This window comes from Pseudomonas sp. FSL W7-0098, assembly GCF_005930585.1.
Taxonomy (GTDB): domain Bacteria; phylum Pseudomonadota; class Gammaproteobacteria; order Pseudomonadales; family Pseudomonadaceae; genus Aquipseudomonas; species Aquipseudomonas bubulae.
Genome location: NZ_RXHW01000015.1, coordinates 1 through 115,343, shown reverse-complemented (window position 1 = coordinate 115,343; position 115,343 = coordinate 1). Strand labels below are relative to the sequence as shown.

Genomic DNA, 115,343 nt, shown 5'->3' with positions numbered 1-115,343 from the left:
AGAACTTGCCGCGCAAGAACACGGTGACGCCAGCGTTGGCGGTGCTGATGGGCAGGCTGCTGGTGAAGGTCAGGCGATGCCAGGCATCGCCCTCAGTGACTTCGCCGGGCTTGAGGCTGATTTCACTGGGCGTCGACACGCTTTTGTAACCGCCCCAGGGTTTGTCCCAGGTGGTCTTGCCGACGATAAACGCGGGCACTGCGATCAGTTGCGCGCCTTTTTCGTTCAGCGTGCGGTAGTTCTCGGGGTACCAGCTGTCGCTGCCGATCAGGATGCCCAGGCGCCCGGCCGGGGTGTCGACCACATTCAGCTCATGATCGGGGCTGGGCTGGATATAGCTTTGTTCTTCATAGGTGGGCAGCAATTGGCGCTGCGGAGTGCCGATGGCGGCACCCTCGCGGTCAAACACCACGCTGCTGTTGTATAACGCGCCGGTGCCGACCAGCAGTTTGCCGTGTTCAATGCGCGGGTCGGGCAAGGCGATGCTGCCGGCCACCAGGGTTACCCCGAACTCCTTGGCCAGGCCGCCAAACAGGGTCTGGTAATCGTCGGCCATGCTGTTGGCTTTCATGCGCAGATGAGCATCGTTGACCCGGCTTTCGCCGTCAGCGCGCAACCATGCATTGGCAAAGGCCAGCGGGTTGCTGATGGCCAGCCAGTGCATTGCTTGATTGAGGTTGGCGGCTTGATACAGCTGGTTTTTTTCACCGCGAAACATCAACCAGGAACCGATATGTTCCGGCAGTACCACTACGGTTTTGCCGTTGATCAGCCCGGCATCGCGGGCGCTGTTCAAGTAGGCCGCCAGTTTCAGATGGACCAGCGCCAGGCTTTGGTAGTCGCGGGGTGACAGGTCGGGCTCGATGCCCAGCAGGTTGCCGCGATCATTATTCACACCCTCGTTAATCGCGAGCTCGATGCGCAAGTCAGAAAGGTAGTGGCCAACATCCCGTTGCGTGGTCCACCAGGCATAACCGCCTGCAGCAGCAAAGAGGGCAATCAGTAAGGTGCAGCCAATTATTTTGCGCATATAAATAAAACAGACAGCTTTCAGCGGAATTCAATCTACAGGGTAGGCGGCGGTTGTTGGCTTGCCAAGGGGTGCTGCGCATTTGGGTTAATAATTTGTAACTTTGGGTCATTGAGTGGGGTCGGTTGAGTCTTTACTGTGCCTCAGATCAACGACGGGAGCCGCAGAGCATCCCGCGTTCCGTGATTTCGCCCGTTGTGGAGCCTACTGATGACCGCCACTCGCTACCCGCACTTGCTCGCCCCGCTGGATCTGGGTTTTACCACTTTGCGCAACCGCAGCCTGATGGGCTCGATGCACACCGGCCTGGAAGAAAAGCCCGGTGGCTTTGAACGCATGGCCGCCTACTTTGCCGAGCGTGCCCGCGGTGGCGTGGGCCTGATCGTCACGGGCGGCATTGCGCCCAACGACGAGGGTGGGGTGTACAGCGGTGCAGCCAAGCTGAGTACGGTGGAAGAGGCCGAAAAGCATGTGGTTGTGACCCGCGCAGTACACGATGCCGGCGGCAAGATCTGCCTGCAGATCCTCCACGCCGGGCGTTATGCCTACAGCCCGCGCCAGGTTGCGCCGAGTGCGATCCAGGCGCCGATCAACCCGTTCAAACCCAGGGAGCTGGATGAAGAGGGCATCGAAAAGCAGATCAGCGACTTCGTGACCTGCGCCAGGCTGGCCCAGAGTGCCGGCTATGACGGTGTCGAAATCATGGGGTCCGAGGGTTACCTGATTAACCAGTTCCTGGCGGCGCACACCAACCAGCGTACTGACCGTTGGGGTGGCAGCTACGAAAACCGCATGCGCCTGCCCGTGGAAATCGTGCGTCGCGTGCGCGAAGCCGTTGGCCCGAATTTCATCATTATCTATCGTCTGTCGATGCTCGATCTGGTGGCAGGCGGCAGCGTCTGGGAAGAGATCGTGCAACTGGCCAAGGCTGTCGAATCGGCCGGTGCGACCCTGATCAACACCGGTATTGGCTGGCATGAAGCGCGCATCCCGACCATCGCCACCAAAGTGCCCCGTGCCGCGTTCAGCAAAGTCACCGCCAAGCTGCGCGGTTCGGTGAGTGTGCCGCTGATCACCACCAACCGCATCAACACTCCGGAAATCGCCGAGCAGATCCTGGCCGAAGGCGATGCCGATATGGTGTCGATGGCGCGGCCGTTTCTGGCTGATCCGGAGTTCGTCAACAAGGCGGCTGCCGGGCGCAGTGATGAGATCAACACCTGCATCGGCTGCAACCAGGCCTGCCTGGACCACACCTTCGGCGGCAAGCTGACCAGTTGCCTGGTCAATCCCCGAGCCTGCCACGAAACCGAGCTCAATTATTTGCCGACCATTGCGGTGAAAAAAATCGCCGTGGTCGGTGCCGGCCCGGCCGGGCTGTCTGCGGCTAGCGTGGCGGCAGAGCGTGGGCATGAAGTGGTGCTGTTTGACGCAGCCAGCGAGATTGGCGGGCAGTTCAATGTGGCCAAGCGCATACCGGGCAAGGAAGAGTTCTTTGAAACCCTGCGTTACTTCAAGCGCAAACTGCAAACCACTGGTGTCGAGGTGTGCCTGAACACCCGGGTGGATGTGCAGCAACTGGTCGAAGGCAAGTTTGACGAAATCATCCTGGCCACCGGCATCGCACCGCGCACGCCGGCGATCCCGGGTATCGACCACCCCAAGGTTCTGAGCTATCTGGATGTGATCCTGGAGCGCAAGCCGGTGGGCGGTAAGGTTGCAGTGATTGGCGCGGGCGGTATTGGTTTTGACGTGTCGGAGTTTCTGGTGCACCAGGGGGTGTCTACCAGCCAGGACCGTGAAGCGTTCTGGAAAGAGTGGGGCATCGACACCGAGCTTGAGGCTCGCGGCGGTGTGGCCGGGATCAAGCCTCAGGTGCATGCCCCGGCGCGTCAGGTGTACTTGCTGCAACGCAAGGCGAGCAAGGTGGGTGACGGGCTGGGCAAGACCACTGGCTGGATCCATCGCGCCGGGCTGAAAAACAAGCAGGTGCAGATGCTCAACAGCGTGGAATACCTGAGCATCGACGATGCCGGTTTGCATGTGCGTATTGGCGAGGGCGAGCCGCAGGTATTGCCTGTAGACAATATTGTGATTTGCGCGGGGCAGGATCCGTTGCGTGAGTTGCAGGATGGCCTGGTTGCAGCGGGGCAGAGCGTGCATTTGATCGGCGGTGCCGATGTGGCGGCGGAACTGGATGCCAAGCGTGCGATTGATCAGGGGTCGAGATTGGCGGCGCAGCTGTAAAGCGCCCTCACCCTAACCCTCTCCCGGAGGGAGAGGGGACTGATTTGTGGCGTTGCGATGATCTGCTTTGGCCTTTAGCCCCCTCTCCCTTTGGGAGAGGGTTGGGGTGAGGGGCTTTGCTCTTAATGCACGATCTGGGCTAAAAACGCCTTGGCCCGCGGGCTTTTCGGGGCGTTGAAAAACTCCTCGGGCGGCGAGTCTTCAATCACCATGCCGCCATCCAGGAACAACACCCGCTCCGCCACCTGCCGGGCAAAACCCATTTCATGGGTCACGCACAACATGGTCATGCCACTGCCCGCCAGGTTGACCATCACATCCAGCACTTCGCTGACCATTTCCGGGTCCAGCGCCGAAGTCGGCTCATCGAACAACATGATTTTCGGTTCCATGCACAACGCCCGGGCAATGGCCACACGTTGCTGCTGGCCGCCGGACAACTGGCTCGGGTATTTATCAGCCTGGCTGGCAATGCCCACCTTGGTCAAAAAATGCTGGGCCAGTTCGATTGCTTTCTTGCGCGACAGGCCGCGCACCGACATCGGCGCCAGGATGCAGTTGTCGATCACACTCATGTGCGGGAACAGGTTGAAATGCTGGAACACCATACCGATCTCACTGCGCACTTTCGCCGCTTCACGGGTTGGCAGCGCCAGGTCGGTGTCGTTGATCAGGATGCGACCCTGCTCGGCGATTTCCAGGCGGTTGATGCAGCGGATCAGCGTCGACTTGCCAGAGCCGGACGGGCCGCACAGCACAATGCGTTCACCTTCGCGCACCTTCAGGTCGATGCCCTTGAGCACGTGAAAAGCGCTGTAATATTTGTTCAGCCCGGCGATATCCACGACGACCTTGCGGGTGTCAGTGACTGGCGACACAGGATGAACGTAAGCAGGTTGTGCAAGCATGGTGTGTCTCCAGTAATCAGTGAAAACGCTCGGCGCTGTAGGGCGCAGGGTCGGTGAAAGGTTTTTCCCCGGTCATCATTTCGGCCAGCAGACGCCCGCTGACCGGGCCCAGGGTCAGGCCGTGGTGGGCGTGGCCAAAGTTGAACCACAGGCCCTTGTGGCGGCTGCCAGGGCCAATCACCGGGCACATGTCCGGCAGGCACGGGCGCCGGCCCAGCCAGGGTTCGGCATCCACACGCTCACCCAACGGGTACAGGCGTTGGGCGCGCTCCTCGCAGCGGCGCAACTGGATTTCGTTGATCGGGTCATCGCTGTCGGCAAATTCGATCCCGGTAGTCAGGCGAATACCGCCCACCATCGGTGCCAGCACATAACCGCCCACTGAATCCAGAATCGGGTGCTGCATGGTGTGGCCGTCTTTGGCCGCGTAATGCATGTGATAGCCGCGCTTGATTGCCAGGGGAATGCGATAGCCCAGCGGTTCGAAAATCGCCCGTGCTTGCGGGCCGAGGGCAATCACCACTTCGTTGCCGACGATCAGGCCCTTCTGGCTCTCGACCTGCCATTGCCCGGCCGTTGCCCGCAGGCTGGTGGCGTCACCGATGACAAAGGTGCCTCCACGCTTTACAAACAATTCGGCATAACCACGGGTCAGGCCGCCCGGGTCACTGACGGTCTTGGGATCGAGCCAGTGAATGCCTCCGATCACATCGTTATGCAGGCCCGGCTCCAGGGCGTGCACCTGCTGTTCGCCCAGTACCCGGTAGTTGAGCCTGTAGTCGCTCAAGGCCGCCGCATCGCGTTGGGCCTTGTCGAAGTCGGCCTGGGTGCGATAGACCTCGATCCAGCCGCTGTCATCGATCAGCGCAGTCACCCCGGCGGGCTCGGCCAGCAAGTCGTGTTCGCTGACGCATTGTTCAATCAGCGGCAGCATGGCCCGGGTGGCCCTGGCCAGCGCCTTGGGAGCGGATTGCTGCCAGTACTTCAACAGCCACGGCCCGGCCTTGGGCAGGTGCTTGAGGCTGTAGCGCACGTCTGATTGCTGGTTGAGGCCGTAGCGCAACAGGCGCGAAAGTTCCCGCGGGAACGAATAGGGGATCACGCTGGCGCGCTCGATCAGCCCGGCATTGCCGTGGCTGGTGCCGCTGCCTGGCTGGGCGCGGTCAAGCAGCACGACGCTGCGCCCACGAGCCTGGAGTTGCAACGCGGTACTGACGCCGACAATGCCGGCGCCCAGAACGATAGTGTCGCAGTGCATAAACAAATCCTTAAAACAGGGGGCCGTGTGCGCAGCCCGGGCAATGGGCTTACTGCAAATGGCGGCCGAGGCGGCCTTCGATCAGTTTCAGGCTGCGCCGCACCACTTCCACGATCAGCAGATACAGCACGGCGGCCCACAGGTAGACCTGAAAGTCGAAACTGCGCGAAAACGCCATCTTGGTCACGCCCATCAGGTCGTAAATGGTTACCAGCGAGGCAATCGCACTGGCCTTGATCATCAGGATCAGTTCATTGCCCAGCGGGCCGATGGCCACCAGCAACGATTGCGGCAGAATGATCTTGCGAAAGGCGGTCCAGCGCGACAGGTTCAGCGCCTTGCAGGCCTCACGCTGGCCCTGGGCCACGGAGAGGATACTGCCGCGCAGGATCTCGGCCTGGTACGCCGCCGTGTTGAGGGTGAAAGCCAGCAGGGTGCAGAACCACGCATCGCGGAAAAACCACCACAGGCCCACGTCCTGCCAGAAGCCCTTGAACGAGCCGAGGCCGTAGTACAGCAAAAACAGTTGCGCCAGCAGCGGTGAGCCGCGGAAAAAGTACACGTAGGCACCGGTAAAACTGCGCAAGAAGCGGTTGCTCGACAAACGCCCCAGGGCGATCAGCAAGCCGAGCAAAGCCCCCAGGGTAAAGGAAATCGCCACCAGTTTGCCGGTGACCAGCAGCCCGTCGATAAACCGCGGGCCGTAGCGTTCCAGCAGGTCGGGGTTGAGAAACATGTTTTGCAGATCCGCCAGACTCATGGCTGCGCGCTCCGTTGATGGCGGCTGAAGTAGCGTTCAAGAAAGGCGAACAGACGCCCGGAAATCGCCGAGAAAAACAGATAGCCCAGGCAGGCGACGGTGTAGAACAGCATCGGCTCTTTGGTCACGCTGACCGCCAGGTTGGTCTGGCGCATCAGGTCCACCAGGGAAATGGTCGACACCAGCGAGGTGTCCTTGAGCAGCGACAGCCAGTTGTTCGACAGCCCCGGCAGGGCGATGCGTGCCAGTTGTGGCAGTACCACCTTGCGAAAGGTGGTGAATTTGCTCAGGCCCAGTGCCGAGGCCGCTTCGAACTGGCCCTTGGGAATGGTTTTAAACGCACCCAGCCAGATCTCGCTCGAGAAGGCGGCAAATACCAGGCTGAAAGCCACCATCGCAGCGACGAAGGTATTGATCGTCACCTGCGCGTCGTAGCCCATCATGGCGAGCAGCTTTTGTGCGGCGATCTGGCAGCCGTAATAAATGATCAGCAGGGTCAGCAGTTCCGGCAAACCGCGAAATACCGTGGAAAAGGTCGTCGCCCACGCCCGCAGCCAACGGTTTTTCGAGCGTGCCGCCACCGCCACGACCAGGCCCAGGGGCAAGCCGATAGGCAGGCAGCTCAAGGCCAGGGCAATGGTCACCAGCGCGCCGGCGAGCAACGCCGAGCCCCAGCCGCCACTGGCAAAAGAAAGAAGTGAGAGTTGATCGAGCATGCTCGAATCCCCGGGCAAAAGTGGGCCGAAATTCAGCCACTGCGCACGTTACGTGCGCAGGGCAGGGTCATTGGCAGGGAGGCCCTCAAGCGAGGGCAGGCGACTCAGTAAATGTCGAAGTCGAAGTACTTGCTGCTGATCTTTTTATAGGTGCCGTCAGCCACGATTTCGTCCAGCGCCTTGTTGAAACGCTCGCGCAGCACGGTATCGCTCTGGCGTACGGCAATAGCGGCGTCGGCATTGGTGCCGTTAACGTCACCGATGATTTTGCAGCAGTCGTCGCTGGCCTTGTTGATCCATTCCAGCAGCGGGAATTTGTCGGCAATCACCGCATCGACACGGCCGTTTTTCAACTCGGCGTTGGCCTCGTCCAGGGTCGGGTACAGGTTGAGCTTGGCGCCGGCTTTTTCGTAGTGATCTTCGGCGTAGATGCCCTGGGTTGCAGCGCCCTGGGCACCGATGGTGCGGCCCTTGAAGTCGATCTGCGCATCGGTGATATCAGAGTCTTTAGGCACGGCGATCGACAGCGGGGTGCGGTAGTAGTGATTGGTAAACGCGATCTTCTTTTTGCGTTCATCGGTCACGATCATCGACGCGACGATGGCGTCGTATTTTTTCGCCATCAGCCCCGGGATAATACCGTCCCAGTCCTGGGCAACGATCTTGCATTGCGCGTTCATGCGCTCGCACAGGGCATTGGTGATGTCGACGTCAAAGCCGGACACCGTGCCGTCCGAGTTGGTGGTGTTGAAGGGAGGGTAGGCGCCTTCGGTGGCGATAGTCAGCGTGTCGGCCTGAGCGTTGGCTGCAACGGCGGCCATCAGTGCGCATGCACTTGCAAAGCGAATGACGTATTTCATCTAGCACCTCGTTTTATTGTTTTGATCCGGGTGAGGATGTGTAGCCCACGAACTCATTGTGTAAGGCCGCGGTTGCCTCAAGACGCTTTTCAACGTCAGGCCCCAGTTGTTTGCACACTTCATTGATCAGCAAATGCACCAGCGACAGCATGGCCGCGGTGGACTCCCAGAACAGGTTGAACTCGGTGGGCACGCGAAACACTTCATTGGCGCTCTGGTCGGCCCAGTCGCAGAAGGTATCGGTGACCAGCGTGACTTCGATACCGGCCTCGCGTGCCTTGCGGCACAACAACTGGGCGTGGCGCGAGTAGCGACGGGCTTCAAACACCACCAGGGCGCAGTCTGCGGGCGGGCACAGCAGTACATCGGCGTAATGCCCGGCGGCGCCGTCGACCAGCTGCACGCCATCGCGCAGGTATTGCAGTAAATGCACCATCGAGGCGGCGATTCCGCGCTCGGTCTGGAAGCCTGCGACAAACACCTTGGGCCGCGTGGCCAGGCGCTGGCTGACGGCACGCCACTGCGGGGTGAGGCTGTATTCGTAAACCTTGACCAGCGCCCCGACTTCCAGCTCGAAGCTGCGCGGCAGGGCCTGCGGGCTCTGGCTCGACTGCTGGCGGAATTCTTGCAAGCGATCACCGACCAGCCACGGGCCGTCGCCCAGGTCGTCCTTGAGATCGTTTTTCAAATCCTTGAAATGGCTGTAGCCCAGGGCACGGCAAAAACGCCCCACACTGGACTCGCTGACCCCCAGTTTGCTGGCGATGTCGGCGGCGGTCTGAAAGGGCAGCTCGTAGAGATTGGCCAGCATGTAGCTGGCAATCGCCCGGCCCGAGGGGGCGGCGGTTGACAGACTGCTTTCAAGGCGTTGTTTAATCGGCTGGCTCACGACTGCTTCCTGTTTTTATTTCAGCGCGCTGCAGAAAGTGAATGTTTTCTGTCATTAAGTCAACAATTGACAGAGAACTGTCATCGAAGGATAGTTTGCCTCAGACAAAAATAATCAGACTGGAGCCCCAGAATGTCATCCACGCAGTCGCTTTCCCTCGCCGAATTGACCGCCTTGCTGCAACGGATTTTTGAGCGTCATGGCACCTCGCCGGAGGTTGCCGGGGTACTGGCGGACAACTGCGCCCGGGCGCAGCGCGATGGTTCCTATAGCCATGGGGTGTTCCGCATTCCGGGTTATCTGTCATCACTGGCCAGCAACTGGGTCAATGGCCAGGCGGTGCCGGTAGTAGAAGACGTTGCCAGCGGGTTTATCCGCGTGGATGCGGCGGGGGGCTTTGCCCAGCATGCATTGGCGGCCGCCCGCGAGTTGCTGGTGGCAAAAGCCCACAGTGCCGGGATTGCGGTGCTGGCGATTCGTAACTCCCATCACTTCGCCGCGCTCTGGCCGGATGTCGAGCCGTTTGCCGAAGAAGGCCTGGTGGCCTTGAGCGTGGTCAACAGCATGACCTGCGTAGTGCCTCACGGTGCACAAAAACCGTTGTTTGGCACCAACCCGATTGCCTTTGCCGCACCCTGTGCGGATGGCAATCCGATCGTATTCGACCTGGCCACCAGTGCGATTGCCCACGGCGACGTGCAAATTGCCGCACGTAAAGGCCACTCGTTGCCTGCCGGCATGGGCGTAGACAAGCAGGGTGAGCCCACTGAAGACCCGAAAGCCATCCTCGACGGCGGCGCTTTGCTGCCTTTTGGCGGGCACAAGGGCTCGGCGCTGTCGATGATGGTCGAGTTGCTGGCGGCGGCGCTGACGGGGGGTAATTTCTCGTTTGAGTTTGACTGGTCGAAACATCCGGGTGCACAAACCCCGTGGACCGGCCAATTGCTGATCGTGATCGACCCGAGCAAATCTGGCGGCAACAGCTTTGCCCAGCGCAGCGCAGAACTGGTGCGGCAGATGCATGCAGTAGGGCTTGAGCGCATGCCGGGTGACCGGCGCTTTATCGAGCGGGCCAAATCGTTGAGCGAAGGCATCCCGCTGGGGGCTGAAGAGCTGGCCAAATTGCGTGAGTTGGCGGGGTAACTGCGCCAAGGATCCGTTTGGTAAACGCCGCTAAACCTGTGGGAGCGGGCTTGCTCGCGATAGCATCACCGCGGTTTGCCAGATAACCGGCGTGGCCTGCATCGCGAGCAAGCCCGCTCCCACAATCCGCCTGCGCGCATCAGGTTTGGGGAGTGGCTTACAACGCCAGAAACTGCCGTATCAGATTGGGCGTACACCCCGTCCAGCGTTTCAGGGCGCGGCGAAAGTTCGCCGGGTCGTTGAAGTTCAGGTACTCGGCCACCGCTTCATTGCTCAGCCCCTTGATCTGGTAAAGATACAGCGCCATATGCTTGCGCGCCTGATCCTGCTGGGCCTGAAAGTGGGTGCCGTGCTTGTTCAGTTTGCGCTTGAGGGTGGCCTGGCTCACCGAAAAATGCTGCGCGGCCTGCTCAAGGCTCGGAGCCTCCCGGGCATTGTTGCGCAAGTACACATACAGCCGGTCAAGCAGGCTGGCGCGAAAGCCCAGGCTGTGCAACTGCTCCTGTGCCTGTTGATAGGCCACTTGGCGGGCAATGGCCGAGGCATTCGGCCAGGGCCGGGTCAGGTATTCACGGGGCAGGCGCATCATGTCCAGCTGGCAGCCAAACTGGGTGTTCTCCCCCAGATGTACCCAGTACTGCTCCACATAATGCGGCTCGGCATGGCTGAAACTGCATTCCCACGGCAGGCGCTCGCCACTGAGCCACTGACTCATGGCCATCAGCGCCGTCATACTGGCCTCCAGTACAAAACGCAATTGCTCCTGGGCCCCACAACTGTCGAGCCAGTACACATAGGCGTATTTGTCGTCCAGCAACAGCCGCGGGGTGAGCAAGGGGCTGAGCAGGGCGCGGTGATGAATCAGGGTTTCCAGGGCCTGCTGCAGGTTCTGTGCCTGCTGCAGGGCGTGGCTGGCCGGGCCGTAATGCCCCGGCCACAGGCGCTGGCCAAACAGAAAACTGCTGTCATCGGCTTCGAGTAAGCGTTGTGCATTGGCGATCAGGGTAAAACACTGCTGGGGGCTGAGACGCGTGTGCCCGGCGACGATGTCCTCGTAAAACAGCCCGGTACCGCGCAGCAGGCGATGGCTGTCGATATCCCGCGACAACGCCAGATCAATCAGGGTCGCAGGTTGATAGTGCCCGGCAATAAAGCGGCTGTCGGCTTCGTACCAGCGGCTGTCCAGGGTCATGCGCGTTTGCTCCGTGGCGGCTTGGCCCGCACCAGTGTCAGGTTCAGGCGCTTGAGCAGCTCATCGGGCGCTTCGTTGACGGCCATCACCACCGCGGTAGTGGCCGACAGATACACCCGTTCACCCTGTTGGCGGGTTTTGTGGGCCAGGCTCTGTACCGCCTGCTGCAGTTCCAGCGCCAGCAGGCGGGCCTGACTCTCGCCGGTATTGGGCAACAGCACCACAAAACGGTCACCGGCCAGCCTGCAGAGCAGATCGTGGCGACGCAGGTTGAGCAGCAGCAACTGGCTGAGGGCCTGCAACACGGCATCACCTTCGGCGTGGCCGTAATGCTGGTTGATGGACGTGAAATCGTCGATATCCAGCGCCAGCAGTGACAGCGGCTGTTGCTGCTCGACGCTTTGCGCCAGGCAGTCGCTGACCTGGTGCTTGAGGTAACCGGCGCCGCCCAGGGGGGTGAGTTTGTCGAACAGCCGGTGCTCGCGAAATACCCGCTCGCGCTTCTCCATCTGTTGATTGATAGCCTGCTGCTCGCGGTGCCAATGAAACAGGCCGATGGTCAGCAGAATCATGCCGACGGGCATGGGTGCCGACTCCATCCAGTGATCCCAGCCAATATGTTTGGGCAGGCGGATAAACTCGTCGAGCACATCCACCCACCAGGAAAAAAACATAAAGCACAGGCCGTACGCCAGGTAGTTGGTGACCCGCCCGGTGGGCCGGCTTTTAATCACCAGCCCCAGCCAGAACAGCATAAACAGGGCGGTGCCGCCTTCGCCGAAGATATCCAGCCAGTGCCATTCTCTGAAGGCCTTGGGCGTGCCGAATGCCAGGTTGAGCAGTACCGCGGCATTGGCGGCCAGCAGCAGTAAACCAAGCTTGTAGCGATGGTGTTTAAGGACGTTTAACCAAGTCATCACAGTTCTACCCAAACCTATTGCCGGTCAGCAGAGCAGAGCGGTGTGACAACTGTATGACGGGGCTTGCGGGTCGAATCAGCTCAGGTGTGTGGTGAAAAAAAAGTTAAACGCAAGCTCGTGGTTGCCCCCGATTTCGTAGCAGCTGCCGAAGGAACGAGGCTGCGTTCGATTGCGCAGCACTCGTAAATGCGGGGTGTCGGACTGACCTTAAATACCGCACAACCTGATTTTACGACGACTCCGTCGTCGAACGCAGCCTCGTTCCTTCGGCAGCTGCTACGGGGGGCGATCCTTTCGTAATCAGGTCAAATCAGCTCATTTACCCCTTTCTCACTGCTTGAAACCTTTTGTTTCGGGCGTTTCGCCGAACACTGTCACAGCGCTGTCATCCGCCGACCCTAGCTTTCGCTCCCAAGTTGTCGGGCCATTTGCCCGGCCTGACGTGCGATTTTGGGGGAGCACCAACATGTACAAGTGTCGCAGCAAGGCGCAGTGGGTCGGCTTTACGGTCAGTGCATTGGCCCTGGCAATCGCCAGCGAACGTTTGAGCGCCGCCGAGACATCGGCCATCGGTGCCACTGAACACGTCGAAGTAGTCGGTCAGGCCGTCAGCCTGGACAAGGCACTCAAGCAACAACGCAACTCGGACACCATCGAAAGCGTGGTGCATGCCGATGGCGTGGCGCAGTTGCCCGACGCCAACGTGGCCGAGGCGGTACAGCGCCTGCCAGGTATCAGCATTGAGCGCGATCAGGGCGAAGGCCGCTTTGTCAGCGTGCGTGGCCTGGGCCCGGACCTCAACAGCGTGACCATCAACGGCACCCTGGTACCGTCCCCGGAAAGCGCCCGCCGCGCCGTGGCCCTGGACGTCTTGCCCTCGGAACTGGTGCAGTCGCTGTCAGTGATCAAGACCCTGACCCCGGATATGGACGCCAACTCCCTGGGTGGCACGGTAGACGTACAAAGCCTCTCGGCCTTCGACCATGACGGCCTGTTTTTCACCGGCAGCACCGAGGCCGGGTACAACAAGAACAGCCACAAGACCAGCCCCAAGGTGTCGGGCGCCATCAGCGACCGTTTCAGCCTGGGTGACGGTGTCGACAACTTCGGTGTGGCCGCAGCCCTGAGCTGGAACAAGCGCGACTTTCGCTCCGACAACGTCGAAACCGGCGGCGACTGGGACTTCACCGATGGCGCCCGTCTGAACAGCTTTGAACAGCGTGTTTACGAGATCAGCCGCGAGCGTGCCGGTGGCGGCCTCAACTTTGATTACAAGCCCGACGACGACACCAGTCTGTACCTGCGCACCCTGTACAGCCGCTTTGAGGACAACGAAACCCGCAACTCCACCGCCTTTGAATTCTCCGACCCCCAGGCCGAAGACGAGGTGGGTAAAACCAAGACCAAGCGCAAGCTCAAGCAGCGCGAAGAAACCCAGGAAATTCAGTCCTACGTATTCGGCGGCGAACGCACCATGGGCCTGTGGACCCTCAGCGGGCAGGCCGGTTACAGCGAGTCCAGCGAAGACAATCCGGGGGGCATCGCCGGCGCAACGTTCAAGGGCAGCTCGAGCATTGGCAACGGCGGTTTCTACGACACCGAAAAGCCCCGGCCGATCATCGGCGCAGGCTTTTATGACCCGACCAACTTCAGCCTGGACAAGGTGGACTGGCAAGAGCAGCACACCAAGGACACCGAGAAAAATATCCGCCTGGACCTGGCCCGCGACTACGACGTGCAGGGCTATGCCTCCCAGGTCAAGTTTGGCGGCAAGGTCAGCCGGCGCAACAAGGACAACGACCTCAATGCCTGGACCTACAAGGACTTCTCCGACCTGGGCTTCAGCGACGAGCAACTGAGCCTCAATGCGTTCAACAAGGGCAACCTGCACTACAACCTTGGCCAGTACGGCCCGGGCATCAGCGGCGGGGCGATCAAGGACCTGATCGGCGGCCTCAACCGCGACGACTTCTACAACGAGCAGGACTCGCGGGCCAATGACTTCAAGATGCGCGAAGACATCAATGCGGCCTACCTGATGAACACCCTGGATATCGATGACTGGCGCTTTATCGCCGGCATGCGCTACGAGGGCACCGAGTTCGAGGCCAAGGGTACGGGCGTGCGCGATGGCGTCTTTGCAGAGCAAAACACCCGGCGCGATTACCACCACTGGCTGCCGGGCCTGCATGCGCGCTATCAGTTGGCGAAAAACACCCAGGTGCGGGCGGCCTGGACCAACACCGTCGTGCGCCCGACCTTTGGCCAGCTAGCCCCGGGCTTTGTTATCGAAGATGACAAAGCCGAGTTCGGCAACCCCAACCTCAAGCCGCTGGAATCGAGCAACTTCGACCTTGGCATCGAGCACTTTATGGGGCAGGCGGGCACGGTGTCGGCGTTCCTCTTCTACAAAGACATTAAAAACTTCGTCTACAACAACGACCTGGCGGGCAGCGGCGAGTGGGTCGACTTCACCGAAGCCCACAGCTATGCCAACGGCGACAGCGCCAAGCTCTATGGTCTGGAACTGGCCTACTCGCAAAAATTCGACTGGCTGCCGTCACCCTGGAACGGTTTGATCCTGGGCGCCAACAGCACGTTCAGCCGCTCCAATGCCAGTATCAAGGGCGTTGACGCAGCGACCGGAGCCAGCCTCAAGCGCGATATCGATTTGCCCAACCAGTCCAAGACCGTCGGCAACCTGATGCTCGGCTGGGAAGACGACAAGCTGAGCCTGCGCCTGTCGGCCAACTACAAGTCGGACTACCTCTACGAACTGGCCGGGGTCAACGACAAGGCCCATGACACCTATGTCAATGCCCAGACCTTTGTCGACTTCAGTGCCCGCTACTCGCTGACCAAGAACCTGCAAGTCAAGTTCGACGCCCAGAACCTTACGGACCAGCCGTACTTCACGTACAGCGGCAACAGCCGCTTCAACAACCAGTATGAAGAATACGGTCCGACCTACTCACTGGGCCTGACCTACACCCATTTTTAAGGCTTCGATGCCCCCCCTTGTGGGAGCGAGCCTGCTCGCGAAGGCCGTAAGTGATGTTGAGACCTTCGCGAGCGGGCTCGCTCCCACTGAAGCGCCTTTGTTTTTTTGAACAGAATTCAGGATTGATCACTCATGTTCACACGCAAACCCCGCCTCCTGCCCTTGCTGGCCTGCCTGACCGCAGGCAGCGTCCAGGCAGCTACCGATATTGCTGCCCCGACATTGCAGCAATGGTCCACCAGCAAGGCCCAGGCCCTGAGTTTTTTACCCGGTAGCACAGGTGACGAGCGCCTGGCGGCAAGCAAGCGTGAAGGCCTGTTGTTGCTTGATAAACAGGGCAACACCCTGAGCCGGGTCCAGGGCGCCTTTGCCGGGCTGGACAGCCGCGCCCTGGGCGACCAGGTGCTGGTGGCCAGTAACGACAAGGACAAGCAGCAGGTTGCGCTGTTCAATCTCGACCCCAAGAGCCATCAATGGCAGGCGCCATCCTATCTGCCCACCCGCGACTACGCGGTGAATGGCGTGTGTCTGTACCAGGACGACGCGAGCAATATCTACCTGTTTACCGTGGGTGAAGAGGGCAGGGGCGAGCAATGGCTGGTTGCCGCTGAGAGCCGCCGTTTGCCGACGCCGCTGCTGGTGCGCAGCCTGCCCCTGCCGCCGCAGGCCAAGTTCTGCAAGGTCGATGACGCCGCGCAGAACCTCTTCGTCAACGAAGAGAATGTCGGTTGGTGGGCCTACCCGGCCCATGCCGAGGCCGACGTCGAGCGTGTGCCGGTGGCGATGGTCGAGCCATTTGGCAACGTAAAAAAATCCACCGGGGACATGGCCCTGGTGCCGGGCGGTATGCTCGGCCTCGATCCCGAGGCGGCACAACTGAATCTGTATCAGCAGCAGGGCAAGGGCTGGGCAGCCGTTGCCAGCTTGCCCCTGGCCGGGGTCCGCGAGCCGGAGCATCTGGCCCTGCGTCAGACGCCGCATGGCCTGCAACTGCTGGTGCAGGACGGTGCCAGCAGCAAAATGTACGAAGGCGCATTGGACTGGAAGGCCACCCCGGCCAGCCACCCCCCTGTGCTGGTCAGCGTAAAACCTGCGGTGCAAACCGACGTGGTGATGAGCCAGGGTGATGCCGCGGATGACCCGGCCATCTGGGTACACCCGAAAACCCCCGCGCTGAGCCGGGTACTGGGCACCAACAAGCAGCAGGGCCTTGAGGTATACGACCTGCAGGGCAAACGCGTGCAGCATCTGCCTGTGGGTCGCCTGAACAACGTCGATGTGCGCCCGGGCTTCGAGCTGGGCGGACGCACTGTGGATCTGGCCGTGGCAACCAATCGCGATCACAACAGCCTCAGCGTGTTCAGCATCGACCGCGCCACCGGCACCTTGCAGGAAGCGGGCGAGATTGCCACGCCGGTCACCGATATTTACGGCCTGTGCCTGTTCAAGGCCCCTACCGGCGAGATCTACAGTTTCACCAACGACAAGGACGGCACTTTTGTGCAGCACCGCTTGTACGCCAAGGGCGACAAGGTGCAGGGCGAGTTGGTGCGCCAGTTCAAGGTGGCCAGCCAACCCGAAGGCTGCGTAGCGGACGATCGCAACCAGCGGCTGTTCCTCGGTGAGGAGGATGTGGCGGTGTGGGCGGTGGATGCCCGGCCTGACCAACCGGCCACGCTCACCAGCGTGATCAGGGTGGGTGAACAGGTGCATGACGATATCGAAGGCATGGGCCTGTACCAGACCGACAAAGACAACTACCTGGTGATCTCCAGCCAGGGCAACGACAGCTATGTGGTGGTCGATGCCGAGCCGCCGTATGCCCTGCGCGGTGCGTTCCGGGTGGGGATCAATGCGGCGGCGGGCATCGACGGCGCGTCGGAAACCGATGGCCTGGAAGTGACCTCGGCCAACCTCGGCGGCCCATGGCACAAAGGCATGCTGGTGGTTCAGGACGGTCGCAAACGCATGCCCGAGCAGGCGCAAAACTTCAAGTACATCCCCTGGGCTGAAGTGGCCAAGGCCCTGCACTTGCCATAACCCGGTCATTTAAGACGCTTATAAATACCCCTTTACTGGAGCAACAACATGCACGCAACCATGGAACATATGACGATCTGGGGCCTGATCAGCGACGCGAGTCTGCTGGTCAAGGGGGTGATGCTGATCCTGCTGCTGGCCTCGCTGTTGAGCTGGTTTCTGATTGTGCGCCGCAGTGCCATCCTGCGCCGTAGCGAGCGCGACATGGACAATTTTGCCCGGCGCCTGCGTGGCCAGGGCGAGCTCAACACCCTGTACCGCGAAAGCCGCGACGCCAGCCAGGAAGATGCCGGTGCCGAGCAAGTATTCGCCGCTGCCTACAGTGAATACGCCCAACTCAAGCAGCAGCCGGGTGTGGATGCCGAAGGCGTGATGCAAGGGGTGGAGCGGGCGCTGTATGTGGCCATCAGCGAGCAGGAGATCCGCCTGGAAAAAGGTCTGCAGTTTCTCGCGACCGTCGGCTCGGTGAGTCCCTATATCGGCCTGTTCGGTACCGTGTGGGGGATCATGAACTCCTTTATCGGCCTTTCCCAGGTGCAACAGGCGACCCTGTCCACCGTCGCCCCGGGCATCGCCGAAGCCCTGATCGCCACCGCCATCGGCCTGTTTGCGGCGATCCCGGCCGTGATTGCCTACAACCGTTTTTCGGCCCGTGGCCAGACCCTGCTGACCCGCTACTACAGCCTCGGCAATGAAGTGCAGATGCGCTTGTACCGCAGCCTGCATGCCGGTTCGCGGAACATGTCCGCCGTCGCTTGAAAGGGAGTTTCATCATGCTTGCTCGACCACAGCGCAAACACGGGCCCAAGGCCGAAATGAACGTAGTGCCTTACATCGACGTGATGCTGGTGCTGCTGGTGATCTTTATGGTGACCGCGCCGATGTTGACCCAGGGGGTGAAAATCGAACTGCCGAAAGTGGCCAGTGAAGCCCTGGTCAATGACAGCCAGCAAAAAATCCTCACTCTGTCAGTCAAGGCCGAAGGTGGCTACTACTGGAACCTGGGCAGTGAACTGGACACCAAGAACCAGACCGACAGCGCCGTCAGCCTTGAAGAGTTGCAGGCCAAGGTCGGCCAGGTGGTGGCGCAGGACAGCAACACCCAGGTGTATATCCGCGCCGACAACGAGGCGGGTTATGGCCGCGTGGTCAAGGCGATGGCGGCCCTGCAGCAAGGTGGCGTGAGCAACCTGGGGCTGGTGACCGAGGCGCCACAATGAGTGCCGCATTGATGCACGGCTCGATAGCCCCCGCGCAGCCGCTGCCCTGGACGCGGATGTGGCATAACAGCCAGGCGCTGGTGGTCAGCGTGGCTCTGCACAGCGCTGTGGTGGCGTTCCTGGTGCTGGGCTGGAGCATGGAGCAATCGCTGCCGGAGCCTGTGCCATCGACCCTGAAAACCCGGCTGGTGATGTTGCCCGCCGAGCCGGTAATGGCGCCCCCTGCGCCGGAGCCGCTGCCGGTGGTGACTCCGGCACCGGTGGTGACTCCGGCACCGGTGGTTGAGGCCAGGCCCGAGGTGGTCAAGCCTAAAGTGGACCCGCAGATCCAGGCGCGCAAACTGGAACAGGCGGCACTCGCACGCAAGCGGGTCGAGGAGCAGAAGCAGGCGCAAGTGGAGCAGCAAAAAGCCGCGCAGCAGCGCGCCGAACAGGTTGAGGCCCAGCGTCAGCAGGCCGTGGCTGAACAGGCCCGGGTTGCAGCGGCGGATAATGCCCGGCGAGCGAAGCAGGCCGCTGCGGCGGCGGATGTGCGTCAGTACCTGCCCATCAGCAAACAAGCCCCGGACTACCCGCAACGAGCACTGGACAAGGGCATTCAGGGCGATTGCACGGTGGAGTACTCGGTAACGCCGCAGGGCAAGGTCGACAACCCCAAAGTGGTGGGCAACTGTCACCCGGCGTTTATTCGTCCTTCACTGGTGGCGGCGGCGACGTTCCGCTACCAGCCGCGCATGGTCGATGGCCAGGCAGTGACGGTGCCGGGGGTGCGTAATACCTTTCACTACAAGATCCAGTAGCCCAAAGCCCCCTCACCCTAACCCTCTCCCAGAGGGAGAGGGGACTGATTGGCGTTGAGTTTGAATCCGCGTGCGGTCAGCTCCCTCTCCCTCTGGGAGAGGGTTGGGGTGAGGGTGCCTCTGAGCTGATCAATATCAAAACCCATCCGCCGCTCTTGACCTATGCTCCACGGGTTTTCAAGCTCAAGGAGATGGCCATGAATGCGCCTGCAACCAGCCCCACGCCTGCGACGGCAAAAGCAAAACTTCCCATTGGTCTGGTGATAGCAGTCCTGGTCATGATCGGCATTCTACTGTTGCCACTGCCCGCCGACTTGCCGGTAGCCGGTCATCGCATGCTGGCGATCCTGGCATTTGCCGTGGTGGTATGGATCACTGAAGCGGTGTCGTACGAAGCCAGCGCCATCATGATCACCTCCCTGATGGCGTTCCTGATCGGCATGGCGCCCACCCTGGCGGACCCGTCAAGGCTTTACGGCACCTCTGCTGGCATCACCATGGCCCTGACCGGGTTTTCCAATGCTGCCCTGGCCCTGGTGGCGGGCGCCCTGTTTATCGCGGCTGCCATGACCCACACCGGCCTTGACCGGCGCATTGCCCTGGTCACCTTGTCGCGTATCGGCACCAGCACCCGACGCATTTTGCTGGGGGCGATTGCGGTCACCATTTTGCTCAGCCTGGTGGTGCCCAGTGCCACGGCGCGCAGTGCCTGCGTGGTACCGATCATGATGGGGGTGATCCTGGCCTTCGGCGTGGACAAACGCTCCAACATTGCTGCCGGGATCATGATTGTCGTGGCCCAGGGCACCAGTATCTGGAACGTAGGCATTCAAACCGCGGCGGCACAGAACCTGCTGACCGTAGGCTTTATGGACAAGATGCTCGGTGCGCGGGTGAACTGGCTCGACTGGCTGATCGCCGGTGCACCCTGGGCCATCATCATGTCGGCGGTGCTGCTGTTTGTGGTGCTGAAAATGCTCCCGCCAGAGAGCGACAGCATCCCCGGCGGCAAGGAGGCCGTAGAAAAATCACTGGCCGAACTGGGCCCCATGACCGGCCCGCAGAAGCGCCTGATGGGCGTATCGATCGCCTTGCTGCTGGCCTGGGCCACCGAGGGCAAACTGCACAGTTTTGACACCACTTCGACCACCTACGCCGGGCTGGTGTTTTTGCTGCTGCCGCGTTTTGGCGTGATGACCTGGAAAGACGTGCAGTCGCGTATCCCCTGGGGCACGGTGATTGTGTTCGGGGTAGGTATCAGTTTGGGTACGGCCTTGCTCACCACCCAGGCCGGGCAATGGTTGGGCGGGCAGGTGGTGGCCAATACCGGGCTGGATCAGGTAGGGCCGCTGGGGATCTTTGCGATTCTGGGCGCGTTTTTGATATTGATCCACCTGGGCTTTGCCAGTGCCACGGCATTGACCTCGGCCTTGCTGCCGATTCTGATCGCGGTGCTGCAAACCTTGCCGGGTGAATTCAACCGCCTGGGCATGACCATGTTGCTGGGCTTTGTGGTCAGTTACGGTTTTATCCTGCCGATCAACGCCCCGCAAAATATGGTGTGCCTGGGCACCCAGACCTTTACCGCGAAACAGTTCGCCAAGGTCGGGTTGATTGTCACGGCGGTGGGCTACCTGCTGATGCTGCTGTTCGGCGCCACTTACTGGAGCTGGCTGGGCTGGATGTAGCCCAGTGGGTGGGAGCGGGCTTGCCCGCGATGGGCGCACTGCGGTCTGACAGACACACCGCGTCGTTCCTATCGCGAGCAAGCCCGCTCCCACAGGTTCAGTTAGCGTTTTCGCTACGTCCGCCGCTGCTGACTTCCGCCGGTACATCTTCGCCTGCCATGCGCTTGCGAAACAACGAAGTCCGCGCCAGCAGCAAGGTGGTCACCGGCACGGTGATCGACAGCAGGATCGGCATCAGCCAGGCATGCAGTACCGGGGTCGATTTAAGGGCGGAAAAGTACAGAATCGAGGCCAGGGCCACGCCCCAAGCGCCAAGGGTTGAAGCCAGTGCCGGCGGGTGCATGCGCTGAAAAAAATCCTTGAGGCGCAACAACCCGATAGCGCCGCACAAGGCAAACAGGCTGCTGAGCACCAGCAGCACAGCCACCGATATTTCGATCCAGAGACTCATTCGATCACCTCGCCACGCAGCAGGAATTTGGCCAGCGCAAACGAGCCGACAAAGCCAAACAGGGCAATCAGCAGTGCGCCTTCAAAGTAGGTGTCACTGGCGTATCTGATACCCAGCACCAGCATCATCAACATGGCCAGGATATACAGGTAGTCCAGCGCCAGAACCCGGTCCTGGGCCGAGGGGCCCTTGAACAGGCGGATCACGGTCAAGACCATTGCCAGGCTGAAAATAAACAGGCTGAGCAGGATGGCATTGGTGAGCAGGGCACTCATTCAAAAATCTCCATCAATGGGCGCTCGTAGGCGGTTTTGAAGTGCTCGATAAACGACGCCTCGTCATCCAGGTCGAACACGTGCAGCAACAGCACGCTGCGGTCCAGCGCCAGTTCCGACCAGATGGTGCCGGGCACCACGGTGGTGATCATCGACAGGGCGGCAAGACCGTTGGCATCGCGCAGGTCCAGAGGTATTTTGATAAACCGCGAACGGGGCGGATTTTTGCCGGCGCGCAGTACACCCCAGGCCACGGCAATATTGGAGGCCACCACATCGCGACCTACCAAAAAGAACAGCTTGATAATCACCCCGGGACGGCGAATGCGCACCGGCAGCGGGCGCAGCGGCGCAAACATCACCGGCGCCAGAATGGCCAGCGCAGCGCCCAGCAGCAGATTGCCGGCACTCAGGGACAGGTTGAGCAACAGCCACAGTGCCCACAGTGCCAGGGACAGCCAGGGAGCAGGGAACAGGCGCCTCATGGTTGCACCTCCTGTAGTGCCGCCTTGGCCTGCGGGCTTGGTACAGGGCGGGTGGCGATCACGGCCATGACATAACGCTCGGGGTTGTTCAGGGTGTCGGCAGCGGCCTGGGTATAACGCAGGACCGGCTCGGCCTTGAACGTCAGCACCACACACAGCCCCAGCAGCAGCACGATGGGCAGGCATTCAATGCGGCGCAGGATCGGCGACGGGCGCTCAAGGGGGGTCCAGAAACGCTGGATGCCCATACGTGAAAAGCCGATCAACGAGGCCAGCCCGGAAAGAATCAACAAGGCCAGCAGGCTCCAGGCCGCGGTTGAGATTGGCGCATCGGTGGCATTGCCCAGCCCCAGCGGATTGAGCAGGGCATTGAGCAGGCCGAGTTTGCCGATAAAGCCCGACAGCGGCGGCATGCCGATGATCAACAGCGCGCAGGCGATAAAGCTCAGGCCCAGAAAGGCCATCGTCCACGGGATGACCAGCCCGACCACCACTTTCTGTTCGTCGTCCAGGTTGCTGCCCCGGGGCGGGGCCGTGGGCTCGCTGAGGCTGGGCGTGACCTCGACATCATCCTCAAGCACCAGGTCGGCAGAAGAGCGCGAGCGTTCAATCAGCTCGGCCAGCAGGAACAGCGCACTCAGGGCCAGGGTGGAACTGACCAGATAGAACAGCGCGGCGCTGGTCAGGTTGGGCTGGGCGAAACCCACGGCTGACAACAGGATCCCGGCAGACACCAGAATACTCAGGCTGGCCATGCGCTCCAGGCGCTGGGCGGCGAGGATGGCGATGGCGGCGCAAACAATGGTGGCCATGCCGCCGTAGATCAGCCAGTCACCGGCAAAGTACGCCGAAGCCCCGGCTTGCCCGGAAAACAGCAGGGTCCACAGGCGCAGCACGGTGTAGATACCGACCTTGGTCATGATCGCAAACAGCGCCGCCACCGGCGCACTGGCCGACGAGTACGCCGGTACCAGCCAGAAGTTAAGCGGCCACATGCCGGCCTTGGCCAGAAAAGCCACCGCCAGAATGGCCGTGCCTGCATGTAGCAAGCCGCGATCGGCCTCGGGCACCAAAGGGATCTTCAGCGCCAGATCGGCCATGTTCAAGGTGCCGGTCACCCCGTAGATCAACGCCGCACCGATCAGGAACAGCGATGAAGCCAGCAGGTTGATCGAGATGTAATGCAACCCGGCAGAGACACGCGCCTTGCCCGAACCATGCAGCATCAAACCGTAGGAGGCGGCCAGCAGCACTTCAAAAAACACGAACAGGTTGAACAGGTCGGCAGTCAGGAAGGCGCCGTACAGGCCCATCAGCTGGATCTGGAACAACGCGTGAAAGCTGGCCCCGGCACGGTCCCAGCGGGCCATGGCGAACAGCAGGGCGCAACTGGCGATAATGCCGGTCAGCACCAGCATCAAGGCGCTCAGGTGATCGACCACCAGGGCAATCCCGAACGGCACTTGCCAGTTGCTCGGCAGGTACACGCCAATCGAAGCCGGAATCGCCTGCTCGCGAGTCCACAGCAACAGCATCACCGAAATACCCAGGCCGAGCAGGGTCGAGACCAGGTTGATCCGCGCCTTGAGCGGGCGGTGTTTTTCCCCCAGCAACAGCATGCAGGCAGCGGTCAGCAGTGGCAGCAGAATGGGCGCGACAATCAGGTGCGGCATTACATTCATTCTTTTGGCTCCCGGCCATCAACGTGGTCGGTACCGGTCAGGCCCCGAGAGGCCAGCAAGACCACCAGAAACAGCGCGGTCATGGCAAAACTGATGACGATGGCAGTGAGTACCAGTGCCTGGGGCAGCGGGTCGGTGTAATTGAGCAAGTCCTGGGGCACGCCGTCCTTGATCACCGGCTCCTTGCCGATAAACAGGCTGCCCATGCTGAAGATAAACAGGTTAACCCCGTAAGACAGCAGGCACAGGCCCATGACCACCTGAAAGGTTCGCGGGCGCAGAACCAGCCAGGTGCCCGATGCGGCCAATACTCCGATAGCGATGGCGATGACTTCTTCCATCAGGCGGCTCCTTCTTTGGATGCAAGAGGCGGTTGCAGGGCAGGCAGCGGGGCAAGCTGATTGCTCGGGCGATGGGCGCGCACTGACTGGTGAGCCAGTGCCGTCAGGATCAGCAGCGTTGCACCGACCACCACCGCATACACGCCAATATCGAAGAACAGGGCGCTGGCCACATGAATATCGCCCAACAGCGGCAGGCTGAAGTGAGCGGTGTGGGTGGTCAGGAACGGATAGCCCAGGGGGATCGAGCCCAGCCCGGTCAGGGTTGCGCACAACAGCCCGGTACCCATCCAGCGCAGCGGTCGCAGGCTCATTTGCGCCTCCACCCACTGCGTGCCGGCAACCATGTACTGCAGGATAAACGCCACACTCATCACCAGGCCGGCGACAAAGCCACCGCCAGGCTGGTTGTGACCGCGCATGAACAGGTACATCGACACCACAAAGGCGATCGGCAGCAACAGGCGCACCAGCACCGCCGGCACCATCATAAAGCCCAAGGCGGTGTCACTGGCGCTGCGCGGGTTGACCAGGTCGGTCATCACGTCCTTGGCCAGCAAGCGCTGCTGGGCAGGCAATTGCATGCTCTCTTTCGAAGGGCGGAAGCGGCGCAGCAGGGCAAACACGGTCAGCGCCACGGCGGCCAGTACGGTGATCTCGCCGAGGGTGTCGAAGCCGCGGAAGTCCACCAGCATCACATTCACCACATTGCTGCCGCCGCCTTCAGGCAGGGCGCGGCTGAGGTAGAACGAGGAGATATCGTTGGGTGTCTGACGGGTCAGCATCGCGTAGGACAGCAACGCCATGCCGCCACCGACCGCCGTGGACAGGAGCAAGTCGCGCAAGCGACGGACCTGTGCCTTGCGCAACGTGCCCGGCAGCGGTGAAACCTCTTCGATCCGTCGCGGCAGCCAGCGCAGGCCCAGCAGGATCAACACCGTGGTCACCACTTCAACCACCAGTTGGGTCAACGCCAGATCAGGCGCCGAAAACCATACGAACGTCACGCAGGTCATCAGGCCGCATACGCTGACCATGGTCAGGGCTGCGAGACGGTGGTACTTGGCTTGCCAGGCGGCGCCCAGGGCACAGGCAATCGCAATCAGCCACAGGGTGATAAACACGATCGAGCCCGGTATTTTCGGGCGGTCGCCCCAGCCCAGCCCGCTGTACAACATCGGGATCAGCCCGGCGATCACGGCGACCAGAATCAACAAAAACAGCTGGGTTTGCAGGCGCTGGGTGCTGATGCGGCGTTCCAGGCGCCGCGCGCCGCGCATGATCACCACCAGGCTGCGCTCGAAAAAGCGTTTGCCATTGAAATACTGGATCAGCGGCGGCAGCGGGAAGCGGTCGAGCTTGAGCTGCTTGCGCAACAGCACATACAGCACGATACCGCCGGACATGGCGATCAGGCTCATGATCATGGGGGCATTCAGGCCGTGCCAGATGGCCAGGCTGTACTCGGGCAACTCACCCCCCACCACGGGTTGAGCCGCTGCAGCAAGCAGCGGGCCGACGGTTTGCGCCGGGAAAATGCCCACGGTCAGGCAGGTAAGCACCAGCAGTTCAACCGGGGCACGCATCCAGCGCGGTGGCTCGTGGGGTGTATGGGGCAAGTTGGTCGCGGGTGGGCCGAAGAACACATCCACCGTAAAGCGCAGGGCATAAGCCACGCTGAAGGTACCGGCGATCGTCGCAATGACCGGCAGGGCGATTTCTACCCAGGCCGTGGAATTGATAAACACGGTTTCGGCAAAGAACATCTCTTTGGACAGAAACCCGTTCAGCAACGGCACCCCGGCCATCGAGGCACTGGCCACCATGGCCAGGGTCGCGGTGTAAGGCATGAGCTTGAACAGGCCGCTGAGCTTGCGGATATCCCGTGTGCCGGTCTCATGGTCGATAATCCCCGCCGCCATAAACAGCGACGCCTTGAACGTGGCGTGGTTGAGGATATGGAACACCGCAGCCACCGCTGCCAGCGGGCTGTTCAGGCCCAACAGCAGGGTAATCAGGCCCAGATGGCTGATGGTGGAGTAGGCCAGCAGGCCTTTGAGGTCATTTTGAAACATCGCGCAATAGGCGCCCAGCACCAGGGTGCAGGCACCGGCGCCACTGACAATCCAGAACCACTCTTCGCTGCCCGACAGCGAAGGCCACAGGCGCGCAAGCAGAAAGACCCCGGCCTTGACCATGGTTGCCGAGTGCAGATAGGCCGATACGGGGGTTGGCGCCGCCATGGCGTGGGGCAACCAGAAATGGAACGGGAACTGCGCGCTCTTGCTTAGGGCGCCGATCAGGATAAGCGGCAGCAGGATCGGATACAGGCTGTGGGCGCGGATCTTGTCGCCCGCAGCCAGCACGGCATCCAGATCATAGCTGCCGACGACATGGCCGAGCAGCATGACCCCCGCCAGCAGACACAACCCCCCAGCACCTGTCACCATCAGCGCCATATAGGCGCCGCGGCGGGCATCCGAGCGGTGGTGCCAATAACCAATCAGCAAAAATGAAAAGAGGCTGGTGAGCTCCCAGAAAAACACGATCTGGATCAGGTTACCCGACAACACCAGGCCCAGCATGGCCCCCATAAACGCCAGGAAAAACGCAAAAAAGCGCGGCACCGGGTCCTCGGGTGACATGTAATAACGGGCGTACAGCGACACCAGCGTGCCGATGCCAAGCACCAGAATCGAGAACAGCCAGGCGAACCCGTCCAGGCGCAGAACGAAATTCAGGCCGAGGCTGGGCAGCCACATGAACTCTTCACGGATAACCCCACCGTGGGCAATCTGTGGATAGAGCAGGGCTACTTGTACAGTACCGATCAAAGCAATCAGACCGGCCAACAGTGATTCACTGTTACGGGCGTTATGCGGCAAAACAGCCGCCAGACAGCTGCCGATAAAGGGCAGAAGCAGTAGAACTATCAGGGACATAGGCTTCTAATCTGCAGGAGTTTGTAAGCGATCATACGGGGCGGGCTGCAGATCACCAACAGCAAACCTGTGGCTGAATCCTACAAAGACTGTCGATAACCTGTCTGGTTTCCTACAGCTCTACCCCTATATAAGCGCTTGTAAGTAAAAAAAATCGTACCGTCTTTCAGGCTTGCAGCTTTAATCGCAGGCTTGATCGCCTTGCTTGTCCTCAAGCGCTTCGGGCTTTTTACCCTTGGTTTTTAACTCACTGACGATCACCGCTGCAACAATCAATACGGCACCCAGCAAGGCTATGCCTGGCAAACGCTCGCCCGCCAGGCGCCCGGCGATGCCTGCCCAGACCGGCTCGCCGGCATAAATCAGGGTGGCGCGGGTGGGTGAAACGCTTTTCTGTGCCCAGTTCATGGCCACCTGAATCACCGCACTGGCGCCACCCAGGCCGACAGCACTGGCTAACAATAGCCATGAAAAGTCAGGAATGGACTCTTGTGTTGGAATAATCATCAAAAAGGCCAGAATGGACGCCGTACTGAGCTGCACCACCGTGACGCGGCGCACATCCACCTTGCCCGCATAAGCACTGATCAGAATAATCTCCGCCGCTATGGCAATGGCACTGATCAACGTGGCGATCTCCCCCGGGCTGAAATCCAGCGATGCGCCGCCGGGGCCGGACAGCAGCATCAGCCCGGTAAAGGCCAGCATGATCCCCAGGCTCGGCATCAACCCGGGCCTGCGCCCCAGCACCAGCCATTGCAGCAGGGGCACGAAAGGCACATACAGCGCGGTAATAAAGGCCGACTGGCTACTGGGAATGGTTTGCAGGCCGATCGTCTGCAAACCGTAGCCGAGCATGATCGACACCCCGATAAACATCCCGGCCTTGAGCTCGAACAGCGTGATGCCACGCAAACTGCGCAGAGAAAACAGCGCGACCATGGCCGCCGCGGCAGCAAAACGCAGGCCGACAAAAAACATCGGCCCACTTGCCGTCAAGGCATGTTGTACCAATAGAAAGGTGATGCCCCAGACCATGGTGATCAGGATCAGCACACACTCCGCTTTACTGAAGCGGGACGTCAATGACAGCAACCCGGGTAGTTTCAATGACATTGCAACCTTGCGTGTGACGGGAATGGAGACGCACAATGCGCCAAAGCTGGGCAGTATACTGCGCAGCCCCACAAGGTGAGCAATATAGTGCCCAAAGAAAATTCACAACGCGCATCCGTTCTCCAGCACGTCAGCCAGAACGTACGACGTCTCAGGCTGCTTGCGCACTTGAGCCAGAGCGCATTGTCAGAACAGTCCGGGGTAAGCCGGCGGATGCTGGTGGCGATCGAGGCAGGCGAAAAGAACGTCAGCCTGAGCACCCTTGACCGTGTGGCGGAGGCGTTGAACGTAGCCTTTAGCGACCTGATCCAGGCCCCGGGTTCCGCGGACCCGAGCCGCATCAACGAAGTGGCCTGGACGGGCACGCGGGTGGGCAGCAAGGCAGTTCTACTGTCCAAGGCCACCGCCACACGGGAAGTAGAACTGTGGGAATGGACCCTGGAGCCGGGTGAGGAATACCACTCCCAGGCGGATGCCGAGGGCTGGAGCGAACAGCTCTACGTATTTGAGGGTTGCCTGACCCTGGTGATGGACGACCGGACGCTGCATATAGCGGCGGGCGAGTTCCATATGTACGCCAGTAACCGCCCCCATGCCTACCGCAACGAAGGCGACGGACTACTGCGCTTTGTACGCAACGTCGTGATTTGAAAACGGGGGGCTGAAAAATAACTAAAAATTATTAGAATTCAGGGGGTTGCCAGCTTCCAGCTTCTAGTACATAATGCGCGCCATCAGCCCGGGGGCAACAACCTGAAGTGCTGAAGAATCAAATGCTTGTAGCGATATAGTCGCAGTAACAAACTCTTGTTTTTGATGTTTCCAAGGAATCATCAAGCACAATTGGCCGAATAGCAAAATGGTTATGCAGCGGATTGCAAATCCGCCCACGCCGGTTCGATTCCGGCTTCGGCCTCCACATTCGAAAGCCCCGTAGACCTTGGTCTACGGGGTTTTTTTATGCCTGGAAAAAAGGGGAGATGTGTTCCGCATTTTTGGCAGCTGTTCCGCATTTGGGGTTCGAGGCTAACGGTCTTCTACCATTGCGTGCATCTTTTAATTGTGAGCGGTAAATATGAACTTTATGCATCTGGCGTGCATTTAATTAGAGTTAGATAGTTGACATCCTGCGGTTCTAGCTGCGGACCTCACCCGAGGTGAAGCTCGTTTTTTTAGCAAAAAAGCAGATTGATCATAATTAATTGTTGCATTTGTGGCCATTAGCCATTATCAATTGCGCCTCTAGGTGTGGGTGTTTAGTTGTTGATATGCTCTATTTTACTCAGACTACCATACTACTTTAGTCCAAATATTAACCGGTGGCTTATGTGGGAAGAACGATTCGAAAATGTTGGTAATGATAACTTTGCTAGGGATCAGTATGCACGTGACCGTGCGCGTGTAATTCACTCTGCATTTTTTCGAAGGCTTCAAGGTAAAACCCAAGTTTTGGGGCTTGGTGAAAGTGATTTTTATCGAACTCGTCTAACCCACTCACTGGAAGTTGCGCAGCTGGGCAGTGGGTTAGTGGAGTTTCTGATCGAAAAATATAAGGATGATAGTGGTATTATAGAGTCATTGCCTGAGAAAGACTTAATTGAGGCTATAGGTCTAGCTCATGACATAGGTCATCCTCCTTTTGGTCATGGCGGGGAAGTGGCATTAAATTTTTCAATGAAAGACAATGGTGGTTTTGAAGGTAACGCTCAAACTCTTAGAATATGCACGACGCTAGGTGAGTACTCCGGTCAGTCTGGTTTGAATTTGACCAGAAGATCAATGCTGGGGATTGTAAAATACCCTGCTGTTTATAGCTCTGTCGTGAATACTGAAATATATAGTGGTGCAGGGAGTAAAAATATTGATAGTTACAAGCCTCCTAAGTGTATTTATGACTCTGATCTGCCAGCAGCGAACTGGATTCTAAAAGGTCTTGATTCAGATGAGCGAAAAAAATTCACAGCGAAAAACCAGGATGGGGTGAAGCATTGGAAGACTCAGCGTAAGTCTTTTGATTGTAGTATCATGGAAATTGCAGATGATATAGCTTATGGAGTGCATGATCTTGAGGATGCCATTGCTCTTGGGCTAGTTGGAATAACCTTGTGGCAGTCAGAGGTCGTAGAGCCACTGAAGAACTCTCCTAGTGTATATAGTTTAGAGGATAAAATTGATGGGCTTACGGTTAATTTGTTTTCTGGGGAGAATAGACGTCGGAAGAAAGCAATTGGGGAGTTGGTGCATCATTTTATAACTGCATCTACTGTATCTAAAGCTGGCGAGTTCTCCAGTGACGTATATGATCTTGTGGCTTCGATGAATTGTGAAGCAAGAGAAAGTTTAAATTTGCTTCAGGGCTTCGTACTTAAAAATGTGATTAAAACACCAGAAGTTCAGACCTTAGAGTACAAAGGTCAGCAAATGATTATTGCTTTGTTTGATGCGATAGCTAATAATCCCTATCGCCTCTTGCCACTAAAATATAGAAATCTCTATAAAGAATCTAACTCGGATATGCGCGTAATTTGTGACTATTTGGCGGGCACGACTGATGATTATGCAACGAGGCTGTATCATAAGATATTTACCCCGTCGTCAGGGTCCATATTCGATAGATTATAATATGGGCGAGGGTTTTAAGGGGTTTTAAAGCCATGGTTTACGATACATGTATTAGCCTGTAATCGACACTTAGCTAATGGGTGTGTTTTTTGTGAGGCTTATCAGAGCCTCACAAAAATAAAAGCGTAGCTATGTTTAAGTTATTCTGTTGGTCTAACAATTTTCCCAAGCCGATGATAAACTTTTCTTGTGATTCCTCCTTCGGGTGTCCCGGCAGTCGGCTAGCATATTCTAGCCCAATCTCACTGGCGGCTTTAGGCCGAATATCCCTAAATTGGAGTTGTCGAATACTCGCTGCCACTTCATGATTGTCATCACGAACGGCTTGTTTAGCGCCTTTTAAATGAGCCTCAACCCAGCGGTTGCGCAACATTTGTGAACTCATGCATAACCCTCCGGAATTTGTGATTAGTCGGGAGTTCCGAATTCCGCTCAGCATCCGGCGCTCCATCAGGTTGTCTATAAATATACTCAGCTTTGTTGGACTGCCCCCTACACCATAGACATCTACAGCAGGGGCAGCGTGCCGTATTGAAATCTGAGGACTAAAAGTGAAATTGACTCCTGAACGCTTGGTCACGATAGCGATGACCAATCCGATTAACGCGCAGATTGCAGAGCGGTTGCCTTCGCTTGGGCTGAGCCAATGCATGCTGACAGCAGGCTGTCTGTTTCAGGCCGTCTGGAATCACCACTCGAGTCTGCCACCGGAATCAGGCGTAAAGGACTACGACATTTTTTACTTCGACACGGATCTGTCCTGGGAGGCCGAGAACGACGTTATTCTCCGTACCCAGCAGCTTTTCCAGGATCTGGGCGCAAAGGTTGATATCAAGAATCAGGCTCGTGTCCATCTCTGGTACGGTGAACGCTTTGGTAGGGCTTATCCTCAGCTTGAGTCGGCCAGGGACGGAATTGACCGGTATCTTGTTGCGGGTACCTGCATTGGCCTGGACCCTGGTACGGGTGAGGTGTATGCGCCTTATGGGTTGGATGATGTCGCACTGGGGTATCTGCGGCCCAACACCAAAAATATCCAGCCTGACTTGTTCCATCAAAAGACCACAAGCTATCAGTCGCGCTGGCCGTGGCTGCGGATCGTTTAGTCCAGCGGATAGGGCCAGAGCCTGTACACGTTGACTAAAACGATGGTTGATCTATCTCGATAGGGGAAACTGATGCTCATTGTTTTTAGCGGCCTGCCGGGCACCGGAAAAACAACTATTGCTCGCGCATTGGCGGCCAAGTTGGGGGCTGTCTATCTGCGTATCGACAATATTGAGCAGGCAATTCGTAATGCGGGAGTCTTGAGAGATGAAGTCGGTCGCAGCGGTTATTTTGTCGCGAATGAACTGGCGCTAAGCAATCTTGGGCTGGGGCAAACGGTCATAGTGGATTGCGTCAATCCCGTTGCCGAAAGCCGGGAAGCATGGCGCGAGATTGCCAGTAGGGCAGGTGTCCCATTAATGGATATTCAGGTGATTTGCTCGGACCAGGATGAGCACCGTCGTCGTGTGGAAACCAGGCAGGTCGGTGTCCCAGGACTGACTCCCCCAACTTGGCAATCTGTCCTGAGTCATGAATACGAAGTGTGGGACTGCGTGCCTTTTACTGTGGATACTGCAAACATGCCGGCAGATCAGGCAGTGGCGTTAATCAGAGGGAAACTTTCTGGCTGAGCGGTGACACGTGTTGAGGGTGGTTCAGTATTTTGACGCTCATCCCCACGTGTCTTTCAGCACTGAACGAAACAGGTCTGAAAGTAACGGTTCTACTTCTTTGCGGTCTCCACGTTGTGGTTTGATGCTTTCGAGCCGCTGCAGTTCACGCTCAACGAATTGTTGGATCGGTGCAATCTGGGGGGATAGCCCCATTTCTGGTGATGCTCGTTTGAGCATAAGCAAGTCGTCTATGGCCTGCTGGAGCGCTAGCTCCCGGTCGATCACAACGCGCAGTTTTTCAAACTCGATAGGGGCGGGCTTGCCAAATTGTTCAAGCCAGCGGACTGATAACAACGGGCGAAGCACGTAGAAGTACTTTTTTAGTGGTACTTGTGGGCCTTGCAAGTACCCCCTGTAATTGGTCTTGGCCATGCTGCGGTAGTGGTAAATACCGCTCTCGACCGAGTAAACCTCGGGTAATAACGCCTTAGCACGTTCGTGGAATGATCCGGAGCGTTCGTACACGATTGTCGACTGCACCCACTCAACAAACCCGGGGTTGGACTTCCAGAAAAGCCTCAGGGCTTTGCGCAGATCCCAGCCATTGATATCCATCTCGTCAATGATCGGGTACTCAATGACGTCACGTTGCTCTTCAAGGCCAACAGAAAGATACCAGTCAGGTTTATTGACGTAGATGAACCGTGCGTCGTAGTCGCTATTGGGAGACGCGAACCCCCAGGCCCGGCTTCCTGACTCAACGGCCAAAAGCACTTTTACCTCATGCTCTTCCTCCGCACGGCGAAGGCGCTGTCGGACTTCCTCCCTAACTGCTGCAGAAACCATTACCTGACCCAATTAAGTGATATTTGACTTAGACGCTACTGCGCAGAAATCAGACTGTCTAGGGGGGGGCGTTCCAGGCTGGTTAGTTACTTCGTTAATGTATGTTTCATATTGAGAATCGAAAAAAAGTACTACATGGACGCTCTAAAACGGTTCCGCATCCAAAATCCGGATGGCTCAAAATTAGTTATTTCAGCCTGTCGATACAAACTCAAGTGTGGTTCCGTAACGATCGTAACTATATGAAAATAAACAATATTTACCGTGGAATGCAAATCCGCCCACGCCGGTTCGATTCCGGCTTCGGCCTCCACATTCGAAAGCCCCGTAGACCTTGGTCTACGGGGTTTTTTTATGCCTGCGATATGAGGATCGTTTCCGCAACTTTTGGGATCGCTTGCGCAACCTGGGGAATGGCCTAAATCATGCGGCTTGTGGTCAGCTCGATGAAGTCAGCGTGGTAATTGTTGGAGATGCAAGTTGTTGAAGGCTAGGTGTTAAGCGGGAGGTGGAGCGCTCGTACCTCACTTTTTCGAGCGTCACACCACCTCTGACAAGATTGCGTCTGCTTGCCGTTTCTTCGACCCGCCGGCCTTGGGGCAAAAGCGTGTCACCCTGACATAACGGACTAAAACCCGAAGGGTTGGTCGGCAATCTTTGAGCGCTGGCTGCGGATTATGGGCATTCGTCGATACCGAGCTGCAGCAGCCGATTTTGACAGAGGTGCTCTTTGTCCAGCCATGGCTTGTCGATCTCAATGGCGCAGGCCAAGCCTGTGCCTGGGCACACTCAGAAAAGCCGCCCCTGCGACAGGTCGTCCTGGTGCGCGCTGATCACAGGCCTGGATCCTAAATAGCGGAGAAAAGCTCCTGGCGACTCGGTGGCCTGTTCGAGGTGGTTTCTCTGCTGCAGGGAAACGAAAAGTGCAACCGAGTAAGCCTGGCAATTGATGGATTTTTGCGGGCTGAACTCAATGTCGGTGAACGCAGAATATTCGGATAGCTGATCCGCCAGGTCCGCCCGGTGTTTCAGCGCGCTGATATACAGCCAGTCATAAAACGCTGTTTGCGGTTCCAGAGGCCATTGCACGTTGGCGAAATCAAAGCCTGTCAGCCTGCCAGAAACACGCAGCCGTTCATCTCGCTTTGCCTCGCGGGAGGACATTGCATAGATATCGGTGAAAGGCCCACCCTGAACGAATACCTTGCTGCCCTGGAAAGCGCATTCGACACTCAACGAGTGACCGAGCACCGAGTGAGCAAAGCACAGATTGAAAGCACTGAGGGCGGCGCCCAGAGGTTCTGTGGATTTAGTGGACACCTCCAGCACCTTATTTATACCAGGTATTGCATGGGCTGCCTGATGCAGTGCGGTGACGGATTTCTGCTTCTGGGACAGGCTCAGACCTGCAAACCATCGAAAGTCCAGGGTCTGTGTACGCACCAGCGCTTGCCCATCAAGGTCAGGGATAAAAACGGGTCTGCTGGCCATCAATAAGTCCATCCGGTTTTGCGCGCATAAGTTCTTGCGCCGAGAAAGCCGTGGCTCTCAGTGTGCAAGTGCGCAGGCTTGCCCGCAATGCAGTCTTTATACGTTTGCAGGTTGTGCGGGTCACTGAAAACCACACCGTTGATAAGCTCGGGTAATAACGTGTCGAAGATTAAAACCTCGGCTTGTACATCCGTAGGGTCGTAGGGCAGCAATCTGCTGTCCTCTCGAGAGGGCAGGGTACTCAGCGGCATAAAAAGGCTGTCGAAGGCCGCCAGGGTTTTAAGGTCGCCGAGGGGGCGTTGGCGAATTCGGTGATCTGCTGCGTTGTGATTGCAGAATGCCGTATCCAGTGACCATAAGGCGCAGCGATCAATCACAAGAACGGCCCAGCCTTGTTCAGGGCTTTTCCAGCGGTAACTGGCGAACATTTTGTCATTGGGATGGCCGATAGACAGGCAAATGGCATGGGGCTGACCTTCAAGGCGCAGATGATCGTTAAACCTGAAGTCGATCTGTTTGTCATTAAGGGTAGTGATGGAACACAGGCCATGCTGCATGATCGAAGGCAGGTTTTCGACGCGAGTGAAATGAACCAGATAGGGGAGTTCCAGCACCCGCGCGCGAGTCTGGAGCGCTTGTTTTAGCAGGAACCCTGGCAAAAAGCCGTTTGATTCACGGCCCTGTAACACGGGTGTCGGGCGATCCGCCGTTGATGTCTGGACCTTGCCCAATACGGCTCCGAACATAAGGCGCGCAAGGGGTTTGTGGGTGAATTCAGCCTGGCGGGAAATGCACGCCCAGGTCTCGTGGCCGCCCACCTTGCTCAGCTCATCAGCCATGGCAATGCGAAGAGGGAGATCAGCCCAGACTTGCTGAGCAATATCGCTGAAAAACCTGTCGCGTTCCCCTTGCAGCTGGCGTTTTTTGGCCTCTATGGCAATCGCCAGCGGGGTATCACCCTCCCTGGCGCTGGAAAAATCGATGTGCCTCCACTCGGGCAGTGGCGCGGCTACAGCTGCGTTGGCACTGGAGTCGAGCGCTTTGGTGTATATGGCCTGCGCTTGCAGATAATACACCCAGGCTTTCTCGCCATGCTCCTGGCGCCAGGCAGCCAGCTTTAAAGCCGCTTGCGCGCGCTCCAGCGCTTTTTCGGTGCAAAGCTTCTCGGTAAACAAGACGGCTGCGAGCGAGGCGGTTGCCTTTTGAACCTCAAGGCTCAAACAGACCGAGTCGTTGAAGGATGAGAGTGCATTGTTTAGGGTGTCGAGAGAGCGAAGAAAACCGCCGTCCGTGGGTGGACTCTCAAGAGGCGTTGAGGCTACAGGCACCAAAAGCAGCGGCGGGGTCGGCGTAGGGCCGGATATTGCAGGCCTCTTTTCGGCAGGCGTTGTTGCAGGTGCCTCTGCGGCGTGGTTTGTTTTGCGCTTCAGAAACCAATAACAGCCTGCCCACAGGGTAAACAGTTGGAGCAGAATCACGCCGGGCAGAAACCCGTTCGAAAGGCTGAATATGGACCATGCACAACAGACAATAACCAATGACTTTTTACCCAGGCGGCGCGCGAGGTAAAGAGTAAAAATAATCAAGATCTGAAAATAAAGAATGGCCATCCATTGCACCTGACAGCTGGGTAAGGGCTGCCCTCGGCACCCGGGGTAGCAGGAAGGGGCCGCCTGACGGCAAAACAGCGAGCGTTAAAAAGTGCCAGGGGTTAATCGACAAGCTCTTCTGCAGCTTTTGCTGTGACCTGCAGGGCGGCGTCGGGTATTGGAACAGTTGCCTGGGTATAAGGCGTTAAATCCCCTGATGGCCAGCGCTGGAGCCGGTGCATCTTTAGCCGAACCCATAGCCAATAGCTGAAGCTAAGGAACACAACTCCCGCCCCGATCTGCAGGCTGAGTGTTTCCAACAAGGGCACACCCTTTTGCGCATTGGCGCCATACCAGGACAGTACAGGCACCGCCAGCAAGGCCCAGGTGGCGAACCAGGCCAGCACGCCGGCAAGCAAGGTTCTGAACATCATTTTGTAAGGGCTGCTGATTGCGCGATTGCGCAGCACGTTGTGCTCTTGGCCGGCAGGCCGTACAGCGGCGATAACCAGCGCTTTATTGAACCCGGGGGCGTAAAACCAGACCCGGCTTTTGCCACTGCGGTCAGCGCCCATCAGGTGGTGATAAAGGTCATGGGTCATGGCCAGGCGTTTGGCCGTGCGCCCATTGATACGGGCAGTGAACTCGTCACGGTGAAAGTCTATTTGTTTAAGATCGGTTACTACGCAGTCCGTATAAAAGAACTTCGGCACACAAAACATCCTGTTTGGGTGGGGCTTGCTTAACGGGTTGATATCATATCGCCATGCATGTTTTCTGTCGAGACGATGAGGTTGTTTTGTTGAGTGGTTAGAGTGGGTTGATTAGAGAATTAATTGGCGCCAATTTAATGGCTGTCAACTAAAGATGGATAAGAGTATTGAAGTTGCTATTGCGGAGGGGGTGTTGAGTGCGAATTTGAAGGAAGAGTCACGGAGGGAGTAAGGGGCGGGAGGTACGGGGGGAGTGAAGCTATTAAGTGGGTGGGAGCGAGCCTGCTCGCGAAGTTTTAAAGAACATCGCGGGTAGGCTCGCTCCCACAGAGGTAGGGCGCTCTACTGTCAGTAAATATCTTTCGAGATCAAAGTCAGCGGGGTCTTGATCATGATTTTGATATCGAGCCACAATGACCAGTTGTTGATGTAGTCGAGGTCAATTTCTACTCGCTTCTGCATCTTTTCAATGGTATCGGTTTCACCACGGCAGCCACTGATTTGCGCCAGGCCGGTAATGCCGGGCTTGATACGGTGACGGGCCATATAAGCGTGGATCTTGCCTGTGTAATAGTCGTTATGGGCAACGGCATGAGGGCGAGGTCCCACTAATGCCATATCGCCATGTAACACATTGAACAGTTGAGGCAGTTCGTCCAGCGAGGTACGGCGGATAAAGCGGCCAACGGCTGTTACACGTGAATCGTTGCGGCTGGCTTGCTTGACGTGTTTGTCATCATGAACTTGCATGGAGCGAAATTTCCACACCTTGATCACCTTGCCATTCCAGCCATGGCGATGCTGTTTAAACAGGATCGGGCCAGGGGAGGATAACTTCACGGCAATGGCAATCCCTGCAAGCACCGGGCTTAGGCAGATAATGGCCGCCAGTGACAGCGAGCGCTCCATCAATGCCTTGCTCAAGGCTGCGGTTGGATAGCTGGTAAGCGGGCTTTCATTCAAATGGATAGCAGGGCGGCCGCCAATTTCACTGACCGAATGGTTAAGCAACATCATGCTGTCCAGGTCAGGTACCCAGACAACGTCGACATTCAAATCAAGCAGGTCGATATACAGTGCTTCAATACGCTGGGCTTCTTGCAGGGACAGCGAAATATAAAGCCGGCGGATATTATGTTCGGTAATCAGTGAGCGTAACTGGCTCAGTTCACCCACGATAAGTGGGGAATTGGTCGCGTCTTCAAAGGGAGAAGCGCTGACCACCCCGACCAACGGAAAATGGTTTTGTTCAATAAAACTGTCAGCCAGTTTCAGGGCCACACCATCAGAACCAATAATAAGGCTGTTGTAATGATGGTTATTGCGCTGGTGATAAAACCTGGACAGTCGATGCAGGATCAAATACGGCGGCACTTGAATCAGAAAGCCCAAGGCGGCCCAGCTGAGCAGGGTTCCCCGGGAAAATAACTCGCCGGATTTCGTTACGAAACCGATGGTGCACAGACACGCCAGGGTCAACATCCATCCAAGAAACAGGCGCACACAGCCGTTAAAAAGGGAGTGCCTTTTGTAGTAAACATGGGTGGCAGAATAGGCGGGCACTGATACCAGCAAGGTCAGAACGGCGAGGATGCGGTAATGGAAATCGACGCTGCCAAATTTGGTATAGACCAGTGCTACCAACAAGGCGATGACAAAGGCCATGGCGACAGACCACTGGCCCCAAAAAGTCAGCCCTCTGGCCACGGTTTTACGATCTAGACGTGTATGAATCAAGGTAGCAGCCTTGTGATAATGACTTGACTATAGGGGAGTAACTGACGTGAATAAATCACAGCACTCTTCCATGTGCAGGCGTTGAGTGGCGCTATATCTGTAAAGCTATCGGCCACACGAAACGTTGATAATAAAGGTTCTCAGTAACAAGGGTTCGACGTTTTATAACAAGGCATTGAGCGGATGTTATTTTTAATAGAACGATAAAATACGACTTGCAGTGATGTCGATATAATAGCTAATTGCCTGTATCGGTAAGTTGCATGATTGCTTTATGCCAGTTATTCGGCCATTTGCACATCTTGTACCAGGCAATAACCGCGGTTGCGTACCGAGCGAAACAGGCGCTCGCCAAAAACGCCTTTAAACTTGCTCTGGAGTCGGCTGAGGCACATTTCCAGGCCACTGTAGCTGTATGTATCTTTATTGATGCCGATAATAAGTTCCTGTTTGCTGCAAATACGCTCATCTCTTTTGGCCAGAGTCTTGATCAGCAGCGACTCTATAGCAGTAAGCTGTATGCAGGTGTTGTTATTGCACAGGCGATGTGCCGTTGAGCAAAACAACCAGGTATCAGGGCTGTTGGAATAGCGTGCGGTAGGCGCAAGGGCTGGAGAGGTCAGGGGAGTTTTCAAAGTAGGAATAACAGTCAGGCCCAGAGAGCAGGGGTGGATGTTCAGCAAGTGAGGCTTTGTTGCCGTTATCAAGCTGGCTGCGTTAGATACATGATTGTTAGCAGGCGCCATGTCACGCTGTGCATTTGCCCAGCTATCCAATTGCAGCGTACGCCACTGCGAACTGCTGCGTTCGCCGGTCTGTTGGCTAGCAGGGTTTTGTTTAAGGGCTGCGCTGGGTAAGCTATATGCAATCCAGTTGTTATTGGCTGAGGGTATGTAAGCTGAGTATCTGAGTGTTACCTTCATGCTTCAACGTCTCCATTCGTCGGTGTCAGGCGGGTGCCAGTTGGCGAACTACAGCGCGCTGCAGCGCAGTTCATGAAGTAATTGTTTTATTCCTGAATAGTGCCCCGACGCAGTCGATAGCCGAATGCGCGTACACTAAAGATCAATTCCAGGTGGTAGTATTTTTTTATCTTGGTTCTCAAGCGGCTAATGGTTTTTTCCAATGCTCGCGGGTCATAAAATACAATATTGGGGTCCAGGGTTTTAGCAATGCTGTCCTGGCTCAGTGCATGCTGCGGTGCCTGTAACAGTGCGTCGATAATGATCATTTCAGTGTATGAAATATCAATTTTTTGACTGGCGCTGCATAATAAAAGCCGAGTGCGGTCAAGGGTCAGGTGGGTAGTTGTGGCCCAGTGTGACTCCGCTAAAGTGCGTGAAAGTAATGCCTGCTTTTCCAGTGGATCAATCGGCAACTTTATACAGTGATCCGCGCCAGCTAGATAATAATGGGTGCTGTTGAAGGATTTGTTGTGGGTTACCAGTATATAAATACAGGCGGCCTCATTGATTGTACGGATATGCTTAAGCAACTCCAGGCTGTCATTAACAGCTTCAGGAGCATTCACCTCAATAAAAGCGGCTTCTGTGGTACTAAAATCGCAAGCCATATTCCCCAGCGTGTCGCAGGCGTCGAGATGCCTCACTTCAGCAGTGACAAGCTGATTTATATCATCGACCAGCGCTTGGCTATAGACAAAATTAAGCGCTTTGGGGGCCTGAATATCGGTAGTGCATCCTGCAGCAAGCATATCACCTAACCCAAGTACTTAGAGGCTGTGGGATTTTGCCATACAAGACAATATCGAATCAGACATTTTATAACATTTGCTGCATTTAGTGTTATTTCTACTGGCAATTTTCAAGTTTGTGCATATCGAAGGTCGATTTATCGAGATAAATAGCGTTGTTGGCAGTATAAATGATTGGCAATAGCATGAATTTACATATTATTCAATGTGAGTTTACGGGACGCGAGAAGCGCCAAGCCACAAGCAGGCCCAGTGCCACCCCGGCAGTATTGGCAAGTGCGTCGTAAAACGACGCCGTGCGCAATGGAATAAGGGCCTGGGCATATTCAATCAACACCCCGACCAGTACGCAGCCGATGGCGATCCAGTGCAGCTTGACAGGCAAAAACGCAAGGCGGCAACTGAATGACAGGGCGAAAAAACCAATAAAGTGATGCAGCTTGTCTTCCTGGGCAAAAAGCTCTGGAATCGGCTGGCTGCGCAAGCCTGTAAACAGTAGGCCTACGCACACGGCCATAAACAGCAGTGCACGCAGCCAAAATGGGAGATCAACCAGGCGCTGAATCAGCGGCTTCACTCGGTGATCTTCTCGAAGTTTTCATAGAAGGCATCACGATTGCGGCCATCGGTCATGGTGTGCAGCGAGTACTGGCGATGCAGCATGGCGCCACCGTCTCGAGTCAGCGGGGCCCAGGCGATATTGGCGCGGCTCATGGTCGACACGCTCATCATTTCGTCGAACGGAATCGAGATATAGATGCCCTTGTCGAAGCTACCTTCGCCGTATTCTTCCTTGGATGCCGTGGTACGTGTTACCCAGCCGCCGAACTTCACGCCATTGGTAAATTCGCGGGAGATATCAATGGTGGTACCCCAGTCACGGGCCAAATAACGACCTACGCTGACCGCGGCGTCCAGATCGAACGGCAGTTTTGTGTAAGTGGTCACATGGCCGGTTACTGTCCGGTAATCACGCAGGCCAAAGCCTTGGTCAAATTCCCGTTGTCGGACATAGTTCAGATCAGCACCGATTGACCAGCGTTCACCCATGGGGCGATACAAGAGTTCGCCACCGATACCCGCATACATCGATTCCAGATAACCGCCATAGACCATGCCATACAGATCCTGGTCCAAGCGTTTTGCCTTGTTAAGTTGCAGGGCAGGCATGGTTATATCGGAAGTGGTTGCATATTGCCGCAAGTCAGTTCGTACTCGAGGTAGATTGCTCGCGGAATCGTATTTGAACTTATCATAGTTATTCAGAAGGTTGGCGCTGATACCGCCACTGGCCCAAGTGCCAGGACTAAAGCGGTATTGCCCTTCGGCATAGGCGCTAATCTGGTACAGCAAGAACCCATCAGGCCCACCAATGTTTTGCTGGTAGCCCAGGCCAAAACCGTATGTAAAGGGGTCAGGTTTGTTTTGGTATAGGGTATTTTCAATATGCGGTACTGGGCGATTCACTTCGGTAGTGCGGTGCAGGTTGACCAAGTCCTGCTCATTGTTGATCACGTCGCGGAAAGTCGAGCGCGGGACGCTAATTTCTTCCACGGGCATGTCATAACGTTTGTTGACCAGAGTGAACCACTGGATCTGATCGTTGGCGGTATTGTCCAGAACTCGGCTTGCACGGCCTGCGCCCTTGGCAGCGTAGAAGTACTTGGATTGCTCGCCATACACCATAAGTTCGGAGTCGCGTTGAGCGATACGCTCAACTTTATAGCCAGCGTTTTTTTCGAGCTGTTGTGAAACTGCAGTCCAGTCAACCTCTTCAAGTGGAGCCACAGGAGCCCGTGCTGGAAGCGGTTGTGCTGGCGGATCGAAGCTTTTGACCGGAGCCTTGCGGCTGATAAAGTTGGTATGCAGTGTAATACCGAACAGGGCGGTGTTACCGCGTTCCCAGCCCACACTTAAATCGACGGAGTCATTCAGCTTGTAGACGGCACCTATGTTGATAGGTGAGTCTTGAGTCTGGTTGTTCTCTTGGGGCTCATGTTTGTAATCGTTACCTTCAAGTTCAATTTTAAGACTCAAAGGCTCCCAAGGGGTTTGGTAGGCTATGCCGCCAAATATGGATGGGGGGCCACGAAAATACATGCCTGTGTTCACGTCGCCCGCAGAGGCGTTGCTACGTCGATCGTTATAGCTATCATCGTAGTAACTCAAAGGATTACGAAAATCTCCGCGGTTACCTAGATAACCCCAGGCAATGCCTACGCTGAAGTCCAGGTTTTTGTAACGTTTATTTGCTACGAAATATTCGCTGGAGAACAAGCCTGTGCCACCTACATCTCGAAAGCCAAGAGCTACTTCCGGTAGCCAATGGCTTTCTTGCCAAAGCCGGGCTTTGACGTCAACAGCCTTATCCTTGTTGCTTTGGTCGCCACTTAATCCTTCGGGCCCGTAGCTACGGTTGCTGATGGATGTATAGCGAAATGTGCCTTCGAGCCAGTCAAGAGGCTGTAGCGATAGGCTGTAACGTGAGTTCGGCGAGGTGCGGTTAGCGTTAAAGCTCAATTCACCAGCAGGCGCCATACGCGCAGTCGGTGTTTGCATCAAGCCCACACCACCAAAATCATTCTGGGTATAGCGCGGTTCCGCATGGGCCAGGCTATAAGGTAACAAGGCGACAACAACAAAACGTAACTTCAAGGTGCAACCTCAGCCAGCGGTTGGGTGGCGAGGAACTGCGCCAACTGCTCGTTCAAATCGGGTGTAGGCAAATCGGCGTTGTCGTTGCGCACGGGCACCAGAATCCTGCTGCCAGCGACCGCATACACGCCGTCCTCGCGGTTCCAAGCAGCAATCGCAACACGCTTGTAGGTGCCATCAGGGTGAATTAACCACAGGAAATCCGCTTCCGCCTCTTTCAGTCGCGGGCAGCTGTCGAGGTAGTCACGTACTTCCAGCAGGGGCTGATAGGGCAGGGTGCAGTCATGTTCAACTGCACCTACCACGGACACACTATTGGTGCGCGTCGGATAAGTTACCTTGTCGCCATCACTGAGCAGATAGTTGTGGGCAAAGCCTACTTCCAGCGCGACCGGGTCAAGGCTGACCACTTTGCGGCCAGTAACCGGCAATTGGCTGATGTCCTGGTGCAGGCGCGCCGCCACAGCCGCGAGGTCGTCGTTGTTGTTGAGCAAGGCGCCGCGTTGCAGCATTTTCAGGTCGAACAGCACGCCAGCCTTGAGCCGTACCTGTTTTTCAACTTCTGGTTGATGCAGCCATGCGGCTGCCAGCCAGTAGCTTTCCGGATTGGGTTGGGCCTGGCTGATCACATCCAGCAAACGCATGCCTGGCTTGAATGCCACGCTGAGCGGCTTGAGCGCATCACCGCTAACAGACACGGCGGCCTGACTGATCGCGGTATGGCTAAGCAGCACGCACAGGGCCAGTTTTTTCAAAGAGATCACTGGGTAGCCTCCCAGTCAGGGCGCAGATGGACAATGCGCAGCTCAAGCCCTGGCGTAACATATTGCACGCTTTGCAGGATCACCCCGTCTTCGGGTCGCACCCAAAAATGGTTGGTGCCGCTAAAGCCCAGGGCCGGAATTTCAAATTTTTCGTCGATACGCTGCAGCACATAAGGCTTGTCGAGAATGCTCACGGTTTCCAGGCCTTTGCGCATAAAGCGGCTATTTACCGCCAGGCCGACCTGTTGGCCCTGATAGATATCGATCCAGCGCGCGCTGCGCTCACCGTCTGCCACATGCTGCAAACCACGCTTGAATGGTGACTGCCCGTCGAAACGGGTACCGTCCAGGCTTGGCTCCAGCCCGGTGGTACGAACCACCAGGCCGTTACGCATCAGCAATACTTGCTTGCCCGAGGCGACCCAGTACTGCAGGTCACCCTGCTGGCGAAGCATGGCCATCACCCCTTCACTGGAAGGTGTGGTCACCAGGATTTGCGCATAAGGTACGGCCGCGACGTCGGCCGCTGTCAACTGCAGCGGCTCCACGCTCTGCACAGCGGCCTTGAAGGTATCGAGAGAGCCTTGCATCAGCGGGCTGCAGCCACACAGCAACAGGCACGCCACCAGGCATGAGCGGTTACGAAGAGTTTTCAAAACGGCTCAAACCTTATCGGCTGCTGGCTTCACTGAGGTTGTTACCGGCTGCGGCGCCTGTACCCAGAATGGTTGCCGATGGCAGCAATTGACTGATCAGGCGGTTCCAGCGTGTAACTTGCGCAGGGCCGACATATACAATGTCCTGCGGCTTGAGCTCGAAATGGCTAGCAATCGCAAAGGCAGTAGGGGATTCGGCATCCAGCTGGTACACCTTGGCCGGTTCGGTTTCAAGGTTCTCGGCGCCACGAATCACATACAGCGCATTGCCGTTGGAGGTGGTTTGATTCAAACCGCCCACCGAGCCGACAACATCAGCCAGGTTCATGTGTTTGGTTTTGAACCTGACCGCTTGCGGCGCAAGAACTTCCCCCATCACATAAATCTTCTTGCGATCGTTGTACGGAAGAAACAACTGGTCGCCGTCCTTGAGGAAGACATTGTGCAACTGTGCACCCTGACCGTTGAGCGAATCCAGATCAAGGATGTATTCGCGGCCATTGCGGGTCAATGTAAGGCTGGACAGATCAGCATTGAGCGGCTCAATGCCGGCTGCGCCAATGGCCTCAACCACGCTCATCGGCGAAGTGGTAATCGGCATCGGGCCAGCTTTGGTCACTGCGCCGGCAAGAATGGCTTTTTGGCTGGCAAAGCGCAGCACACTCAAATCAACCTGCGGGCTATCCACGTATTGCGCCAAACGCTGGGCAATGGTGGAGCGCAGTTCTTCGATGGTTTTACCCGCTGCATCAAGCTTGCCGATATAGGGGTAGAAAATGGTGCCGTCCGGTCGCACCAGGCGCCCGTTGGCGTCAATCTGTTGTTGGGCACCAGAAGGCGCCGTTAACTCGGGATGGTCCCATACGGTGATATACAACACGTCGTTGGCACCGATCCGGTAGGCCTGTGGCTTGAATGCCAGCAACTCTGCCGGCACCGAGCTTGAGACGTAGGTCGCCGCGTTTTGCGCAATCAGCTTGGGAGTGATGGGGATCAGCTCGACCCGACTGCTTTCTGGTGAGCCTTCAGTTCCGATCTCACTGGTATCCAGGTACTGACCGGGCGCAAACATACAACCTTGCAGGGCGAGCCCTGCAAGTACCGCGAGCGACAAACTACGAATCATCATTGAGGACACTTGTAAAGGAAACACATCAAAATCAAATGCCTGGAGTTTTCCAGGTGGTTTAGTCCTTTCGACCTGGCAGGTACTTAGCGAGTAGTACCGGTGGTGCCTGTGGTGCCAGTAGTCCCCGTAGTGCCAGTAGTGCCGCCGTTGCTGCCACCACCGCCACCGCCACCCGAAGCTGCGGCCGCAATACCGGCTGCTGCTGCAACACCCAGGCCTACTGCTGTGGTTGTGCTAACGCCACCCAGTACACCGGTGGTGGTAGCCAAGGATGTACCCGAGGTAGTACCTGCAGCGCCCGCTTCAGCAGCAGGAGCGGAGTCCGCGGTTGGAGCTGCAACAGGTTCAGCAGCGAATGCAGAAGCGCTCAACGCCAGGGCAAGTGCAGAAACGATAAATTTATTCATTTGAAAATCCTTTTGTAAAAGTCTGTATTGGCGATGGTGCAAGAGCGCCTTTGTCCAAGGCTATGAACGGCGAACCCTGGATATGCTTATGGCCCCCGAAGGCGCTATAACTGTGGCACTCAAGTAGTTCTGTACAGGCATTTTAATGTGCAATAACGGCTCAAGAATACCTGTGCAGAGCGGTCAGTGTTGCTGACCTTTTATAACTCCCCGTTAAATATCAGCAGGGGCTGGAGGGCAGCAGGGCAATTGCTTTTAGCACACCCATCATACTGGATTCAGGTACGACCGTACTTGTCTTCAAAGCGTACGATATCGTCTTCACCCAAATAAGAGCCGGATTGCACTTCAATCAGCTCCAGCGGAATGACCCCCGGATTTTCCAGGGCATGGATCTGGCCAATCGGGATGTAGGTAGATTCGTTTTCGCAGACCAGATAGGTTTTCTCGCCATTGGTCACCCTGGCTGTACCGCTGACCACGATCCAGTGCTCAGCACGATGGTGATGCATCTGTACCGACAGCTTGGCGCCTGGTTTTACGGTAATGCGTTTGACCTGATAGCGATGGCCGTTGTCGACGGAGTCATATACTCCCCATGGACGATAGACCTCACGATGGTTGATATGTTCAGTGCGCGAGCCACTTTTCAACTGCTCTACGATTTTCTTTACATCCTGTACATGGTCCTTGTGAGCGACCAGTACCGCATCCTTGGTTTCAACAATTACCAGATCATCCAGGCCGACAGTGGCGACCAGACGGCTGTCCGCATGCACATAGGTGTTGCGCGACTGCTGGTTAAGCACATCACCTTTGAACACATTGCCCTGTTGGTCCTTGTCACTGACATCCCAGAGCGCAGTCCAGGAACCGATATCGCTCCAGCCTGCATCCAGTGGCACCATTACCGCATCGGCTGTTTTTTCCATGACGGCATAATCCACTGAATCATCCGGGCAGGCGGCAAAGGCGGCTTCATCGACGCGGGTAAAGTGCATATCCTGCGAGCCACCGGCCAGAGCAGCACGGCATGCTGCCAGAATATCCGGGCGATACGTTTCCAGCTCTTCCAGGTAACGACTGGCGCGGAACATAAACATGCCGCTGTTCCAGAAGTAACTGCCATTGGCCAGATACTCCTGCGCAGTTACCAGATCCGGCTTTTCAACAAAGCGGCTGACTTTAAAACCGCCAATACCTACATCGATGCCTTGCTCGATATAGCCATAGCCGGTTTCAGCATGGGTAGGAACGATGCCAAATGTTACCAGCTTGCCGTCTTGTGCAAGGGGCAGGGCTGTTTGAATGCAGGTCTGGAACGCCTCAACATCCTTGATCAGATGGTCGGCAGCAAGAACCAGCAGGATAGGGTCCTGGGCTTCGCTACAGGCCTGCAAGGCAGCCAGCGCGATGGCAGGTGCCGTATTGCGGCCGACGGGTTCCAGCAAAATACCGGCTTTCTCAAGGCCCAGCAGCCGCAATTGCTCGGCAGCGAGAAAACGGTGTTGTTCATTGCAGATCAGCCGCGGCAATTCTGCCCCCAGCCCGGCAAGGCGCTGAATGGTGGCCTGCAGCATTGAAAAGTCGGCATCGGCCAGTGGCAGAAACTGCTTGGGATTGAGCTGCCGTGACAGTGGCCACAAGCGGGAGCCGGAACCACCCGCCATGATGATCGGAAAGAGCATGGTCATAATCCTTTGTATGCTTTAAGAGTTATCGCAGCGCGTCCAGGTAGGCACGAGTATTGTCATGTACCTGCGCGCAGGCCTGCATCTCGGCCTGAGGCCACCAGTGATAGGCATCATGTTGAGCGTGAGGGGGGTGCAACAAGTCGTCTTCAGCCATAACCAGCTGGTAAGCCAGTACTACATAGTGGGTGTCCGGGCCTTGCCCGGGCGCCGCAAACACGCTGTCAGCATAGAAGTGCTCATAGACCCCCAGCAAGCGGGCATCACTACGCGCACTGGCCTTGCCCAGTTCTTCCAGGGTCAGCCGGTTGAAGGCCGCATCCAGGGTTTCATTTTTAAGGATACGGCCGCCGGGGACAAACCAGTTGCCCTGGGCCGGCCGATTAAGCCGTTGCCCCAACAGGCATTCGCCTTTGCTGTTCAAAACCACCAGATCGATGGAAATCAAGGGGGTTGAATCGACAACGCTGCGAAACAGTTCATTGCTGAGCCACATGATTTAAATCTCGCTCAGAAAACGGTTCAATATCTGGTCTTTATCCAGAAACTCGCCGGCATAGCCTGTAGCAATCGTATTGGGTACCGGCATGGCCAAAACGCTTTCGATACCCTCGATCAAGGCCTCGACCGATTCCGGCTCCACCAGGGTGGCGATGCCCGGGTACTCGGAGCACAGCAGCCCCAGGCTGGTATCAGGATCAGCGGTGATCAAGGCATTGCCGCCTACCGCCAGGATATTGGTGAGCTTGGACGGCAATACGGCATCCGCCGCCCCGCGCTTCTGGATCACCAGATGACAGTCGGCCGAAGCCAGCAGGGCAGGCAGATCGTCATAGGGCTGGAGCGGAGCAAACACAATATTGTGCAAGTTATGCTGCTGGCTAAGCTCCAGTAATCGGGCTTTACCGGCACCTTCCCCCACCACCAAAAACACCAGGTCGGTTCGCGCGCAAAGGCGTTGTGCAGCTTCGACCACGCATTCAAGGCCTTGCTTCTCGCCAATATTGCCGGAGTAAAGCAGTACGCGCTTGTCGGGGTCGACGCCAAGCCTGCGCAGCAGTTCGGCATCACGGGGCACATTACGGAAGCGGGCGGTTTCGGACCAGTTGGGAAAGAACCGCAACCGCTCTTTGGCAACGCCTTTTTCTGCCGCCCGCTGCAACATACCGCTGGAGATGGTCGATACCCGATCAAATGCCCGCAGCACCGCGCGCTCAACAGCAAACGCCCAGCGCTTGAGGCGCTCGCCCTTGGCGATGGACAGCCCGAACAGGGCATCCACTTCGTAATCCTGAATATGCAGCACCGAAGTGGCGCCTGTCAGTTTGGCCAGCGCCAGTGCCTGGGGGGCGCAAAACAGCGTTGGCACCACAAGGATCACCAGTTCAGGCTTCCAGCGTAACTGGGCCAGCATGGCAAAGGTCGACGACAACGAAAAACTGGCCAGATGCAGCAAGCGCTTGATAGCTGTGGGCATGGCGGGAACATACAGCGGGCAACGAATGACCGTGACGCCAGCCTCCTGGCGTTGGTTAAAACGCCAGGTGCTGAAACCTTGCCAGACCTTCCAGTCCGGGTAATAAGGCGGGGCTGTAACCACCCGCACCTCATGGCCCTGAGCGGCCAGCCAGGCAGCCATCTCACCGCTGTATTTGCCGATACCGGTCAGCTCCGGGCTGTAGTTGATACCGTAGAGCAGGATCTTCATCAGTGTGTCCGCGCCTGTTGCACGTTAGTCACGTACCAGTCATAAGCATCTTTGAGTCCGTCTTCCAGACTGATGCTGGCCTGCCAGCCCAGGGACCTGAGGCGTGACACATCCATCAGCTTGCGTGGAGCACCATCCGGTTTGCTGGTATCGAAGGTCAGCTTGCCAGTAAAACCGGTGACCTCGGCAATGGTTTTGGCCAGTTGACCAATGGTGCAGTCAACGCCGGTACCCACGTTGATATGGGACAGCATCGGCTGGGTATTGGCCTGATAAGTGGCATCATCCAGTTCCATCACATGGATACTGGCCGCGGCCATATCGTCCACATGCAAGAACTCGCGCATTGGCGTACCTGTACCCCAGATCACCAACTCATCGTCGCCGCGCTTAACCGCTTCATGGAAGCGGCGCAGCAGGGCAGGGATGACATGGCTGTTCTGCGGGTGATAGTTATCATGGGGGCCATACAGATTGGTCGGCATTACGCTGCGGTAATCACGACCATGCTGACGGTTATAGCTTTCACACAACTTGATCCCGGCGATCTTGGCAATCGCATAGGGCTCATTGGTGGGCTCCAGGGTACCGGTGAGCAGGGCCTCTTCGCGCATCGGCTGCTCAGCATGCTTGGGGTAAATGCACGATGAGCCGAGAAACAACAGCTTGTGTACATCGTTCCGGTGGGCGGCCTGAATGATATTGGCCTGAATCATCAGATTTTCGTAGATGAAATCAGCCGGGTAGGTGTTATTCGCCTGAATACCACCTACCTTTGCCGCTGCCAGATACACCTGATCGATCTTATGCACCTGGAAAAAAGCCTGCACGGCCTGTTGATCCAGCAGATTCAGGGTATCGCGCCCGGCCGTCACAATACGGGTATAACCCAGTGTCTGCAGGCGGCGGACGATGGCCGAGCCGACCATCCCGCGATGGCCGGCGACAAAGATATTCTGGTTCAACTCGCGGGCCATACTCAGTTCTCCGTAGCCACCGGCAAGTCATGGCCGTGCTCTTTAAGCAATGCGTGACGCTGGGCGACCTTAAGGTCTTCGCGAACCATTTCGGCGCACATTTCTTGGGCGGTGATTTCCGGTACCCAGCCCAACAGTTCTTTGGCTTTGGTCGGGTCGCCGAGCAAGGTTTCAACTTCGGCAGGGCGGAAGTAGCGCGGGTCTACCTTGACGATAATATCGCCCACCTTGAGGGCCGGGGCCTTGTCGCCATCAATGCTGGCAACAATCGCATGCTCATTGACGCCTTCACCCACGAACTGCAGGCCAATGCCCAGTTCGGCAGCTGACCAGCGTACAAATTCACGCACCGAGTACTGCACGCCGGTAGCGATCACAAAGTCATCGGCAACATCTTGTTGCAGCATCATCCACTGCATGCGCACGTAGTCTTTGGCATGGCCCCAGTCACGCAGTGCATCCATATTGCCGAGGAACAGGCATTGTTCCAGGCCCTGACTGATATTGGCCATTGCACGGGTGATCTTGCGGGTTACAAAGGTTTCACCACGGCGCGGTGACTCGTGGTTGAACAGGATGCCGTTGCAAGCGTACATACCGTAGGCTTCGCGGTAGTTAACGGTAATCCAGTAGGCGTACATTTTGGCTACGGCGTACGGTGAACGCGGGTAAAAAGGCGTTGTTTCCTTTTGCGGCGTTTCCTGCACCAGGCCGTAGAGTTCGGAAGTCGAGGCCTGATAGAAGCGGGTTTTCTTTTCCAGACCCAGCAGGCGGATGGCTTCCAGAATACGCAAAGTACCCATGGCATCGACATCCGCGGTGTATTCCGGCGACTCGAAGCTGACGGCTACATGGGATTGTGCACCCAGGTTGTAAACCTCATCCGGTTGTACTTCCTGGATGATGCGGGTCAGGTTGGAAGAGTCAGTCAGGTCGCCATAATGAAGAACAAAGTTGCGATTATTGACATGGGGATCTTGATAGATATGGTCTACGCGCTGGGTATTGAAAGATGAGGCGCGGCGTTTGATACCGTGAACTTCATAGCCTTTTTCCAGCAGAAGTTCGGCTAGGTAGGAACCGTCTTGGCCGGTAATGCCGGTGATAAGAGCGCGCTTTTTCATTTTGACATATCCTGTGTGTTCAATAATTAGCAATGATGTGGAGAGAGTTTATTGCAATGCTTAAACCGGTTGCTCTGGAGTTAACGAATGGCCTGTTAGCCTAGAGAGCTCTTCAGCAATCGATTGTTTATCTGTAAGGTGAGAGACGGCACGTTCAAGCTCCATCACTTTTGCACCCACGAGGAAACGGTACCAATAGCCCTGAAGGAAGTGGTAAACAAGACCAGAGCGACCGTCAAGAAATCCGAGTTGGAAAATATATCGCCATACAAAGTACATCAAGGCGCTGATGGTGAAAGGTATATGATTATATATATGTTCTTTAATAAAAAATTTTGCTGCTGTTTGTAATGAAGTGCTCTCAGAAGTCACTGAATGATCGCGAGGGGAAAAGTTCAAGCGTTGATTCAGTATTTCAATAGCTTCACGTGTGGCATATTTGTTATGTTTGTCAGTAAAAAAAGTTAAGTCATTAAGGTTGTGATCTGCAAAACCACCATCGAAGGTCACGGTACGTCCCCCCCAGATCACAATATGTTCATCCATCCAACGATTCTCAATACGACCATGTCCCTTACGCCAAATACGTAGCATCACTAAGGGATAGCGGCCACCATATTTGACCCAGCGATCCATAAATATATGTTTGCGCTTGAGATTAACACCAACTATATCCGGTGCGAGAACCGGGAGTTTATGCATTATCTCAGCTGCGAGATCAGGTTCAATTATTTCGTCTGCATCTAGGCGCAGTATCCAATCACCTGAAATTGGCGCGTTATCAAGCGCCCACTGAAATTGTTTGGCTTGGTTGATAAATTTGTTTTGCAAAACGATCGCACCATGGGCACGTGCAATTTCGATTGTCCGATCGCTAGAAAACGAGTCAATAACAAAAATTTCTTTGGCAAAGGCGCTAATAGACTCAAGAGCTCGTTCAAGATGCAGTTCTTCATTAAAAGTGAGAATGACGGCAGACAGCTTCAAGCCTTTTAGGTTTTTAGAATCCACCATTATTGCTCATTCCTTGTGCGCAGGCCAATTTGCTTGGCTGGGTGACCCGCGCAAACGGTCCATGGTACTAAAATGCTTTTCGTTACCAAGGAGCGGGCCCCAACAACCACGCCATCCGGAATATTGATGCCCAGCGAGACGAACGCTTCAGCGCAAATCCAGACATGCTCACCCAGAGTGATAGGTTTGGCGAAAAGTTGGAAGTTATGACTGTTATAGTCGTGAGATCCTCCGCATAGATGTGCGCCTTGTGAAATGACGCTGTAACTGCCTATGCTAATTATGTCCATGTTGTAAATGGTTACACCGTCAGCAATTCCTACATGATCACCCAGCTTAAGATTCCAAGGGGCCCATATTTTTGCAGACGGATAGACATGTACACCGTTGCCCAGTTGCGCGCCAAATAATTTAAGTAAAAACGCTCTCCATCGATGAAAGGGTCTAGGGCTCGGAAGAAATAGTAAAAACCATGCATAGTTCCAAATTTGTCGTCTAGCACGATTTGAAAACGAAAAAGAGGGTGACGTATATGGATCGTTTTTTTGAATGATCATATTCAGGTTCCCAACCTAGTTGGTTTTAAGCTTGTCAGGATAGTTGGAGGAAAAAACACCCGAGTTAAGAAAAGACAAATGCTCATGTTGGTCTGCAATTGTATTGAATCTTTTTTTAATAATTTGAGCAGGGACTCCGCCAACGATAGAAAAAGCTTCAATGTCTTTTGTAACTACTGAGCCGGCAGCCACGATAGCGCCGTCATTTATTTTGACACCAGAGATAATGATCGAGCCTGCGCCAATCCATACGTCGCGGCCAATTACCGTATTTTTAAAAGGTGGGCGGCCACTAAATAATACTGGTGTGCCAGGGATGTTGAAAACATGATCATTGCCAATGATTTTAACATTTGGTCCAACCATTGTATATGTGCCTAATATGACGCCAGGGCCAATTTCACAGTCAGGACCAATATATGTGTAAGCAGCTGCAACTAAATCCTTTGAAATGTTTGAGTAGCCACCAGCAAGGAAAGTGCGATCAACATGCTTAAGACCTAACCTCAAGCGCCAGTAAAACCTGCGCATAGAGCGAAAAAGGTTGCGTATATTCATGTTCTCATCTCTCTTTGTAAAGACTCAATGTTTCTTTTCCCTCGAGTGCATCACTCCCTTCGATAGCCATTTTTAAAATACAAGCTTGGTTAAAAGGATTGTATATTTGATCCATCATTAAGAAACAATCTTTGCGAGTTTTTTGTCTGTCTGGATAATTGGACTTGAAACAGATTAGGATATTAGAAAGGCTGGCAATATCGTTATTGGTGAAAACTTCTCCGGTATGACCCGAAACTATTGCCTCCACCTCCGGCATTTGACTCACATAGTCATCATTGCTGACTACTGGGGTTCCGTACATTAAGCTATGCATGGCAGTTAAACCGATTTTGCCAGGAGAGATGGTAACATCGGCTGAAGATATGTGCTGGGCAATAATTGCCTCGTCATAAAGTTCGCCGATAAACTTGGTCCGCAAATTTAAGTTTTGCGCAATGGCCTCCAAGTTTTTGCGCTCAGGCCCGTCACCAATTAAGGTTATATTGAATGACATGTCGGGTTTTTTGTTTCTTGCTATTTCTATAGCTTGGAATAATAGATCGTACCGGCATGCGTGAGTTAGGCGCGAGATGCATATAATGTTTAGTGTTTGGTCATCGCTGGAGTTTACAGTAGCCAAAGAGTTCCTGACGGTTAGCTGCGTATTGTAATCAAGAGAGTTGAATCCAACATGTATTTTTTTGCTAGGAAAGCCCAAGCTTATGGCATTCTCTTTTGCGCGCCAGCCGTAAGTATAAAAAGAGTTGGATAAATTAAAAAAAGCCTTCCTTAAGAGGTTGGATTTTGTTCGTTTGTTTGATTTGAAACCGTGCCCCCAAAAAACAACTTGTTTACGGCGTAGCCTACAAATCAGTGCTGCAATCCAAGTTGATATATGGTTAGGGTTAGCTAAAAATATATAGCTTGTGTGATTCCCAGTAAGTGCTACCCATATGGTTTTTGGCTGCACCATAAGTTTTCCAATATAAAAACAAGATCCATGAATAAACTTGTCTGTGGAGCAGAATTTATATGGTTTTATGCCCTCAACACCACGATCATCGCCTAGAAATGTAGGCGAAATTTGTTTGGACAGTTCTTCAATTATGCCTTTTCTATAGTGAGGAAAAAAATGATAGCAAATAATTGAAGATTGAACTAGGCCAGAAATATCATTCTTTTTATTCATAATAACATCATTCTTGTCGACCAAATTGAAAGGGTTAAGCAGTTTTCCACAATTCGTAAGGAAAAGAACTTAGTAGGTCATCTTGAAATTTTTCCAAAATCGGAACGCGCGGTGTATGATTTAGGGCAGAATTGAAGTCTTTACAGATATATACGTTATCGCGGCCGGTGCCTTGATAATAATCATTGTATTTAAACAGGGTCTCTCCTGAATTATTTTCGACTAATACTGCAGGAATTCCATATGATTCAGCAATGATTATGCCGTGAAGAGATGTAGATATAACTTTTGAAGCCTTTTGAATTTCTGCAATGAATAGATCCAGTTTCATGAGAGGGGAAACTACTTTGTGGCGGCTTGAAATAGATGCATCAATATTTTCTCTCATGTGTGGTATGTATATGGTCTCACCTGATTGGCTATTAGTGCGTGGCCAATATCGAGACGTCAAGATTCCTGGGTCACCATATGTGTTAGGGGTGGTGATGTTTTTTGAGTTTAAAAACTGAGCCGTAAGAGGTCCTCTCAAAGCTTTTATTTTAATATGATCAAATTTATGTAAGGTAGGGTCTACCTTGCCGTTTACACCTGTGCCCCAAACAGTATCACCATTACGGGCAAAATGCAGAACTGAACCAATTGATAATAAACGGTTATTCCTTTGAATTTTTCTGATATCCAGCCCCTCTTGGCCTAAAATACGGTGTATCAAATGAGGGCCTAAAAGATCACCGGCATTTTCTTTTCGGAGAAAACTCAATCCTAGTGGTGAGCGAGGGCTCCACCAAAAGGTCTGTTCTTTATTAAATTTTGGTTGCATTATTTTTAATCCATTTATAGATAAGGCTAAAATTAGTTAGTGCAGTGATTTTCATTACGAACGCAACTCGAGTCTTTTTAAATAGAATATCTACTATCAAAGAGGTTGCGATATATGAGATAAGAGTGGCCCAAGCTGCGCCTTGTAGCCCATAATCAGGTATTAATGCATAGTTAAGTGCAATATTTAAGCATAAGCCAAAGATGTTTCTAATGAGCGCATAAATTTCTAATCCGTTGTTAACATACCAGAATCCACTGACACTACCTAAAAATATAAAAGGTAAAGAATATAGCATTATATTTAATAGCTGCGTAGATGCGGAATACTCTGGGCCATATAAGCTTGAAATTATAAAATTTGAAAAAGGCAGCGTGAAGAAGCATAGAGCGGTTGCGCCCCAAAAAATTACAAAGTAATAGTTTTGGTAAAGTTTATTGAGTTTTGGGCCTGATGGCTCTCTGCCTAAGATAGGGTTTACTACAGTATTTAAAACGACCACTATAAAAACTAGATAATCTAGGAGTTTCATTGCTGCTGAATAGATGCCTACGCTGCTGTCATCCATAAGGTCTTTTATGATGAAGATATCTACTCGATGATAAAGCTGCAGGAATACCATTGATAAAGTTAACGGAAGTGCTCGCTTAAGGATTTTTAGTGTGTATGAGAGATTTGTGTTGTAGTTTTGAATGGTTGTGCCTGTTTTGTAAATGATAATCCCTTTAATTGCATATTCTAAACCGTATGAAAAAATAATATAGTACGGCGGCAGGCCTAAGTAAATCATTAGGAACCTAAAAAGGTTTGATAAAATTCCTGAAATGAGCCTTATGCGTGCGGCTTGTGTTTGTTTAAGTTCGCTGAGTTGAATAGACTCGAAAATATCGGAAAAAGTGAATAGTAGGCACACACATATTGCTATGTAATATCCCGATGAATTGTCTGTGCCAAGGGCAAAATAGTATATGAGTAAGGAGGTTGAAATGATAATCGCGGCAGCAAATTTTATTGCTATGTAAGTTGAGATTAATCTGGCTTTGTTAGTATGAGCATATTCACTAATAAAAATATTCCTAACGCCGCAATCTGAGATTTGAAATAGAATAGTCGCAAGGACAATATAGAGACTCAGTATGCCATATTGTTCAGGTCCTAAAGCCCGGATCATATAAATGTTAACAGGGAGGGCTACTAGTAACAGTATTATCTTCTCTAGCGCGACAGCAGATAATGACTTAGCAAGATAATTAAGCACGATAATGGCTTCTTTTTGATAGATATAGAAATTTGTAGGGGGGGGTTATCCTATATTCGAATGAATTTTTTTAGCAAACTGCTCATAGATTATGGAGTCAGAGTATTTGGTCGCAGCATATTTTTTACGTTCTTCTACATTAGCTTCAAGAGTTTTGGTAGCTGAAGAAATATAAAGATCATTTAAGTTTTTGGTGTTAAGTTTTTTTGTAAGCACTGGCTCTGCTAAGTTCTTGAGTAGGGTGTCATCTCTTACTAAAGTCAGAGATCCGAGGCTAAAAGCTAAATATGCTGCGCCAGAAACTATACAGCTATTGTCTATGTGGGGCAGTAAGACAGCTATAGAGTTTTTTATAGTGGCTTCTAGTTCATAGTCGGATAGTACTTCAGTTTCGATTCGTACATCGAGGTCGTTAAGTTTTATTTTTTCCATAAGTTCGAATATTAGTTCTTTGTCGTTGCAGCCTCCGGTTATAAGAAGAGGGTGGTCTCTGTGCCATGATTCTAACAGCTCTATATAGCCTTTATACCTGCTTATCATGCCAAAGCATAAGAAGTACTTCTTTCCGCTTTTAATAGGCGCGTTGACTATTTTATATAATGGGTGCGGGATGTAAGAATAGTTGTTGTTTTCAGATACTAGGTTGGAGTGAGTGAAAACTTCTGAAGCGTTTTTTTCCAACAGGCGTTGACAGAAGGTATAAAGCTTGGAGTATTTGTTGTCTAGGTTGTGTTTGGTAAAGTTGTGCTTGATGTAAAATATATGGCCAGTAGTTTTTGCGTATAGCAAAATGCTCATAAAAAAAACAAGTTTCAATGGTGATACTCGCCCTTTTGTGTCGAAGGGATAGTCTTCAAACCAGTTTAAAATGAATATGTTTTTTTTTCCAGTTAATAAGCCTAAAAGTAATTTTGGTTTAAGAATAAAGTTAAGCCCTTTAGGGGTTGCTTTAGAGTGGCTTAGTATTTCTTGCATGCGTGCATTATATGGATTGTAATTTTTATTAGCAGGAAAATAAAAAATGTTAAATTTTTTCATAGGGGCCGTTACGATCGAAAATTGGATTAAGGATCAAGTACACATTACTATTTGAATGATGCTCGTTTGTACGTGCTGGCAATTACCGCTAGCAATGTCCAATAAAGTCCCTGTATTGCGTCCAACCTCCAGGACCACCCGAGGAAACCTGAAAGGCATATTACAGATAGTCCAATAATTCCAATCAAAGCGAACTCTTTGTCAATAAGTTCTGAGTTTTGTTTCTTTCGTAAACTAACAATGCCCGTTTTGAAGAAGGTATAAAGTTTTATAATGAATACCGTAATGCCTATTAAGCCCATTTCAGATGCAACCAGTAGATATATGTTATGCACTGGATGTCTCCAGTAACTCGACATCATCGTACTGTCGTACTGATCCATTACTTGGGTGAATGTATTCAAGCCTGTGCCCATGATTGGATTTTCTGAAATCATATTCAAAGCGATCTCAGAGAGCAAAATTCTTACAGTTCCGCTATCAGTTGACGCATTTTCAAAACGACTTAAGATAGAATCAAAATTAAAGGTAATTATTGCTATAAATCCTATCAGGACAGTTAAATAAGTTATCAGTCTTTTAGAAAGGGATTTAGATTGGTCGATATAAGGTAAGAGGAATAGTGTCAAGAATAGAGTTGCCAGTTGTATCGCAAGCGCTGTTCTTGAATATGTCAAAATAACAGCGAACGTGCCTGCTATGTAAATAGCGGCATAAATTTTCTTTGTAAAACCTTTTGCCATCAGCGCTTTAACCAATATAACAATTAAAATTACATTTAGGTATTGTGCTAAAAGTCCTGGGTGGCCAAATGTCCCAACAGTTCTAACAATCCCGCCTGCGATTTTATTTAATTCAACCTCTTCATTGTTCATGCCTGAGGTTGTTGTTCCTGTTATGACTTGTAAATATACAAAGCCTAGCTGAGTTAGAACGGCAAAGCATGATGATATGTATAGTAGTTTTTTGCCTTCTGGTGTTATGAAAAGAGACCTGAGCCATAAGTAAATGATAAAAAACTTTAGCTGCCTTATTATTTCGTAAATTGTGTACTCTATGTCGCTTGAGGAGAATACTGATGCGATATTAACTAGTATGTATAATGCGGCGACTAAGTTTAACTTGTCTCTGGTGATTTTGAATGTGTTGGTTGAGATTTTGATGCATACAATTAGGACTATCAGCAAAAATGCTATGTCAAAAGGTGCAATTGCAAATTCAGCGCCTCCAAAGTGAAATGCATCTGAGTTATCAAGCCGGAGTCTAGCCTTTGTCATAAGTAGAGTGAAAAATGCTAAGAAAGCTATCGCGTCTAAATAATATATTCTGAACTTTGACATTGTGTTTTTCGAAATGCTCTTTGATTATTGATGAGTTATATGCAGCTCATACATTTTAGAGGTTCCAAAAATATCATATGCTGAATATAAAAACGGGCGTGGTATTGTTGTGTTTAAGTTCAGAGGGTGTTTGTATTTTTTGGAAGAGGATGCATAAAAAGAAAGCGGTTGAGCTGGGAGAGAGACTGCTAGATGCCCAGTCTCATTCATTGCTGAAAATTTCTCCCGGTAATGCGTATTAGTTGATGCTGTTACTTTATTGGGAACATAAGGATATTATATTTTGGGTTTCATTTTGTAGTTGTGCGGCCCACTGAAAAGTAGGTTATTCCTTTTTTAGAAACTCTCTCTGGATTATAGAGGTTTCTTCCATCAAAAATTACAGGTGCGCTTAATTGATCTTTTATTAGTTCGAAATCTGGAGCTTTGAATGCTTGCCATTCAGTAACTATGATCAGGGCATCTGAACCTTTAAGTGCCGATTCCTTTGTGCCGCAAAGATTAAGGTCATCTCTGCTGCCATAAATACGCTGTGTTTCCTCCATGGCCTCAGGATCATATGCCTGAACTTTCGCACCAGCATTCCACAAGGCCTCCATAATCACTCGACTAGGGGCTTCGCGCATATCATCGGTATTGGGTTTAAAGCTAAGCCCCCAAACTGCGAATATTTTGCCTTTTAAATCACCTTTAAAGTGTTCATGAATTTTTTTGAACAGTACAAATTTTTGTTCATCATTCCGGCTTTCGACTGCCTTTAGCACTTTGGCGTCAAAATCAATGCTTTCAGCCGTTCGGATTAAGGCTTGAACATCTTTTGGGAAGCACGAACCGCCGTATCCAACACCGGCATACAAAAATTGGTAGCCAATACGCGGATCTGAACCAATACCCTGGCGAACCATCTCGATATCCGCGCCGAGCATTTCTGCCAGGTTAGCCATTTCGTTCATAAAACTGATTTTTGTTGCCAGCATGCAGTTGGCTGCATATTTGGTCAGTTCCGCACTACGCACGTCCATCACGATGATTTTTTCGTGATTTCGGTTGAAGGGCGCGTACAGCTCTCGCATGACATCTTCCGCAGTTTTGCTGTCGGTACCGATCACGATCCGATCCGGGCGCATGCAATCTGCGACAGCAGAACCCTCTTTAAGGAACTCGGGGTTGGAAACCACGCTGAAATCCAGATCCTCACGCCTACGAGTAGCCAGTACTTGTGCGATTTTGGCGCTTACCTTGTCGGCGGTGCCAACGGGGACGGTTGATTTATCGATAATTATCTGCGGGGTTTCCATATGCTGGGCAATGGTTTCGGCTACGGCCAACACATATTTAAGATCAGCGGATCCGTCTTCGTCTGGTGGAGTACCTACTGCGATGAACTGGACTTCACCATGTTTAACGCCCGCAGCAGCGTCAGTGGTGAAGTTCAGGCGACCGGCGGCATGGTTTTCTTTGACTAGTGCTTCAAGACCCGGCTCGTAGATCGGGATATGACCTTGTTTCAGGCGTTCGACTTTGTTGACATCGATATCAATGCAGACTACGTCGTGGCCGACCTCTGCAAGGACAGCGCCTTGGACTAGGCCGACGTAACCGATGCCAAAAACTGTAACTTTCATGCCGATTCCCTTTGAGCGTATTGCAGATGGAAAGATGGAATATGATTAAAATATTACTCACTTTCGTCAGTGAGCATAGGTATATACACAGTTAGGAATTTCATGTGGCAAAACAAGGAAGGAGTAAAAAATATAACGTGTATATACCTATGCGCAATGAAAAAATCAAAATCATAATAAGTGTTACATGCGATTAGACACGCTACCGCCACAAGATTATGCGCCAATCCTTGAAGGCGGTGAGTTATCCTGAAATGTGTTGTTGCTTCGGTGTTCAAGGATTCAAAGAGCGCCCTAAAAAGATTGGGAGCGCTCTTGAATATTTACAAGCAATTAAATGCTGTCAGATTTGTATTCGTAGTTATAGTAGCCGTACGCACCATAACCATATTTAGCTGATGCCCGCTTTTCTACCCCATTGAAAATAGCGCCTTTAAGATCAATTCCGTTCTGTGCGAAACGCCGCATGGTCAGTTCTACTTCGCGAGCCGGGTTTAACTCAAAGCGGGTAACAATCAAGTTGGTCCCGGATTGGCGACCAACGATAGCCGCGTCTGTCACAGCTAAAAACGGTGGAGTATCCAAAATAACCAAGTCATAGTTGGCGCTCACGTGCTCAAGGAACTCGGTAAAATTCTTGTGCATCAATAATTCGGATGGATTTGGCGGGATTTGACCGCGACCAATAACATCTAGGTTTTCTACTTCTGTTTTATGAGTGGCAGTATTGAGATCGCAACGCTTGGCCAATAGATCGGACAAGCCGTTTTCTACCGGAATACCAAACATTTTGTGGATATAGCCTTTACGCATATCCACGTCCACCAACAACACGCGCTGACCTGACTGGGCAATGACAGCGGCCAAGTTAGAGGAGACAAACGACTTACCTACTTTTGGGCTAGGGCCAGAAATCATCAAGCGGTTGTTGTCTGCTTCCAACATGGCGAAGTGCAGACTGGTACGCAGGCTCCGCAAGCCTTCAATGGCAAGATCAGTTGGATGGCTACTAGCCAGCAACGGTGTTACCCGGGTACCGCGACCACCTGGGCTCTTTTCGTCTTCAACTTTCTGAAGCGAGCTAAATGGGATAGAGGCATAGACAGGGAGGCCAAGTTTCTCGATGTCATCTGGATTTTGTACGCCACGGTTTAGAGCTTTGCGGAACAGTACATAGCCAATAGCCAGCAAAGCACCAAGCAGGGTGGCAATTAAAACGATCAAAGTTTTCTTTGGTTTTACAGGGAATCGTAGGTCTACATCAGCAGTATCGATAAGAAGGACATTACCGACGGCTCCGGCACGCATGACGTCTAGTTCTTGCGACTTATTCAGCAACTGCGTGTAGATTTCTGTGCTGACCTTCAGATCACGGGTAAGGCTGAGCAGTTCTTGTTGAGTGCTAGGGAGCCCCTCAACTTGTTTAGCCAAGCGATTTTGCTTACTAGTCAACTCTGCCAATTGGCCCATAAGTGCGCGGTATGCCGGATGTTGCGGAGTGAACTTCCTATCCATTTCGGCTTGCTGTAATTTCAATGTCGAGATGCTAGTGTCCAACGCAACTATTTGGTCGAGGATAGCTTTGGCTTCAAGGCTTATATCAATCGACTTACTACGGATTTGGAATGCATTTAATGCATTTTCTGCTCTTTCTAGATCCTTACGAACTTGAGGTAATTGATCCTTCAGAAAACCAAGGCTTTGTGCTGCTTCAGCAGATGTGCGTTCGATATTTTGCTGAACATACAGGCGGGCAATTTCATTGAGTGTCTGAATGGCAGTGCCAGGGTCGGTATTCTCAAGGGCCATACCGATCATGCCCGACTCTTTTCCTCGCTCTGAAACATCAAGTGCCTTTTGATAGCTAGTAATGGCGGTGAGTCGTGGCTGTCGGACAACGTTAAATGTTGTTCCGGGGTTTGCCCGTAGTGTTTCGACTAGCAGCTTGACGCCATTTTCATAAATGGCTGCCCCAACTTGGCCTTTAAGCAACACGTTGTCGTCGTCATCCAGCAGGGTAAAACTCCCGACATCCCCGCTAACCAGTGTGAGCTTATTGCCCAGCAAATCCTGCGGCAATTCCAGCTCGGCAATCTTCAGCTTTTCGCCACCCCACGCATAGCTGCTCATACCAAACAGCGGGCTGGCAACCGCGTTATCTGCATCCGGCTTAAAGCGTCGCGCCACAAACTCGCCAATCAGCGGAAAACGATTAGGCTCTACCTCAATATCCAGTTTCAGATTATCGACTGCAGCGCCAATATTTCTGCGGGACTTAATCAGTTCGATTTCTGTAGCAGACGGAGACTCTTTACCCAGCATACTGCTGATATCGGAGAAGCCCAGAGGGTCATTTTTCTTGGCCTCCACCTGAATCAACGCATTAGCCTGGTACACCGGCGTTGCCAACAGGGCGTAAGCAACCCCCGCAGCCATAAACACGCCCGTGACGCCGGCAATCAGCCATTTATGGTCGATCAGCGTACCCAGCAACCCCATCAGGTCGATTTCGTCGTTGTCGTCATCTTGTTCATGGGGCTTTGTCACGGGTGTTTGCTGCATAAGTCGGTTTCTTATCTTCACAGGTAATTCGAGGAATGACTCAGCGTTTGATCCGCTGGGCCCATGCATTTACGGCGGCGTCAATCAGTGCGTACGCATGCACAAAAGCAGGCTTGCCCTGGCGGTACGGGTCGTTGATTTCGCGGTTGTCTTGCCATTTGCCCAGCAGAAAAACTTTGCCCCGAGCCTCTGGAGCGAGGCTTAGGACACCATTAATATGATGTTGTTCCATGACCAAAATAAGATCGGCTTCATTTATTTTGGCAGCGGTCAGCTGGGTGGAGATATGTTCAGGCACAGCGTGGCCATGTTCTTCTAGAACGGCCGCCGCTGTGGCTTCGATGGGCTTGCTTTTTACGGCGCTCAGGCCTGCGGAGCTCACGACGATGTCAGTAGGCGCAAGGGCGACCCGCAAGAGATGCTCGGCGGTAGGGCTGCGGCAAATATTGCCAATGCAGACAATCAAGATTCGTTTAAACAAGGCAGCTTCCTTTGTGCCATACATGCTCAGCCGGCGAGAGCACTTAACGAATCGTCACGACCAATACTCCCTGTCCAGGGAGTGGCTGTGCCTATCAATAAAGGCTGCCGGCATCAGTATGATGTGGCGATGGCCTGGGCAGGAGCACAGTTGCTCCGGCTTTATTACAGATAAAGGGTCGGTACGAAATTGAACGGGCAAAATATTAACTGCGAACCGATTGCAATATCAACCTTTAAATCTGCAGGCAATTTTGTTTGAGCTATATAGCTGTATTTCAATATCTATTGTTCGACAATAAATAACATTTCGGCCATTTTCGACCAAAAATAACTCCGCTCAATGGCAGGTCTCTTGAGCCGGGCCCTGTGTTGGCGGGCGCTGCCCCGGACTTGGGTGCGGCCCTTGCCGGGGCCGTGTACAGACGGGTGGTGTGCGCAGGCCGGTGTTCAGGGGCCCGAAATCGGGTGTTTTTACCGCAGGTGTGTGGCACGCCCTAGCCCTGCCAGGGCTCGGTCGAGCGGGATAGTGGCACTATGATATGGTTGTGTAAATAGTGTTTTAGAACTTGTTTCGGGGCATGGCAGGCATGGCTTATAACCCTGGAATAATAGTTCTGACTATAAAGCTATATAAGTTAAATGATGGCTTAGTTGCTGCGTTAAGTTAGTGCATGTTTCAAAGTTGTGCCCGGGATTGTGTCAGTACAGTGACTTGAATATGGCTTATGGTCGCGATAGGGGCGGCGCAGGGGTGAATATTCACAGTTTGCTGCTTGGGAGGTGGGTTGTCGTTGTTGGGTGGTACGGGGCCAGGTGGGGTTTTTTGACCTTTGTTTTCAGGCGTTTCGTACGACGTTTCGCTTTCATTGCCGTGAAACATCCTAGAAAATCCCCCTGGCTTGCGCCTGTCCAGTTCGGGGCATAGTCTCGGCCCATCGCTGCCTTTCAGCGGTCGGGTTTAGTCGCCCGGCTGGTAAACTTGACGCAAAATGCCATTGTTATGGTGGCCGTGCGTAGGGCACCTTCGTGTGCGCCGGTTTCCAAGTTTTCCGGTCGACTAACCTGCGTACGGCTGCCTTCCCATTTGTTTAGTCGCGATCAAGGGCAGCTCCATAAATTTGGAGAACCCCATGAAAAAGATCACCCCCGATCCACGCGTGTTAGCCCTCGCTGCTGCTGAGGCTAACGACCCGTTGCTGGACCGTGCCGCCGCTGAGCGCGCGCTCAATTACTACCTGCAAAACCATAAGCCTCTTCGCCCCTTGGGCACGGCCTTGTTTGCCATCCCGCACAGTGTCAATTCAGAAGCGGCCCTGGCCCAGGCGTCAGACTTGTTGCGCTGCGCGGGTGCCTGCGCGAATGAGGCGGGGAATGGCTTGAGCGGGCCCGCGCGCGATCTGGTGTTGTCGGTCATGCACTTGGTGGAGCTGGCCAAGGGGTATGTCGACAAGTCGCTGGATACGCTGGCAACGTACTGAAGCAGCACGCGCCTGATTGGCGACAGGCGCGTTATTCAGGCTTGTTGGGGTCGTAATACTACTGATCCACTGCGTACATATCCGGCATCTGTGGCTAACTGGAATACTGGTTTCGCCCTTACGGCGAGTCCCTTTTGGAAGGACCCAAAAGGAACCAAAAGGTCCTCGCCCCATCGTACGGCCTTCGCTGCGCTCAGGTTCCCTCGCTCCGGTCCTGCTCCGTGGGCACGCCGTCACGGGCCATCCATGGCCCATCACGGCTCTCCCGGCATCCATGCCGGTCGACCCACTCCACAGAACCTCCTCTCGGCCTCCCGGGAGGGCAACCAGATCAAAAGCACTGCGCCCCGAGGCGGCCGACCGGCCGGCCTGTTCAGTTCGCGTGTACTGCGCTATTCCTGTAGTCGCTGACGAGGTACGAAGGCTGCGTTCGGCGTGATGCGGCACTCCGACGAAGTCGTCGCAAAATCAGGCAATGTGTTGTGTCTGTTAAATCAGGTTCGCAGGGTTTACGGCTGCTGCGCAGTCGATCGCAGCCTCGTTCCTTCGGCAGTTGCTCCAGGAGCGGGGGCGCTTGGCCGCGGGTTATGCGCAAAAGCACAACACTTCACGCGTAAAAGCCGGATAATGGCCGCCATTATTTGTTAGCAACTCTGGTAATCCCGCATGGAAATCAAGGTCAACTTTCTCGACAACCTCCGACTTGAAGCCAAGTTCGATGACTTCACCGTGGTTGCCGATCAGCCCATCCGCTACAAGGGCGATGGTTCGGCTCCTGGTCCGTTCGATTACTTTCTGGCTTCGTCGGCGCTGTGCGCGGCTTACTTTGTGAAGTTGTACTGCTCGACACGCAATATTCCCACCGAGAATATTCGCCTGTCGCAGAACAATATTGTCGACCCCGAAAACCGCTATAACCAGATTTTCAAGATTCAGGTCGAGTTGCCGGCGGATATTTCCGAGAAGGACCGCCAGGGCATTCTGCGTTCCATCGACCGCTGCACGGTGAAGAAGGTGGTGCAGGCCGGCCCCGAGTTTGTCATTGAAGAGGTGGAGAACCTCGACGCCGATGCCCAGGCCCTGTTGATGCCGGCGTCCGGTTCTGAAGGCGGTACCTTTATCGCCGGCAAGGACCTGCCCCTGGAGCAGACCATCGCCAATATGTCCGCCATTCTGGCTGGCCTGGGGATGAAGATCGAAATCGCTTCGTGGCGCAATATCGTGCCCAATGTGTGGTCGCTGCATATTCGCGATGCGCAGTCGCCGATGTGTTTTACCAACGGCAAGGGCGCTACCAAGGAGGGCGCGCTGGCGTCGGCCCTGGGCGAGTTTATCGAGCGCCTGAACTGTAACTTCTTCTATAACGATCAGTTCTGGGGCGAGGAGATCGCCAATGCCGAGTTTGTGCATTACCCGGACGAGCGCTGGTTCAAGCCGGGGCCCGAGGATGAGTTGCCGGGCGAGATTCTCGACCCGTACTGCCTCAAGGTTTATAACCGCGAAGGTGAGCTGCGCGGCTCCCATCTGATCGATACCAACTCGGGTAATGAAGCACGCGGGATCTGTTCGCTGCCTTTCGTGCGCCAGTCAGATGGCGAAGTGGTGTACTTCCCCTCCAACCTGATCGAAAACCTGTTCCTGAGCAATGGCATGAGTGCCGGTAACACCCTGGCCGAAGCCCAGGTGCAGTGCCTCTCGGAGATTTTCGAGCGGGCGGTCAAGCGCGAAATCATCGAGGGTGAGTTCGCCCTGCCGGATGTACCCCAGGCTGTGCTGGCCAGGTACCCGTCGATTCTGGCCGGGATCCAGGCGCTGGAAGAGCAGGGCTTCCCGGTGCTGGTCAAGGATGCGTCGCTGGGCGGTGAGTTCCCGGTGATGTGCGTGACCCTGATGAACCCGCGTACCGGTGGGGTGTTCGCTTCGTTCGGGGCGCACCCGAGCCTGGAAGTGGCGCTGGAGCGCAGCCTGACCGAGTTGCTGCAGGGCCGCAGCTTTGAGGGGCTTAACGATTTGCCACAGCCGACCTTCGAAGGTCAGGCGGTAACCGAGCCGAACAACTTCGTCGAGCACTTTATCGATTCCAGCGGTGTGGTGTCGTGGCGTTTCTTCAGTGCCAAATCCGATTACGAGTTTGTCGACTGGGATTTCACCAGTCAGGGCGAAAACGCCAATGCCGAGGAAGCCGCGACCCTGTTCGCGATTCTCGAGGGCATGGGCAAGCAGGTGTATATGGCGGTGTACGAGCATATCGGCGCCAAGGCCTGCCGCATTCTGGTTCCGGATTATTCGGAAATCTACCCGGCTGACGATCTGATCTGGGACAACACCAACAAGGCGCTGTTTTTCCGGGCCGATATCCTTGACCTGCATCGCCTTGACGAAGAAGCGCTGCAGGGGCTGGTCGAGCGTCTGGTGGAAAGCGAGCTGGATGATTACACCGATATCACCACGTTGATCGGTATCGAGTTTGACGACAATACCGCCTGGGGCCAGCTGACCATCCTGGAGTTGAAGCTACTGATCTGGCTCGCCCTTGAGCAGTATGAAGAGGCGAAAGAGGCGGTGGAGATGTTCCTGCAGTACAACGACAACACCGTGGAGCGCGGTTTGTTCTACCAGGCGGTGAATGCGGTGCTGGAGATGAAACTGGACGAAGATCTGGAGCTGGAAGATTACGAGGCCAATTTCCGCCGTATGTTTGGTAACGAGCGTATGGACGCCGCCATCGGTTCGGTGAACAGTACAGTGCGTTTCCATGGTTTGACCCCCACCAGCATCAAGCTGGAAGGGCTGGACAAGCATCTGCGCCTGATTGACAGCTACAAGAAACTGCATGCTGCGCGGGCCAGGGCAGCGGGCCTGGCCGGCTAAGCCGCAGCGCAGGCAAAAAAGCACCTCCGGGTGCTTTTTTTGTTTTTGGCGTTCATGGTGAAGCGCGGGTATCGGTGCTTTACTGGATCTTTAAACGGGCACGGGTCGCTAGCCAGGGAGGCCGGCGGATCAGGCACCTAACAGCCTCTTATTTGAGCGCGTTCCATGTCCAATACAGCTGCCACACTCTTGATCGTGGATGACGATGTTCATGTTCGCGAGCTGCTTGAAGCCTTGCTGCAAGAGCAGGGTTACCACACGCTGACGGCCAGTTCGGGTGAGCAGGCCTTGAGTACGGTTGCGCAACAGCAGCCGGATCTGATTTTGCTCGATGCGATGATGCCGGGCACTGACGGTTATCAGGTTGCCCGCCAGCTCAAGGCCAATTCATCCACGGCCAATATCCCGATCATCATGCTGTCGGGGCAGGGCGAGCAGAGTGCGCGCCTGCTGGGGCTGGAAGCGGGCGCAGAAGACTTCCTGTGCAAGCCTGTGAGCAGTGACGAGTTGTGGTTGCGGGTGCGCAATCTGTTACGGCTCAAGGCGTTTGGCGATTATCAGGCGGTGCATACCCTGATGCTTGAGCAGCAGCTTGAAAAACGCACCAGCGATCTGGAGCGTTTTCGAACGGCAATGGGGACTGATGAGCGGCTGCTGAAGATGGCCAATTACGACCCGCTGACGGGCTTGCCCAACCGCGACCTGTTTTACACCACCTTGCAGATGGGCCTTACCCAGGCGGTGCTGCGCGGCTGGCAGCTGGCGGTGGTGACGGTTGGCCTCAATGACTTCAAGAATATCAACCTGACCTGGGGCCATTTGATGGGGGACAAGGTGTTGGCCGAGTTCAGCCAGCGCCTGTCCAATTGCCTTAATGTCAGCGACACCCTGGGGCGGATGGACGGTGACGAGCTGGCCTTGATCCTGATGATCCGCAAGGGGCAGCCCGGCCCGCGGCAGATGGTTGATCGTATCCGCGAGGTGCTGCGCGAGCCGTTCAGGCTGCAGGGGCATGACACGCCGATGACGGCCAGTTACGGGATTGCCCTGTATCCGGATGACGGTGCCGAGGCGCACCGCCTGATCAAGCACGCCAATACCGCCATGGGCCTGGCCAAGCAGGCGGGCAAGGACACTTACCGGTTTTACACGGCCCAGATGAATGTCGAGGTTCTGGCCCGGCAAGAGCTGGAAACCGCGCTGCGCGATGCGGTGCGCAAGCAGGCCTTCGAGGTCTATTACCAGCCCAAGATCAGCCTCAAGGACGGCAGGATTTGTGGCGTCGAGGCGCTGTTGCGTTGGCACCGGCCAGGGGTTGCGACGATTTCGCCTGCGGTTTTTGTGCCGCTGCTGGAAAGCCTCGGGCTGATTTCCCGGGTGGGGCAGTGGGTGATTGACCGGGTCTGCAGCCAGATTGCCCAATGGCAAGGTGCGGGGCTTGGCGGGGTGGAAGTGGCGGTCAATGTGTCGGCACAACAGATTTGTGAAGGCGACCTGGTCAGTGATATCGAGCGTTCGCTCAAGGCCCATCAACTGGATCCGCACTTGCTCGAGGTGGAGCTGACGGAGGGTTCGCTGATGGAAAACACGCCCCATACCGTGGCCAGCCTGCTGACGCTGCGCGATATGGGGGTGAAAATTTCCATTGATGACTTTGGCACGGGGTATTCGAGCCTTGCTTACCTGAGCCGTTTCCCCATCGACAAGTTGAAGATTGATATTGCGTTTATCCGTGAAGTCACCTTGAGCCCTCAGGATGCGGCTATAGCCCGGACGATTATCGAGTTGGCGCATAGCCTGAGCTTGCAGGTGATTGCCGAAGGTGTCGAGACCCGTGAGCAGCTGGCGTTCCTGACCGACAACGGTTGCGACCAGGTGCAGGGTTATCTGTTTTGCCGACCTTTGCCGGCCGAGGAGCTGGAGGTCTTGCTGCGCGAGCCGCGCAGTTTTATCTAAGCCCTGGGTCTGTAGCAGCTGCCTCGTTCCTTCGGCATCTGCTACGGATATGGATATGATTTCAGTGACCATGCACTAGCCCGTTACCCCAGGTTACGGCCGAAAATTCCTTTAACTGTTGCCTTGACCCAACAGTGAAGGATACCCCTGTGAATACTGCCGATTTACCCGACACCCGGCTGCTCCAGCAAGCCGTGGCCAGTGAGTTTGCCTTGCGCCCCAATCTGCGCAGCGTGGTTCACCAGTTGCTCCTCCAACAATTGACCGAGGCCTTTGCGCCGCAGGTCTTCGATATTTTTCATACCTGGCTGGTGCATACGGTGGCCCCGGACGGTACTGCGCTTGAGCAGCCCGGCTATCGGTTGCTGAGCAATGTGCTGCTGGAGCATATCGCCAGCCAGCAACCGCTCAACGACGACTACTACTCCGGCGAAGAGTGTTTTATCGGGGTAAGAACCGCCCATTCGCAGATGAGCCCTGTCGCGCCCATCAGCCGGGTCGTAGCACTGATGCGCAACGTGGTGCAGGGCTGGCGTGTGGCGCTGCAACAAGCCCTGGTCGAGTACTGGAATCAACCCGCCGATGCCGGGCCGAGCCGTTTGATCTGGTTGTCGCGCCTCATTCAGGATCAGCTACTGGCCAGTGCCGAGACCACGGTTAACCTGAGTGCCCGGCAGCGCGCGGTGCTGCGCTCGGTGTTCAGTTACCCCGACCGGCTCGATCGCTACGGTTTGCCCGGCCTCGACAGCAGCACCCGGGTCTACACGGTGGCCGCGAAGATGATGGCCGCGGGCAAGACCTGGGAGGTGCTGACCCCCGATGTGCTGATTGTGCATGGGCTCAGTGGCGAAAATGGCGTTTTCCACTGCAAGGTCGACGGTACTATTCAGGCTTTCGCGTCCATCAGCGGCTTTACCCAACACTGGGGCGGCGACATGGCGGCGCGCTATGCACTGGACTCCATAACCCGCGTGCTTTATGAGCCTGAAGGCAACTTCGTGCAGGCCCAGGCCATGTGCATACTTGAACGTCATCTGGATGCCATTATGGCGCCCGTGCCGCCGGCAAGTACTGATGCCCTGGAAGTTCAGGTGCTGGACATTACCGACACCTCAGCCGTGTTCAGCGCCACGCAAGCACGTGCGCCGCGGGACCTGTCAAGTCTCTACGCCAGCCTGCCCGAGTGGTTGCGCCAGGCATCTGCAGCCGACCGGTTTGCTTATCGCAGCCATCTGACGGCGTTGGCCAGCACCAATCAGCAGGCCAATGGCCGTCGTTTCAACGACGATATCCCCAGCCTGCACGACTTCACCGTCGATGCCCTGCGCCGGCGGATGGGCCGGGATCAGCCACTGGCACCGGGCTATAACCCTGATGAGGTCGTGCTGACCTTTAACCAGCCGCTGGGCCCGGGCGGTGAGGGCACGGTCGGCACGCTCAACCCTTACACCCTGACCCTGACCGAGCTGGCCGTGCAAAACCTAAGGGGCGCACTGAGCCGCCCGGTGCGCATCAGCCATGCCAAAGGCCAGTTGATCCAGGACTGGTGGATGACCCCGGACTATGTCCGGCGCCTGGTCCAGGCGGTCGATATTGGCCAGAACTACCCGCAATGGCTCAGGCGCTGCCTGCTGGGCAACCCCGAGCATGCCCAGGCAAGGGAGCGGTTGTTTGTCGATGAGCTGCGGGTGCACTTACCTTTGCAGGCGCTGGAATGCAAATTGCGCCAGCGCTGCAACTTTACCGAACGCGGTTATCAGTGCGTAAAGGGCCTGATGATGCTCGACCCTGCGTTGCGCACGATGCCCGGGCAGGCGGTGGTGATCCGGCCGCTGGCTTTTTTGGCAGCGCCCACGGCGCGGGCGGATGTGGTGCGCAACATGTTCGTGATCGGCCCGCAACAGGTCTCGGCGGGGCCCCATGTGCTTTATCGGCCCTTGTATAAGGATGCGCTGCTGGAGTTTCCGTCCTGGGCGGCACTCAGGGCGTCCATTGTGGCGCCGGGGCCGCTGCAGCAGAGCGTCCTTGACTGGCTGCCTGCCGGTGTTCGGGAGGGCTATGCGGTCGCTGGCTTCAACCGCGCTTTCCCGGCATCGTCATGGGTGTTTGACGAGTTTCCCGTGCCACCTGTTTCCCGCCCGGCCCAGCTGGGCGAGGACGCCCTCGAGGGTGACTTCGGGCATACGTTATATACCGAAATGGCCCTGGCACTGAGCGATCTGGCAGACCGGCAAACCCTGTCCAACAGTGAGCGCCGCTGGGCCTCACTGCTGGAAGGGGGCTGGCTGCTGTTCAATACGGTGGTGCCCATGCTCAAGTTGCCAGGGGCGCTGCATGTGCTTAATGCGGTGGTGATGACAGTGCTGGCGTTGCAAACGGATGTGCAAAGCCTGCGCAGCCCTGACTCAACCTCCAGGGCGCCGGCGCTGATCGATCTGCTGTTCAATGTCGGGCTGACCCTGTTGCATCTGCGACCCACCCAGTTAACGTTACCGGCAAGGGTGCTACGCCCCGATACCGCGCTGCTGCCGCCTGAATTTCAGCAGCGACGCATTGCCCCGGAGGCCGAACCCCCGGTGCCTGCAGCTATCCGCGACGGTGTGACTTTCTTGCCCGCAGTGCCGTTGGGCAACCATAAAAGCCAGCTGGACCATGCCTGGTTCAACAACAATTGGGTGCATATCAAGCCTTCCCATCTCGAATGGCTTGATCGCAACCGGGGGGAATGGTCCGCCACGCAAAATATGTATGTGCGGGAGGGGGTCTATAAGGGGTTGTACATACTGAACGGCAAATGGCATGCCCTTGTTGAGGATTTCCCCTATCAAATCGGAATGGATTCGTCAGGGGTCTTTCTGGTCAGTCCACGTAACCCTTCCGAGCGGGGGCCGCGTATTCAGGGTGATCACGAGGGGGTGTGGCGGTTTTCCCGCGAGGCAGGGCTGCGGGGAGGCAGCGATGTGCCCCAGGTTCTGCCCAGAGGCGTCGCCCGTATCAAGCGCATCAATGAATTGCGCAAAAAAATGGCGCTCTACAATGAGCGGGTGCCGGTTCTGCAGGCTGAAATTAACCAAGCCACCCTGGCTTATGAACAACTCGGCGCTCAGGGTGCGCCACCGACTGCCTGTATCCAGGCGCTGGAGCGCTGTATTGCGGTGTTTGAAAAGCAGCTGCCGGAATACCTTGAGGCGCTGGATCATCTGCTGCAAAAGCACGGGCTGCTGGTGGAAGACCATGACCATGTGATCGTGTCGCAGCAGTACAAGAACCTGATCCTGCTGACGGCGCATCTGTTCGACTCGAGAGTGAGTATCTGCCGTTCTCTGCAGGAAATGCACCCCGAGGTGTTCAGGGGCGAGAAGCAGGTAGTGGATGCCGCGATGTTCAAAACGGGGGCTTATCGAGCCGATTGCCTGAGGATTTTCGAACAGCTGGAGGGCGCCGTTAATGACTTCAAGGCCATGCAGGGGTATCTGGAGAAGCTACGCGGGGTGCCCAAGTCGGGTTTCAGGGAGGCGCAGGATGCGCGCAGGCGCTATTTCGGCTATGAGGTCGAGATTGAGGGTGAGACGGTCACCCGTTACCGCTCCGATGTGCTGTGCCGATCCCATCAACTGGTGGTGCTGCGTGATCTTGTACCGCTGGAGCCGCTGGGCGATGACCGTCGCGCCGTGGATGAGATTGTCGGGCCGCTGTATTTCAAGGCTAAAAACCAGTCCGAACTTGAAGACGAAACCTTGTTCAGCCGCAGTGAACGCCTTGAAGTCCTCAGTGATGTGCGCGAGCACTACGCTGCGGCGGATGATGCGTTGAGCATTTTTCTTATGCGCCCGGGGACACGGCTCGATCAACGTCAGGTTGGGCAGGTCAGGGCGGTGATCAAGGCCCTGGATACCCGGGCCGAGGCGATGCAACTGGAGCAGGCCCGAGCCCGGGATGAATGGCTGCCGGCGCAGCCGGGGCCTTCCCGTGTGCCTAACGCCAGGCGCAAAATCGTGCGCACGCGCAACAAGGGACTGCTGATCGGAACCGTCAGGGCCAGCCCGGTACAGGGCGAGGCGTCAATTGTCGATATCGGCGACCTGCCGGTGGCCCGTGCGGCGGGTGGTCTGTCGACGAATGTCTCGACGGCCTATCAACAGACGGCGGCGGATCAATGGGTCGAGCTGCACACGCCTGAGGTCGCGCCGGTACGCCCCTATGGCACGGTCAGGACCCAGGCTGCCACCCTGTTAAAGCAGGTCAATGGCGAAATTCATCGCGTAAAAAGCCACGTCAAACGCACGAAGTTCCCGCCGGAGCTGTATGGCTCTCTGGATCGCTTTGCCCATAACCTTGACCGGCTCGTGGCTGAAATCAAGGCGTTGCATCCCGATCGGGGGCCCGTGGCGGTGCCCGTGCCCGATACGCCCCAGGCATTGATCGGCCGTCTTGAGGCCGCATCAACCCGGTTGCGCGCCGAGGGGCTGGGCATCCTTCTGGGCATGCCGCCGACCTCGGTGACGGTGGATTTTTTGCTGAAGCAGGGCCAGGTGCAATTGGCCAAAATCAATCAGCGCATCGCCATGACCGGTGAGCGGCAGGATTTCGTGCAGGAATATGCCGTGCAGGATCGCGCCGGTCAGGTGCTCTGGTACGCGCATTTGCACTATGCCCAGGCGCGTGGCGGGGACGAGCACCCGACGGCGGCCCACTTCAAGCTGCCCGGCCAGCGCATGGACAGTAAAAAGAGCCTGGAGGCCAAGGCCGGGCCCGGGCAGAAAGTGCCCGAGGTGTATTACGCAACGATCAGCGAACAGTTGCTCAAGACGCATTTTTTTGGCAAAGAAGCCTGATCGCGCATCGGGTACGTGGGTTCCCGGGCCCAATTGACCTATCATTACGCCTTTCCAACAGGTGATTGATCAATGAGCGATTCAAACCAGACCTTGCGCACAGCCCTTGAAACCAGCGATATGCTGGTGATTGACGGGCTGCATGCCTGGGATTTCTCTCTGGACGATGTGCAATTGCTCATCAAGTGCATGGACGGACGTGCTGAAAAGCGCTGGCATTTCACTGCGCCACAGATTGACGCGGCGCAGTTTGACCAGGGTTTGCAAAGCTGGACCCTGGTGGGCGACTCGGGCGAGCATCGCCTGGTTTGCCTGAGCGCCTTGAGCGCAAACAACGACGACGATGAAGCCGAGGCCGAAGATGAAGTTTAAATCGCTGCCAATGCTGATGGCGCTGAGCGTGGGCGCCATGTCGGCCCAGGCCGAGTCCCGCGATGAAGTTGAACTGCTGGTGGGTTCCTATACCCAGGGCAAAAGCCAGGGTATCTACCGCCTGCAGTTTGACAGTGCCAAGGGGCATATCACCCCTGAGCCGCTGCAAGTGTTCAAGGCTGCCAACCCTTCGTGGCTGACCCTGTCCAAAGACCAGACCCGCCTGTTTGTGGTCAATGAAAACGGTCAGGGCCAGGCCGATGTGGTCGGGCGCGCCAGTAGCGTTGCCATCGATCCGAAAACCAACGCGCTGACGCTGATCAACCAGGTCAAGACCTTGGGCGAAGAGCCGACCCACTCCAGCCTGAGCGCCGACGAGCGTTATCTGTTTGTGGCCAACTACGGGGTTCACGCCGACCCTGGCGGCAGCCTGGCGGTATTGCCGATCGACGCCGCAGGTCAGTTGCAACCTGTGACCCAGATGAGCAGCCACCCGGCCAGTCGGGTCAACCCCGAGCGGCAGATGTCGGCGCATGTGCATTCGGTGGTGTCCTCGCCCGATGGCAAGTTTGTGTACGCCAGTGACCTGGGTGCAGACAAGGTGTTTGTCTATCGTTACGACCCGGTAGCCAGCCCGGAGCATCCACTGGTAGCCGCGGCACCGGCCTTCATTGAGTTGCCGGCAGGTAGCGGGCCGCGTCATCTGCTGTTTTCCAAAGATGGCAAGCATGCGTACCTGACCACTGAAATGAGTGCCCAGGTGTTTGTGTTCGACTATGCCGATGGCCAGCTCAAGCAGCGTCAGGTGGTGGAGCTGGCTCAGGGTATGCCTGCGCAAAATCGTGCCGCCGGTGCTGTGCATGCTTCACCTGACGGCCGTTTCCTGTATGTCAGCAACCGTGGCAAGGCCAATGAAATCCTGGTGTTTGCGATCGATCCGGGCAATGGCGAGTTGACTGAAATCCAGCGCCGCTCGGTGGAGGGTGATCACCCGCGCGAGTTTGCCCTGAGCCCCAATGGCAAGTTTTTGCTGATTGCCAACCAGATGAGCAATGCCATTGTGGTGCTTGAGCGTGATCCTGCCAGCGGCAAGCTGGGCAAGGCCGTGCAGTCCCTGGCAATGGACGCGCCGTCTGATGTGAAATTTATCAACCGCCCGTAATCAAGGGCGTGCTGGCCTCTATCAATTGCGCTGATAGAGGCTAGTGCTGCAATGAATTTCTGCACGATCGCCCTTGGCGTTAAGTTGGTTGCACGGCCTGAAAAGGCAAGCAAACCAACTGAATCGTCGAGGGTTAGTGCCATGAACTTCAATCTGTTCTCTGTAATTGCTGCTTCAGCCATCTCCGCTACTGTGGCTTTGCCTGCCAGCGCGACCCCGGTGCTTGGCGACAAAAAGTCTGCGGCCTATACCCAGAAATACCTGCAACAAAGCGCCCATTTTTATGCGGCGCTGAATCATAAAACCCGCTCTTGAGAGCACGCTATCCGTAGCAGCTGCCGAAGGAACGAGACTGCGTTCCTTCGGCAGCTGCTACGAAATACTTGTGCGCCGTTTAAAGCTTCACCGTCTCCAGCAACCCGGCCGGGCCAACCATGGCGTAGTTGTAGCCAGGGCCGGACCAGTACTGGGCCTGCAGTTCGCCATCCTGGCGGTTACCCCGTGGCAACAGGCTGTTGTGTGGCCCAGGCGGACGGATATAGAAGCTGATCTGGCGCCCTTGCCGATCCTGGTATAACACCATCGCTGCGCCGCCCTGGTCGGTGGTCAGCAGGCGACTGCTCACCGGTCTGAAGCCTGCGCCCGTCAGATCCGGCAAGCGTTCGGCGTGGCTGAAGTAACGGTCAACCCAACCTTGCATCTCGCTGCTTTGCACGACGTTATAGTCCGCGGGCAAAAAACCCTGCTCGGCAAACATGCGATGGGCTGCCAGGGCGTCGCTCATGGGCAGGTTGCCAGGCTGGATGATTTGTCGGGCTTGCCAGCCCCCCAGCCCACCCACGCTGACGGCAATCAGCAGCACCGCCGCACTGGCCCAGTGGCGCCGTGATTGTCGGCGCTGGTGCTGGCGCAGGGCCGTCGGGTCAAGTGCCGGGTTGGCCGGTTGCAGTAAGTCTTGATTCAACGCAGAGCGCAGGTTCTGTGCATCGCGCTGCCAGGCTTCGACCTGGGCGGCGATAGGCGGGTTGGCTTGCAGATAAAGCTCAACTTGATGGCGTTGAGCATCGCTGAGCGCGTGATCGACGTAAGCATGAAGGTCGCGCTCGCTGGGCGGGATGCTGATCATTTGAGTCTCCGCAGGGCAGGGCGGGTGATTTCGCCCTCGCTGAGTTGGCGCAAGGCGTTGCGCGCTCTGGACAGGCGCGACATGACGGTGCCGATCGGCACGTCGAGTATTTCGGCCACTTGTTTGTAGCTCAAACCCTCCACCGACACCCACAACAACAGGGCGCGCTGTTCGGTGGCCAATTGGTCGAAGGCTTCGAGTGTCGATTGGGCAAGTACCGTGCGCTCAGTCGAAGGCTGGGTGTCATCGCGGCCGGTAAAAAATTCCAGCATGCGCGCATAGCGCCGTGACCGCCGGTGGTTGTCGACAAACTGGCGATACAGGATGGTGAACAGCCAGGCGCGCAAGTCACCGTCAGGGCGTTTATCGGCAACGCTGCCGAGGGCTCGCTCCAGGCAGTTTTGCACCAGGTCGTCGGCATTGCTGGCATGACGGGTCAGCGACAGGGCGAAGCGCCGCAGGCGCGGGATCAGTTCACGCAGTTGCTCATCAAGTGAGGTCATCGTCTGGCCAAATGACTGGGTGGGTGCAGGCAAGACGTTCAGGATGAGGCCTTATTCCCGGTGTTGTCGAAAAAAATTAATCGTTCATGGCTGGAATAAGGTTTTGCGGCCTGCGTCCTATAGGTCATTCACCTCACGGTCCTGTGGCCCCGGAGTTTTATATGGTCGATCAATTGCCGCCTGTGCGGCCCGCCACACCCCCCTTGAGTCCTGCCAGTGTGCTGTTGCGCCTGGCGGGCATCGGAGGGGTGGTGGCGGTCATTCTCGGCGGGTTCTATTACGTCAACGGCACGCTGGACCCGCAGCGGTTGAGCCCCGGCAAGCTGGTCAATGCGCTGGAACACAATAACGGCGTGCATCCGGGTTACCGGCGTAACCATGCCAAGGGCCTGTGCGTGGCGGGTTATTTTGAGGGCAGTGGTGCTGCGCAGGGGTTGTCTACCGCGCAGGTATTCGGTACCGGGCGTACGCCGGTGGTCGGGCGCTTTGCCTTGCCCAGTGGCAACCCCTATGCCCCCGACAGCAGTGTGCCGATCCGCAGTTTTGCCCTGCGCTTTACCCAGGCCAATGGTCAGCAATGGCGTACAGGGATGAACAGCATGCCGGTGTTCCCGGTGGGCACGCCTGAGGCGTTCTACCAGATGCTGCAAGCCGGTGCCCCAGAAGCGGCCACGGGCAAGCCTGCGCCCGGTGCCATGCCGGCGTTTTTTGCCGCGCACCCGGAAACGGCGGCCTTTTTGCAATGGGTCAAAACCGCGAAACCCTCGGCCAGCTATGCCACCGAGAGCTATAACGGGATCAATGCGTTTTATCTGGTCAACGCAGCCGGGCAGCGGCAGGCGGTGCGCTGGGGTGTGGTGCCGTTGGGGCAGGACGCGCCGGGTGCTGCGGCGCCCGACGATGCCGATTATCTGGAGCAGGATCTGGATAAACGCCTGGCGGCGGGGCCTTTGAAATGGCAGTTCAACCTGACATTGGCCGAGGCGGGTGACCCGACCACTGATGCCAGCAAGGCCTGGCCAGCGGGGCGCAAGGTGGTGGATGCAGGCACCCTGGTACTGGTTAAGGCCCAGGCGCAGAACGACGGCGAATGCCGCGATATCAATTACGATCCGCTGATTTTGCCCAGTGGCATAGAGGGCTCGGCTGACCCCTTGCTGGCGGCGCGCTCGGCGGCCTATGCCAGTTCCTATGTACGACGCACCAGCGAAGTTGACCAGCTACCCAAGGAGACACGGCCATGAGCGCACCCACTAAGCATTTCGCCCCGGTGGCGCGCCTGCTGCACTGGCTGATGGCGCTGATGATTATTGCCATGCTGTTTATCGGGGCAGGTATGGCGGCTTCGGTGTCGCAGCGGCATGAATGGCTGCTCAATCTGCACAAGCCCTTGGGTATCGCCATCCTGTTGCTGGTGGTGGTGCGCCTGTTTGTGCGTTTTGCTACCCGCCAGCCGCCGTTGCCTGCAGATCTGCCCGGGGTACAGGTGCTGGCGGCCAAGCTGTCCCATCTGTTGCTGTATGCCTTGATGCTGGTGTTGCCGCTGGTGGGCTGGGCGATGATTTCGGCAGCGGGGGATCCGGTCATGCTGGGCGGTTCATTGCAGTTGCCGGGTATTCTGCCGGCTGATCCCAGGGTGTTTGCATCGTTGCGCAAAGCGCATACGTTTCTGGCTTATTTGCTGTTTTTTACCGTCCTGGCCCATTTGGCAGCGGCGCTGTTTCATGGCTGGGTGAGGCGCGACGGGGTGTTGCAGAGCATGGTGCGGGGCAAGCAGGGTTGAGCCTGAATCAAAAGCCCCTCACCCCAACCCTCTCCCGGAGGGAGAGGGAGCTGATTATCAGTGGTCATGAAGTCGCGTGTGCTCAGTCCCCTCTCCCTCCGGGAGAGGGCTGGGTGAGGGGCTTTTGGCCATCGCCGAAGCAAACAGGTCAGAAGCCAGAAACCGCTCCAGCCAGGCATTCAAGTGCGGCAAGGGCGCCTGCGCAAACCACTCGCGATCGACATGGGCAAACTGCCGAACAAAGGGCGCCAGAGCCACATCGGCAAGACCCAGCGCAGACCCTGCAAGGTACGGCGTGTGCGCCAGCACATCTTCCAGCCGCTGCAAATACTCGACACCCTGAGCCCGGTAATGCTCCATCGGATGCTCCGGATAGCGGATGGCGTATTTGTAGCGATCCAGGAGTACCTTGAACACGCTGTCATTCGCCTCGATCAGCCCCCTGTGATCCGCTTGCAACCAGTTGTCCGGGTCATGTTGGCCCAGCGCCCAGAGCATGATCTCCAGACTTTGTTCGATTACCCGACCATCAGCACATACCAGCACCGGCACCGTGCCCTTGGGCGAGGCCGCGAGCATTGCGGCCGGCTTGGCCTTGAGGCTGACTTCGACAATCGATAACGGCACGCCGCTGTAACGCAAGGCCATGCGGGCCCGCATGGCATAGGGGCAGCGACGGAAGGAATAGAGCAGGTGCCGGTTCATTTCACCTCCACGGTGCTCAAGCCGTTGCCCTGGCGCTGCACCTGGATTTGCACCGGGATGCGTTCATGCATTTCCTGCACATGGGAAATCACCCCCACCTTGCGCCCCTGGGCTTGCAGGCCGTCCAGGGCGTCCATGGCCAGTTGCAGTGACTCGGGGTCGAGGCTGCCAAAGCCTTCGTCGATAAACAGCGATTCGATTTTCAGGGTGCTGGAGGCCATCGACGCCAGCCCCAGGGCCAGGGCCAGCGACACCAGGAACGTTTCACCCCCCGACAGCGAATGCACCGAGCGCAGCTCGTCACCCATTTCGGTGTCCATCACCAGCAGGCCAAGCATGCTGCCGCCACGCTTGAGGCGGTAGCGGCGTACCAACTGGCGCAATTGCGCGTTGGCGTGATGCACCAGCAGGTCGAGGTTGTAGGCCTGGGCGATCTTGCGGAATTTGTCGCCGCTGCCCGAGCCGATCAGCTCGCTGAGGCGCGCCCAGCGTTGCCATTCGCTGTCGGCTTGGGCGATACGTTGCCCAAGCGCCTGATTGACGTCCTGGCGCCTCTGGTCTTCTGCCTGTTGTGCGCGCAGTTCGGCGATCTGCTGTTCGCTGGCGCTGATCTGCGCAGTGAGTTCGGCCAGTGCCTGGTTGAGGGCGTCGGCGTCCAGGTTGCCATTGGCTTGCGCCTGGTGTTGGGCCAGGCGCTGTTCGCGCTCCTGCAGCAGTACGCGGGCTTGCTCGACGGCTTTTTCGCCGTTTTGCAGTTGCTGACGCAGTTCGCGCACCTGTGTGTCGTCGTAACTGAGCAACTGTTGCAGTTGGTTGTCATCAAGTTCGCTGTGCAGCGCGCGCCATTCGCTGAGCCGGGCGCTCAGGTTGGCGTGTTCCTGCTGCAAGGCCTGCAGGCGCTCCTGGCCGGATTTGAGCTCGGCGGCCAGTTGCAGCAACTGGTTGGCGGTGACCTGCAAGGTTTGCCCGGCCTGGGTCTGGACCGTGCGGGCCTGTTCGACAGCCTGCTCCAGGGCCTGCTGCCACTGTTCGGCGCTGCTGTAGTCACCCAGCAACGCCTTGAGGCTGTGCTGGCTGGCCTGTTGCTGGGCCTTCAGTTCGCTGACGCTGCGCTGCAGGGCGTCCAGTTCCTTGCTGCGATTGGCTTGCTGATACTGCTCGCGCTCGATGCTGCTGGCCCTCTGCGCCTGCTCCGCCTGTTCGTCGCGCTGCTGATCGAGTTGGGCCACTCGCTCAGCCACTTGCTGGTCGAGGCTTATAAAGCAGGCGGATGCGTTGTCGCGCAGGGCATTGAGGGTGGCCGGTGGCAGCAGGCTGGCAAATTCGCGCAGCTCGTCCTCAAGGCGCTGGCTGTCGGCATTGAGGTGTAATTGCTGCTCTGCCAGTTGTTGGCCAGCGAGCTGGCTGGTCTCGCTGCAGCGCTGCACTTGTTGCTGCAGGTGGGCCGCTTCCTTTTGCAGGCCAAGCAGGACGTTCTGACGCTGCTCGTCCTGGCTGATGCTGTGCTGCAACTGGTTCAGGCGCAGGGTCAGCCATTGTGCGCGCTTGTCCGGGTCCTGGGCCTGCCACTGTTGATGCAGTGGATGCGCTTCAAGGCTCGGCGCGAGGGCCTGTTGTTCTTCAATGAGGTGTTGATGTTGCACACGCAGTTCCTGGATCTGCGCTTTCATTGCGCTGAATTTATCGCGCAACTGATCCAGTGTTTCTTTAAGCCTGTCTACGGTTTGACGGGCGTTGGTTTCTTCCCGTTCATCGTGGCGGGACAAGCTGTGCAACAAGGCTTCGGGCTGGTGGTAGGGGTGTTCGTGGCTGCCGCATACCGGGCAGGGCTGATCGTCCTGCAGTTGTTCGCGCAGCTCTTCAACGCTGGCGCTACGGGCCAGGCGCTGGCGCTCCAGTAGCTGGCGGGTGATTTGCAGGGCTTGCTCGGCAGCCTCGTACTGACTTTTGGTCTGGTTGCCTTGCTCGACCAATGTTTCGCGCTCGGCGTGCAGTGCCTGCAGTTTGGTGTGTAACGCCAGCAGGCGATTGTCGAGGGTCTGCCGGGTGCTGCTCAGGCGTTGCAGCTCTTCAAAGGCGCGCTGCTGCTGGCGGTTGTCCTGGAGCAGGCTGCCCAGTGTCTGGATTTGCTCGTTGACCGCATGGGGCTCGGCGCCTGCTTCCTGGAACAGGATTTCCAGGCTGTTGCGCAGCTCGGTCAGTTGTTGCGTGGCCTGCTGGGCGCGTTGTTCAAGGCCGGGCAGTTCTTTGCGCCCGGTAGTGAGGTTATTGCTCAGCCGCACCAAGTGTTGCAGCCGGGGGCGATAGGCGTCCCAGGCGCTGGCCAGTGGCGCCAGTTCGCGGCTGTGTTCGAGTTGTGTGGCTATGTGCGCCAGGCGTTCGGTGCCTTGCTGCTGGCGCTCAAGCAGGGCATTGAGTGCCTGCTGCCCTGTGCTGCAGGCCTGTTCAGCCTGCTGCTGGAGGGCTTGTTGGGTGCTCAGCGCCTGGGTCAGGCGATCGAAGTTGGCTTGTTCCAGCAGGGCTTGCTGGACCTGCGGTGCGGCTTCCCGTTGCTGCGTCTGTGCCTGGGTTGCCGCCAGCGTGGCGCTTTGCACCTGGGCTTGCAGCTGGACCTGGCGCTGGCTCAGTTCGGTCTGTTGCTGCAGCTGGGCGCCGATGTGCTCGGCCAGCGGGTTCAGTTGCCCATTTAGCTCGGCAAGGCGGGCAAATTGATGCCGTTGCGGCGCCAGTTGCTCAAGCAGATGCAGGGTCTGGCGCTGTCCGGCCTGGCTGTCGAACAGGGTTTGTGCCTGTTGCAGTTGCTCGGCCGCGCTCTGGCGCTGTGCTTGCAGTTCGCCCAGGGTGTTGAGCCAGGTCTGTTGCAGCTCTAGCTGTTTGAGCTGGCCCTGCCGGTTTTTCAGCTGTTGCTGCGCTTCGTTGAACTGTCGGTCCAATTCGGCACGGGCTTCGGGTTCCAGGGGGGTAATGCCCACAGCCTGGTCTTTGAGTTGCTTGAGCGCTTCCCGGGCTTCTTTGGCCTTGTCGAAGGCACGTTTGCCCAGGCGCGTATAAAGGGCCGTGTCGGTGAGCTTTTCCAGCAGTTCACTGCGCTCGTTGTCATCGGCCTTGAGAAAGGCGCTGAATTCGCTTTGCGCCAGCATCACCGCACGGGTGAACTGTTCGAAGTTCAAGCCCAGGCGCGCTTCGAGCTGGACTTTGTAATCGCCTTTCTGGCTGGCCAGCAATTGATCGCTGTCCAGGTCGCGCAGGCTCTGGCGGCTGGCCTGCAGCTTGCCGGTGGCCTTCTCGCGGGCGCGGTTGGCTTCCCAGCGAGCGCGGTAGCGGCGCCCGTCGATACCGACAAAATCCACTTCGGCATAGCCTTCACCGGTGCCGCGGCGCAGCAGGGTGCGCGGGTCGCCGGTGGCGATTTCACCGTCGGCATCCGGCACTTTGGCATCGCGACCGGTGTTGTTCAGCCGTGGCACGGCGCCAAACAGGGCCAGGCACAGGGCGTCGAGCAGGGTGCTTTTACCGGCGCCGGTGGGGCCGGTAATGGCGAACAGGCCGGCACTGGCCAAAGGTTCGGCGGTAAAGTCCAGTTCAAAGGGGCCCGCCAGGGAGGCAAGGTTTTTCAGGCGAATGGCGAGGATTTTCATGGTTGTTCACCTTCAAGCTGTACTTCCTGCAGCAACACGGCAAAGTCCTTGAGGGTCTGTTCGTCGACTTCGCTGCCGTAGCTTTCCTGCCAGGCGCGGCTGAACAGTTCCTGGGGGGTGAGCTGGTCGAGTTCGATCAGGCGGGTGGCATCGTCATCGCCGTGGCGGCTGCCGCTGCCGGCATAGTCGGCGGCGATGCGCACCAGGCGCACGGACTTGCCCTGCAGCGCGGTTTCGATCTGCTGGCGTAAATCGGGCTGCGGTTCGTCGAGGGTGACCCGCACTTCGAGCCAGGGCTGGCGCTGGGTATCGGCGAGCAGGTCGATATCAGGCAGTGCGGCCAGGTGGGTGAGGATTTCAGCCAGTGGCAGCGGGCCAATGCGTTGCAGGTTGACGGCGCGGGGAATCAACAGCGGCTCAACGCTGACCAGGGTTTCGCCTTTGAGGGTGACATCGAGGATCTGGTGCTGATAGCCAATTTCCGAGAAGGACAACGGGATCGGCGAGCCGCAATAGCGGATGCGTTCTTCGCTGTTGACCCGCTGCGGCTTGTGTAAATGGCCCAGGGCCACATAGCTGATATCGGGCCCGAACAGGCTCGCGGGCAGGGCTTCGGCATTGCCGATGATCAGGCTGCGCTCGGAGTCTTCGCTGACCGAGCCGCCCGCCATATGGGCATGGCTGATGGCGATCAGGGCCTGGCCCGGCTTGCGTTTGGCGTTGGCGGCTGCGATCAGCCATTCATGCACCTGGCCGATACCGCGCAGGTAGTCATCGCCCAGGTGGGCGCCGGTGACTTCGGCGGGGCGCAAAAACGGCAGGGCCAGGCACCAGGCGGCAATTTTGCCCTTGGCATCGGGCAAGGGGATCAGCAGGCGTTCGGCATCGAGCTGGCCGTCGTCGAGCCACAGCACCCGGCCCAGGGCATGGGTGCGCAGGCGGCGCATCAAGGGGGCGGGCAGTTCGATCCGCGAGCCGGAGTCGTGGTTGCCGGCAATCATCACGATGGTCAGTTTGGGCTGTTGCTCATGGGCGCTGACGATAAAGTCGTAGAGCCGCTCCTGGGCTTTGACCGGCGGGTTGACGGTGTCGAAGATATCACCGGCGATCAGCAACACATCGGGCTTGTGTTCTGCCAGCCGGGCCAGTAGCCAGGTGAGAAAACAGGCGTGTTCGAAGTCGCGGTCCTGGCCGTGGAGGTTTTGCCCCAGGTGCCAGTCGGAAGTGTGAAACAGGCGCATGACAGAATCCGTTTTCAAAGGTGCAGGCAGCCCGTTCGCTCAGGCGGTTCAGGGGCTGCCTTGAATTTATTTGGGGTAAAGCGGCGGCAGGCTGCTCGGCTCGGCGCTGTCTTGCTGCTCGCGCTCGGCGGCAGGAATACTGCGGATGGCCTTCCACAGTTCTTCGCCTTGCCAGTGCTGGCCGGTTTCGCTGTAGAGCGCCCCATTGAGGCCGTCGAGGGCATCGGACAGTAATACAAAACGAGCGGCCATGTCGGCCAGGGTTTCCGGCTGTTGCCGCGCCCAGGCATCCAGGGCCTGGCGGGTGGCTTGCGGGTCGTTGGCCAGGCTCGCGCGCTTGAGGTCGTCCAGCAGGGTGCGCGGGCTCGGGCCGGTTTGCGCGGCGCGCAGGATTGCCGGTTGCCAGCGGGCACGCCACCACAGGCCCAGGCTCGCCAGGGTGGTGAATGCCAGGAACAGGGTGCTCAGTTGCCAGATCCACAGCGAAGACGTTTCGTTCAGGGCTGCGGGTGTGCCGCTGGCAGGCGTGTCCACGGCCAGATTGGGATTGGCCGCCGCCATCAGGGTGCGGGCGGGTAGGTAAGTGCGCTCCAGATGATCTTCGTGGGTGTTCCACCACACCACTTCGACTGCGGGCAGTTCAATCTGGCCAACCCGGGTCGGGACCAGTGCTTCGCGTTCTTCGCGGCTGCCGATCAGGCCGTTTTCGGTGATCTGGTTGCTCAGTTGCGGCAGGTCAGGGTAGCGCCGCAGGCCGTTGACATCGGTGGCAGGCAGGGGCGGCAGCTGGGCGCTGGACAGGCCTTCGGCCTTGAGCGTGAGGGTGCGGGTCAGGGAGTCACCGACGAGTGTATGGTCAGGTTCCGGGTTCCAGGTTTCGCTTATGCTCAGGCTGCGCGCAGGCAACCAGGGAGCCGTGGCTGGCCAGGCGTCGGGCTTGGGCAACACGTTCAGGGGGATTTCAGCCGAGGTTACGTGGACCATCTTGCCGGGTGTTGGCCCCAGCGGGGCAGGGGCCGTGGCTTGCTGGCTGTCGACCTGGGTGGCGCTGAAGGTTTGTGCCGGGATGATCAGTTCGCCGCTGCGCTGCGGGTAGATGCCGTAGCGGCGTTCGATCACACCATGGCGCACGCCGTTGATAAGCTTTTCATAGGTGCGCGACTCGCCCAGTTGCTCGACGATGGCGTCGTCCAGGTGCAGGGTGGTCAGGCTGCTGTCGTCGTACAGCGCTACGGAGTGGTAAATGCGCAGGGTCAGCAGCGCCTGTGCCTGCACATAGACCTTGGGCTGGTCGAGGCTGGCCTCGATAAACACCGGTTCCAGTTCGCTTTCGCTGGCCACGCTCTGGGTCACGGTGAGGGTGATCGGCTGGCTGTGGTAGTCGCCGATTTGCAGTGACGGGATGATCACTGTGCCGGTCTGTCTGGGTTGCAGGGTGATGATCCAGCGGGTGGTGCCCTTGTTGTCGTCGCTGAGGCTGTTGAGCTGGTTGACCTGGCGAGTGCCGCGCACTTCGAACAGCCCGTCCAGCGGGGTGAGGTCGGGCTTGCCGAACTGGGTGACGTCGTCGGATTCCAGGGTCAGTTCGACGGTTTCACCGGAGTTGAGCTGGTCGCGATCAACACTGGCGATCAGGCCCAGGGCGTTTGCCGGCAAGGTCCAGCAACACAGCAAAAGAAGCAAAACACAGAGGCGGTTCATTTGGGCGTGTCCTGATGGAGCTGCTGTTCGTACCAGAATTTGCGGCGTAACAATTCGGCAGGGTTGTCGGGGATCTGTCTGAGCCATTGTTCCAGGGCCTGGCGTTGTTCTTCTGCGGTCTGGTTGGCGGCCGGAGCGGGCGGGCGCGTGGTGGGCCCGTCGTCCGGTTCGCCGTCGGCGTGCGGAGCAGTGTCGGGGTCGAGCTGCTCGTGCGGCGCAGGCTCGGTGGTGGGGCTGGTGGCCGAGCTGTTGTCTTCATTGCGGGTGCTGCTGCTGGTGGCACCCTGTGCGCTGCTGCTCAGCGGGGTTTCAGTCTCGGCTGGCGCGGGCGGCTCGGGGGGGTGTTCGGCTTCGGCTTCAGCTTCGGCCTGGGCGCGTTGCTGCTCGAGCAGCTGTTCGACCAGGGCTTTGTTCTGTGCGGCAGCCTCCAGCTCGGGTTGCAGTTCCAGCGCCTGTTCCCAGGCATCGATGGCCGCTTCCAGCTCGCCGTTCATGGCCAGTGCATTGCCGCGATTATAGTGCGCGCTGGCGCTGTTGACTTCGGCAAAGCGTCGGGCTGCACCCGCATAGTCACCCGCCCGGTACAGGGCCACGCCCTGCCAGAGCGGGTCGCTGAAATGCTCCACGGCCAGCAGCGGCTTGTTTTGCTGCAACAGGCGCAGGCCCTGTTGGTCGGGACGCAGCCACAGGTCGGTAAAGCTCATGGCCTGCGCGGGCTGCGGTTGCAGCATAAACAGCAGGGGCAGGCAGAACAGCCAGCCACGGCGGCCCGCGCAGGCCACCAGCAGCAGAAGCGGCAGCAACAGCCAGTAACCCTGGTCGGCCCAGGTATCCAGTTGCAGGGTCTGGCCGTCATTGCGCAGGTTGCGCGGGCCGTCGAGCAGGCCCAGGCCGCGCAGGTCGTTGTCATCCAGACGCGCCTGGCGGTAGCGGCCACCTATATCGAGGGCAAAGGCGCGCAGGCTCGGGCTGTCGAGACGCGGCAGGAGAATGGCACCCTGGTCGTCCTGGAGAAACTGCCCGTTTTCATCCACCACGGGGGCGCCTTCGCGACTGCCAATACCCAGTATCAGCAGTTGCGGTGCATGGCCGCTCAAGGCCTGGCGGATGCCGTTGCGCTCCAGTTCACTGAGCGATGAGGTGATCAGCAGCAAGCGGCCCTGGCCCAGTGCGCTCTGATCCAGCAGTTCAAGGGCTTTGCCAATCGCCAGGTCGGCGCGATGGCCCGGCTGCGGCATGATCGACGGCTTGAGGGCTTCGAGCAGGTTGCGGCTGGTGGCCATGTCATCGGACAGCGGCACCAGGGTATGGGCGCTGCCCGCGTAGACGATCACGGCGGTTTGCGCGTCGCTGCGGTTTTGCAGCAGGTCGTAGATTTTGCGCCGTGCCTGCTCAAGACGGTTGGGCGAACTGTCGGTGGCGAGCATTTCGGGGGTCAGTTCGAGCATCACCACCAGCGGGTCTTCGGGTTTCTGCGAGGACTGCTCGACGCGCTGCCAACTGGGCCCGAGCAGGGCCAGCAGGGCCAGCAGCCAGCCGAGTCCGAGGGCGATCCATGGCAATTTGCTGCTACGCCCGCTGCCGCCGCTGAGCAGCACCCGATGAAAGGCCGGCGGCAGGATTTTCTGCCAGCGGCCCGCGCGTTTTTCCCGGTGCCAGCGCTGCCACAGCAACCAGCCGAGCAGCGGCAGGATGAGCAGCCATTCGGGGCGGAACCAGTGCGGCCAGAGCGTGCTCATCGACGCCTCCGCAGGCGCAGGCGTGTGAGGCGCGCACGCCAGTCAGGATGTTGCTGCAGAAAATGCTCCTTGCTCAGCCAGCGCTGCACAGGGTTGTTGGGCCACAGTTCGCGGATCACCAGCAGCATACTGAGCAACAGGGCCGCGGCCAGCGGCCAGCTGTAGAGTGCCTGCGCCGGACGCGCCTGGGTCGGTTGTTGGGCCACAGGCTCCAGTTGGTCGAGGGTGTCCTTGATGGCCGCCAGTTCACCGCCGTTGCGGGCGCGGAAGTAGCGGCCACCGGTGACTTTGGCGATTTCTTCGAGTGCCGGCTCATCGAGGTCGACCCCGGGGTTGATGCTGAGCAGGCCCTTGCTGCTCTCGTCCGGGTCTGCGCCGATGCCGATGGGGTAGATTTTGACTCCCTCTTCGGCAGCCAGGCGAGCGGCGGTCAGCGGGTCGATATGCCCGCCGTTGTTGGCGCCATCGGTAATCAGGATCAGCACCCGGCTTTGTGCCGGGCGTTGGCGCAAGCGCTTGAGGGCCAGGCCAATGGCGTCGCCGATGGCGGTGTTCTTACCGGCGATGCCAATGCGTGCTTCGTCGAGCCAGGTATGCACGGTGTGGCGGTCGAAGGTCAGCGGCGCTTGCAGGTAAGCCTGGCTGCCGAAGAGGATCAGGCCGACGCGATCGCCTTCACGGTTTTCGAGGAACTCGCCGAGCAGGTTTTTGACCAGGTCCAGGCGGGTTACGTCTTCACCCTGCCATTGCATGTCGGGGTAGTCCATCGAACCCGAGACATCCACCGCCACCAGCAAATCACGGCCGCTGGCGGCAATCGGCAAAGGTTCGCCCAGCCACTGCGGGCGGGCAGCGGCCGTCAGCAACAGCAGCCAGAGAAGGATATGGGGAATTTGCTGGCGCCATGAAGGCAGGGTGGCGCGGGCCTTGCGCCGGGTCAGTTGTTCAAGGTCACTCAAGAAACTGACCTGCAGCGCCGCCTCCCCGCTGTCGGCAGGCGGCAGCACCAGGCGCATCAACCAGGGCAGGGGCAGCAGGATGAAGATCCACGGCCAGGCAAATTCAAACATGTTTGCGAATCCAGGTTTCGACCGCCTGATTGAGCCCGGCAATGGCCTTGTCGTCGAGCTTGCACTCGGGCTTGTAGGCACCTTCGACCAGCACCATCCAGCGGGTCAACCCGGCAGCCGGGCAGCGGTTGTCTAGGAACGCCAGCCACTTGCGGCCATTGAGGGTGTGGCTCTGGCTGTAGGGGTAGTGGTTGCGGCACAGGCGCTTGAGCAGGCCGTTGAGCTGTTGCAACCAGGCGCCGGCCGGTGCGCCATCGTAGGGTTTGGGGAAACGGGCCAGTTCTTCCAGGGCAGCCAGGCGTACCGGGTCGAGCGGTTGTTCGGTGCGTGCCGGCAGGCGTTTGGCAGGCAGGTAGCGGCGCAGCCACCACAGGCCCCATCCCAGGGCGGGCACCACGAGCAATAATAGCCACCAGCCCGGCGCTGGCGGCCAGATGCCGAGTGCAGGCGGCAGGATCAAGGGTTGCAGTTGTTCAAGTTCTTTCATGAGGCTTTGCCGGGGCGTTTGGCGTTCAGGTATTCGCGCAGCTGTTCGACCATCTCGCTTTGAGTGCTCAGCGGCATCAGCAACACCCGCAGTTTTTGCGCCAGCAGTTCCCAGCGGGCGATGCGGGCCTCGGCCTGGGCGCGGTAGGCCTGGCGCAGATCATAGTTGAGGGTGTCCAGTTCCAGTTGCGCGCCGCGCTCGGCAAAGCGCAACAACCCGGCAGCGGGTAAGGCGTGGTCGAGAGGATCGGACAACGGCAGTAGCATCAGGTCGCAATGGCGTGACAGCAGGCTCAGTTGCTGCTCGGCGGCGTCGGTGAGGCCGCGTTCATCACAGATCACGATCACCAGGCTGCCGGGGCGCAGTACTTCACGGGCGCGGATCAGGGCCATGCCCAGCGCGTCGCGGTCCGATTGCACTTCGGTGTGCAGCGACTGGTTGACCCGCACCAGGCGGTTCAGCAGCTGCAGCAGGCTCTGCTTGCTGCGCCGTGGTTTGATTTCATAGTGTTCATGGTCGCCAAATACCAGCCCGCCAACACGATCGTTGTGACCCAGGGCGGCCCAGCCGATCAGGCTGGCGGCCTGGGCGGCAAGCACCGACTTGAACATCAGCCCCGAGCCGAAAAACAGCCGCCGGCTTTGTTCGGCAAGGATGAAAATTGGCCGCTCGCGTTCCTCATGGAACATCTTGGTATGCGGTTCCTGGGTACGCGCCGTGACGCGCCAGTCAATGGTGCGCACATCGTCACCGGCCTGATAGACCCGCACCTGATCGAAGTCGACCCCGCGTCCGCGCAGTTTCGAGTGATGCAGGCCCACCAGCGGGCTGCGCTGGCTGGGCGAGGCGAACAGCTGCACTTCACGCACCCGATGGCGCATCTCGATCAGTTCCGCAAGGGTGACGCGGATGCCGGGCTCGGCGGGCAGGGGGGTGTTCATGGGTCAGGCAACGGCCACGACGTCGAGGATGCGTTGCACCACGCGGTCCTGGTCGATACCGGCGGCTTCGGCTTCAAACGACAGGATGATGCGGTGGCGCAGCACGTCAAACAACACAGCCTGGATATCTTCGGGGCTGACGAAGTCGCGCCCGGCCAGCCAGGCGTGGGCCCGTGCGCAGCGGTCCAGGGCAATCGAACCGCGGGGGCTGGCGCCGTAGGCGATCCACTCGGCCATTTCCGGGTCGAACTTGCCCGGGGTGCGGGTGGCCATGACCAGTTGCACCAGGTACTCCTCCACGGCATCGGCCATGTACAGGCCGAGGATTTCCTTGCGCGCGGCGAAGATGGCCTGCTGGCTGACCCGGCGCTCGGGCTTGGTTTCCCCGTTAAGGGCTTCGCCGCGTGCCTGCTGCAGAATGCGGCGTTCGACGGCGGCATCCGGGAAACCGATTTTGACGTGCATCAGAAAGCGGTCGAGCTGGGCTTCGGGCAGCGGGTAGGTGCCTTCCTGCTCAATGGGGTTTTGCGTGGCCATGACCAGAAACAGCGGCGACAGCTCATAGGTACTGCGCCCGACACTGACCTGGCGCTCGGCCATGGCTTCAAGCAGCGCCGATTGCACCTTGGCCGGGGCGCGGTTGATTTCGTCTGCCAGTACCAGGTTATGGAAGATCGGCCCTTGCTGGAACACGAAACTGCCGGTTTCCGGGCGATAGATCTCGGTGCCGGTGATATCGGCAGGCAGCAGGTCGGGAGTGAACTGGATTCGATGGAACTGCGCTTCAATACCTTCTGCCAGCTCCTTGATGGCCTTGGTCTTGGCCAGGCCGGGGGCGCCCTCGACCAGCATATGGCCATCAGCGAGCAAGGCGATCAGCAGACGGTCGATCAGTTTTTCCTGACCGAGGATCTGGGTTGAAAGAAAGGTTCGCAGCGCCAGTAGCGCTTCACGATGTTCCATCGATGACTGTTCCTGAAAAGGACACCGGCGGCGCAGAAATTACACCGGGGCTGGGGGCGTTACTTTAATCCATTGGAGGCTCTGCGGACTAATGGCGGTGGGGATTTTTACAGGAAAAACCTGAAATGCCCGGGCTTGTTGAGATTGGTGCTCATCTGCATGGGGTCTTGTAGCCGCTGATGAGCGTAGCGAGGCTGCGAACGACTGCGCAGCAGTCGTAAATCCCGGCCATCCGATAGTTCGGCTGCACCGCGTCTATCGGATTAGCGAACGCTTTGCGTTCGATCTTGGCCTCGCTACGCTCGTCAGCGGCTACAGGATTAAAAGCCATAAAAGCTGCGTGCGTTATGCCACAGGGCTTTGTGTGCGCCATCTTCGCCAAGGGCCTCTACCAGCAAGGCGATATCGTTGTCCTCAAAGGCCCGTGGCGCCCGGGTTGATGGCAGGTCCGTAGCAAACATCAGGGCGTCGGGGTTGATGCTATGGATCTGTTGCAGTACTTGCGGCACGGCAAAATCAACCCGGCCAAAACCGCAGGCCTTGATCCGCACGCCGTGCTCCGCCAGGCGCAGCAGGCTGGGCAGGCCCTCATGGCTTAAACCCAGGTGGTCGATGCTCAGCGCCGGCAGGCGTCGCAACCGGTCTTCCAGTCCTGACAGTTCCCGTGAGTCAACGTACAGCTCGGAATGCCAGCCCACTTGTTCATGCACGCGCATGGCCAATGATTCGAGCTGGTCAAGTTGTTCGGAGCCTCCGCGCTTGAGGTTGAAGCGCAGGGCGCGGATGCCCTGCCGGCGCAGGGTCTGCAGCTCGGCATCGGTGACACTGGCGGGCAACTGGGTCACGCCCACAAACCCCGGGCCTAAACGCTTGAGTGCAGCGATCAGGTAGCTCTGGTCGTAGCCCTGAAAGGAACCCGATACCACGGCACCGCCCACGATACCCAGGGGGGTGGCCCGGGCCAGGTAGTCATCGACACTGAAGAACTCGGGCACATAGCCATTGTTGGGAATCAGCGGGTAGGCGCTGTCAATGATATGGCAGTGGGCATCGAAGATCGGGCGCATGGTGGTGAGCTCCAGTGGAAGTGTATGACTGTGGGAGCGAGCCTGCGCGCTCCCACAATGTGCCCTGCAAGACTCCCTTCCTCATGGAGGATTAATTCAGCTCGCTGATATAGGTACCGGTGCCCTTGAGGATGTTCTGCAGGGTCTCTTCGACTTCGCCAAGGTCTGCCGCAGGGGTGTTGTGGAGGATTTCCAGGTGGTCATCGCCCTTGAGAACGTCCGCATCACCCGCGCCGATTTCGATCAGCAGGCGGGTAGGGCTCAAGGTGACCTTGACGCCGTCCAGGGTCGAAGGCTCGTCTTCCAGGGTGATTTCCAGCTCGTCTTCGTCCGGGTAACGGGTCATCAGAAACATTTCGCCGCTGTCGGTGTGGCAGCACAGCATGGCCATATTGTCTTCTTCGTCGTCGCACGGGTTGGCGAGCAGGTGGTCGGTGGTCATTTGCATGGGTAATTCCTGGCGCTCTGGGCGCGGGTAGGTCGATCAGAGGCCAATTTTGCCAGCCTGAACCGATTTGTGCAGGTTTGAATGGAACAACTGGGCAAATGGTCAGTCATTTCTGTTGCTCGCTACGGAAACTACGGTGCTTTTATGAAGGTTTTTCGCTTGCCGATGCTAGGGTTGTTCTATGTCCGCCCTGGCGGTTGCGTCCCGATGACCGAATATGTCGCCGCACCGTAAGCAGGCCGTACAGCGCAATCGTTAAGCTGCGCGGTGATTGTTATCTCTAAAGACACAGCCTGTTCAACCGGCAGTCGTTTTTGTAGATCACCATCCTTGCAGGTGAATGTGACCCGTGGGTCACGGCCAGCTTCACCTCCTCACGCGGGAACAACACGCGACGCTTCTCTCAATAACAAGCCCAAGCGGAGTACCACAGATGGCGTTCTTCACCGCAGCCAGCAAAGCCGACTTCCAGCATCAACTGCAAGCGGCACTGGCGCAGCACATCAGTGAACAGGCACTGCCACAAGTGGCGCTGTTCGCTGAGCAATTCTTCGGCATCATTTCTCTGGATGAACTTACACAGCGGCGCATGTCCGACCTCGCCGGCTGCACGCTGTCGGCGTGGCGCCTGCTGGAGCGTTTCGACCCGGCCCAGCCGCAAGTGCGGGTATTCAACCCCGACTACGAGCGCCACGGCTGGCAGTCCACCCACACGGCAGTTGAAGTCCTGCACCACGACCTGCCGTTTCTGGTGGACTCGGTGCGTACCGAGCTGAACCGTCGCGGTTACAGCATTCATACCCTGCAAACCACGGTGTTGAGCGTGCGTCGCGGCGGCAAAGGCGAGTTGCTGGAAATCCTGCCCAAGGGCACCACGGGGGAAGGTGTCTCGCAAGAGTCGCTGATGTACCTGGAAATCGATCGCTGCGCACACGCCGCCGAATTGAATGTGCTGAACAAGGAACTGGAGCAGGTTCTGGGTGAAGTACGGGTTGCCGTGGCTGACTTCGAGCCGATGAAGGCCAAGGTGCAGGAACTGCTGGCCAGTGTCGACAACTGCCAGTACGCCGTCGATGCCGATGAGAAAACCGAAGTCAAAAGCTTCCTGGAATGGCTGGTGGGCAACCACTTCACCTTCCTGGGCTATGAAGAATTTGTGGTGCGTGACGATGCCGATGGCGGTCATATCGAATATGACCCCGACTCGTTCCTGGGCCTGACCAAGCTGTTGCGCGCCGGGCTCACCGCCGAAGACCTGCGTATCGAAGACTACGCCGTCAGCTACCTGCGCGAGCCGACCCTGCTGTCGTTCGCCAAGGCCGCGCACCCGAGCCGCGTGCATCGCCCGGCGTACCCGGACTATGTGTCGATTCGCCAGATCGATGCCAGCGGCAAGGTCATCAAGGAGTGCCGCTTTATGGGCCTGTACACCTCTTCGGTGTACGGCGAGAGCGTGCGGGTGATCCCTTATATTCGTCGCAAGGTGGCAGAAATCGAGCGCCGCTCGGGCTTCCAGGCCAAGGCTCACCTGGGCAAGGAACTGGCCCAGGTGGTGGAAGTCCTGCCCCGTGACGACCTGTTCCAGACTCCGGTGGACGAACTGTTCAACACCGTGATGTCGATCGTGCAGATCCAGGAGCGCAACAAGATTCGCGTGTTCCTGCGCAAGGACCCGTACGGCCGCTTCTGCTATTGCCTGGCCTACGTACCGCGGGATATCTACTCCACCGAAGTGCGGCAGAAAATCCAGCAGGTGCTGATGGAGCGTCTGCAGGCGTCGGATTGCGAGTTCTGGACCTTCTTCTCGGAGTCGGTGCTGGCCCGCGTGCAGCTGATTCTGCGGGTTGACCCGAAAAACCGCATCGATATCGACCCGCTGTTGCTGGAAAAAGAAGTGGTCCAGGCCTGCCGCAGCTGGCAGGACGACTACGCCAGCCTGGTGGTCGAAAGCTTTGGCGAGGCCAATGGCACCAAGGTGCTGGCCGATTTCCCCAAAGGTTTCCCGGCAGGCTATCGCGAGCGCTTTGCTGCACATTCGGCCGTGGTCGACATGCAGCACCTGATGAACCTGAGCGAAAAGAACCCGCTGGTGATGAGTTTCTATCAGCCGCTGGGGCAAAGTGCCGGTCAGGAGCTGCATTGCAAGCTGTATCACGCCGATACGCCGCTGGCCCTGTCCGATGTCCTGCCGATTCTGGAGAACCTCGGCCTGCGCGTGCTGGGCGAGTTCCCGTACCGTTTGCGGCATGCCAATGGCCGTGAGTTCTGGATCCATGACTTCGCCTTTACCGCTGGCGAAGGCTTGAACCTGGATATCCAGCAACTCAACGACACGCTGCAGGATGCGTTCGTGCATATCGTACGCGGCGATGCCGAGAACGATGCGTTCAACCGCCTGGTACTGACTGCCGGCCTGCCATGGCGCGACGTGGCGCTGCTGCGTGCGTACGCGCGTTACCTGAAGCAGATTCGCCTGGGTTTTGACCTGGGGTATATCGCCAGCACCCTGAACAACCACACAGACATCGCCCGCGAGTTGACCCGGCTGTTCAAGACCCGCTTCTACCTGGCGCGCAAGCTGACGGCCGAAGACCTCGAAGACAAGCAGCTGCGTCTGGAGCAGGCGATCCTGACAGCCCTGGACGATGTGCAGGTGCTCAACGAAGACCGCATCCTGCGTCGCTACCTGGACTTGATCAAAGCCACGTTGCGCACCAACTTCTACCAGCCGGATGGCAACGGTCACAACCGTTCGTACTTCAGCTTCAAGTTCAACCCGCACCTGATCCCCGAGCTGCCAAGGCCGGTGCCGAAGTTTGAAATCTTCGTCTACTCGCCGCGGGTTGAAGGCGTGCACTTGCGCTTCGGCAACGTGGCCCGTGGCGGCTTGCGCTGGTCGGACCGTGAAGAAGACTTCCGCACCGAAGTGCTGGGCCTGGTAAAAGCCCAGCAAGTGAAAAACTCGGTCATTGTGCCGGTGGGTGCCAAAGGCGGCTTCGTGCCGCGCCGCCTGCCGCTGGGCGGCGGCCGTGATGAAATCCAGGCCGAGGCGATTGCCTGCTACCGGATCTTTATTTCCGGCCTGCTGGACATCACCGACAACTTGAAAGACGGCGCATTGGTACCGCCGTTGAACGTGGTCCGTCACGATGATGATGACCCGTACCTGGTGGTGGCTGCCGACAAGGGCACCGCGACCTTCTCCGATATCGCCAACGGCATTGCCATCGATTACGGCTTCTGGCTGGGCGATGCGTTCGCTTCGGGCGGTTCGGCCGGTTATGACCATAAAAAGATGGGCATTACCGCCAAAGGTGCCTGGGTTGGCGTGCAGCGTCACTTTAAAGAGCGCGGGATCAACGTTCAGAAAGACAGCATCAGCGTGGTCGGTATCGGCGATATGGCCGGTGACGTGTTCGGCAACGGCCTGCTGATGTCCGATCAGTTGCAACTGGTCGCGGCGTTCAACCACCTGCATATCTTCATCGACCCGAACCCGGAGCCTGCCAGCAGCTTCGCCGAGCGTCAGCGCCTGTTCGATCTGCCGCGTTCGGCGTGGTCGGACTACGACACCGGCATCATGTCGGCGGGCGGCGGGATCTTCTCGCGCAGCGCGAAAAGCATCGCCATCTCCGCGCAGATGAAAGAGCGCTTCGCGATTACCGCTGACAGGCTGACCCCCACCGAACTGCTCAATGCCTTGCTCAAGGCCCCGGTGGACCTGCTGTGGAACGGCGGTATCGGCACCTACGTCAAGGCCAGTAGCGAAAGCCATGCCGATGTCGGCGACAAGGCCAATGATGCATTACGGGTCAACGGCAATGAGCTGCGCTGCAAGGTGGTAGGCGAGGGCGGCAACCTGGGCATGACCCAGCTGGGCCGTGTCGAGTTCAACCTCAATGGCGGCGGCTCCAACACCGACTTTATCGATAATGCCGGCGGTGTGGACTGCTCTGACCACGAAGTGAATATCAAGATCCTGCTCAATGAAGTGGTGCAGGCCGGCGATATGACCGAGAAGCAGCGTAACCAGTTGCTGGGCAGCATGACCGATGAGGTGGGCGGCCTGGTCCTGGGCAACAACTACAAGCAGACCCAGGCCATTTCGCTGGCCGCGCGCAAGGCCTATGAGCGGATTGCCGAATACAAGCGCCTGATGAACGATCTGGAAGCCCGTGGCAAGCTGGACCGTGCCATCGAGTTCCTGCCGTCAGAAGAGCAGCTCAACGAGCGCGTAGCGGCGGGCCACGGCCTGACCCGTGCCGAGCTGTCGGTGCTGATCTCGTACAGCAAGATCGACCTTAAAGAGGCGCTGCTCAACTCCCGGGTGCCGGATGACGACTACCTGACCCGGGACATGGAAACCGCGTTCCCGCCGATGCTGGTGAGCAAATTTGCCGAAGCCATGCGTCGCCATCGCCTGAAGCGTGAAATCGTCAGCACCCAGATTGCCAACGATCTGGTCAACCATATGGGCATCACCTTTGTCGAGCGCCTGAAAGAGTCGACGGGGATGAGTGCTGCCAACGTGGCCGGCGCCTACGTCATCGTGCGTGATATTTTCCACCTGCCACACTGGTTCCGGCAGATCGAGGCGCTGGACTATCAGGTACCGGCTGAAATCCAGCTGGCACTGATGGATGAGTTGATGCGTCTGGGGCGCCGCGCTACACGCTGGTTCCTGCGCAGCCGTCGTAACGAGCTGGATGCTGCACGGGATGTGGCGCATTTCGGCCCGCATCTGGCGGCATTGGGCCTCAAGCTCGACGAACTGCTGGAAGGGCCGACCCGCGAAGGCTGGCAGACCCGCTATCAGGCCTACGTCGAGGCGGGCGTGCCGGAGTTGCTGGCGCGCATGGTAGCGGGTACCACGCACCTGTATACCCTGTTGCCGATTATCGAGGCTTCGGATGTCACCGGGCAAAATGCTGCGGATGTGGCCAAGACGTACTTCGCCGTGGGCAGTGCGCTGGACCTGACCTGGTACTTGCAGCAGATCAGCAACCTGCCGGTGGAGAACAACTGGCAGGCCCTGGCCCGCGAGGCGTTCCGCGACGATATCGACTGGCAGCAGCGGGCAATTACCATTTCGGTGTTGCAGATGACCGAGGCCGGGGAAAGTATCGAGGCACGGCTGGCGCTGTGGCTTGAACAGAACCACTCGATGGTTGAGCGCTGGCGCTCGATGCTGGTGGATCTGCGTGCCGCCACCGGCAGCGACTATGCCATGTACGCGGTGGCCAACCGCGAGCTGCTGGACCTGGCGTTGAGCGGTCAATCAGGGCTCTGACAGCCTGAGTTGCAAAACAAAGCCCCGGCTCATGTGCAATGAGTCGGGGCTTTTTTGTTTCTGGGGGTTACCGGAAATCAGATGCCGATATTGCCCAAGGTTTGCACGATGCTGCGCAGGGTAACGGCGAGAGTGGGATGATCGACCTCAAAGCGCTCTACAGCGAGGTTGACGCTGTCGGCAAGGCTGGAATCGTTGGTCGCTTTTTCGATGTCGATCTGAGCCTGGATTTGTGTGGCGAGCTGGTTCAAGTGTTCACGCTCTTCCTGGGTGAGCGGCGGGTTCTGTTCCAGTTGCTCGCGCAAGGTATTGAGTTGTTCTTGCAGATCGCGGGCAGGCATAGCATTCATCCTTTATTGATAGGCTCTGGTGTAGACCTTCGAAGTGAGCAAAAGGTCTGTCTCTAGATTAATCCACTCGCGGGCGAAGTGCATGATCTCTATCAAAATCCCCGGTGCGTGTTTTTGTCGTTCAGGCGGGTGGTTTTAAAAGAATCGGCAGCGGGGAGAACGTCTATCTTTTATACAAGTCTGTTTAGGCGATTGCTTGGGGGCTGCCTAAAAGCCATTTGCCGTTATACTGATGTTCAGACTCAGGGCATAGCGCCCAAGTGTTGAGTAACTTCAGGGAGTTTTGCTATGCGCTGGACTGTTCGTCTCGCCCCATTGTTTGTCTGTGCCGGTGTGGCCATGATGCCGTTTGCTGCCAATGCCGCCACCGAGGATGACCCGTGGGAAGGGTTTAACCGGGTTGTGTTCAAGTTTAACGACACCCTCGACACCTATGCCCTGAAGCCGATTGCCCAGGGCTACCAGTTCATCACTCCGCAGTTTCTGGAGGATGGCATCCACAATATGTACCGCAACGTCGGTGACGTGCGCAACCTGGCCAACAACGTGCTGCAGGTAAAACCCCACGCTGCGGGCGTGGATACCGCCCGTTTGCTGATGAACACCATTATCGGTGTCGGCGGCTTCTTTGATGTGGGCACCAAGATGGGCCTGCAGCGCAACGACGAAGACTTTGGCCAGACCCTTGGCTACTGGGGGCTGAGCAGCGGCCCTTACCTTGTATTGCCGCTGCTGGGCCCAAGTACGGTGCGAGATGCCCTGGGCATCTACCCGGACTCCTATGCCGAACCTTACCGCTACATGCATGACGTTTCAGCACGTAACACCGTTGCCGGGATGAAAATCATCGATGCCCGCGCCAATCTGCTGTCGGCCGAAAAATTGATCACGGGGGATAAATACATCTTTATCCGCAATGCGTATCTGCAAAGCCGTGAATTCAAGGTCAAGGACGGGCAGGTTGTCGACGACTTCTGAGTCGTTTGACCGATGCGCAAAAAACGGCCCTTGTGGCCGTTTTTTGTATGGGTGCAGATGAGAATCAATCGGCTTTGCGGCCTTTGTTACCAAGGTTTTAGTTGCCGTAAACGTGGTTCTTATAACCCGCAGTAATTTAACGTGACGAACACCTCAAGCCGCTATCGGCCTGAGCTTGAAACACCCCGCGGATGGGAGTACCGTCTGCGCCTTACACGGGCACCTTTGTAGGATCGAGCAATACAGTCGATTTGAATCAGGGATGTTCACAAGCCATTTCAGTTGTTGAGCCCGACGTTTACGAGCTTCAACGACAACCTAATTCTGGCGCCATTTGCCCACATGCAAAAAACCAGTGCCACGCTGCTGATCATTGATGACGACCAGGTAGTACGCGCAAGTCTGGCGGCCTACCTGGAAGACAGCGGCTTCAGCGTCCTTCAGGCCAATAATGGCTTGCAAGGCCTTCAGATGTTCGAGCAAGAGCAGCCAGATCTGATCATCTGTGACCTGCGCATGCCGCAAATGAGTGGCCTGGAGGTGATTCGCCAGGTTGCCCAGCGGTCGGCGCAAACGCCGGTGATCGTCATCTCGGGCGCAGGCGTGATGAGCGATGTGGTCGAGGCTTTGCGCCTTGGCGCTGCCGACTACCTGATCAAGCCGCTGGAAGACCTTGCCGTGCTGGAGCATTCGGTTCACCGAGCTCTGGATCGTGCGCGGTTGCAGCTTGAGAACCAGCGCTACCGTGAGAAGCTGGAGTCGGCCAACCGGGAACTGGAAGCCAGCCTGCATTTGCTGCAGGAAGACCAGAACGCCGGCCGGCAGGTGCAGATGAACATGCTGCCGGTCAGCCCCTGGACCACTGATGAGTTCAGTTTTGCCCACAAGATCATCCCGTCACTGTATCTGTCCGGGGATTTTGTCGACTACTTCCGGGTTGACGAGCGTCGGGTCGCTTTTTATCTGGCGGATGTTTCCGGGCACGGCGCCTCTTCGGCCTTTGTCACGGTGCTGCTCAAGTTCATGACCACGCGCCTCCTGTTCGAGTCCAAGCGCAATGGCACCTTGCCGGAGTTCAAGCCCTCCGAAGTGCTTGGGCATATCAACCGTGGCCTGATCAACTGCAAGCTGGGCAAGCACGTGACCATGGTGGGCGGTGTGATCAATGAAGAAAGCGGCGAACTGACCTACAGCATTGGCGGGCACTTGCCGCTGCCGGTGCTCTACACTCCAGACAGTGTCCGTTATCTGGAAGGGCGGGGTTTGCCCGTTGGCCTGTTCAACGAAGCCACCTATGAAGACCAGGTCATGAAATTGCCTGAAGCTTTCAGCCTGACTCTGATGTCTGACGGTATCCTGGATCTTTTGACCGAGCCGACGCTCAAAGAGAAAGAAGCTGCTTTGCCGCAACGGGTAAAAGCAGCAGGCGGCAGCCTGGATGGTCTGCGCAAAGTGTTTGGATTAGCTACGCTAGGGGAGATGCCGGATGATATCGCCTTGTTGGTGTTGAGCAGGAATCTTAAATGAGTACCGGTAGAATTCAGTTCGCCGAACAGGACGGCACTTTTGTCCTGAAGTTTGTGGGTGAAGTGCGTCTGACGTTGTGTTCGGCACTGGATGCGACGATCGAGAGGATTTTCACGGCGTTGAATTTCAATGCCATCGTGATTGACCTCACCGAAACCCGCAGTATCGACAGCACCACCTTGGGTTTGCTGGCGAAACTGTCGATATTGTCGCGCCAAAAAACAGGCCTGTTGCCGACTGTTGTCACCACCCACGAAGACATCACCCGGCTGCTGGAGTCGATGGGCTTCGATCAGGTGTTCAACATCATCGGCAAGCCGATCCCTTGCCCGGATTGCCTGACCGACCTGCCTTCGCAGGATCAGACAGAAGAAGTGGTGCGGGTAAAAGTGCTGGAAGCGCACAAGATTCTGATGGGGCTCAACGACTCCAACCGTGAAGCTTTCCATGATCTGGTGAATGCACTCGAGCGGAATTGATTTCCGGTCGTCTCATCCCGCAGGTTGTCAAAGATCAAAAGCCCCTCACCACGCCTCTCCCGGAGGGAGAGGCGTGGTGAGGGGCTTTTAGCTTTTTATGTTACAACGAACCATGGTATTTCCCGGCGCTGATAACGGTGCGCGCGGAAGATCGCGTTGTTTTCACCCGGCAGATAGGCTCTGGAGGCTGCATCCGGGTACGCGGCAAAGAAGGGATTGATATATTCCCAGACCACTTCTCCCGTCGGCGTGATTTCAAACAGTCGACCAAAATTGGCCTCGGTCACCAGCGTATTGCCGTTGTGCAGGCGTTGCGCGCCGCCCATGAACGGGGTGAAAAAGGCATAGCCCGGGGTATCGGCGTACTGCCACACGATCTGTTGGCTCAGTGGCTCTATTTCCAGTATTCGTGAGTGCGGCATGCTGGTATGTGGCCGAAAGATGCCGTTGTCGAATACCAGCACGTTGCCGTTTTCCAGCTCGCTCGGGCAGTGCTGTTGCGCAACCAGATCATGGCCCAGGCGCCACAGCACCTTACTGCTGCTGCGCGAAATGGCAATCACCGCTGAGACGCTGCGCAGGCTGAGAATGATCTTGCCATCGCGGCCCGGCGAGACGGCGTTGGTCATCGGCCAGTGGTAGCGTTCAAACGCATCATGCAGCGGATAGTCTTCAGGGCGCAGGTGCTCCCAGCTGCGCCACTCCCACACAACATGGCCCTGGCGGTCGACTTCTTTGACCACATCGGCATAGATCACCCCGCCGGGTGCTTCGCTGCCAGGAATGCCGCCCACCACGCGGCTGGCCAGCTGCGGGCTCAGCGGTTCAACGGTGGTGTAGAGCAGATGACCGTTGTCCAGCCATTGGGCATCGTGATGGTGCATCAGGTCAGTGTGTTCCCACACCACTTCTCCCTCGGCAGTGACTTCGCTGAAGGCGCCGCCGTGCCAGACTGACCAGCCCGTAAACAACTCTGGCGAGTCGGGGTGGTTGCCGTTGTATCCCAGGTTGCCGTTGCGCAGTATTACGGCGTCGCGGCCGGGGCGCCAGGGCAGCTTCCAGCGGTGTACGATTTCGCCTTCCAGATCGATCAGGAACACATTGCCATCTGCCGTTTGCGGGGCGAACAGTGTGTAGCCACCGGCGCTACGGGCGTGGTCGACGCCGACCAGACCGGTCTTGTGGCGCTTCAGGGTGGTGTTGTGCAGTTTTGACATGGTGCCACTCCCACTAGGTTCCACTGGTATTGTGCGCGGCAGGGGAGCATTGTCGGTCTCCCCTGTGTGCGTGGAATCGAGTATGTCGAGGCAAACCGTGGCGCTCCATGCCAAACACCCCTCTTTTGCTGCCATGCCGGACGCCACGCCGCGTACGGTGGTGGTGCTGGCATTCGATGAGCTGTTATTGCTCAACGCCGCGGGGCCACTTGAGGTCTTCGCCGCGATACCGCGGCTGTTGGGCGGCACTTTTGCCAGCGATCCACCTTATCGGCTGTTGCTCGTATCGCCCATGGGAGGCCAGATAACCTCGGTTTCCGGGATCAGCGTCAATACACTGTCCCTGGAACAGATCGACCAGCAAGCGGACGTTATCGACACCCTGATCGTGGCAGGGGGCCCGGGTGTGGCAGCACTTGAAGCCAGCGTACCTGTGTGCAGCTGGTTGCGCCGCCGCGCCACGGCCGTACGCAGGCTGTGTTCCATAGGTACTGGTACATTCGCCTTGGCCGCTGCCGGTCTGCTTGAGGGGCGCAAGGTGGTGACCCACTGGAAGTTTGCCGAAGAACTGCAAGCCCGCTACCCGGCGCTCCAGTGCCAGACTGAAGGGTTGTACCTGCATGACGCGAATCTGTGGACGTGCGCGGGAGCTGCTGCCGGTATCGACCTGGCGCTGGGGTTGGTGGAGCAGGATCTCGGCCCCCATGCGGCATTGGAGCTGGCGCGCTATTTCACCGTTTTCGTATGGCGCTCGGCGGCTCAACCCCAGCTCAGCGCTTCGCTCAATGCCCAGTCCCTGGCTTTGCGTACAGCCCCTGACGTGCGCCTGGTGCGTCTGCATGCCTGGATTGCAGCCAACCTGCAAAGCGACCTGCGTGTGGAAATACTGGCGGAGCAATTTGGCATGAGTGCGCGCCACTTTGCCCGTGCCTACGTGGCCACTACTGGCCATACACCTGCACATGCGGTAGAGCTCTTACGTATTGAAGCTGCCTGCCAGTTGCTGAAAACCACCAGCGAGCCGATCAAGCGGATAGCCGAAACCGCAGGTTTTGGTCGGGAAGAGCGTATGCGGCGAGGGTTTCACAAGCATTTGGGCATCGGCCCGCAGCATTACCGCAACCAGAGTCGATGCGCTGCACCGCAAGGCTGATCTGACGGCTTATCGCATGCCGGGTCTGATCGCTGGCCAAGGATATCGGTGCAGGACTAATTGCCAGGCTCAACGCTCTTGTGATGCTCCAGCACCCTGTTGATCAAGGCCCGGGTCACCTTGGGCAGTGCCTGCAGGTCGCGCACCAGAATGCTGCGTTCGCGCACCCGCCAGGGCTCGTCCAGTTCGATCACCGACAGGCCCATGGTCTGCTGGTGACGACGGGCCGAAGACTCCGGCAGGATGGCGATACCCACCCCGGCTTCGACCATCCGGCACATCGCTTCGAAGCTGTAGACCTTGATGCGCATGTTCAGGGTATTGCCGTGCAGGGCGACCTGCTCATTTAAAAATCGCAGCAGGGTAGTGCCTTCGTGCAGGCCGATATGCGGATAGGCCAGGGTTTCGGCCAGCTTGATCGACCTGGAGTGGGCCAGGGGGTGATCCAGTGAGGTGACCAGGATCAATTGGTCGGTGCTGAAGTGGATGACCTGCAGGCTGTCAGCCTCGACCGGACCGGCGATGATGCCCATATCGGTTGAGCCATCCATGACCCCGCGGACGATATCGCGGCTCAGGCGCTCTTGCAGGTCCACTGTCACACCTGGGCGTTCGGCAAGAAAACCGGCCAGGATACCGGGCAAGAATTCCGTGGCTGCCGTGGTGTTGGCAAAGATCCTGATATGCCCCGACGCGTCGGTGTCGTACTCGGTGAACTCGCTTTTCATATAGTCCACCTGGCGCATGATCATCCGCGCATGGTGCAAGAACAGTTCACCGGCGGGGGTCAGTTCAACCCCGCGGCTGTCGCGGTACAACAGGCGGCTGGCCAGGTTCTCTTCCAGGCTCTTGATCCGTGCACTGGCGGCTGGCGGCGAGATAAACGCCTTGCGCGCACCCTGGGTGAGGCTGGGGGATTCGGCGATATGAATAAACAGGCGCAGGTCGACAAGATCAAAATGCATGGCTGATTTCCGTTGGGCTTGAGCGTTAAGCAAAACCGAACGCCCCCTTACCGAAACGCAGATTCACAGATCGCCCGGCTTTTGGCAATCATGGCCAAAATAACAAGCCACGGGGCAATCACCGATGAGCGATAACGCACTGGCCGACTGGATCGGTCGTACTGAAGAAATCCATGACGTTCTTAGCCTGAACCTGGTCACCCGTATCGCCGCTACCTTCGGTGAGAAGGTGCCGCAGGCCGGGGAGCCTCTGCCGGCGTTGTGGCAGTGGTGTTTCTTTCAGCCCACGGTAGAGGAACAGGGGCTGGGTGATGATGGTCACCCGGCCCGGGGCGGCTTTTTGCCTCCGGCCCACAACCGCAACCGCATGTGGGCGGGCGGGCGTGTCGAGTTCTTTACTCCGCTCAGGGTGGATGCCAGGGCGACGCGTTTTTCCACCATTCTCGATGTTCGGGAAAAACTCGGTAAAACCGGCTCGCTGCTGTTTGTCACTGTCCAGCATGACTATCTGCAGGACGGCCAACTGGCCATTCGCGAAGAACAGGACATTGTCTACCGCGAACCAACCCCGCCCAAGCTGGCAGAGGGCGAGCCCTTGCCTGCGGGCATCTGGCAGGAGTCGATCACGCCGAGCCCCACCTTGCTGTTCCGCTACTCGGCGGTCACCTTCAATGGCCATCGCATCCATTACGACTGGCCTTATGCGACCGCAACGGAAGGCTACCCGGGGCTGGTGGTACACGGGCCGCTGATGGCCACCCTCAGTCTGCGCGCTTTTTGCCGCGCCAATCCCCAGGCCCAAGTGCGGCGCTTTGCCTATCGCGGCGTGCGGCCGTTGATTGCGCCTCAGCCCTTTGTGCTGCGGGGGCGGGTCGTGGCGGCGGGTAAAGCCGAGTTGTGGGTGGGCAACGCAGAGGGTATCGCCCAGCAGGGCGAAGTGAGCTTCGACTAATAACGACAACAAGGAGCGCTAATGAATCCGTATCTGAACGAAGACTATAACGCCATTCGCGAGGGTGTCCGCGCCCTGTGTGCGGAGTTTCCAGCCGAGTACTGGCGCAAGATTGACGAAGACAAGGGCTTTCCTGAAGCCTTTGTCGCCGCCATGACCGAAGCCGGCTGGTTGTCGGCGATGATCCCCGAGCACTACGGCGGTTCGGGCCTGGGGCTGGCTGAGGCCTCGGTGATTCTTGAGGAAGTGAACCACTGTGGCGGCAACTCCGGCACCGTGCATGGCCAGATGTACAATATGTTTACCTTGCTGCGGCACGGCAGCGAGGCGCAAAAAAATTATTACCTGCCCCGGCTGGCCAGTGGCGAGCTGCGCTTGCAGTCGATGGCAGTGACCGAGCCGACCACGGGCACCGACACCACGAAGATCAAGACCACTGCCGTGCGCCAGGGCGACACGTATGTGATCAATGGCCAGAAGGTGTGGATTTCGCGGGTTCAGCATTCCGACCTGATGATCCTGCTGGCCCGCACCACGCCGTTGGCCGACGTGCAGAAAAAAGCCGACGGCATGTCGATCTTTCTCGTCGATCTGCGCGAAGCCATCGGCAACGGCCTGACCGTGCAGCCGATTGCCAATATGGTCAATCACGAGACCAACGAGCTGTTTTTCGACAACCTGGTAATCCCCGCCAGCAGCCTGATCGGCGAAGAGGGCAAGGGCTTTCGTTATATCCTCGACGGGCTCAATGCCGAGCGCACGCTGATCGCCGCTGAATGCATCGGTGATGGCCGCTGGTTCAATGAAAAGTCTGCACAGTACGCCCGTGATCGTGTGGTATTCGGTCGTCCGATCGGGCAGAACCAGGGCGTACAGTTCCCGATTGCCGAAGCCCATATCGAGCTGGAAGCCGCTGACCTGATGCGCTGGCGCGCCTGCGAAGAATACGACAGTGGGGGTAAAGCCGGGGCGGCGGCCAATATGGCCAAGTACCTGGCAACCAAGGCCAGCTGGGAAGCGGCCAATGCCTGCCTGCAAACCCACGGCGGTTTCGGTTTTGCCAATGAGTATGACGTCGAGCGCAAGTTTCGCGAGACCCGTCTGTACCAAGTGGCGCCCATCTCCACCAACCTGATCCTGTCCTATGTGGCCGAGCATCTGCTCGAGTTGCCGCGTTCCTTTTAATTAACGGAGACAGAACATGCAGATCAGTCATCTGGACCATCTGGTCCTGACAGTACGGGATATCCCCACAAGTCTGGATTTTTACAGCCGGGTGCTGGGCATGCAGCCCGTGGTGTTCGGTCAGGGCCGCCATGCCCTTGGGTTCGGCCAGCAAAAGATCAACCTGCACCAGGCCGGTGCCGAGTTCGAGCCCAAGGCCAGCCAGCCACTGCCGGGTTCGGCAGACCTGTGTTTTATCGTCGCGACCCCATTGGATGCTGTGATCGAGCAGCTGCACGGCCTGGGTGTTGCCATCCTCGAGGGGCCGGTCATGCGCACCGGTGCCCAGGGGCCGATTCGCTCGATTTACCTGCGTGACCCGGATCTGAACCTGATCGAGTTGTCCAATCGAGTGGAGAGCGCGGCATGAGTCAGCACACGCAGGCGCTCACCCGTTTTTTGGCCAGCCTGGATTACCAGCAATTACCCGAAGCCGTTATCAGCCGTACTGAAGAGCTGTTTCTCGACTGGCTGGGATCGGCCCTGGCCAGTCAGGGCGCGCACCCGATCCCGTTGTTTGAACGCTACGTGGCGAAGATGGGCCCGGGCACCGGCCCTGCCGGTATTCTGGTCAATGGCCAGACCACCTCGGCGTATTTTGCCGCGCTGGTCAATGGCGCCAGCTCCCATTTGGTGGAGCAGGACGACCTGCATAACAGCTCCGTGCTGCACCCGGCGACCGTGGTGTTTCCTGCGGTGCTGGCGGCGGCACAGGACCTGGGAAAATCGGGTCGCGATCTGATTGTCGCCGCCGTCGCCGGTTATGAAGCGGGCATTCGCATCGGTGAGTTTCTTGGTCGTTCGCATTACCGCATCTTTCACACCACGGCTACGGTCGGCACCCTGGCGGCAGCGGTGGGGGTCGGCAAGCTGATGGGGTTCAACCCGCAGCAGTTCACCCACCTGCTGGGCACTGCCGGGACCCAGGCCGCGGGCCTGTGGGAGTTTCTGCGCGATGCCGCGGACTCCAAGCAGCTGCATACCGCCAAGGCCGCCGCTGATGGTTTGCTGGCTGCTTACCTGACGGGCGAGGGTCTGAGCGGTGCGCAAAATATTCTTGAGGGTGAGCAGGGCATGGCTGCCGGCATGTCCAGCGACGCCAACCCGGCGTGCCTGTCCGATCGCCTGGGCAGCCGCTGGGCGCTGACGGAGACTTCGTTCAAGTTTCACGCCTCGTGCCGCCACACCCACCCGGCGGCCGATGCGCTGCTGGCGTTGATGCAGCGGGAGGGGCTTGGAGCAGAGGACATCGCCAGTGTCACCACCCGCGTCCATCAAGCCGCCATCGATGTATTGGGCCGCGTAGAGGTGCCGCAGAGCGTGCACCAGGCCAAGTTTTCCATGGGCACGGTGCTGGGCCTGATTGCCGTCTATGGCAAGGCCGGCTTGCCCGAGTTTCATCAGCATGCGCTGAGCGATGCGCGCGTTGGTGCGTTTCGCGACAAGGTGCGCATGGTCCTCGATAACGACGTTGACGATGCGTATCCACAGCGCTGGCTGGGCCGGGTGCTGGTGACCACGGTGCAGGGGCGCAGCCTGCAGGGCAGCATCGATGAGCCCAGGGGCGACCCGGGCAATACGTTGAGCCGCGCTGAACTGGAAGACAAGTTTCGTCGCCTGCTGGCCTTCTCGGGAGCGCGTAGCGACGAACAGGCCAGCGGGCTGCTCGAGCAGGTCTGGCACCTGCGCCATCTTGACGACTTGAGTGTACTGACCTGCATCGGGAGACCATCATGACCGCCACCGCGCACAAACCCCGGCCGCTGGACGGCATTACCGTGATCAGCCTGGAGCACGCTATCGCCGCGCCGTTTTGCACCCGCCAGCTGGCTGACCTCGGTGCACGGGTGATCAAGATCGAGCGCCCCGGCTCCGGCGACTTTGCCCGCGACTATGACGGGCGGGTCAATGGTCTGGCCTCGCACTTTGTCTGGACCAACCGCTCCAAGGAAAGCCTGACGCTCAACGTCAAGCAGCAGCAAGCTGCGGACGTGCTCGACAAGCTGCTGGCCACGGCCGATGTGCTGGTACAGAACCTGGCGCCGGGAGCGGCAGAACGTATGGGGTTGTCGTTTGCAACCCTGCATGAGCGTTTCCCGCGGTTGATCGTCTGCGATATTTCCGGTTACGGCGAAGGCGGACCCTACGAGCAGAAAAAGGCTTACGACCTGCTGATCCAGAGTGAAGGCGGGTTTTTGTCGGTGACCGGCGGGCCGGATGAACATGACATGGCCAAGGCCGGTTGCTCGATTGCCGATATCGCTGCAGGCATGTATGCCTACACCGGAGTGCTTTCGGCGCTGCTGCTGCGGGACAAGACCGGGGAGGGCAGCCGTATCGATGTGTCGATGCTCGAGAGTCTGGTGGAATGGATGAACTACCCGCTGTATTACGCCTACGACGGTGCCGCGCCCCCGCCGCGGGCGGGGGCCGCGCATGCCACCATCTACCCCTACGGCCCGTTCCCCACCGGCGATGGCGGCACGGTGATGCTTGGCCTGCAGAATGAACGCGAATGGCAGCAATTTTGCGACAGGGTGTTGCTACAGCCAGACCTGGCGAGCAACCCGCGCTTTAATGCCAATGCACGGCGTTCAGAAAACCGTAGCGAGTTGCGCGCCATCATTGTTGAAACCTTTGCCAGCATGGGTGCCGATGAAGTGATTGCCCGGCTCGACGGGGCATCGATTGCCAATGCCCATGTCAACGATATGGCCGGTGTGTGGACTCATCCGCAACTGGCCGCCCGTAAGCGCTGGCGCGAAGTGGACAGCCCGGCGGGCAAGTTGCCGGCGCTGCTGCCACCGGGGTGCAACACCGCTTTCGAGCCGCGTATGGAGGCGGTTCCCGGTCTGGGCCAGCACACCGACAGCCTGCTGGGTGAACTGGGTTATGGCGCGGACGAGATCAAGCGTCTGCATCAACTAGGAGCGGTATAAGGCATGGAGCATCGTGATGGATAACACCAGCATTCGTTCAGCGCTGTTCGTCCCGGCTACTCGCCCCGAGCGGATACCCAAGGCGCTGCAAAGCGGCGCCGATCAGGTGATCGTCGATCTGGAAGACGCTGTGGCCGAGGACCTCAAGGCCCAGGCCCGCGCCAGTCTGGATGCTTTCCTTAATGACAATCCGCAGGCCAGGGTGCTGGTGCGGATCAATGCGCCGCAGCATCAGCAGCAGGCAGCCGATATCGAGTTGTGCCGTCGCCAGCCCGGCGTGGTGGCGGTATTGCTGCCCAAGGCCGAAAGCGCTGCACAGGTCGAACAGGCTGCGGCGTGTGGCAAGTCGGTGTGGCCGATTATCGAAAGCGCCAGGGGCTTGCTTGAATTGCCGGCCATTGCCCGGGCTCGCGGGGTGGAACGCCTGAGTTTCGGTGCGCTGGACCTGGGCCTGGACCTGGGCCTGGCCAGCGATACGGCTGGCGCGCAGCGCATTCTCGATCAGGCCCGCTACGCCATTTTGCTGCACAGCGTCCTGGCGCAACTGGCGCCGCCGCTGGACAGTGTATTTGCGGACATCAACAACAGCGCCGGCATGGCCCGCATGGCCGCCGATGCCAGGGATATGGGCTTTGGCGGCCTGCTGTGCATTCATCCTGGTCAGGTGGCAGTGATTCACGCCGCTTTTATGCCGCGTCAGGACGAGCTGGACTGGGCGCGGCGGGTTCTGGATGCGGTTGCATCCACAGGCGGGGTGTTTGTGCTTGACGGGCAAATGGTCGATGCCCCGGTCATCGGCTTTGCCCGGCGGGTATTGCGCCGGGCCGGTCTGCCTTGTAACTGAGGCCAGGCGAAGCGGTTAAACGCAGCACAGGCAACACCAGGCACTACCAAATCTATAACAACAAGAGGTATGTCCCATGTTCAAGCACACTCTCAAGGCTCTGGCCTGCGCATTGCCATTATTCGCAGGTTTTGCGGGCGCTGCCGACCCTATCAGCATCAAATTCGCCCACGTTGTCGCCGAGCACACACCCAAGGGGCAGGGCGCGCTGTTGTTCAAGAAACTGGCCGAGGAACGCCTGCCCGGGCAGGTCAAGGTCGAGGTCTATCCGAACTCCTCGCTGTTTGGCGACGGCAAGGAAATGGAAGCGCTGCTGCTGGGTGACGTGCAACTGCTGGCGCCGTCGCTGGCCAAGTTCGAGCATTACTCCAAGCCGATCCAGATTTTCGATTTGCCCTTTCTGTTCACTGATATCCAGGCCCTCGACCGTTTCCAGCAAAGCCCGCAAGGTCAGGCTCTGCTCAAGTCGATGGAAGGCAAGGGCATTACCGGGCTTGGTTACTGGCATAACGGGATGAAGCAACTGTCCGCCAACAAGGCGCTCTACGAGCCCAAGGACGCCCGCGGCCTGAAGTTCCGCGTACAGGCTTCCGCCGTGCTGGATGAGCAGTTCAAGGCTCTGCGCGCGGCGCCACGCAAGATGAGTTTTGCCGAGGTTTATCAGGGCTTGCAGACCGGTGTGGTGAATGGCACCGAGAATACCTGGTCCAACTACGAAAGCCAGAACGTGTATGAGGTGCAGAAGTTCTTCACCGAGTCCAACCATGGCGCCATCGATTACATGGTGATCACCAATACCAAGTTCTGGAATGGCCTGCCTGAAGAGGTGCGCAACACCCTGGATGCGGTCATGGCCGAGGTCACCGTGGAGGTGAACAAGCAGGCCGAGGCGCTTAACCAGGCTTCCCGCCAGCGCATTGCCGATTCCGGCAACAGCGAAATCATCATCCTTACCCCGGAACAGCGCGAGTTGTGGCGTGAAGCCATGCGCCCGGTATGGAAGAAGTTCGAGAGCGACATCGGCCCTGATGTGATCGCGGCCGCCGAGCAGGCCAACCAAAGCAGTTAATAGTCGCCAGCGCTGATTGCCGTCGGTGGTCCCGCAGGGGATCGCCACGGCAACCTTTGCTTTGTCGTTTCTCGACCGTTCTTTCAAGGGAGATTACCCATGCACGCAGCCGTTCGTGTCTGGAATCACGCGGAAGAAATGCTGGTGGCATTCCTGCTTGCAGGCATGACCCTGGTCACCTTCGCGTATGTCGTATTCAACAACCTCTATGGTGTTTTCTATTCCCTGGGGGACTCGCTGCCGTTCGCCAACGAGACCCTGCTCGGCATCGGCGACAGTATTCTCTACGTCGCCCAGGAGATGACCTGGAGTGTGGCCCTGACCAAGGCCATGTTCGGCTGGCTGATTTTTGTCGGCCTGGCCTGGGGCGTGCGCATTGGCGCGCATATTGGCGTCGACTTGCTGGTGCGCCAGTTCAAGCCTGCCAATCAGCGGCGGGTGGCCTTGCTGGCAGTGGCCATTTGCCTGGGCTATTGCGTGCTGATGGCGTACTCCAGCGAGCAGTGGGTGGCCACGTTGTATGCCGTTGGCACCAGTGCCGAAGACCTGGACCGCTTCGGTATCAGGCAATGGCAAATCGTGATGATCGTGCCGATCGGTTTTGCCTTGATGTTTGTGCGTTTTCTGCAGGTTTTTATCCGCATCATTCAGGGCAAGCAGCAAGGCCTGGGCTTGCACAGTGAAGTGGACGACGCCGTCAAGCTGGCGGAAAACGACCAGCAGGGGACTCCAAAATGACTATTGCCTTCCTTTTTGTCGCCCTGTTCGTGCTGATGTTTGTCGGTATTCCGGTGGCGATTTCCCTGGGCTTGTCCGGGGCCATGACCATTCTGTTCTTCAGTAACGACTCGGTGCGTTCGCTGGCGATCAAGCTGTTTGAAACCAGCGAGCACTACACATTGCTGGCGATCCCGTTTTTCCTGCTATCGGGTGCATTCATGACCAGCGGCGGCGTGGCCCGGCGCCTGATCGATTTCGCCAACGCCTGCGTCGGGCATATCAAGGGTGGCCTGGCCATCGCCGCAATCCTGGCCTGCATGCTGTTTGCGGCGCTGAGTGGCTCTTCTCCGGCCACGGTGGCGGCGGTGGGCTCGATCGTTATCGCCGGCATGGTCCGTTCTGGCTACAAGCAGGATTTTGCTGCCGGTATCGTCTGTAACGCCGGGACCCTGGGCATCCTGATTCCGCCGTCGATCGTCATGGTGGTTTACGCTACCGCCACCGAAACCTCGGTGGGCAAGCTGTTTATGGCCGGTGTTGTGCCGGGTCTGTTGCTGGGGCTGGTATTGATGGTGACCATCTACATCCTGGCGCGGGTCAAGGACATGCCATCGCTGCCCCGGGCCTCGTTCAAGGAAATCGTCACCGCCGGGCGCCGTGCCGGCTGGGGCCTGATGTTGATCGTGATCATTCTCGGCGGTATTTACTCGGGCATGTTCACCCCTACCGAAGCGGCTGCTGTGGCGGCGGTGTACGCAGCGTTCGTGGCGATCTTTATCTACAAGGACATGACCGTCCGCGAATGCCCGAAGGTGATTGTCGAGGCGGGCAAGCTGAGCGTGGTGCTGATGTTTATCATTGCCAACGCCATGCTTTTTGCCCATGTGCTGACCACCGAGCAGATCCCGCAGTCGATTACCGCCTGGGTGGTGGAGCAGGGCTTTACCCCGATTGAGTTCCTGTTGGTGGTCAATATTGTGCTGTTGGTTGCAGGGACTTTTATGGAGCCTTCGGCAATCATCCTGATTCTGGCGCCGATCCTGTTCCCGATTGCCATGCAACTGGGCATTGATCCGATCCACCTGGGCATCATCATGGTGGTGAATATGGAAATCGGCCTGATCACCCCACCCACCGGGCTAAACCTGTTTGTCACCTCGGCGGTCACGGGTATGCCGCTCACTCGAGTGGTACGTGCGGTATCGCCGTGGTTACTGGTGATGCTGGCGTTCCTGGTGCTGGTGACCTATGTGCCGTTTGTGTCGCTGGCGTTGCCGAATTGGCTGGGGATGTAGCGGGCGGGCGCAGGGAATAGTGTGGGAGCGGGCTTGCATCGCGATGCAGGCGACGCGGTCTGGCAGGCTCACCGTATGGATGCCATCGCGGGCAAGCCGCGCTCCCACAGGTTTTGTGGCGTACTTAAGAGCTGCGGTTTGCAGGATTCATTGTGGGAGCGGGCTTGCTCGCGATGCAGGCGGCGCGGTCTGGCAGGCTCACCGTATGGATGCCATCGCGGGCAAGCCGCGCTCCCACAGGTTTTGTGGCGTAGTTAAGAGCTGCGGTTTGCAGGATTAATTGTGGGAGCGGGCTTGCTCGCGATGCAGGCGACGCGGTCTGGCAGGCTCACCGTATGGATGCCATCGCGGGCAAGCCGCGCTCCCACAGGTTTTGTGTCG

97 protein-coding genes and 1 tRNA gene (1 of these 98 running past the window's edge) are annotated in these 115,343 nt (G+C 57.2%); 36 read left to right on the top strand and 62 right to left on the bottom strand.

Going from position 1 to position 115,343, the window contains the following annotated elements; translation table 11 throughout:
- Positions 1-1,030 carry the 5' portion of a carbon-nitrogen hydrolase family protein gene (locus FHL07_RS22570; RefSeq protein WP_095025746.1) on the bottom strand. The gene continues 101 nt to the left of window position 1, outside the view, so 1,030 of the gene's 1,131 nt are visible here — the first part of the coding sequence; it begins with the start codon at positions 1,028-1,030; the stop codon falls past the left edge of the window.
- Positions 1,031-1,240: 210 nt separating this feature from the next.
- Here FHL07_RS22570 and FHL07_RS22565 point away from each other — a divergent pair, with 210 nt between their 5' ends.
- Complete coding sequence (locus FHL07_RS22565) at positions 1,241-3,277, top strand: NADPH-dependent 2,4-dienoyl-CoA reductase (protein WP_095000606.1); 2,037 nt, start codon at positions 1,241-1,243, stop codon at positions 3,275-3,277.
- Positions 3,278-3,399: 122 nt separating this feature from the next.
- Here FHL07_RS22565 and FHL07_RS22560 read toward each other — a convergent pair whose 3' ends face one another.
- The 6 genes from FHL07_RS22560 to FHL07_RS22535 all read right to left on the bottom strand — a co-directional run bounded on the left by FHL07_RS22560 (position 3,400) and on the right by FHL07_RS22535 (position 8,668).
- Positions 3,400-4,185, bottom strand: coding sequence for an amino acid ABC transporter ATP-binding protein (locus FHL07_RS22560; protein ID WP_095019760.1), 786 nt, complete (start codon positions 4,183-4,185; stop codon positions 3,400-3,402).
- Between the two features lie 16 nt (positions 4,186-4,201).
- A complete protein-coding gene (locus FHL07_RS22555; protein ID WP_095000604.1) occupies positions 4,202-5,443 on the bottom strand; it encodes an FAD-dependent oxidoreductase in 1,242 nt (413 codons plus the stop codon).
- Positions 5,444-5,492: 49 nt separating this feature from the next.
- On the bottom strand, positions 5,493-6,203 hold the full coding sequence (locus FHL07_RS22550) for an ABC transporter permease (RefSeq protein WP_016780525.1): 711 nt from the start codon (positions 6,201-6,203) through the stop codon (positions 5,493-5,495).
- Complete coding sequence (locus FHL07_RS22545) at positions 6,200-6,919, bottom strand: ABC transporter permease (RefSeq protein ID WP_095019762.1); 720 nt, start codon at positions 6,917-6,919, stop codon at positions 6,200-6,202. The genes FHL07_RS22550 and FHL07_RS22545 overlap by 4 nt, the downstream gene beginning before the upstream one ends.
- A 104-nt stretch (positions 6,920-7,023) precedes the next feature.
- Positions 7,024-7,779, bottom strand: a complete 756-nt coding sequence (locus tag FHL07_RS22540) for a transporter substrate-binding domain-containing protein (protein WP_095026921.1) — start codon at positions 7,777-7,779, stop codon at positions 7,024-7,026.
- A 13-nt stretch (positions 7,780-7,792) separates the two neighbouring features.
- The gene (locus FHL07_RS22535) at positions 7,793-8,668 is read right to left on the bottom strand and encodes a MurR/RpiR family transcriptional regulator (RefSeq protein WP_095024524.1); all 876 of its coding nucleotides are present in this window, start codon (positions 8,666-8,668) and stop codon (positions 7,793-7,795) included.
- 132 nt (positions 8,669-8,800) lie between these two features.
- Between FHL07_RS22535 and FHL07_RS22530 the strand changes: the two genes are divergently transcribed.
- On the top strand, positions 8,801-9,811 hold the full coding sequence (locus FHL07_RS22530; protein ID WP_138738930.1) for an Ldh family oxidoreductase: 1,011 nt from the start codon (positions 8,801-8,803) through the stop codon (positions 9,809-9,811).
- A 157-nt stretch (positions 9,812-9,968) separates the two neighbouring features.
- Here the strand turns inward: FHL07_RS22530 and FHL07_RS22525 are convergent, their stop codons facing one another.
- Positions 9,969-11,003 (bottom strand): AraC family transcriptional regulator, encoded by a 1,035-nt coding sequence (locus FHL07_RS22525; RefSeq protein ID WP_095026919.1) that lies wholly within the window; start codon positions 11,001-11,003, stop codon positions 9,969-9,971.
- Entirely contained in the window at positions 11,000-11,920 is a 921-nt protein-coding gene (locus FHL07_RS22520; protein ID WP_095026918.1) for a GGDEF domain-containing protein, read from the bottom strand. The genes FHL07_RS22525 and FHL07_RS22520 overlap by 4 nt, the downstream gene beginning before the upstream one ends.
- A gap of 469 nt (positions 11,921-12,389) precedes the next feature.
- Between FHL07_RS22520 and FHL07_RS22515 the strand changes: the two genes are divergently transcribed.
- The 6 genes from FHL07_RS22515 (at position 12,390) to FHL07_RS22490 (ending at position 20,672) form a co-directional block, all read left to right on the top strand.
- Positions 12,390-14,924 (top strand): TonB-dependent receptor, encoded by a 2,535-nt coding sequence (locus FHL07_RS22515; protein WP_095026917.1) that lies wholly within the window; start codon positions 12,390-12,392, stop codon positions 14,922-14,924.
- 132 nt (positions 14,925-15,056) lie between these two features.
- Positions 15,057-16,964 carry a phytase gene (locus FHL07_RS22510; protein WP_095021030.1) on the top strand — a complete coding sequence of 636 codons (1,908 nt, stop codon included), beginning with the start codon at positions 15,057-15,059 and terminating at the stop codon, positions 16,962-16,964.
- A 48-nt stretch (positions 16,965-17,012) separates the two neighbouring features.
- Positions 17,013-17,723, top strand: a complete 711-nt coding sequence (gene tolQ, locus FHL07_RS22505; protein ID WP_095026916.1) for a protein TolQ — start codon at positions 17,013-17,015, stop codon at positions 17,721-17,723.
- Between the two features lie 14 nt (positions 17,724-17,737).
- Complete coding sequence (gene tolR / locus FHL07_RS22500) at positions 17,738-18,184, top strand: protein TolR (RefSeq protein ID WP_095026915.1); 447 nt, start codon at positions 17,738-17,740, stop codon at positions 18,182-18,184.
- Positions 18,181-18,984, top strand: a complete 804-nt coding sequence (locus FHL07_RS22495; RefSeq protein WP_138738929.1) for an energy transducer TonB — start codon at positions 18,181-18,183, stop codon at positions 18,982-18,984. Before tolR ends, FHL07_RS22495 begins: the two co-directional genes overlap by 4 nt.
- A 197-nt stretch (positions 18,985-19,181) precedes the next feature.
- Positions 19,182-20,672, top strand: coding sequence for a DASS family sodium-coupled anion symporter (locus tag FHL07_RS22490; RefSeq protein ID WP_095000592.1), 1,491 nt, complete (start codon positions 19,182-19,184; stop codon positions 20,670-20,672).
- Positions 20,673-20,769: 97 nt separating this feature from the next.
- Here FHL07_RS22490 and FHL07_RS22485 read toward each other — a convergent pair whose 3' ends face one another.
- The 7 genes from FHL07_RS22485 to FHL07_RS22455 form a co-directional block, all read right to left on the bottom strand.
- Complete coding sequence (locus tag FHL07_RS22485) at positions 20,770-21,123, bottom strand: Na+/H+ antiporter subunit G (RefSeq protein ID WP_095000591.1); 354 nt, start codon at positions 21,121-21,123, stop codon at positions 20,770-20,772.
- Positions 21,120-21,398 (bottom strand): K+/H+ antiporter subunit F, encoded by a 279-nt coding sequence (locus FHL07_RS22480; RefSeq protein WP_048358261.1) that lies wholly within the window; start codon positions 21,396-21,398, stop codon positions 21,120-21,122. Before FHL07_RS22480 ends, FHL07_RS22485 begins: the two co-directional genes overlap by 4 nt.
- Positions 21,395-21,883, bottom strand: a complete 489-nt coding sequence (locus FHL07_RS22475) for a Na+/H+ antiporter subunit E (protein WP_095000590.1) — start codon at positions 21,881-21,883, stop codon at positions 21,395-21,397. Before FHL07_RS22475 ends, FHL07_RS22480 begins: the two co-directional genes overlap by 4 nt.
- Positions 21,880-23,565 (bottom strand): monovalent cation/H+ antiporter subunit D, encoded by a 1,686-nt coding sequence (locus FHL07_RS22470; RefSeq protein ID WP_095000589.1) that lies wholly within the window; start codon positions 23,563-23,565, stop codon positions 21,880-21,882. The genes FHL07_RS22475 and FHL07_RS22470 overlap by 4 nt, the downstream gene beginning before the upstream one ends.
- Entirely contained in the window at positions 23,562-23,906 is a 345-nt protein-coding gene (locus tag FHL07_RS22465) for a Na+/H+ antiporter subunit C (protein WP_003446102.1), read from the bottom strand. Before FHL07_RS22465 ends, FHL07_RS22470 begins: the two co-directional genes overlap by 4 nt.
- Positions 23,906-26,848, bottom strand: a complete 2,943-nt coding sequence (locus tag FHL07_RS22460; protein ID WP_095019769.1) for a monovalent cation/H+ antiporter subunit A — start codon at positions 26,846-26,848, stop codon at positions 23,906-23,908. Before FHL07_RS22460 ends, FHL07_RS22465 begins: the two co-directional genes overlap by 1 nt.
- A 180-nt stretch (positions 26,849-27,028) precedes the next feature.
- Entirely contained in the window at positions 27,029-27,964 is a 936-nt protein-coding gene (locus tag FHL07_RS22455) for a DMT family transporter (RefSeq protein WP_238705577.1), read from the bottom strand.
- An 87-nt stretch (positions 27,965-28,051) separates the two neighbouring features.
- On the opposite strand from FHL07_RS22455, the gene FHL07_RS22450 reads away from it, so the two are divergent.
- The 3 genes from FHL07_RS22450 to FHL07_RS22440 all read left to right on the top strand — a co-directional run bounded on the left by FHL07_RS22450 (position 28,052) and on the right by FHL07_RS22440 (position 30,586).
- Positions 28,052-28,615 carry a helix-turn-helix domain-containing protein gene (locus tag FHL07_RS22450; protein ID WP_095021036.1) on the top strand — a complete coding sequence of 188 codons (564 nt, stop codon included), beginning with the start codon at positions 28,052-28,054 and terminating at the stop codon, positions 28,613-28,615.
- A 194-nt stretch (positions 28,616-28,809) separates the two neighbouring features.
- Positions 28,810-28,883 (top strand) — tRNA-Cys (locus FHL07_RS22445).
- A gap of 407 nt (positions 28,884-29,290) precedes the next feature.
- Positions 29,291-30,586: an anti-phage deoxyguanosine triphosphatase gene (locus tag FHL07_RS22440; protein WP_138738928.1), complete on the top strand. Its 1,296-nt coding sequence runs from the start codon at positions 29,291-29,293 to the stop codon at positions 30,584-30,586.
- A 109-nt stretch (positions 30,587-30,695) separates the two neighbouring features.
- Here the strand turns inward: FHL07_RS22440 and FHL07_RS22435 are convergent, their stop codons facing one another.
- The gene (locus tag FHL07_RS22435; protein ID WP_138738927.1) at positions 30,696-30,971 is read right to left on the bottom strand and encodes an integrase; all 276 of its coding nucleotides are present in this window, start codon (positions 30,969-30,971) and stop codon (positions 30,696-30,698) included.
- 166 nt (positions 30,972-31,137) lie between these two features.
- On the opposite strand from FHL07_RS22435, the gene FHL07_RS22430 reads away from it, so the two are divergent.
- Together FHL07_RS22430 and FHL07_RS22425 are read left to right on the top strand one after the other, a co-directional pair.
- Positions 31,138-31,692, top strand: coding sequence for a nucleotidyltransferase family protein (locus tag FHL07_RS22430; protein WP_095026909.1), 555 nt, complete (start codon positions 31,138-31,140; stop codon positions 31,690-31,692).
- Between the two features lie 72 nt (positions 31,693-31,764).
- Positions 31,765-32,265 carry an AAA family ATPase gene (locus FHL07_RS22425; RefSeq protein WP_095025676.1) on the top strand — a complete coding sequence of 167 codons (501 nt, stop codon included), beginning with the start codon at positions 31,765-31,767 and terminating at the stop codon, positions 32,263-32,265.
- A 39-nt stretch (positions 32,266-32,304) separates the two neighbouring features.
- Here the strand turns inward: FHL07_RS22425 and FHL07_RS22420 are convergent, their stop codons facing one another.
- The 29 genes from FHL07_RS22420 to FHL07_RS22280 all read right to left on the bottom strand — a co-directional run bounded on the left by FHL07_RS22420 (position 32,305) and on the right by FHL07_RS22280 (position 63,872).
- Positions 32,305-33,093: a nucleotidyltransferase domain-containing protein gene (locus tag FHL07_RS22420; RefSeq protein ID WP_095026908.1), complete on the bottom strand. Its 789-nt coding sequence runs from the start codon at positions 33,091-33,093 to the stop codon at positions 32,305-32,307.
- Between the two features lie 789 nt (positions 33,094-33,882).
- Positions 33,883-34,584 (bottom strand): DarT1-associated NADAR antitoxin family protein, encoded by a 702-nt coding sequence (locus FHL07_RS22415; protein ID WP_095025674.1) that lies wholly within the window; start codon positions 34,582-34,584, stop codon positions 33,883-33,885.
- Positions 34,584-36,194 (bottom strand): DarT ssDNA thymidine ADP-ribosyltransferase family protein, encoded by a 1,611-nt coding sequence (locus FHL07_RS22410; RefSeq protein ID WP_095026907.1) that lies wholly within the window; start codon positions 36,192-36,194, stop codon positions 34,584-34,586. Before FHL07_RS22410 ends, FHL07_RS22415 begins: the two co-directional genes overlap by 1 nt.
- Positions 36,195-36,295: 101 nt before the next feature.
- Positions 36,296-36,886, bottom strand: coding sequence for a hypothetical protein (locus FHL07_RS22405; protein ID WP_095026906.1), 591 nt, complete (start codon positions 36,884-36,886; stop codon positions 36,296-36,298).
- Between the two features lie 348 nt (positions 36,887-37,234).
- Entirely contained in the window at positions 37,235-38,551 is a 1,317-nt protein-coding gene (locus FHL07_RS22400) for an undecaprenyl-phosphate glucose phosphotransferase (RefSeq protein ID WP_238705576.1), read from the bottom strand.
- Positions 38,552-38,904: 353 nt separating this feature from the next.
- The gene (locus tag FHL07_RS23875; RefSeq protein ID WP_238705575.1) at positions 38,905-39,546 is read right to left on the bottom strand and encodes a winged helix-turn-helix domain-containing protein; all 642 of its coding nucleotides are present in this window, start codon (positions 39,544-39,546) and stop codon (positions 38,905-38,907) included.
- An 86-nt stretch (positions 39,547-39,632) separates the two neighbouring features.
- Entirely contained in the window at positions 39,633-40,337 is a 705-nt protein-coding gene (locus FHL07_RS22390) for a helix-turn-helix domain-containing protein (RefSeq protein WP_095000578.1), read from the bottom strand.
- Positions 40,338-40,539: 202 nt separating this feature from the next.
- A complete protein-coding gene (locus FHL07_RS22385) occupies positions 40,540-40,854 on the bottom strand; it encodes a VanZ family protein (protein WP_373557891.1) in 315 nt (104 codons plus the stop codon).
- Between the two features lie 56 nt (positions 40,855-40,910).
- Positions 40,911-42,992 carry a YjbH domain-containing protein gene (locus FHL07_RS22380; protein WP_095026902.1) on the bottom strand — a complete coding sequence of 694 codons (2,082 nt, stop codon included), beginning with the start codon at positions 42,990-42,992 and terminating at the stop codon, positions 40,911-40,913.
- Positions 42,989-43,756, bottom strand: coding sequence for a capsule biosynthesis GfcC family protein (locus tag FHL07_RS22375; RefSeq protein WP_095026901.1), 768 nt, complete (start codon positions 43,754-43,756; stop codon positions 42,989-42,991). The genes FHL07_RS22380 and FHL07_RS22375 overlap by 4 nt, the downstream gene beginning before the upstream one ends.
- The gene (locus FHL07_RS22370; protein ID WP_095026900.1) at positions 43,753-44,412 is read right to left on the bottom strand and encodes a YjbF family lipoprotein; all 660 of its coding nucleotides are present in this window, start codon (positions 44,410-44,412) and stop codon (positions 43,753-43,755) included. The genes FHL07_RS22375 and FHL07_RS22370 overlap by 4 nt, the downstream gene beginning before the upstream one ends.
- Before the next feature lie 13 nt (positions 44,413-44,425).
- Positions 44,426-45,538: a polysaccharide biosynthesis/export family protein gene (locus FHL07_RS22365; protein WP_095026925.1), complete on the bottom strand. Its 1,113-nt coding sequence runs from the start codon at positions 45,536-45,538 to the stop codon at positions 44,426-44,428.
- Positions 45,539-45,624: 86 nt separating this feature from the next.
- Entirely contained in the window at positions 45,625-45,948 is a 324-nt protein-coding gene (locus FHL07_RS23730; protein WP_095026899.1) for a hypothetical protein, read from the bottom strand.
- 278 nt (positions 45,949-46,226) lie between these two features.
- Complete coding sequence (locus FHL07_RS22355) at positions 46,227-47,636, bottom strand: mannose-1-phosphate guanylyltransferase/mannose-6-phosphate isomerase (RefSeq protein WP_095026898.1); 1,410 nt, start codon at positions 47,634-47,636, stop codon at positions 46,227-46,229.
- Positions 47,637-47,664: 28 nt separating this feature from the next.
- Complete coding sequence (locus FHL07_RS22350; protein ID WP_095026897.1) at positions 47,665-48,135, bottom strand: GDP-mannose mannosyl hydrolase; 471 nt, start codon at positions 48,133-48,135, stop codon at positions 47,665-47,667.
- A gap of 3 nt (positions 48,136-48,138) precedes the next feature.
- Positions 48,139-49,347 carry a glycosyltransferase WbuB gene (locus tag FHL07_RS22345; protein ID WP_095026896.1) on the bottom strand — a complete coding sequence of 403 codons (1,209 nt, stop codon included), beginning with the start codon at positions 49,345-49,347 and terminating at the stop codon, positions 48,139-48,141.
- Entirely contained in the window at positions 49,347-50,324 is a 978-nt protein-coding gene (fcl, locus tag FHL07_RS22340) for a GDP-L-fucose synthase (protein ID WP_095026895.1), read from the bottom strand. Before fcl ends, FHL07_RS22345 begins: the two co-directional genes overlap by 1 nt.
- 2 nt (positions 50,325-50,326) lie before the next feature.
- Entirely contained in the window at positions 50,327-51,448 is a 1,122-nt protein-coding gene (gmd, locus tag FHL07_RS22335; RefSeq protein ID WP_095018140.1) for a GDP-mannose 4,6-dehydratase, read from the bottom strand.
- A 60-nt stretch (positions 51,449-51,508) separates the two neighbouring features.
- The gene (locus FHL07_RS22330; RefSeq protein ID WP_095026894.1) at positions 51,509-52,462 is read right to left on the bottom strand and encodes a glycosyltransferase family 2 protein; all 954 of its coding nucleotides are present in this window, start codon (positions 52,460-52,462) and stop codon (positions 51,509-51,511) included.
- Entirely contained in the window at positions 52,462-53,019 is a 558-nt protein-coding gene (locus FHL07_RS22325; RefSeq protein WP_095026893.1) for a putative colanic acid biosynthesis acetyltransferase, read from the bottom strand. Before FHL07_RS22325 ends, FHL07_RS22330 begins: the two co-directional genes overlap by 1 nt.
- Positions 53,020-53,034: 15 nt before the next feature.
- On the bottom strand, positions 53,035-53,577 hold the full coding sequence (locus FHL07_RS22320; RefSeq protein WP_095026892.1) for a CatB-related O-acetyltransferase: 543 nt from the start codon (positions 53,575-53,577) through the stop codon (positions 53,035-53,037).
- A 4-nt stretch (positions 53,578-53,581) separates the two neighbouring features.
- On the bottom strand, positions 53,582-54,748 hold the full coding sequence (locus FHL07_RS22315) for a glycosyltransferase (protein WP_095026891.1): 1,167 nt from the start codon (positions 54,746-54,748) through the stop codon (positions 53,582-53,584).
- A 34-nt stretch (positions 54,749-54,782) separates the two neighbouring features.
- Positions 54,783-55,568, bottom strand: coding sequence for a polysaccharide pyruvyl transferase family protein (locus FHL07_RS22310; protein ID WP_095026890.1), 786 nt, complete (start codon positions 55,566-55,568; stop codon positions 54,783-54,785).
- Complete coding sequence (locus FHL07_RS22305; RefSeq protein WP_178084405.1) at positions 55,552-56,826, bottom strand: flippase; 1,275 nt, start codon at positions 56,824-56,826, stop codon at positions 55,552-55,554. Before FHL07_RS22305 ends, FHL07_RS22310 begins: the two co-directional genes overlap by 17 nt.
- Before the next feature lie 45 nt (positions 56,827-56,871).
- A complete protein-coding gene (locus FHL07_RS22300; RefSeq protein WP_138738924.1) occupies positions 56,872-57,864 on the bottom strand; it encodes a hypothetical protein in 993 nt (330 codons plus the stop codon).
- Positions 57,865-57,911: 47 nt separating this feature from the next.
- A complete protein-coding gene (locus FHL07_RS22295; RefSeq protein WP_095026887.1) occupies positions 57,912-59,204 on the bottom strand; it encodes an O-antigen ligase family protein in 1,293 nt (430 codons plus the stop codon).
- 290 nt (positions 59,205-59,494) lie between these two features.
- Positions 59,495-60,829, bottom strand: a complete 1,335-nt coding sequence (locus tag FHL07_RS22290; protein WP_095026886.1) for a UDP-glucose dehydrogenase family protein — start codon at positions 60,827-60,829, stop codon at positions 59,495-59,497.
- A 333-nt stretch (positions 60,830-61,162) separates the two neighbouring features.
- Complete coding sequence (locus FHL07_RS22285) at positions 61,163-63,391, bottom strand: polysaccharide biosynthesis tyrosine autokinase (protein ID WP_095026885.1); 2,229 nt, start codon at positions 63,389-63,391, stop codon at positions 61,163-61,165.
- 40 nt (positions 63,392-63,431) lie between these two features.
- Positions 63,432-63,872 carry a low molecular weight protein-tyrosine-phosphatase gene (locus tag FHL07_RS22280; RefSeq protein ID WP_170943707.1) on the bottom strand — a complete coding sequence of 147 codons (441 nt, stop codon included), beginning with the start codon at positions 63,870-63,872 and terminating at the stop codon, positions 63,432-63,434.
- A gap of 1,132 nt (positions 63,873-65,004) precedes the next feature.
- On the opposite strand from FHL07_RS22280, the gene FHL07_RS22275 reads away from it, so the two are divergent.
- From FHL07_RS22275 to FHL07_RS22240, 7 genes are all read left to right on the top strand, one after another.
- The gene (locus tag FHL07_RS22275) at positions 65,005-65,352 is read left to right on the top strand and encodes a DUF6124 family protein (protein ID WP_095026884.1); all 348 of its coding nucleotides are present in this window, start codon (positions 65,005-65,007) and stop codon (positions 65,350-65,352) included.
- Positions 65,353-66,018: 666 nt separating this feature from the next.
- The gene (locus tag FHL07_RS22265; RefSeq protein WP_095018129.1) at positions 66,019-68,223 is read left to right on the top strand and encodes an OsmC domain/YcaO domain-containing protein; all 2,205 of its coding nucleotides are present in this window, start codon (positions 66,019-66,021) and stop codon (positions 68,221-68,223) included.
- A gap of 165 nt (positions 68,224-68,388) precedes the next feature.
- Positions 68,389-70,179 carry a putative bifunctional diguanylate cyclase/phosphodiesterase gene (locus FHL07_RS22260; protein WP_095000564.1) on the top strand — a complete coding sequence of 597 codons (1,791 nt, stop codon included), beginning with the start codon at positions 68,389-68,391 and terminating at the stop codon, positions 70,177-70,179.
- Between the two features lie 149 nt (positions 70,180-70,328).
- Positions 70,329-75,014, top strand: coding sequence for a dermonecrotic toxin domain-containing protein (locus FHL07_RS22255; protein WP_138738923.1), 4,686 nt, complete (start codon positions 70,329-70,331; stop codon positions 75,012-75,014).
- A 72-nt stretch (positions 75,015-75,086) separates the two neighbouring features.
- The gene (locus FHL07_RS22250) at positions 75,087-75,386 is read left to right on the top strand and encodes a DUF5629 family protein (RefSeq protein ID WP_095000562.1); all 300 of its coding nucleotides are present in this window, start codon (positions 75,087-75,089) and stop codon (positions 75,384-75,386) included.
- Positions 75,376-76,548, top strand: a complete 1,173-nt coding sequence (locus tag FHL07_RS22245; protein WP_138738922.1) for a lactonase family protein — start codon at positions 75,376-75,378, stop codon at positions 76,546-76,548. The genes FHL07_RS22250 and FHL07_RS22245 overlap by 11 nt, the downstream gene beginning before the upstream one ends.
- A gap of 51 nt (positions 76,549-76,599) precedes the next feature.
- Entirely contained in the window at positions 76,600-76,863 is a 264-nt protein-coding gene (locus FHL07_RS22240) for a hypothetical protein (RefSeq protein ID WP_130871612.1), read from the top strand.
- 79 nt (positions 76,864-76,942) lie between these two features.
- Here FHL07_RS22240 and FHL07_RS22235 read toward each other — a convergent pair whose 3' ends face one another.
- Both FHL07_RS22235 and FHL07_RS22230 read right to left on the bottom strand, forming a co-directional pair.
- A complete protein-coding gene (locus tag FHL07_RS22235) occupies positions 76,943-77,674 on the bottom strand; it encodes an anti-sigma factor family protein (protein ID WP_095000560.1) in 732 nt (243 codons plus the stop codon).
- The gene (locus tag FHL07_RS22230; protein WP_095000559.1) at positions 77,671-78,177 is read right to left on the bottom strand and encodes a sigma-70 family RNA polymerase sigma factor; all 507 of its coding nucleotides are present in this window, start codon (positions 78,175-78,177) and stop codon (positions 77,671-77,673) included. Before FHL07_RS22230 ends, FHL07_RS22235 begins: the two co-directional genes overlap by 4 nt.
- A gap of 161 nt (positions 78,178-78,338) precedes the next feature.
- Between FHL07_RS22230 and FHL07_RS22225 the strand changes: the two genes are divergently transcribed.
- Complete coding sequence (locus FHL07_RS22225) at positions 78,339-79,421, top strand: catalase family peroxidase (protein WP_095018125.1); 1,083 nt, start codon at positions 78,339-78,341, stop codon at positions 79,419-79,421.
- Entirely contained in the window at positions 79,418-79,960 is a 543-nt protein-coding gene (locus FHL07_RS22220) for a cytochrome b (protein WP_095018124.1), read from the top strand. Before FHL07_RS22225 ends, FHL07_RS22220 begins: the two co-directional genes overlap by 4 nt.
- 57 nt (positions 79,961-80,017) lie before the next feature.
- Here the strand turns inward: FHL07_RS22220 and FHL07_RS22215 are convergent, their stop codons facing one another.
- From FHL07_RS22215 to FHL07_RS22165, 11 genes are all read right to left on the bottom strand, one after another.
- Complete coding sequence (locus tag FHL07_RS22215; RefSeq protein WP_138738921.1) at positions 80,018-80,665, bottom strand: glutathione S-transferase; 648 nt, start codon at positions 80,663-80,665, stop codon at positions 80,018-80,020.
- Positions 80,662-84,303: an AAA family ATPase gene (locus FHL07_RS22210; protein ID WP_138738920.1), complete on the bottom strand. Its 3,642-nt coding sequence runs from the start codon at positions 84,301-84,303 to the stop codon at positions 80,662-80,664. The genes FHL07_RS22215 and FHL07_RS22210 overlap by 4 nt, the downstream gene beginning before the upstream one ends.
- On the bottom strand, positions 84,300-85,544 hold the full coding sequence (locus FHL07_RS22205; protein WP_095018121.1) for an exonuclease SbcCD subunit D C-terminal domain-containing protein: 1,245 nt from the start codon (positions 85,542-85,544) through the stop codon (positions 84,300-84,302). Before FHL07_RS22205 ends, FHL07_RS22210 begins: the two co-directional genes overlap by 4 nt.
- Positions 85,545-85,610: 66 nt before the next feature.
- Positions 85,611-87,245, bottom strand: coding sequence for a BatD family protein (locus tag FHL07_RS22200; protein WP_095039211.1), 1,635 nt, complete (start codon positions 87,243-87,245; stop codon positions 85,611-85,613).
- A complete protein-coding gene (locus FHL07_RS22195; protein ID WP_138738919.1) occupies positions 87,242-88,984 on the bottom strand; it encodes a VWA domain-containing protein in 1,743 nt (580 codons plus the stop codon). The genes FHL07_RS22200 and FHL07_RS22195 overlap by 4 nt, the downstream gene beginning before the upstream one ends.
- Positions 88,981-90,054: a vWA domain-containing protein gene (locus FHL07_RS22190; RefSeq protein ID WP_095000551.1), complete on the bottom strand. Its 1,074-nt coding sequence runs from the start codon at positions 90,052-90,054 to the stop codon at positions 88,981-88,983. The genes FHL07_RS22195 and FHL07_RS22190 overlap by 4 nt, the downstream gene beginning before the upstream one ends.
- The gene (locus tag FHL07_RS22185; protein WP_095000550.1) at positions 90,047-90,541 is read right to left on the bottom strand and encodes a DUF4381 domain-containing protein; all 495 of its coding nucleotides are present in this window, start codon (positions 90,539-90,541) and stop codon (positions 90,047-90,049) included. The genes FHL07_RS22190 and FHL07_RS22185 overlap by 8 nt, the downstream gene beginning before the upstream one ends.
- Positions 90,538-91,482, bottom strand: coding sequence for a DUF58 domain-containing protein (locus FHL07_RS22180; RefSeq protein ID WP_095000549.1), 945 nt, complete (start codon positions 91,480-91,482; stop codon positions 90,538-90,540). The genes FHL07_RS22185 and FHL07_RS22180 overlap by 4 nt, the downstream gene beginning before the upstream one ends.
- Before the next feature lie 3 nt (positions 91,483-91,485).
- On the bottom strand, positions 91,486-92,445 hold the full coding sequence (locus FHL07_RS22175) for an AAA family ATPase (RefSeq protein ID WP_016780594.1): 960 nt from the start codon (positions 92,443-92,445) through the stop codon (positions 91,486-91,488).
- Between the two features lie 320 nt (positions 92,446-92,765).
- Positions 92,766-93,512, bottom strand: a complete 747-nt coding sequence (locus FHL07_RS22170) for an amidohydrolase family protein (RefSeq protein WP_095020999.1) — start codon at positions 93,510-93,512, stop codon at positions 92,766-92,768.
- 91 nt (positions 93,513-93,603) lie between these two features.
- Entirely contained in the window at positions 93,604-93,960 is a 357-nt protein-coding gene (locus tag FHL07_RS22165) for a hypothetical protein (RefSeq protein ID WP_095000542.1), read from the bottom strand.
- A 433-nt stretch (positions 93,961-94,393) separates the two neighbouring features.
- On the opposite strand from FHL07_RS22165, the gene FHL07_RS22160 reads away from it, so the two are divergent.
- Positions 94,394-99,250, top strand: coding sequence for an NAD-glutamate dehydrogenase (locus FHL07_RS22160; RefSeq protein ID WP_138738918.1), 4,857 nt, complete (start codon positions 94,394-94,396; stop codon positions 99,248-99,250).
- A 77-nt stretch (positions 99,251-99,327) separates the two neighbouring features.
- On the opposite strand, the gene FHL07_RS22155 is transcribed toward FHL07_RS22160, so the two are convergent.
- Entirely contained in the window at positions 99,328-99,591 is a 264-nt protein-coding gene (locus tag FHL07_RS22155; RefSeq protein ID WP_095000540.1) for a DUF4404 family protein, read from the bottom strand.
- A gap of 297 nt (positions 99,592-99,888) precedes the next feature.
- On the opposite strand from FHL07_RS22155, the gene FHL07_RS22150 reads away from it, so the two are divergent.
- From FHL07_RS22150 to rssC, 3 genes are all read left to right on the top strand, one after another.
- A complete protein-coding gene (locus FHL07_RS22150; protein ID WP_095000539.1) occupies positions 99,889-100,578 on the top strand; it encodes an MlaA family lipoprotein in 690 nt (229 codons plus the stop codon).
- A 342-nt stretch (positions 100,579-100,920) separates the two neighbouring features.
- Entirely contained in the window at positions 100,921-102,105 is a 1,185-nt protein-coding gene (rssB, locus tag FHL07_RS22145; RefSeq protein WP_095000538.1) for a two-component system response regulator RssB, read from the top strand.
- The gene (gene rssC, locus FHL07_RS22140) at positions 102,102-102,584 is read left to right on the top strand and encodes an anti-sigma factor antagonist RssC (protein ID WP_095000537.1); all 483 of its coding nucleotides are present in this window, start codon (positions 102,102-102,104) and stop codon (positions 102,582-102,584) included. The genes rssB and rssC overlap by 4 nt, the downstream gene beginning before the upstream one ends.
- A gap of 95 nt (positions 102,585-102,679) precedes the next feature.
- On the opposite strand, the gene FHL07_RS22135 is transcribed toward rssC, so the two are convergent.
- Positions 102,680-103,801, bottom strand: a complete 1,122-nt coding sequence (locus FHL07_RS22135) for an aryl-sulfate sulfotransferase (RefSeq protein WP_138738917.1) — start codon at positions 103,799-103,801, stop codon at positions 102,680-102,682.
- 82 nt (positions 103,802-103,883) lie between these two features.
- Here FHL07_RS22135 and FHL07_RS22130 point away from each other — a divergent pair, with 82 nt between their 5' ends.
- Complete coding sequence (locus FHL07_RS22130) at positions 103,884-104,954, top strand: GlxA family transcriptional regulator (protein WP_138738916.1); 1,071 nt, start codon at positions 103,884-103,886, stop codon at positions 104,952-104,954.
- A gap of 56 nt (positions 104,955-105,010) precedes the next feature.
- Here FHL07_RS22130 and FHL07_RS22125 read toward each other — a convergent pair whose 3' ends face one another.
- Positions 105,011-105,919, bottom strand: a complete 909-nt coding sequence (locus FHL07_RS22125) for a LysR family transcriptional regulator (RefSeq protein ID WP_095000534.1) — start codon at positions 105,917-105,919, stop codon at positions 105,011-105,013.
- Between the two features lie 124 nt (positions 105,920-106,043).
- Between FHL07_RS22125 and FHL07_RS22120 the strand changes: the two genes are divergently transcribed.
- From FHL07_RS22120 to dctM, 9 genes are all read left to right on the top strand, one after another.
- Positions 106,044-106,871 (top strand): FAS1-like dehydratase domain-containing protein, encoded by an 828-nt coding sequence (locus FHL07_RS22120; RefSeq protein WP_095026873.1) that lies wholly within the window; start codon positions 106,044-106,046, stop codon positions 106,869-106,871.
- 21 nt (positions 106,872-106,892) lie between these two features.
- Positions 106,893-108,056 carry an acyl-CoA dehydrogenase family protein gene (locus FHL07_RS22115; protein ID WP_138738915.1) on the top strand — a complete coding sequence of 388 codons (1,164 nt, stop codon included), beginning with the start codon at positions 106,893-106,895 and terminating at the stop codon, positions 108,054-108,056.
- 16 nt (positions 108,057-108,072) lie between these two features.
- Complete coding sequence (locus FHL07_RS22110) at positions 108,073-108,465, top strand: VOC family protein (protein WP_095018112.1); 393 nt, start codon at positions 108,073-108,075, stop codon at positions 108,463-108,465.
- Positions 108,462-109,832 (top strand): MmgE/PrpD family protein, encoded by a 1,371-nt coding sequence (locus FHL07_RS22105; protein WP_095025855.1) that lies wholly within the window; start codon positions 108,462-108,464, stop codon positions 109,830-109,832. The genes FHL07_RS22110 and FHL07_RS22105 overlap by 4 nt, the downstream gene beginning before the upstream one ends.
- The gene (locus tag FHL07_RS22100) at positions 109,829-111,034 is read left to right on the top strand and encodes a CaiB/BaiF CoA transferase family protein (protein ID WP_095031668.1); all 1,206 of its coding nucleotides are present in this window, start codon (positions 109,829-109,831) and stop codon (positions 111,032-111,034) included. Before FHL07_RS22105 ends, FHL07_RS22100 begins: the two co-directional genes overlap by 4 nt.
- A 16-nt stretch (positions 111,035-111,050) precedes the next feature.
- Positions 111,051-111,878: an HpcH/HpaI aldolase/citrate lyase family protein gene (locus FHL07_RS22095; RefSeq protein ID WP_138738914.1), complete on the top strand. Its 828-nt coding sequence runs from the start codon at positions 111,051-111,053 to the stop codon at positions 111,876-111,878.
- A 76-nt stretch (positions 111,879-111,954) separates the two neighbouring features.
- Positions 111,955-112,947, top strand: coding sequence for a TRAP transporter substrate-binding protein (locus FHL07_RS22090; RefSeq protein ID WP_095000527.1), 993 nt, complete (start codon positions 111,955-111,957; stop codon positions 112,945-112,947).
- Between the two features lie 99 nt (positions 112,948-113,046).
- Positions 113,047-113,685: a TRAP transporter small permease gene (locus FHL07_RS22085; RefSeq protein ID WP_095018108.1), complete on the top strand. Its 639-nt coding sequence runs from the start codon at positions 113,047-113,049 to the stop codon at positions 113,683-113,685.
- On the top strand, positions 113,682-114,962 hold the full coding sequence (gene dctM / locus FHL07_RS22080) for a C4-dicarboxylate TRAP transporter large permease protein DctM (RefSeq protein ID WP_095000525.1): 1,281 nt from the start codon (positions 113,682-113,684) through the stop codon (positions 114,960-114,962). The genes FHL07_RS22085 and dctM overlap by 4 nt, the downstream gene beginning before the upstream one ends.
- The last annotated feature ends 381 nt before the right edge of the window (positions 114,963-115,343 follow it).

What these genes read in the sequence shown, in the direction of transcription:
- fcl (WP_095026895.1), bottom strand. Translation starts at nt 50,324, where the DNA reads ATGGCCCGCGAGTTGAACCAGAATATCTTTGTCGCCGGCCATCGCGGG.
- FHL07_RS23875 (WP_238705575.1), bottom strand. Translation starts at nt 39,546, where the DNA reads ATGAAGGTAACACTCAGATACTCAGCTTACATACCCTCAGCCAATAAC.
- FHL07_RS22470 (WP_095000589.1), bottom strand. Translation starts at nt 23,565, where the DNA reads ATGAATGTAATGCCGCACCTGATTGTCGCGCCCATTCTGCTGCCACTG.
- FHL07_RS22160 (WP_138738918.1), top strand. Translation starts at nt 94,394, where the DNA reads ATGGCGTTCTTCACCGCAGCCAGCAAAGCCGACTTCCAGCATCAACTG.
- FHL07_RS23730 (WP_095026899.1), bottom strand. Translation starts at nt 45,948, where the DNA reads ATGAATAAATTTATCGTTTCTGCACTTGCCCTGGCGTTGAGCGCTTCT.
- FHL07_RS22230 (WP_095000559.1), bottom strand. Translation starts at nt 78,177, where the DNA reads ATGACCTCACTTGATGAGCAACTGCGTGAACTGATCCCGCGCCTGCGG.
- FHL07_RS22440 (WP_138738928.1), top strand. Translation starts at nt 29,291, where the DNA reads ATGTGGGAAGAACGATTCGAAAATGTTGGTAATGATAACTTTGCTAGG.
- FHL07_RS22520 (WP_095026918.1), bottom strand. Translation starts at nt 11,920, where the DNA reads ATGACTTGGTTAAACGTCCTTAAACACCATCGCTACAAGCTTGGTTTA.
- FHL07_RS22170 (WP_095020999.1), bottom strand. Translation starts at nt 93,512, where the DNA reads ATGCGCCCGATCTTCGATGCCCACTGCCATATCATTGACAGCGCCTAC.
- FHL07_RS22115 (WP_138738915.1), top strand. Translation starts at nt 106,893, where the DNA reads ATGAATCCGTATCTGAACGAAGACTATAACGCCATTCGCGAGGGTGTC.
- rssB (WP_095000538.1), top strand. Translation starts at nt 100,921, where the DNA reads ATGCAAAAAACCAGTGCCACGCTGCTGATCATTGATGACGACCAGGTA.
- FHL07_RS22365 (WP_095026925.1), bottom strand. Translation starts at nt 45,538, where the DNA reads ATGATTCGTAGTTTGTCGCTCGCGGTACTTGCAGGGCTCGCCCTGCAA.
- FHL07_RS22240 (WP_130871612.1), top strand. Translation starts at nt 76,600, where the DNA reads ATGAATTTCTGCACGATCGCCCTTGGCGTTAAGTTGGTTGCACGGCCT.
- FHL07_RS22330 (WP_095026894.1), bottom strand. Translation starts at nt 52,462, where the DNA reads ATGGTGGATTCTAAAAACCTAAAAGGCTTGAAGCTGTCTGCCGTCATT.
- dctM (WP_095000525.1), top strand. Translation starts at nt 113,682, where the DNA reads ATGACTATTGCCTTCCTTTTTGTCGCCCTGTTCGTGCTGATGTTTGTC.
- FHL07_RS22425 (WP_095025676.1), top strand. Translation starts at nt 31,765, where the DNA reads ATGCTCATTGTTTTTAGCGGCCTGCCGGGCACCGGAAAAACAACTATT.
- FHL07_RS22530 (WP_138738930.1), top strand. Translation starts at nt 8,801, where the DNA reads ATGTCATCCACGCAGTCGCTTTCCCTCGCCGAATTGACCGCCTTGCTG.
- tolQ (WP_095026916.1), top strand. Translation starts at nt 17,013, where the DNA reads ATGCACGCAACCATGGAACATATGACGATCTGGGGCCTGATCAGCGAC.
- FHL07_RS22475 (WP_095000590.1), bottom strand. Translation starts at nt 21,883, where the DNA reads ATGAGGCGCCTGTTCCCTGCTCCCTGGCTGTCCCTGGCACTGTGGGCA.
- FHL07_RS22410 (WP_095026907.1), bottom strand. Translation starts at nt 36,194, where the DNA reads ATGGCCATTCTTTATTTTCAGATCTTGATTATTTTTACTCTTTACCTC.
- FHL07_RS22260 (WP_095000564.1), top strand. Translation starts at nt 68,389, where the DNA reads ATGTCCAATACAGCTGCCACACTCTTGATCGTGGATGACGATGTTCAT.
- FHL07_RS22120 (WP_095026873.1), top strand. Translation starts at nt 106,044, where the DNA reads ATGAGCGATAACGCACTGGCCGACTGGATCGGTCGTACTGAAGAAATC.
- FHL07_RS22455 (WP_238705577.1), bottom strand. Translation starts at nt 27,964, where the DNA reads ATGTCATTGAAACTACCCGGGTTGCTGTCATTGACGTCCCGCTTCAGT.
- FHL07_RS22165 (WP_095000542.1), bottom strand. Translation starts at nt 93,960, where the DNA reads ATGCAAATGACCACCGACCACCTGCTCGCCAACCCGTGCGACGACGAA.
- FHL07_RS22130 (WP_138738916.1), top strand. Translation starts at nt 103,884, where the DNA reads ATGTCGAGGCAAACCGTGGCGCTCCATGCCAAACACCCCTCTTTTGCT.
- FHL07_RS22125 (WP_095000534.1), bottom strand. Translation starts at nt 105,919, where the DNA reads ATGCATTTTGATCTTGTCGACCTGCGCCTGTTTATTCATATCGCCGAA.
- FHL07_RS22105 (WP_095025855.1), top strand. Translation starts at nt 108,462, where the DNA reads ATGAGTCAGCACACGCAGGCGCTCACCCGTTTTTTGGCCAGCCTGGAT.
- FHL07_RS22185 (WP_095000550.1), bottom strand. Translation starts at nt 90,541, where the DNA reads ATGAAAGAACTTGAACAACTGCAACCCTTGATCCTGCCGCCTGCACTC.
- FHL07_RS22390 (WP_095000578.1), bottom strand. Translation starts at nt 40,337, where the DNA reads ATGCTTGCTGCAGGATGCACTACCGATATTCAGGCCCCCAAAGCGCTT.
- rssC (WP_095000537.1), top strand. Translation starts at nt 102,102, where the DNA reads ATGAGTACCGGTAGAATTCAGTTCGCCGAACAGGACGGCACTTTTGTC.
- FHL07_RS22400 (WP_238705576.1), bottom strand. Translation starts at nt 38,551, where the DNA reads ATGGCCTTTGTCATCGCCTTGTTGGTAGCACTGGTCTATACCAAATTT.
- FHL07_RS22210 (WP_138738920.1), bottom strand. Translation starts at nt 84,303, where the DNA reads ATGAAAATCCTCGCCATTCGCCTGAAAAACCTTGCCTCCCTGGCGGGC.
- FHL07_RS22325 (WP_095026893.1), bottom strand. Translation starts at nt 53,019, where the DNA reads ATGATCATTCAAAAAAACGATCCATATACGTCACCCTCTTTTTCGTTT.
- FHL07_RS22415 (WP_095025674.1), bottom strand. Translation starts at nt 34,584, where the DNA reads ATGGCCAGCAGACCCGTTTTTATCCCTGACCTTGATGGGCAAGCGCTG.
- FHL07_RS22315 (WP_095026891.1), bottom strand. Translation starts at nt 54,748, where the DNA reads ATGAATAAAAAGAATGATATTTCTGGCCTAGTTCAATCTTCAATTATT.
- FHL07_RS22235 (WP_095000560.1), bottom strand. Translation starts at nt 77,674, where the DNA reads ATGATCAGCATCCCGCCCAGCGAGCGCGACCTTCATGCTTACGTCGAT.
- FHL07_RS22175 (WP_016780594.1), bottom strand. Translation starts at nt 92,445, where the DNA reads ATGGAACATCGTGAAGCGCTACTGGCGCTGCGAACCTTTCTTTCAACC.
- FHL07_RS22525 (WP_095026919.1), bottom strand. Translation starts at nt 11,003, where the DNA reads ATGACCCTGGACAGCCGCTGGTACGAAGCCGACAGCCGCTTTATTGCC.
- FHL07_RS22545 (WP_095019762.1), bottom strand. Translation starts at nt 6,919, where the DNA reads ATGCTCGATCAACTCTCACTTCTTTCTTTTGCCAGTGGCGGCTGGGGC.
- FHL07_RS22355 (WP_095026898.1), bottom strand. Translation starts at nt 47,636, where the DNA reads ATGCTCTTTCCGATCATCATGGCGGGTGGTTCCGGCTCCCGCTTGTGG.
- FHL07_RS22480 (WP_048358261.1), bottom strand. Translation starts at nt 21,398, where the DNA reads ATGAGTGCCCTGCTCACCAATGCCATCCTGCTCAGCCTGTTTATTTTC.
- FHL07_RS22515 (WP_095026917.1), top strand. Translation starts at nt 12,390, where the DNA reads ATGTACAAGTGTCGCAGCAAGGCGCAGTGGGTCGGCTTTACGGTCAGT.
- FHL07_RS22485 (WP_095000591.1), bottom strand. Translation starts at nt 21,123, where the DNA reads ATGAGTCTCTGGATCGAAATATCGGTGGCTGTGCTGCTGGTGCTCAGC.
- FHL07_RS22490 (WP_095000592.1), top strand. Translation starts at nt 19,182, where the DNA reads ATGAATGCGCCTGCAACCAGCCCCACGCCTGCGACGGCAAAAGCAAAA.
- FHL07_RS22225 (WP_095018125.1), top strand. Translation starts at nt 78,339, where the DNA reads ATGGTCGATCAATTGCCGCCTGTGCGGCCCGCCACACCCCCCTTGAGT.
- FHL07_RS22135 (WP_138738917.1), bottom strand. Translation starts at nt 103,801, where the DNA reads ATGTCAAAACTGCACAACACCACCCTGAAGCGCCACAAGACCGGTCTG.
- FHL07_RS22095 (WP_138738914.1), top strand. Translation starts at nt 111,051, where the DNA reads ATGGATAACACCAGCATTCGTTCAGCGCTGTTCGTCCCGGCTACTCGC.
- FHL07_RS22215 (WP_138738921.1), bottom strand. Translation starts at nt 80,665, where the DNA reads ATGAACCGGCACCTGCTCTATTCCTTCCGTCGCTGCCCCTATGCCATG.
- FHL07_RS22555 (WP_095000604.1), bottom strand. Translation starts at nt 5,443, where the DNA reads ATGCACTGCGACACTATCGTTCTGGGCGCCGGCATTGTCGGCGTCAGT.
- FHL07_RS22285 (WP_095026885.1), bottom strand. Translation starts at nt 63,391, where the DNA reads ATGCAGCAAACACCCGTGACAAAGCCCCATGAACAAGATGACGACAAC.
- FHL07_RS22420 (WP_095026908.1), bottom strand. Translation starts at nt 33,093, where the DNA reads ATGGTTTCTGCAGCAGTTAGGGAGGAAGTCCGACAGCGCCTTCGCCGT.
- FHL07_RS22180 (WP_095000549.1), bottom strand. Translation starts at nt 91,482, where the DNA reads ATGAACACCCCCCTGCCCGCCGAGCCCGGCATCCGCGTCACCCTTGCG.
- FHL07_RS22495 (WP_138738929.1), top strand. Translation starts at nt 18,181, where the DNA reads ATGAGTGCCGCATTGATGCACGGCTCGATAGCCCCCGCGCAGCCGCTG.
- FHL07_RS22465 (WP_003446102.1), bottom strand. Translation starts at nt 23,906, where the DNA reads ATGGAAGAAGTCATCGCCATCGCTATCGGAGTATTGGCCGCATCGGGC.
- FHL07_RS22200 (WP_095039211.1), bottom strand. Translation starts at nt 87,245, where the DNA reads ATGAACCGCCTCTGTGTTTTGCTTCTTTTGCTGTGTTGCTGGACCTTG.
- FHL07_RS22205 (WP_095018121.1), bottom strand. Translation starts at nt 85,544, where the DNA reads ATGCGCCTGTTTCACACTTCCGACTGGCACCTGGGGCAAAACCTCCAC.
- FHL07_RS22550 (WP_016780525.1), bottom strand. Translation starts at nt 6,203, where the DNA reads ATGAGTCTGGCGGATCTGCAAAACATGTTTCTCAACCCCGACCTGCTG.
- FHL07_RS22085 (WP_095018108.1), top strand. Translation starts at nt 113,047, where the DNA reads ATGCACGCAGCCGTTCGTGTCTGGAATCACGCGGAAGAAATGCTGGTG.
- FHL07_RS22565 (WP_095000606.1), top strand. Translation starts at nt 1,241, where the DNA reads ATGACCGCCACTCGCTACCCGCACTTGCTCGCCCCGCTGGATCTGGGT.
- FHL07_RS22100 (WP_095031668.1), top strand. Translation starts at nt 109,829, where the DNA reads ATGACCGCCACCGCGCACAAACCCCGGCCGCTGGACGGCATTACCGTG.
- FHL07_RS22300 (WP_138738924.1), bottom strand. Translation starts at nt 57,864, where the DNA reads ATGAAAAAATTTAACATTTTTTATTTTCCTGCTAATAAAAATTACAAT.
- FHL07_RS22090 (WP_095000527.1), top strand. Translation starts at nt 111,955, where the DNA reads ATGTTCAAGCACACTCTCAAGGCTCTGGCCTGCGCATTGCCATTATTC.
- FHL07_RS22110 (WP_095018112.1), top strand. Translation starts at nt 108,073, where the DNA reads ATGCAGATCAGTCATCTGGACCATCTGGTCCTGACAGTACGGGATATC.
- FHL07_RS22560 (WP_095019760.1), bottom strand. Translation starts at nt 4,185, where the DNA reads ATGCTTGCACAACCTGCTTACGTTCATCCTGTGTCGCCAGTCACTGAC.
- FHL07_RS22150 (WP_095000539.1), top strand. Translation starts at nt 99,889, where the DNA reads ATGCGCTGGACTGTTCGTCTCGCCCCATTGTTTGTCTGTGCCGGTGTG.
- FHL07_RS22275 (WP_095026884.1), top strand. Translation starts at nt 65,005, where the DNA reads ATGAAAAAGATCACCCCCGATCCACGCGTGTTAGCCCTCGCTGCTGCT.
- FHL07_RS22265 (WP_095018129.1), top strand. Translation starts at nt 66,019, where the DNA reads ATGGAAATCAAGGTCAACTTTCTCGACAACCTCCGACTTGAAGCCAAG.
- FHL07_RS22460 (WP_095019769.1), bottom strand. Translation starts at nt 26,848, where the DNA reads ATGTCCCTGATAGTTCTACTGCTTCTGCCCTTTATCGGCAGCTGTCTG.
- tolR (WP_095026915.1), top strand. Translation starts at nt 17,738, where the DNA reads ATGCTTGCTCGACCACAGCGCAAACACGGGCCCAAGGCCGAAATGAAC.
- FHL07_RS22540 (WP_095026921.1), bottom strand. Translation starts at nt 7,779, where the DNA reads ATGAAATACGTCATTCGCTTTGCAAGTGCATGCGCACTGATGGCCGCC.
- FHL07_RS22510 (WP_095021030.1), top strand. Translation starts at nt 15,057, where the DNA reads ATGTTCACACGCAAACCCCGCCTCCTGCCCTTGCTGGCCTGCCTGACC.
- gmd (WP_095018140.1), bottom strand. Translation starts at nt 51,448, where the DNA reads ATGAAAAAGCGCGCTCTTATCACCGGCATTACCGGCCAAGACGGTTCC.
- FHL07_RS22345 (WP_095026896.1), bottom strand. Translation starts at nt 49,347, where the DNA reads ATGAAGATCCTGCTCTACGGTATCAACTACAGCCCGGAGCTGACCGGT.
- FHL07_RS22310 (WP_095026890.1), bottom strand. Translation starts at nt 55,568, where the DNA reads ATGCAACCAAAATTTAATAAAGAACAGACCTTTTGGTGGAGCCCTCGC.
- FHL07_RS22245 (WP_138738922.1), top strand. Translation starts at nt 75,376, where the DNA reads ATGAAGTTTAAATCGCTGCCAATGCTGATGGCGCTGAGCGTGGGCGCC.
- FHL07_RS22320 (WP_095026892.1), bottom strand. Translation starts at nt 53,577, where the DNA reads ATGAATATACGCAACCTTTTTCGCTCTATGCGCAGGTTTTACTGGCGC.
- FHL07_RS22350 (WP_095026897.1), bottom strand. Translation starts at nt 48,135, where the DNA reads ATGTGGCTCAGCAATGAACTGTTTCGCAGCGTTGTCGATTCAACCCCC.
- FHL07_RS22290 (WP_095026886.1), bottom strand. Translation starts at nt 60,829, where the DNA reads ATGAAAGTTACAGTTTTTGGCATCGGTTACGTCGGCCTAGTCCAAGGC.
- FHL07_RS22190 (WP_095000551.1), bottom strand. Translation starts at nt 90,054, where the DNA reads ATGTTTGAATTTGCCTGGCCGTGGATCTTCATCCTGCTGCCCCTGCCC.
- FHL07_RS22385 (WP_373557891.1), bottom strand. Translation starts at nt 40,854, where the DNA reads ATGGCCGTGTGCGTAGGCCTACTGTTTACAGGCTTGCGCAGCCAGCCG.
- FHL07_RS22250 (WP_095000562.1), top strand. Translation starts at nt 75,087, where the DNA reads ATGAGCGATTCAAACCAGACCTTGCGCACAGCCCTTGAAACCAGCGAT.
- FHL07_RS22220 (WP_095018124.1), top strand. Translation starts at nt 79,418, where the DNA reads ATGAGCGCACCCACTAAGCATTTCGCCCCGGTGGCGCGCCTGCTGCAC.
- FHL07_RS22435 (WP_138738927.1), bottom strand. Translation starts at nt 30,971, where the DNA reads ATGAGTTCACAAATGTTGCGCAACCGCTGGGTTGAGGCTCATTTAAAA.
- FHL07_RS22155 (WP_095000540.1), bottom strand. Translation starts at nt 99,591, where the DNA reads ATGCCTGCCCGCGATCTGCAAGAACAACTCAATACCTTGCGCGAGCAA.
- FHL07_RS22295 (WP_095026887.1), bottom strand. Translation starts at nt 59,204, where the DNA reads ATGTCAAAGTTCAGAATATATTATTTAGACGCGATAGCTTTCTTAGCA.
- FHL07_RS22195 (WP_138738919.1), bottom strand. Translation starts at nt 88,984, where the DNA reads ATGAGCACGCTCTGGCCGCACTGGTTCCGCCCCGAATGGCTGCTCATC.